The organism is Winogradskyella sp. J14-2 (assembly GCF_001971725.1).
Taxonomy (GTDB): domain Bacteria; phylum Bacteroidota; class Bacteroidia; order Flavobacteriales; family Flavobacteriaceae; genus Winogradskyella.
On record NZ_CP019388.1, the window covers coordinates 1,845,487 to 1,960,829 of the forward strand.

The 115,343-nt window shown below is 35.4% G+C and carries 93 protein-coding genes and 1 tRNA gene (2 of these 94 only partly in view); 55 read left to right on the plus strand and 39 right to left on the minus strand.

The features are described 5' to 3' along the window. Positions 1 to 211 carry the 5' end (the start) of a branched-chain amino acid transport system II carrier protein gene (brnQ, locus tag BWZ20_RS08435; RefSeq protein WP_076618995.1) on the minus strand. Its footprint begins 1,094 nt before the window's first position, so only the first 211 of its 1,305 coding nucleotides appear in the window; its start codon is at positions 209 to 211; its stop codon lies beyond the left edge, outside the window. Next, positions 211 to 1,761 carry a serine hydrolase gene (locus BWZ20_RS08440; protein WP_076621307.1) on the minus strand — a complete coding sequence of 517 codons (1,551 nt, stop codon included), beginning with the start codon at positions 1,759 to 1,761 and terminating at the stop codon, positions 211 to 213. Before BWZ20_RS08440 ends, brnQ begins: the two co-directional genes overlap by 1 nt. 16 nt (positions 1,762 to 1,777) lie before the next feature. On the opposite strand from BWZ20_RS08440, the gene BWZ20_RS08445 reads away from it, so the two are divergent. The 3 genes from BWZ20_RS08445 to BWZ20_RS08455 all read left to right on the plus strand — a co-directional run bounded on the left by BWZ20_RS08445 (position 1,778) and on the right by BWZ20_RS08455 (position 3,266). Continuing rightward, positions 1,778 to 2,629 carry an alpha/beta hydrolase gene (locus BWZ20_RS08445; protein WP_317041666.1) on the plus strand — a complete coding sequence of 284 codons (852 nt, stop codon included), beginning with the start codon at positions 1,778 to 1,780 and terminating at the stop codon, positions 2,627 to 2,629. 78 nt (positions 2,630 to 2,707) lie between these two features. Further along, positions 2,708 to 2,950, plus strand: coding sequence for a hypothetical protein (locus tag BWZ20_RS08450; RefSeq protein ID WP_076618998.1), 243 nt, complete (start codon positions 2,708 to 2,710; stop codon positions 2,948 to 2,950). 85 nt (positions 2,951 to 3,035) lie between these two features. Continuing rightward, positions 3,036 to 3,266 carry a DUF1660 family phage protein gene (locus tag BWZ20_RS08455; RefSeq protein WP_076619001.1) on the plus strand — a complete coding sequence of 77 codons (231 nt, stop codon included), beginning with the start codon at positions 3,036 to 3,038 and terminating at the stop codon, positions 3,264 to 3,266. Here the strand turns inward: BWZ20_RS08455 and thiL are convergent. After that, a complete protein-coding gene (gene thiL / locus BWZ20_RS08460; RefSeq protein WP_076619003.1) occupies positions 3,260 to 4,309 on the minus strand; it encodes a thiamine-phosphate kinase in 1,050 nt (349 codons plus the stop codon). The genes BWZ20_RS08455 and thiL overlap by 7 nt on opposite strands. A 108-nt stretch (positions 4,310 to 4,417) precedes the next feature. On the opposite strand from thiL, the gene BWZ20_RS08465 reads away from it, so the two are divergent. From BWZ20_RS08465 to BWZ20_RS08555, 17 genes are all read left to right on the plus strand, one after another. After that, positions 4,418 to 5,872: a choice-of-anchor B family protein gene (locus BWZ20_RS08465; RefSeq protein ID WP_076619005.1), complete on the plus strand. Its 1,455-nt coding sequence runs from the start codon at positions 4,418 to 4,420 to the stop codon at positions 5,870 to 5,872. A gap of 5 nt (positions 5,873 to 5,877) precedes the next feature. Then, a complete protein-coding gene (locus tag BWZ20_RS08470) occupies positions 5,878 to 7,203 on the plus strand; it encodes a hypothetical protein (protein WP_076619007.1) in 1,326 nt (441 codons plus the stop codon). A 10-nt stretch (positions 7,204 to 7,213) separates the two neighbouring features. After that, positions 7,214 to 7,981, plus strand: coding sequence for an MbnP family protein (locus tag BWZ20_RS08475; protein ID WP_076619009.1), 768 nt, complete (start codon positions 7,214 to 7,216; stop codon positions 7,979 to 7,981). A gap of 2 nt (positions 7,982 to 7,983) precedes the next feature. Beyond that, a complete protein-coding gene (locus tag BWZ20_RS08480; RefSeq protein ID WP_076619011.1) occupies positions 7,984 to 9,036 on the plus strand; it encodes a cytochrome-c peroxidase in 1,053 nt (350 codons plus the stop codon). A 107-nt stretch (positions 9,037 to 9,143) separates the two neighbouring features. After that, complete coding sequence (locus BWZ20_RS08485; protein WP_076619013.1) at positions 9,144 to 9,380, plus strand: hypothetical protein; 237 nt, start codon at positions 9,144 to 9,146, stop codon at positions 9,378 to 9,380. 111 nt (positions 9,381 to 9,491) lie between these two features. Beyond that, complete coding sequence (locus tag BWZ20_RS08490; RefSeq protein WP_076619015.1) at positions 9,492 to 9,821, plus strand: HesB/IscA family protein; 330 nt, start codon at positions 9,492 to 9,494, stop codon at positions 9,819 to 9,821. Positions 9,822 to 9,831: 10 nt separating this feature from the next. Further along, on the plus strand, positions 9,832 to 11,280 hold the full coding sequence (sufB, locus tag BWZ20_RS08495) for a Fe-S cluster assembly protein SufB (RefSeq protein ID WP_076619017.1): 1,449 nt from the start codon (positions 9,832 to 9,834) through the stop codon (positions 11,278 to 11,280). 10 nt (positions 11,281 to 11,290) lie between these two features. Next, the gene (locus BWZ20_RS08500; protein WP_076619019.1) at positions 11,291 to 11,698 is read left to right on the plus strand and encodes a hypothetical protein; all 408 of its coding nucleotides are present in this window, start codon (positions 11,291 to 11,293) and stop codon (positions 11,696 to 11,698) included. Positions 11,699 to 11,702: 4 nt separating this feature from the next. Further along, positions 11,703 to 12,455 (plus strand): Fe-S cluster assembly ATPase SufC, encoded by a 753-nt coding sequence (sufC, locus tag BWZ20_RS08505; RefSeq protein WP_076619021.1) that lies wholly within the window; start codon positions 11,703 to 11,705, stop codon positions 12,453 to 12,455. 151 nt (positions 12,456 to 12,606) lie between these two features. Continuing rightward, complete coding sequence (sufD, locus tag BWZ20_RS08510) at positions 12,607 to 13,920, plus strand: Fe-S cluster assembly protein SufD (RefSeq protein ID WP_076619022.1); 1,314 nt, start codon at positions 12,607 to 12,609, stop codon at positions 13,918 to 13,920. Between the two features lie 830 nt (positions 13,921 to 14,750). Beyond that, positions 14,751 to 15,980 carry an aminotransferase class V-fold PLP-dependent enzyme gene (locus BWZ20_RS08525; RefSeq protein ID WP_076619024.1) on the plus strand — a complete coding sequence of 410 codons (1,230 nt, stop codon included), beginning with the start codon at positions 14,751 to 14,753 and terminating at the stop codon, positions 15,978 to 15,980. An 84-nt stretch (positions 15,981 to 16,064) separates the two neighbouring features. Next, on the plus strand, positions 16,065 to 16,898 hold the full coding sequence (locus tag BWZ20_RS08530; protein ID WP_076619026.1) for an META domain-containing protein: 834 nt from the start codon (positions 16,065 to 16,067) through the stop codon (positions 16,896 to 16,898). Between the two features lie 34 nt (positions 16,899 to 16,932). Continuing rightward, complete coding sequence (locus BWZ20_RS08535) at positions 16,933 to 17,355, plus strand: SufE family protein (protein WP_076619028.1); 423 nt, start codon at positions 16,933 to 16,935, stop codon at positions 17,353 to 17,355. A 1-nt stretch (position 17,356) separates the two neighbouring features. Next, on the plus strand, positions 17,357 to 17,683 hold the full coding sequence (locus BWZ20_RS08540; RefSeq protein ID WP_076619030.1) for a DUF59 domain-containing protein: 327 nt from the start codon (positions 17,357 to 17,359) through the stop codon (positions 17,681 to 17,683). A gap of 10 nt (positions 17,684 to 17,693) precedes the next feature. Then, a complete protein-coding gene (locus BWZ20_RS08545; RefSeq protein ID WP_076619032.1) occupies positions 17,694 to 19,133 on the plus strand; it encodes a hydroxymethylglutaryl-CoA synthase family protein in 1,440 nt (479 codons plus the stop codon). A 3-nt stretch (positions 19,134 to 19,136) separates the two neighbouring features. Next, positions 19,137 to 19,646, plus strand: a complete 510-nt coding sequence (locus tag BWZ20_RS08550; RefSeq protein ID WP_076619035.1) for a DUF2480 family protein — start codon at positions 19,137 to 19,139, stop codon at positions 19,644 to 19,646. 128 nt (positions 19,647 to 19,774) lie between these two features. Further along, positions 19,775 to 20,683 (plus strand): DUF3078 domain-containing protein, encoded by a 909-nt coding sequence (locus tag BWZ20_RS08555; protein ID WP_076619038.1) that lies wholly within the window; start codon positions 19,775 to 19,777, stop codon positions 20,681 to 20,683. 53 nt (positions 20,684 to 20,736) lie between these two features. Here BWZ20_RS08555 and hflX read toward each other — a convergent pair whose 3' ends face one another. Next, positions 20,737 to 21,948: a GTPase HflX gene (hflX, locus tag BWZ20_RS08560; protein WP_076619040.1), complete on the minus strand. Its 1,212-nt coding sequence runs from the start codon at positions 21,946 to 21,948 to the stop codon at positions 20,737 to 20,739. Positions 21,949 to 22,021: 73 nt separating this feature from the next. Here hflX and BWZ20_RS08565 point away from each other — a divergent pair, with 73 nt between their 5' ends. From BWZ20_RS08565 to BWZ20_RS08595, 7 genes are all read left to right on the plus strand, one after another. Continuing rightward, complete coding sequence (locus BWZ20_RS08565; RefSeq protein WP_076619043.1) at positions 22,022 to 22,972, plus strand: endonuclease; 951 nt, start codon at positions 22,022 to 22,024, stop codon at positions 22,970 to 22,972. Between the two features lie 210 nt (positions 22,973 to 23,182). Beyond that, the gene (locus BWZ20_RS08570; protein WP_076619046.1) at positions 23,183 to 28,786 is read left to right on the plus strand and encodes a gliding motility-associated C-terminal domain-containing protein; all 5,604 of its coding nucleotides are present in this window, start codon (positions 23,183 to 23,185) and stop codon (positions 28,784 to 28,786) included. Between the two features lie 31 nt (positions 28,787 to 28,817). After that, positions 28,818 to 29,729 (plus strand): type IX secretion system membrane protein PorP/SprF, encoded by a 912-nt coding sequence (locus BWZ20_RS08575; protein ID WP_076619049.1) that lies wholly within the window; start codon positions 28,818 to 28,820, stop codon positions 29,727 to 29,729. Between the two features lie 19 nt (positions 29,730 to 29,748). Continuing rightward, the gene (locus tag BWZ20_RS08580; RefSeq protein WP_076619052.1) at positions 29,749 to 31,662 is read left to right on the plus strand and encodes an OmpA family protein; all 1,914 of its coding nucleotides are present in this window, start codon (positions 29,749 to 29,751) and stop codon (positions 31,660 to 31,662) included. A gap of 287 nt (positions 31,663 to 31,949) precedes the next feature. Further along, complete coding sequence (locus BWZ20_RS08585) at positions 31,950 to 37,457, plus strand: choice-of-anchor L domain-containing protein (protein WP_076619054.1); 5,508 nt, start codon at positions 31,950 to 31,952, stop codon at positions 37,455 to 37,457. A gap of 31 nt (positions 37,458 to 37,488) precedes the next feature. Continuing rightward, complete coding sequence (locus BWZ20_RS08590; protein WP_076619049.1) at positions 37,489 to 38,400, plus strand: type IX secretion system membrane protein PorP/SprF; 912 nt, start codon at positions 37,489 to 37,491, stop codon at positions 38,398 to 38,400. 19 nt (positions 38,401 to 38,419) lie between these two features. Further along, entirely contained in the window at positions 38,420 to 40,333 is a 1,914-nt protein-coding gene (locus BWZ20_RS08595; RefSeq protein ID WP_076619056.1) for an OmpA family protein, read from the plus strand. A gap of 57 nt (positions 40,334 to 40,390) precedes the next feature. On the opposite strand, the gene BWZ20_RS08600 is transcribed toward BWZ20_RS08595, so the two are convergent. Beyond that, the gene (locus BWZ20_RS08600; RefSeq protein ID WP_076619059.1) at positions 40,391 to 40,933 is read right to left on the minus strand and encodes a YciI family protein; all 543 of its coding nucleotides are present in this window, start codon (positions 40,931 to 40,933) and stop codon (positions 40,391 to 40,393) included. Continuing rightward, on the minus strand, positions 40,930 to 41,406 hold the full coding sequence (locus BWZ20_RS08605) for a CYTH domain-containing protein (RefSeq protein ID WP_076619062.1): 477 nt from the start codon (positions 41,404 to 41,406) through the stop codon (positions 40,930 to 40,932). Before BWZ20_RS08605 ends, BWZ20_RS08600 begins: the two co-directional genes overlap by 4 nt. Before the next feature lie 30 nt (positions 41,407 to 41,436). Between BWZ20_RS08605 and dinB the strand changes: the two genes are divergently transcribed. Both dinB and BWZ20_RS08615 read left to right on the plus strand, forming a co-directional pair. Then, positions 41,437 to 42,549, plus strand: coding sequence for a DNA polymerase IV (gene dinB, locus BWZ20_RS08610; RefSeq protein WP_076619064.1), 1,113 nt, complete (start codon positions 41,437 to 41,439; stop codon positions 42,547 to 42,549). A gap of 47 nt (positions 42,550 to 42,596) precedes the next feature. Then, complete coding sequence (locus BWZ20_RS08615; protein WP_076619066.1) at positions 42,597 to 43,577, plus strand: PD40 domain-containing protein; 981 nt, start codon at positions 42,597 to 42,599, stop codon at positions 43,575 to 43,577. A 45-nt stretch (positions 43,578 to 43,622) separates the two neighbouring features. Here the strand turns inward: BWZ20_RS08615 and pyk are convergent, their stop codons facing one another. From pyk to BWZ20_RS08640, 5 genes are all read right to left on the minus strand, one after another. Further along, the gene (gene pyk, locus BWZ20_RS08620; protein ID WP_076619068.1) at positions 43,623 to 45,062 is read right to left on the minus strand and encodes a pyruvate kinase; all 1,440 of its coding nucleotides are present in this window, start codon (positions 45,060 to 45,062) and stop codon (positions 43,623 to 43,625) included. Between the two features lie 4 nt (positions 45,063 to 45,066). Then, positions 45,067 to 45,543 carry an IPExxxVDY family protein gene (locus BWZ20_RS08625; protein ID WP_076619070.1) on the minus strand — a complete coding sequence of 159 codons (477 nt, stop codon included), beginning with the start codon at positions 45,541 to 45,543 and terminating at the stop codon, positions 45,067 to 45,069. A gap of 134 nt (positions 45,544 to 45,677) precedes the next feature. Beyond that, complete coding sequence (gene rnc, locus BWZ20_RS08630) at positions 45,678 to 46,421, minus strand: ribonuclease III (RefSeq protein WP_076619073.1); 744 nt, start codon at positions 46,419 to 46,421, stop codon at positions 45,678 to 45,680. Between the two features lie 7 nt (positions 46,422 to 46,428). Next, a complete protein-coding gene (fabF, locus tag BWZ20_RS08635) occupies positions 46,429 to 47,679 on the minus strand; it encodes a beta-ketoacyl-ACP synthase II (RefSeq protein WP_076619074.1) in 1,251 nt (416 codons plus the stop codon). Between the two features lie 12 nt (positions 47,680 to 47,691). Further along, on the minus strand, positions 47,692 to 47,925 hold the full coding sequence (locus tag BWZ20_RS08640) for an acyl carrier protein (RefSeq protein WP_008269813.1): 234 nt from the start codon (positions 47,923 to 47,925) through the stop codon (positions 47,692 to 47,694). Positions 47,926 to 48,108: 183 nt separating this feature from the next. On the opposite strand from BWZ20_RS08640, the gene purN reads away from it, so the two are divergent. The 4 genes from purN to BWZ20_RS08660 all read left to right on the plus strand — a co-directional run bounded on the left by purN (position 48,109) and on the right by BWZ20_RS08660 (position 52,335). Beyond that, a complete protein-coding gene (gene purN, locus BWZ20_RS08645; protein WP_076619076.1) occupies positions 48,109 to 48,675 on the plus strand; it encodes a phosphoribosylglycinamide formyltransferase in 567 nt (188 codons plus the stop codon). 70 nt (positions 48,676 to 48,745) lie between these two features. After that, positions 48,746 to 49,384 (plus strand): viroplasmin family protein, encoded by a 639-nt coding sequence (locus tag BWZ20_RS08650; protein ID WP_076619078.1) that lies wholly within the window; start codon positions 48,746 to 48,748, stop codon positions 49,382 to 49,384. 79 nt (positions 49,385 to 49,463) lie between these two features. Further along, complete coding sequence (locus tag BWZ20_RS08655) at positions 49,464 to 50,390, plus strand: PfkB family carbohydrate kinase (RefSeq protein ID WP_076619081.1); 927 nt, start codon at positions 49,464 to 49,466, stop codon at positions 50,388 to 50,390. A 46-nt stretch (positions 50,391 to 50,436) separates the two neighbouring features. Then, positions 50,437 to 52,335: an amidophosphoribosyltransferase gene (locus tag BWZ20_RS08660; RefSeq protein ID WP_076619083.1), complete on the plus strand. Its 1,899-nt coding sequence runs from the start codon at positions 50,437 to 50,439 to the stop codon at positions 52,333 to 52,335. Between the two features lie 514 nt (positions 52,336 to 52,849). On the opposite strand, the gene BWZ20_RS08665 is transcribed toward BWZ20_RS08660, so the two are convergent. After that, complete coding sequence (locus tag BWZ20_RS08665; RefSeq protein ID WP_076621310.1) at positions 52,850 to 53,458, minus strand: superoxide dismutase; 609 nt, start codon at positions 53,456 to 53,458, stop codon at positions 52,850 to 52,852. Positions 53,459 to 53,571: 113 nt separating this feature from the next. Between BWZ20_RS08665 and BWZ20_RS08670 the strand changes: the two genes are divergently transcribed. The 5 genes from BWZ20_RS08670 to BWZ20_RS08690 all read left to right on the plus strand — a co-directional run bounded on the left by BWZ20_RS08670 (position 53,572) and on the right by BWZ20_RS08690 (position 63,119). Beyond that, on the plus strand, positions 53,572 to 56,703 hold the full coding sequence (locus BWZ20_RS08670) for a UvrD-helicase domain-containing protein (protein ID WP_076619085.1): 3,132 nt from the start codon (positions 53,572 to 53,574) through the stop codon (positions 56,701 to 56,703). Between the two features lie 40 nt (positions 56,704 to 56,743). After that, positions 56,744 to 57,937, plus strand: a complete 1,194-nt coding sequence (gene kbl, locus BWZ20_RS08675; protein WP_076619086.1) for a glycine C-acetyltransferase — start codon at positions 56,744 to 56,746, stop codon at positions 57,935 to 57,937. Positions 57,938 to 58,061: 124 nt separating this feature from the next. Next, on the plus strand, positions 58,062 to 59,459 hold the full coding sequence (locus tag BWZ20_RS08680; protein WP_076619088.1) for an OmpA family protein: 1,398 nt from the start codon (positions 58,062 to 58,064) through the stop codon (positions 59,457 to 59,459). A 67-nt stretch (positions 59,460 to 59,526) separates the two neighbouring features. Further along, on the plus strand, positions 59,527 to 62,277 hold the full coding sequence (locus tag BWZ20_RS08685; RefSeq protein WP_076619090.1) for a PD-(D/E)XK nuclease family protein: 2,751 nt from the start codon (positions 59,527 to 59,529) through the stop codon (positions 62,275 to 62,277). Beyond that, entirely contained in the window at positions 62,277 to 63,119 is an 843-nt protein-coding gene (locus BWZ20_RS08690) for an alpha/beta hydrolase family protein (RefSeq protein WP_076619097.1), read from the plus strand. Before BWZ20_RS08685 ends, BWZ20_RS08690 begins: the two co-directional genes overlap by 1 nt. A gap of 22 nt (positions 63,120 to 63,141) precedes the next feature. On the opposite strand, the gene BWZ20_RS08695 is transcribed toward BWZ20_RS08690, so the two are convergent. From BWZ20_RS08695 to BWZ20_RS08715, 5 genes are all read right to left on the minus strand, one after another. Then, positions 63,142 to 63,795, minus strand: a complete 654-nt coding sequence (locus tag BWZ20_RS08695) for a hypothetical protein (RefSeq protein ID WP_157358368.1) — start codon at positions 63,793 to 63,795, stop codon at positions 63,142 to 63,144. Between the two features lie 28 nt (positions 63,796 to 63,823). Continuing rightward, positions 63,824 to 64,393 (minus strand): hypothetical protein, encoded by a 570-nt coding sequence (locus BWZ20_RS08700; protein WP_076619101.1) that lies wholly within the window; start codon positions 64,391 to 64,393, stop codon positions 63,824 to 63,826. A gap of 1 nt (position 64,394) precedes the next feature. Then, entirely contained in the window at positions 64,395 to 65,099 is a 705-nt protein-coding gene (locus BWZ20_RS08705; RefSeq protein ID WP_076619103.1) for a TIGR04255 family protein, read from the minus strand. Positions 65,100 to 65,287: 188 nt separating this feature from the next. Further along, positions 65,288 to 65,361, minus strand: a tRNA-Ala gene (locus BWZ20_RS08710). Positions 65,362 to 65,386: 25 nt separating this feature from the next. Continuing rightward, complete coding sequence (locus tag BWZ20_RS08715; RefSeq protein WP_076619105.1) at positions 65,387 to 66,184, minus strand: universal stress protein; 798 nt, start codon at positions 66,182 to 66,184, stop codon at positions 65,387 to 65,389. A gap of 124 nt (positions 66,185 to 66,308) precedes the next feature. Between BWZ20_RS08715 and BWZ20_RS08720 the strand changes: the two genes are divergently transcribed. The 3 genes from BWZ20_RS08720 to BWZ20_RS15395 are packed head-to-tail and all read left to right on the plus strand — an operon-like array spanning position 66,309 to position 68,361. Then, positions 66,309 to 66,809, plus strand: a complete 501-nt coding sequence (locus tag BWZ20_RS08720) for a GNAT family N-acetyltransferase (RefSeq protein ID WP_076621312.1) — start codon at positions 66,309 to 66,311, stop codon at positions 66,807 to 66,809. Continuing rightward, on the plus strand, positions 66,806 to 68,143 hold the full coding sequence (locus BWZ20_RS08725) for an MATE family efflux transporter (protein WP_232217093.1): 1,338 nt from the start codon (positions 66,806 to 66,808) through the stop codon (positions 68,141 to 68,143). The genes BWZ20_RS08720 and BWZ20_RS08725 overlap by 4 nt, the downstream gene beginning before the upstream one ends. Positions 68,144 to 68,184: 41 nt before the next feature. Next, positions 68,185 to 68,361, plus strand: a complete 177-nt coding sequence (locus BWZ20_RS15395; protein ID WP_198034946.1) for a hypothetical protein — start codon at positions 68,185 to 68,187, stop codon at positions 68,359 to 68,361. Positions 68,362 to 68,441: 80 nt separating this feature from the next. Here BWZ20_RS15395 and BWZ20_RS08730 read toward each other — a convergent pair whose 3' ends face one another. Continuing rightward, positions 68,442 to 69,071, minus strand: coding sequence for a 2OG-Fe(II) oxygenase (locus BWZ20_RS08730; RefSeq protein ID WP_076619107.1), 630 nt, complete (start codon positions 69,069 to 69,071; stop codon positions 68,442 to 68,444). 127 nt (positions 69,072 to 69,198) lie between these two features. Here BWZ20_RS08730 and BWZ20_RS08735 point away from each other — a divergent pair, with 127 nt between their 5' ends. Then, positions 69,199 to 69,651 (plus strand): 6-pyruvoyl trahydropterin synthase family protein, encoded by a 453-nt coding sequence (locus BWZ20_RS08735; RefSeq protein WP_076619108.1) that lies wholly within the window; start codon positions 69,199 to 69,201, stop codon positions 69,649 to 69,651. A gap of 10 nt (positions 69,652 to 69,661) precedes the next feature. Further along, complete coding sequence (locus tag BWZ20_RS08740) at positions 69,662 to 70,432, plus strand: UDP-2,3-diacylglucosamine diphosphatase (RefSeq protein WP_076621313.1); 771 nt, start codon at positions 69,662 to 69,664, stop codon at positions 70,430 to 70,432. Here BWZ20_RS08740 and BWZ20_RS08745 read toward each other — a convergent pair. The 4 genes from BWZ20_RS08745 to BWZ20_RS08760 all read right to left on the minus strand — a co-directional run bounded on the left by BWZ20_RS08745 (position 70,429) and on the right by BWZ20_RS08760 (position 75,106). Further along, positions 70,429 to 71,703, minus strand: coding sequence for an MFS transporter (locus BWZ20_RS08745; RefSeq protein WP_076619109.1), 1,275 nt, complete (start codon positions 71,701 to 71,703; stop codon positions 70,429 to 70,431). The two genes, BWZ20_RS08740 and BWZ20_RS08745, sit on opposite strands and share 4 nt — an antisense overlap. A 126-nt stretch (positions 71,704 to 71,829) precedes the next feature. Then, a complete protein-coding gene (locus tag BWZ20_RS08750; RefSeq protein WP_076619111.1) occupies positions 71,830 to 72,912 on the minus strand; it encodes a Fic family protein in 1,083 nt (360 codons plus the stop codon). Between the two features lie 41 nt (positions 72,913 to 72,953). Then, complete coding sequence (gene recJ / locus BWZ20_RS08755; protein ID WP_076619113.1) at positions 72,954 to 74,645, minus strand: single-stranded-DNA-specific exonuclease RecJ; 1,692 nt, start codon at positions 74,643 to 74,645, stop codon at positions 72,954 to 72,956. 44 nt (positions 74,646 to 74,689) lie between these two features. Next, on the minus strand, positions 74,690 to 75,106 hold the full coding sequence (locus tag BWZ20_RS08760) for an OsmC family protein (protein WP_076621314.1): 417 nt from the start codon (positions 75,104 to 75,106) through the stop codon (positions 74,690 to 74,692). Positions 75,107 to 75,334: 228 nt separating this feature from the next. Between BWZ20_RS08760 and BWZ20_RS08765 the strand changes: the two genes are divergently transcribed. From BWZ20_RS08765 to BWZ20_RS08775, 3 genes are all read left to right on the plus strand, one after another. Then, entirely contained in the window at positions 75,335 to 75,937 is a 603-nt protein-coding gene (locus tag BWZ20_RS08765) for a carboxymuconolactone decarboxylase family protein (RefSeq protein WP_076619115.1), read from the plus strand. A 166-nt stretch (positions 75,938 to 76,103) separates the two neighbouring features. Beyond that, the gene (locus tag BWZ20_RS08770) at positions 76,104 to 78,932 is read left to right on the plus strand and encodes a carboxypeptidase-like regulatory domain-containing protein (protein WP_076619117.1); all 2,829 of its coding nucleotides are present in this window, start codon (positions 76,104 to 76,106) and stop codon (positions 78,930 to 78,932) included. Positions 78,933 to 78,937: 5 nt separating this feature from the next. After that, on the plus strand, positions 78,938 to 83,512 hold the full coding sequence (locus BWZ20_RS08775; protein WP_083677197.1) for a TonB-dependent receptor plug domain-containing protein: 4,575 nt from the start codon (positions 78,938 to 78,940) through the stop codon (positions 83,510 to 83,512). Between the two features lie 417 nt (positions 83,513 to 83,929). Here the strand turns inward: BWZ20_RS08775 and rsmI are convergent, their stop codons facing one another. Next, on the minus strand, positions 83,930 to 84,598 hold the full coding sequence (gene rsmI / locus BWZ20_RS08780; protein WP_076619121.1) for a 16S rRNA (cytidine(1402)-2'-O)-methyltransferase: 669 nt from the start codon (positions 84,596 to 84,598) through the stop codon (positions 83,930 to 83,932). Positions 84,599 to 84,689: 91 nt separating this feature from the next. On the opposite strand from rsmI, the gene BWZ20_RS08785 reads away from it, so the two are divergent. Further along, positions 84,690 to 88,103, plus strand: a complete 3,414-nt coding sequence (locus BWZ20_RS08785) for a gliding motility-associated C-terminal domain-containing protein (protein WP_076619123.1) — start codon at positions 84,690 to 84,692, stop codon at positions 88,101 to 88,103. Here BWZ20_RS08785 and BWZ20_RS08790 read toward each other — a convergent pair. After that, positions 88,100 to 88,846: a hypothetical protein gene (locus BWZ20_RS08790; RefSeq protein WP_076619125.1), complete on the minus strand. Its 747-nt coding sequence runs from the start codon at positions 88,844 to 88,846 to the stop codon at positions 88,100 to 88,102. The genes BWZ20_RS08785 and BWZ20_RS08790 overlap by 4 nt on opposite strands. A gap of 172 nt (positions 88,847 to 89,018) precedes the next feature. Here BWZ20_RS08790 and BWZ20_RS08795 point away from each other — a divergent pair, with 172 nt between their 5' ends. From BWZ20_RS08795 to BWZ20_RS08830, 8 genes are all read left to right on the plus strand, one after another. After that, positions 89,019 to 89,675: a thymidine kinase gene (locus BWZ20_RS08795; RefSeq protein ID WP_076619127.1), complete on the plus strand. Its 657-nt coding sequence runs from the start codon at positions 89,019 to 89,021 to the stop codon at positions 89,673 to 89,675. Continuing rightward, positions 89,659 to 90,768 (plus strand): alanine racemase, encoded by a 1,110-nt coding sequence (alr, locus tag BWZ20_RS08800; RefSeq protein WP_076619129.1) that lies wholly within the window; start codon positions 89,659 to 89,661, stop codon positions 90,766 to 90,768. Before BWZ20_RS08795 ends, alr begins: the two co-directional genes overlap by 17 nt. A gap of 81 nt (positions 90,769 to 90,849) precedes the next feature. Beyond that, entirely contained in the window at positions 90,850 to 91,251 is a 402-nt protein-coding gene (mscL, locus tag BWZ20_RS08805; RefSeq protein ID WP_076619131.1) for a large-conductance mechanosensitive channel protein MscL, read from the plus strand. Between the two features lie 186 nt (positions 91,252 to 91,437). Further along, positions 91,438 to 92,427 (plus strand): aspartate-semialdehyde dehydrogenase, encoded by a 990-nt coding sequence (locus BWZ20_RS08810; RefSeq protein ID WP_076619133.1) that lies wholly within the window; start codon positions 91,438 to 91,440, stop codon positions 92,425 to 92,427. Between the two features lie 149 nt (positions 92,428 to 92,576). Next, a complete protein-coding gene (locus BWZ20_RS08815) occupies positions 92,577 to 94,742 on the plus strand; it encodes a prolyl oligopeptidase family serine peptidase (protein WP_076619135.1) in 2,166 nt (721 codons plus the stop codon). A gap of 153 nt (positions 94,743 to 94,895) precedes the next feature. After that, positions 94,896 to 96,257 carry an Ig-like domain-containing protein gene (locus tag BWZ20_RS08820; RefSeq protein WP_076619137.1) on the plus strand — a complete coding sequence of 454 codons (1,362 nt, stop codon included), beginning with the start codon at positions 94,896 to 94,898 and terminating at the stop codon, positions 96,255 to 96,257. Between the two features lie 10 nt (positions 96,258 to 96,267). Further along, entirely contained in the window at positions 96,268 to 99,405 is a 3,138-nt protein-coding gene (locus BWZ20_RS08825; RefSeq protein ID WP_076619139.1) for an FG-GAP-like repeat-containing protein, read from the plus strand. A gap of 67 nt (positions 99,406 to 99,472) precedes the next feature. Beyond that, positions 99,473 to 100,387 (plus strand): ABC transporter ATP-binding protein, encoded by a 915-nt coding sequence (locus BWZ20_RS08830; protein ID WP_076619141.1) that lies wholly within the window; start codon positions 99,473 to 99,475, stop codon positions 100,385 to 100,387. Here the strand turns inward: BWZ20_RS08830 and BWZ20_RS08835 are convergent, their stop codons facing one another. The 15 genes from BWZ20_RS08835 to accB all read right to left on the minus strand — a co-directional run. Then, positions 100,388 to 102,640, minus strand: coding sequence for an efflux RND transporter permease subunit (locus BWZ20_RS08835; RefSeq protein WP_076619142.1), 2,253 nt, complete (start codon positions 102,638 to 102,640; stop codon positions 100,388 to 100,390). A gap of 1 nt (position 102,641) precedes the next feature. Next, complete coding sequence (locus BWZ20_RS08840; protein ID WP_076619144.1) at positions 102,642 to 103,205, minus strand: 4'-phosphopantetheinyl transferase superfamily protein; 564 nt, start codon at positions 103,203 to 103,205, stop codon at positions 102,642 to 102,644. After that, a complete protein-coding gene (locus BWZ20_RS08845) occupies positions 103,205 to 103,456 on the minus strand; it encodes an acyl carrier protein (protein WP_076619146.1) in 252 nt (83 codons plus the stop codon). Before BWZ20_RS08845 ends, BWZ20_RS08840 begins: the two co-directional genes overlap by 1 nt. Positions 103,457 to 103,476: 20 nt before the next feature. Beyond that, positions 103,477 to 104,751 carry a beta-ketoacyl-[acyl-carrier-protein] synthase family protein gene (locus BWZ20_RS08850; protein WP_076619147.1) on the minus strand — a complete coding sequence of 425 codons (1,275 nt, stop codon included), beginning with the start codon at positions 104,749 to 104,751 and terminating at the stop codon, positions 103,477 to 103,479. Further along, positions 104,748 to 105,185 (minus strand): 3-hydroxyacyl-ACP dehydratase FabZ family protein, encoded by a 438-nt coding sequence (locus BWZ20_RS08855; protein WP_076619149.1) that lies wholly within the window; start codon positions 105,183 to 105,185, stop codon positions 104,748 to 104,750. The genes BWZ20_RS08850 and BWZ20_RS08855 overlap by 4 nt, the downstream gene beginning before the upstream one ends. A gap of 1 nt (position 105,186) precedes the next feature. After that, entirely contained in the window at positions 105,187 to 105,981 is a 795-nt protein-coding gene (locus tag BWZ20_RS08860; RefSeq protein WP_076619151.1) for an enoyl-ACP reductase, read from the minus strand. A gap of 56 nt (positions 105,982 to 106,037) precedes the next feature. Then, on the minus strand, positions 106,038 to 107,090 hold the full coding sequence (locus tag BWZ20_RS08865; protein ID WP_076619159.1) for a type III polyketide synthase: 1,053 nt from the start codon (positions 107,088 to 107,090) through the stop codon (positions 106,038 to 106,040). Next, positions 107,091 to 107,801, minus strand: a complete 711-nt coding sequence (locus tag BWZ20_RS08870; protein WP_076619160.1) for a methyltransferase domain-containing protein — start codon at positions 107,799 to 107,801, stop codon at positions 107,091 to 107,093. Further along, positions 107,798 to 108,925: an NAD(P)/FAD-dependent oxidoreductase gene (locus BWZ20_RS08875; RefSeq protein ID WP_076619162.1), complete on the minus strand. Its 1,128-nt coding sequence runs from the start codon at positions 108,923 to 108,925 to the stop codon at positions 107,798 to 107,800. Before BWZ20_RS08875 ends, BWZ20_RS08870 begins: the two co-directional genes overlap by 4 nt. A 6-nt stretch (positions 108,926 to 108,931) precedes the next feature. Further along, positions 108,932 to 109,441, minus strand: a complete 510-nt coding sequence (locus BWZ20_RS08880) for a YceI family protein (RefSeq protein ID WP_076619164.1) — start codon at positions 109,439 to 109,441, stop codon at positions 108,932 to 108,934. 66 nt (positions 109,442 to 109,507) lie between these two features. Further along, entirely contained in the window at positions 109,508 to 109,957 is a 450-nt protein-coding gene (locus BWZ20_RS08885) for a 3-oxoacyl-ACP synthase (RefSeq protein WP_076619166.1), read from the minus strand. After that, complete coding sequence (locus BWZ20_RS08890) at positions 109,954 to 111,069, minus strand: NAD(P)/FAD-dependent oxidoreductase (protein WP_076619169.1); 1,116 nt, start codon at positions 111,067 to 111,069, stop codon at positions 109,954 to 109,956. The genes BWZ20_RS08885 and BWZ20_RS08890 overlap by 4 nt, the downstream gene beginning before the upstream one ends. Before the next feature lie 52 nt (positions 111,070 to 111,121). Next, positions 111,122 to 113,329: a reprolysin-like metallopeptidase gene (locus tag BWZ20_RS08895; RefSeq protein ID WP_076619172.1), complete on the minus strand. Its 2,208-nt coding sequence runs from the start codon at positions 113,327 to 113,329 to the stop codon at positions 111,122 to 111,124. 171 nt (positions 113,330 to 113,500) lie between these two features. Further along, positions 113,501 to 114,850, minus strand: a complete 1,350-nt coding sequence (accC, locus tag BWZ20_RS08900; RefSeq protein WP_076619174.1) for an acetyl-CoA carboxylase biotin carboxylase subunit — start codon at positions 114,848 to 114,850, stop codon at positions 113,501 to 113,503. A gap of 83 nt (positions 114,851 to 114,933) precedes the next feature. Next, positions 114,934 to 115,343, minus strand: the 3' portion of a protein-coding gene (accB, locus tag BWZ20_RS08905) for an acetyl-CoA carboxylase biotin carboxyl carrier protein (RefSeq protein ID WP_076619177.1). 73 nt of this gene lie beyond the right edge of the window; the window shows 410 of its 483 coding nt (coding positions 74–483); the start codon falls outside the window, past its right edge; the stop codon is at positions 114,934 to 114,936.

A 115,343-nucleotide genomic window follows, 5' to 3' on the forward strand; every position in this document is an offset into this window, starting at 1 on the left:
AATCGAACAATGTGCCTTGTAATCTGGCATGTGCTAATATGCCAATAATTGGAATCACTACGGCTGTAATCATAAAACCAATAGCAACCCAAAGCCAGTTTTCACCAGAGTTGTAACCCAACATTGGTGGCAACAATAAGTTTCCTGCACCAAAAAAAAGCGAAAATAAGGCGAAGCTTGTGACTAAAAGTTCTTTGCTTTGAATATTCACTATTTGGTTTTTTTGAGTTCTAAATCGTGAAAATCGAAACTAAAATCTGTGATTGGCGCAATGTACTTCATCGTTGCAGAAACCGCTTCTCCCTTTTCATTAAATGTAAATTGCACAAAGACGTCGGCATCGTAGCTTCTGTCGTTCCATTTAGCAACAAATGTTGTAGCATTGTATGGTAACAATTCGCCATATAAACGTGGTGAGCGCTCACATTTGATGCTGTATTTTTTTCCATCTTGTGCAATGGTGATATCACCAAACCAATCGTCTGTATACGTGCCTGTAATTTGCTCTGGATTTGGTGTTGTTAGCTGTGTTTTCGCTTTTTCTACCTGAGCAAAAACTTCAGTTTTAATGCTATCATTATATTTTAAATAATCAGCATTGTTCTGTCCTAAGCGTTGTAGCCATTTACGATTTTCATAACCTAAATACGAATCTTTAATGGTATTTGTGATTGTCGTAAATGCAGAACCATTCATTTGATTGGTTAACACTACAATAGCTAAGTCTAAATCTGGAATCATGGTAAACTGCGTTACCGTACCAATCAATCCTCCTGTATGATACACTTGTTTATAACCTCCTTTTACATCAGTAACAAACCAACCCAATCCATAACCTCTAAAATTAGAATTGTAACTGTCATTTGCTCTTACTTTTAATGGTGTTTGCAATTGCCAAAGCTCGTGAAATTGTGCTTCGCTCAGTAAACGTTCTCCATTTTCTGTAACAGCATCATTCATTAAAAACTTTGCCCAAGTCATCATATCATGTACATTACTCACAATACCTCCTGCTGCGTTTGCAGTTTCACTCCAATCATGCGGAATCTGAATCACCTTCCCTTCAGCTCTAGTGTGTGCATCAATAATATTAGATTTATCTGTAACACGATTATAAGAAGCTTTAGAACGCGTCATACCAACAGGTTTCATAATCTTAGTTTCAATGAAATCTTCCCAAGACAATCCACTAATGCGTTTTAAAACTTCACCAGCAATGATGAACATATTATTGTTATAGGCAAACTTACTTCTGAATGAGGTTTCAGGCTCTAAATACTTCACGTTATCAATGATATCCTGAACCGTAAAGTCATTCCCTTCAGGAAAAAACATAAGATCACCAGCTCCTAATCCCATACCACTTCTGTGTGTTACCAAATCTCTCACCGTAAAATTCTCGGTCACCCAAGGATCGTGCAATTGAAACTCTGGAATATACTTACGCACAGGATCATCCCAATCTAATTTTCCATCATCGACGAGCATTGCCAATGCAAAACACGTAAAGCCTTTACTGTTGGAAGCTACACCTACTAAGGTTTCAGAATTCATGTCTTTTTTAGACGTTAAAGATCGTACTCCGTGTCCTTTTGCATAGACTTCTTTTCCATCTTTAAATACACCAACCGAAATGCCTGGCACATCGAAAGTGGTGAGCGTTTCTTTTACAAGTTTATCAATTTCGGCTTCATTTAATTGAGCAAAAAGGCTTGTGCTACTCACTAAAAGAAGGGCAATAAAAAGTCGTTTTAAAAGCATGGTATTTTGTTTTAACATGAAGACTTCAAATATAATAAATGTTACCAATGAAAAGTTTACGGATCGCATTTCAACATTTATCTTTGCATTTATGACCATAGATTACAAAAACATAAAGATTCATTATACAGTTTCAGGAGAAGGTGAAACTGTGGTACTGTTGCACGGATTTTTAGAAACCTTTGAAATGTGGAAGGAATTGGCACCAGAAATTTCAAGAACTCATCAAGTCATTTGTATCGATTTATTAGGCCATGGACAAACAGCATCTTTAGGCTATGTACATACAATGGAAGACATGGCTGATGCAGTATATGCCGTGTTGCAACACCTAAACATTAAAAAAGCAAAGTTTATTGGCCATTCTATGGGTGGCTATGTGGCTTTAGCATTGGCAGAACAACAACCTCAACTTTTCGAGGGACTTTGTTTGATGAATTCGACATTTGAAGCTGACAGTGAAGAACGCAAAGTCTTAAGGACGCGTGCCAACGATAAGGCAAAAACTAATTTTGAGAATTTAGTACGCATGTCTTTTGCAAATCTTTTTGCGCCAGAAAGCAGAATAAGCTTTAAAGCAGAATATGAATGGGCTTTAAACATTGCGCTTAAGACATCGCTTCAAGGTTACATGGCTGCTAACGAAGGTATGAAGCTTAGACCGAACCGATTTGAAGTTTTTAATACCCTTAATGCTGATAAATTCATAATCATTGGTAAGAAAGACAGCTTAATCAACAGAGAACAGCTTGTTTCTAAAATTGAAAACACAGCTATAAATTTTGCTGAATTATCGGAAGGACATATGAGTCATATCGAGAATAAATCAGAATTACCTTACTTATTATTACGTTTTATCGAAAAATAAAACTTTTTGACGTTTTTTTAAACTTATTTATATTAAGTTTAACCAACTAATAAAGTTTACCTTAAATCTTAACCTACTATGTCAGCAACCAAACTCTATTGTGATTTCTTTGGTCATAATTACAAGATGACGAGAAAAGTAACCAACCATGTTAAGGAATACACATGCTCGTGTTGCAAAAAACAGTTAACTACAGACAGCAACGGAAAGCTTACCGAATTAACACCAAAATATCAGGAAATAAATTCGGCATTAGAACGCATTTACAATAGCCGAATGATGCGTTTAAAGCGAAAAACGCTCAATTCATCGATTTGTTGATTGTTAATAACTTGTGAATAACTGTTTTTCTTATATTTAAATCGCACAATGAAACCCACTGAACTAAGAAAAAAGTTTTTTATAAATGAAAAATGTGTATTGCTCACTATTTGGACATGATTATAAAGTCTCTAAAGTAGTAACGTACCATGTTAAAGAGTATAAGTGTAAGCGCTGTAATTCTGAAATGACTATCGATGGCAACGGAAAGTTCATTCCGTTAACACCTAAATATAAAGAAATCAATTCTGTTTTAAATCGTGTACACAACAAACGCCTAGAAAAGAGTCAAAAGCTTCTTATGGCTGATTATTGATTATTAAGTGCATTCCAGCCTTTTGCTATAATAGGAATTTTTTGTTCTGCTCTCGTCACTAGATGCATTCCTCTTTCCTCCTCCGTCATATATCCAATTACTGTTAGATTAGGATTTCCTTTTATCTTAGGATAATCTTCTTGTGAAATTGTCATCAATAACTCGTAATCTTCACCTCCATTTAATGCTACAGTTGTGCTGTCTATATTAAACTCTTCGCAAGTTGAGATGACCTGCGGATCTAAAGGAATTTTATTTTCATAGATATCTACACCTACTTTACTCTGCTTACACAAATGGATAACTTCAGACGATAATCCATCACTAATATCAATCATACTTGTTGGAGTCACTTCTAATTTTTGAAGTAACTCAACGATATCCTTTCGAGCTTCAGGTTTTAATTGCCTCTCCACAATGTAAGTGTACATGGATAAATCGGGTTGGTTATTTGGGTTGACTTTAAAAACTTCCTTTTCGCGCTCTAAAACTTGCAAACCCATGTAAGCACCACCCAAGTCTCCCGTGACCACCAACAAGTCATTTGGCTTGGCACCAGAACGCAGCACCACATCTTCTTTATCGACTTCACCAATAGCTGTAACAGAAATGATTAAACCTGAAGTTGACGAGGTTGTATCACCACCTACCACATCTATATCATATAATTTAGCCGCTGTTGTAATACCTGCATACACTTCTTCTAAAGCTTCTAATGGAAAACGATTAGACACAGCTATGGATACTGTAATTTGTGTTGCTTTGGCATTCATAGCATAAATATCCGAAAGGTTAACCATTACTGCTTTGTAACCCAAGTGTTTTAAAGGCACATAACTCAAATCAAAATGTATTCCTTCTACTAATAAGTCTGTAGATACAACGGTTTGTTTTTTACCATGATTTAAAACCGCTGCATCGTCACCGATGCCTCTTACGGTAGATTTGTGAGTAATCTTAAAATGTTTGGTAAGTTGGTCTATCAATTTAAACTCACCCAACTCGCTTAAAGGTGTTCGCTTAGGATTCTTATCTTCTATCATAATGCAAAAATATTGTGCTTTTTTAAATAAAAGAGGATATACCGACGTTAATTATTTAGTAATTTTAACAATATTCAAAATTTACTGTAAATTGCTAAAAAAAAGTCTATGAAATTTGTTGCCCTAAGAAAACGTCTATTCACGTTACTTGCGCTTGTTTTTCTGTCTCTTATCATTTCAGCGTGTTCTAATGATGATGATGGAAATGGAAATACCGACACAGATAACGATACCATTTTAGATAGCAACGACAACTGTCCGTCTATAGCAAATGAAGATCAACTAGATACTGACAATGATGGTTTAGGAGATGCTTGCGATGACGACGATGACAACGATGGTATTTTAGACATCAACGATAATTGTCCACTAACACCAAATGCCCTTCAGCAAGATGCAGATAACGATGGCATTGGTGATGCTTGTGACACCAACACTATTCTACCTCAATTTCCTTGCGAAAATGGATTTGCAAATGGTCATCCATGTAGTGGCTTCGATCTTATGAGTCAGATTACAATAGATGTTTTGGGAGGAGATGGTGCAGAAGGCAACGATTCTTGGGGTTGGACAGATCCTCAAACTGGAAACGAATATGCTCTGGTTGGAACCTCAACCAATGCTGCTTTTGTTGATATTACTAACCCATCAAACCCTGTTTTTTTAGGAACTTTACCAACAGCTACAACCAATAGTCCTTGGCGAGATATTAAGGTGTACAATAATCACGCATTTATAGTAAGCGAAGCACCTGGTCATGGAATGCAAGTTTTTGATTTAACACGTTTGCGAAATGTTGCCAATCCACCAGAAACTTTTACTGCCGATGCTAATTACAATGAATTTGGCAGTGCTCATAATATCGTAATCAATGAAGACAGTGGTTTTGCCTACGCAGTGGGCTCTGATACCTTTAATGGTGGACCACATTTTGTAAATATTTCAAACCCAACCTCACCAATGGCTGCTGGAGGTTATGCTGACGATGCTTACTCGCATGATGCCCAGGTTGTAACTTACAACGGACCAGACACAGATTATACAGGTAGAGAAATTTTAATTGGCAGTAATGAGAATGAAGTCGTTATTGTAGATGTTACTGATAAGGCTAACCCTATTCAAATCTCAACGATAGATTATGGCAATATAGGCTACACACACCAAGGTTGGTTTACTGAAGATATGACCTACTTTTTGCTTGGTGACGAAGTTGATGAAATAACTTTTGGCATTAATTCTAGAACAATTGTTTTTGATTTTAGTGACTTAGACAATCCTGTGTTTCATATGGAGTATTTTGGACCTTCAGCTGCAATAGACCACAACGGCTATGTCGTAGGTAACACCTTTTATGTTGCTAACTATACAGCAGGTCTCAGAGCAATTGATATTTCTAGTTTAGGCACAGGTGTAATGATTGAAACCTCTTTTATTGATACGTATATTCCAGACGATAATACATCATTTAATGGAGCATGGAATATCTATCCGTTTTTTGAAAGCGGAAACATTATAGTAAGCGACATTAATGGAGGTTTATTTATTGTTAGACCATCAAACTAGCCCTCATGTATCATAAAGTTATTAGATATTGTTTTTTGGTATTGCTTCTTTTAAACTGTAGTAGCGATGATAATTCATCTACAAATAACGATGGTCAGTTAACGTTTGTCAAAACATTTGGAGGCTCAAAAAACGATAGTGCACAATCAATTACTGCAACTTCTGATGGAGGGTATGCTATTTTAGGATATACCCAAAGTAATGATAACGACATTACCGATAAGCAAGACGAAAGTTTTGATTACTGGGTTTTAAAATTTAATGCTAACGATCAGTTAGAGTGGCAAAAAACCTATGGAGGAACAGCAGACGACAGAGGCAGTGATATAATTCAAACTTCTGATGGTGGGTATGCTATTTTAGGATATAGCTTTAGTGCCGATGGAGATACAACTGAAAATGCTGGATTACAAGATTATTGGATCGTTAAATTAGATGCTACCGGAAATATCTCTTGGGAAAAATCGTTTGGTTACCAAGGTGCAGATTCTGGTATTTCGATGGTTGAAACCAATGACCAAGGCTTTTTGGTTATAGGTGTTTTAGATGTTACAGCTTCTGGTGGAGAAGGAAATTCGTCTCGTACAGCTAATAGGCATGCAGGAGGAGACTACTGGGCCTTAAAACTCAATAATTCTGGAAACTTAGAGTGGAGCCGTTACTTTGGTGGCAATTTCACAGATTCACCTTATGGAGTCGTTCAAACTGATGATTTCGGTTTTATTATCGCAGGAAGTTCGGATAGTGAAGACACAAATATTTCTGGTAATATTGGCACTTATGATTTTTGGATAATCAAGGTTTCTGCATCTGGAGATTTAATTTGGGAGAAGTCTTTTGGTGGCTCTCAAATAGATGAGGCCAGAGCCATCTCAAAAACTGATGATGGCAATTACATTATTGCTGGTGACACGCGCAGTAATGACAATGATATCTCTCAAAATAAAGGTGCTGCGGACTTATGGCTCATAAAAATTTCACCAACTGGTAATCTCATTTGGGAACAAAGTCTAGGTGGTACTAATTTTGATGTTGCTAGAGCTATAAAAAAATCGCAAAATAACAGCTTTTTACTCTCAGGAAGTTCACGAAGCAATGACATAGATGTATCCGAAAATAAAGGCCAAAACGATGCTTGGATTTTAAAAACAGACACTACTGGAAATCTAATATGGCAAACTACGGTCGGTGGTTCTAATATTGATTTTTCTTACGATGTTGCCGAATTATCGGACGGCGCAGTTATTGCTGTTGGTGATACAGCAAGTTCTGACGGAGATATCTTGCAAAATAAAGGGTTTAAAGATTTATTAATAATTAAAATAAATTAAAATCATAAAAATGAAAAATCTATTTTGGCACTTACTCTTAACCGTATTGATATTTTCTTGCAATGATGATAATGATGGCAACGGATTAAGAAATATTACTGTAGATTTTAAATTTACCCATACATGGGACGGTGCTGTAATAAATGATAGCAATTTTACAACTTCAGTTGTAACAAACGCTAATGGTGAAACTATGACAATAGCAAGGCTCAGGTATCTTATTTCTAGAATAGAGTTATTTAATACCCAAGGAGATAGTTTTACTTTTGATGGTTACAAGTTTACCGACTTATCAGATACAACAACCTATGATTTTTCAACCAACAATGCCATAATACCATCTGGCACTTATACCCTAAGATTTATTTGGGGCTTTAATGAAGAAGATAATCTAGATGGTGCGTATCCAGATTTAAACAGTGCCTCTTGGAATTGGCCAGAAATGCTGGGTGGTGGATACCACTTTCTTCAGTTAGACGGAATGTATAACGTAGATTCATCCCCAAGCCCTTATAATTTTCATAATGGTACAGCTCGACTAAGCACAAATCCAAATGTATTTGAACAAAATTTTGCAACTATAGAATTTCCAGAGGAGATTGTACTTTCGGAAAATGCAACTATAGAAATAGTTATGGATATTGCAGAGTTTTTTAAAAACCCTAATACTTGGAATCTAAATGTTTTAGACACACCCCTAATGCCCAACTACAATGCCCAGAAAATGATGCAAGAAAACGTACGCACAGTTTTTAGTCTAGGTACTGTTTCTCAATAAAAATGAAAAAAAGGATATTTATAATATTACTTTTACTTTTTGCTAATTGCACAAGTGATGAACAAGGCTATCAGCCAACAGAATTACCCATTGAAATTCCTGAAGTATTTTCTACCTACTTAATTCCGCCAGTAATTCCAGCAGATAACCCTCAAACTGTTGAAGGAGTTGCACTTGGCCGAAAACTGTTTTTCGATAAAATTTTATCCGCAGATGGCACACAATCTTGCGCCTCTTGTCACTCCCCTCAAAATGCATTTGCCGAAAATTTACCAACAAGTATAGGTGTAGACGGTATTTCTGGAACTAGAAACGCTATGCCGTTATTTAATTTAGCATGGAATTATGGAGATCGTTTTAATTGGGATGGATCTGCATTGAGTTTAGAGCGCCAAGCAGAAGAACCGGTAGAAAACCCAATAGAGCTGCATAGTGATTGGAACAATGTTGTTAACCGATTACAAAATCACCCTGAATATCCTGAGCTATTTCAATTAGCATTTAACACCTCAACAATTACAAAAGAACTAACCACCAAAGCCCTCGCGCAATTTGAGCGGACGCTAATTTCAGCAAACTCTAAATTTGACAGATACACACTCGGCCAAGCATCACTTACACCACAAGAACTTAATGGGCTTGATATTTTCCTTAGAGAAGATAAAGGAGATTGCTTTCATTGCCATGGCAATCCTAATAATCCGCTCTGGACCAACAATGATTTTCACAATAACGGACTTGATGCAACCTTTACAGATTTAGGATTAGGAGCGGTAACCGGAGACCCTAATGATAATGGAAAATTCCGCTCTCCGTCTTTAAGAAATCTGGCCTACACTGCCCCTTACATGCACGATGGGAGATTTGCTACATTAGACGAGGTCATTGACCACTACAGTGAGGGACTTCAAAATTCGCCAACCATTGATCCGCTGATGAAACAAATTGCTCAAGGAGGTGTTCAATTAACTGCACAAGAAAAAGCAGATTTAAAAGCATTCTTACTAACACTATCCGATCCTTCATTTTTAAACAACCTAGATTTTCAAAACTAAAATTGTAAGTATATTCTTGTTATAGCGTGTATTTCATCGAAAAATAGAGACTTTAATCATTACGTTTTCTTGATTTTGCTTAAATTTTCAGTCCCAAATCCCATAAGATGAAACCTACTAAAAGCAAAGCCCTGCCTTGCGCTGTGTTTGGTCATAATTATGTTAAATCTAAAACAAATTCTGATCAAACAGCAGAACTCACTTGTTCTCATTGCAACACTATTGTAAAAACAGATACTAGTGGTAATTTTGAAGAAGTAAGCCTATCGAACAAGCACATACAGACAACACTTAGACAATTATTTCATCTTAAAGTGCAAACGGCTAAGCCTAAATTTTCCTAATTAATAGAAAAACTCAATAAAATCATATGCTAATATAATGTTAGCAAATATGGTTAAACCTTAGTTATATCGTATATTTGCATTTAATCTAGAATTAATCTGCTTTAATATATGATTAAAGTTTCTGAACAAGCTAAGAAAAAAGTCGTCGAACTTATGAGTGACGATGGCTATAATCCTAATACCGACTACATTAGAGTTGGCGTTAAAAGTGGTGGTTGCTCTGGTTTATCTTACGATTTAAAATTTGATAGAGAGCAGATTGAAGGTGATAAAGTCTTTGAAGATAATGGTGTAAAAATCATTGTTGACAAAAAGAGTTTTCTATACCTTATAGGCACTACTCTAGAATATTCCGGAGGTTTAAACGGAACTGGTTTTGTGTTTAATAATCCAAACGCCAATAGAACATGTGGTTGTGGCGAATCATTTTCACTATAAGAAAAAAGTAATGAGTAAGTATACTGAAGACGATTTAAGAGAAGAACTAAAGACCAAAGAATACGAATATGGTTTTTATACAGACATTGAATCTGAAACGTTTCCTAATGGACTAAACGAAGATATAGTAAGAGCAATATCAAAGAAAAAAGAAGAGCCGCAATGGATGACAGAGTGGCGACTTGAAGCTTTTAAAGTTTGGAAAGAAATGAAAGAGCCAGATTGGGCTAATGTAAATTACGAAAAACCAGACTTTCAAGCAATTTCTTATTATTCTGCACCCAATAGCAAACCCAAATACAACAGTTTAGATGAAGTTGACCCTGAGCTTCTGGCTACATTTAAAAAACTAGGGATTTCTTTAGACGAACAAAAAAAATTAGCTGGTGTAGCTATGGATGTTGTTGTAGATTCTGTTTCTGTAGCAACAACTTTTAAAGAAACTCTTGCTGAAAAAGGCATCATTTTTATGAGTATATCTGAAGCCATAAAAGAGCATCCAGAACTTGTAAAAAAATACATTGGTACCGTTGTACCACAAAAAGATAATTTTTATGCAGCCCTAAATTCGGCTGTATTCAGTGATGGATCATTCTGCTACATTCCAAAAGGAGTGCGTTGTCCTATGGAACTTTCTACCTACTTCCGTATTAACCAAGCAGGTACAGGTCAATTTGAAAGAACACTTGTTATCGCAGACAAAGGAAGCTACGTATCTTACCTAGAAGGATGCACCGCACCAAGCAGAGACGAAAACCAATTACATGCAGCTGTTGTTGAACTTATTGCTTTAGATGATGCAGAAATAAAATATTCAACAGTGCAAAACTGGTTTCCTGGAAACGCTGAGGGCAAAGGTGGTGTATACAACTTTGTAACCAAACGTGGTTTGTGCGAGAAAAATGCTAAAATTTCATGGACGCAGGTAGAAACTGGTTCTGCTGTAACATGGAAATACCCAAGTTGCGTTCTTAAAGGAGATAACTCTGTTGGCGAATTTTATTCCATCGCTGTTACTAACAACTATCAGCAAGCAGATACTGGAACCAAAATGATTCACTTAGGTAAAAACACCAAGTCAACCATTATCTCAAAAGGGATCTCTGCCGGAAAATCTCAAAATTCATACAGAGGACTTGTACAAATAAGCCCAAGAGCAAACAATGCACGTAATTTTTCACAATGTGATAGTTTGTTAATGGGTAACGAATGTGGTGCGCATACGTTTCCGTACATAGAAGCTAAAAACAAAACTGCTCAAATAGAACACGAAGCTACAACAAGTAAAATTGGTGAAGACCAGATTTTTTATTGTAACCAACGTGGTATTGATACAGAAAAAGCTATTGCGTTAATCGTTAATGGTTTTAGTAAAGAAGTACTTAATAAGCTTCCGATGGAATTTGCCGTTGAAGCACAAAAATTATTAGAAATTAGTTTAGAAGGTTCTGTTGGGTAAACTTTTGATTATGAAAAATATATTATTCACCTTATTAATCATAGTAAGTTTTACGAGCTGTAAAAACGATTCAAAAACTGAGGTTAACCTCGATGACAATAGAGCTAAATCTTACGACGCTAATGATGGTTATATCACTGTTAGAGGAGAGTTTGTGTACTATGCTGACGCGGCTGTACTACAAACTTCAAATGAGATTTATGGTGTAGTTATAGATGATAACATGCACCTACTCGACAACGAAGTACAGCCCTACAAAAAAGATCCAACAGACATGGTTCCGGTAACGGTAAGGGTAAAAAAGTTTGCAAAACCCGAAGGAGAAGAAGGCTGGGAATATAGAGTTAAAATCAAAGAAATATTAAAGGTTGAAAAACCAAATCCAAACAAAGAAGACGTTATAAAATTATCAAACTAAGACAATGTTAAAGATAAACAACTTACACGCAAGCGTAGAAGACAAAGCGATACTAAAAGGTATTAACCTTGAAGTTAAACCTGGTGAAGTACACGCCATTATGGGACCAAACGGTTCTGGTAAAAGCACCTTGGCGTCTGTAATAGCAGGAAAAGAAGAGTACGAAGTTGAAGAAGGTGAAATTTTGCTTGAGGGAGAAAACATTGATGAACTTGAAGCCGAAGAACGTGCGCATAAAGGTATTTTTCTTTCATTTCAATATCCCGTAGAAATCCCAGGCGTCAGTGTTACCAACTTCATGAAAACAGCAATCAATGAAACACGCAAAGCTAAAGGTCTAGATGATATGCCTGCCAATGAAATGCTGAAGATGATTCGTGAAAAATCTGAGCTTTTAGAAATAGATCGTAAGTTCTTATCACGTTCTTTAAACGAAGGCTTTTCTGGTGGCGAGAAAAAGCGTAACGAAATTTTTCAGATGGCAATGTTAGAGCCGAAATTAGCGATATTAGACGAAACAGACTCTGGGCTAGACATTGATGCACTTAGAATTGTTGCCAATGGTGTAAACAAACTAAAATCTAAAGCTAATGCCGTCATTGTTATTACGCACTACCAAAGATTGCTAGATTATATCGTTCCAGATTACGTGCACGTATTGCTTGATGGTAAAATAGTTAAATCTGGCTCTGCGGCACTTGCGCACGAGTTAGAAGCTAAAGGATACGATTGGATTAAAGAAGAAGTCGGCGTATAACGCTAGTCACAGTATTCAGTCTCAGTTTGCAGCGCATACTCGTACTGATTACTCTAGTGCCTTATTCGAAATAACTTAAAATAGTAAACAGATTTTTATCGCTTATTCTAAACAACTGAAAACTGCGACTGAAAACTGAAAACTGAAACAAATGGAATTAAAAGAAAAATTAGTGTCGTCTTTCATGGCATTTGAGAATATGGTAGATGTAGATTCTCCTATCCATGATATAAGAACTGAAGCTATAAAACATTTTGAAAATGAAGGTTTTCCTACAAAGCGTCAAGAAGCATGGAAGTACACCTCTTTAAATTCGGTTTTAAAATATGATTATAGCGTATTTCCGAAGCATGAAGATGCTTTAGAATTTAAAGATGTAAAAAAATATTTTATTCACGATATCGACTCTTACAAAATTGTTTTTATTGATGGTAAGTATTCTTCGTATTTATCGCAAACCACGCATGATGGTATTGATGTTTGCTTAATGTCTGCCGCACTTACCAAACCAAAATATAGGTTAGTTATTGAAAATTATTTTAATAAAATTCCTTCAAAAGATAGTCTATCATCATTAAATACAGCATTTTCAGCAGAAGGAGCATACATCCATATCCCTAAAAATAAACTTGTTGAAAAGCCCATACAGATTTTACATTTTTCAACAGGTAATGAAGCGGCATTAATGCTTCAACCGAGAAACTTAGTTGTAGTAGGCGAAAATTCTCACGTGCAGATTATAGAACGTCATCAGAGCTTAACAGACAATCCTGTTTTAACCAACGCTGTTACCGAAATTTTTACGAACAAACGTGCTATTGTAGACTACTACAAAATTCAAAATGACAGAGAAACAGCTTCTTTAATTGATAACACGTTTATTAACCAAAAACAAGAAAGTATAGCTAAGGTACATACCTTCTCGTTTGGTGGAAAAATTACAAGAAATAACCTCAACTTCTATCAAAACGGTGAGCGTATAGACTCTACAATGAAAGGTATTACCATCATTGGTAACAAGCAACATGTAGATCATAATACATTAGTGCATCACATAGAACCCAATTGTGAGAGTCACCAAGACTACAAAGGTATTTTTGGTGACAGTGCTACTGGTGTTTTTAATGGTAAGGTTCTAGTAGAGAAAGAAGCTCAAAAAACAGATGCTTTTCAGGCAAATAACAATATTTTATTGAGCGATAAAGCGAGTATAAATACAAAGCCACAATTAGAGATATTTGCAGATGACGTAAAATGTTCTCACGGCTGTACCATTGGGCAACTCGATGAAAGTGCTATGTTCTATTTACGCTCTCGTGGTATACCAGAGAAAGAAGCCAGAGGGTTGTTAATGTTTGCTTTTAGCAATAACGTTTTAGATTCGGTAAAAATACCCGAAATTAAAAACAGAATTACTAAGATTATAGCTAATAAATTAGGCGTAAATATAGGTTTCGACCTCTAATCTTAAATAGATCTTTTTATCTCACTGGGTTATTCACTACTGTTATTTTCTTTTCCTGTAAAGTGTAGAAGATTATCGCACTGAAAAAGTAAAGTGTGGCATCTATAATATCTGCTGTGTAACGCTCATAAATCCTAGGTAGAATGATTTCAAAGAGTACTGCGTATATTAACGCTAGATAAATAGCGTGGTATATTTTCAGATAGTAATGTTTATTGTTTTTAGTGTATCTTAACACTATCAAACTCAATGTTAAACAAATTGGAACGATAAGAAAATCATTTACGTAATTGTTGATAATATAAGGCAGAACAATGTTTTGTTTTTGAGCGATATATATAACTGATCCTATTACCAAGGAGATAAAAAAATAATATCTAAGTATCGTATTCATAATCAACCTGCCGCTATCGCAAATACCAACCATGCTATGAAGGCTCCGATAGCACCAACAACCATAAAACTAGAATAGAGAATCCAACCCACGGCACGGTAGATGAAAAAAGGGTGTCGACGCAGATTCTCAATAAAACCGGGCGGTTCATTTTTCACTTTCTCTATTCGCTTTTTTTGTGCTTCTTTTAGACGTTCTTCCCGCCTTTTTTTATGAGACAATATAGCACCACAATCTTTACATAAATCTCTATTCTTGTTGTAGACTCCACAATTAAAGTTTTATAATTTTCGTCATTTGTAAATTTAATTCTTCTATTAGCGCAAACTCGTATCTATCATGTTTATGCTATAAAAATAGAAAACAATACTTTTTTCTTGTCTTAAAGCATTGTTATAAGTTTTAGTTTGAAGGCTCTGCTTCGTATCTTTGTAATATGAAAGTAGAGACACCTTTTAATGCTGAAGTCATCAGAAAAGACTTCCCCATCCTTAACCGAAAGGTTAATGGAAAACCTTTAATATACCTAGACAATGCAGCAACATCACAAACACCTCAACAGGTCATTGATGTTATTGTAGATTACTATAGTAACTACAACGCCAATATTCACAGAGGTGTGCATGCGTTAAGTCAAGAAGCTACAGATGCTTATGAAAAAGCACGTATAAAAATCCAAAAACACTTTAATGCTGCTAAGGCGTATGAGATTATTTTTACATCTGGTACCACTCATGGTATCAATTTGGTTGCAAATGGGTTCTCTTCAATTTTAAAGAAGGGAGATGAAATTATAGTTTCTGCTTTAGAGCATCATAGCAACATTGTACCTTGGCAAATGCTCTGTGAAAGAACAGGAGCTCAACTCAAGGTAATACCAATGAATAACAATGGAGAATTGGTACTTTCTGAGTTCTACAAGCTGCTTAACCAAAACACAAAACTTGTTTTTGTCAACCATATTTCTAATGCCCTAGGAACTATAAATCCAATAGAAACTATTATTGAAAAAGCGCATCAAGTTGGTGCTGCAGTATTAGTAGATGGTGCACAGTCGTGCCCGCATATAAAACCAGATTTACAGGCTCTAGATGTAGATTTTTATGTTTGTTCTGCACACAAGATTTGTGGCCCAACTGGTATTGGTATGCTTTACGGAAAAGAAAGATGGCTAAAAAAACTACCTCCTTATCAAGGTGGAGGAGAAATGATAGCAGAAGTTACCTTTGAGAAAACTACATACGCTGACTTACCACATAAATTTGAAGCTGGCACACCCAACGTTTGCGGTGGTATTGCCTTTGGTGCTGCCATAGATTACATGAATACCATTGGTTTTGATGCCATTGCTCAGTACGAAAACGAACTTTTGGTTTACGCAACAGAACAACTTTTAAAGATTGAAGGCTTAACCATATACGGAACCGCAACACACAAAACCTCTGTTATATCATTTAATGTAGGTAATATTCACCCTTACGATATCGGTACCATATTAGATAAAATGGGAATTGCCGTACGTACAGGTCACCACTGCGCCCAACCCATAATGGATTTTTATAGCATTCCTGGTACTATTAGAGCATCTTTTATGTTTTATAATACCAAAGAAGAAATAGATGCGTTCATCTCAGCACTTAAAAAAGCAGTAATTATGCTGTCTTAACCCAAAGCACAAATAATAGCACTAAAATTTTTTTAATGCGAGTTTGGCATCAAAAGTGTAATTTAGATTAATAAACCTAAATATATGAAATTCTTACTGAGTATTATTACATTAGTAGTATTGACAGGGTCTTGTAATTCTGCTAAAGAAACACTTACAGAACAAAAAAAGCATATGGCACCATCCAGCCTTTCTGGAACTTACAACATAAATCAATTAGAATCAAAAGACATCTTGTCTAAAGCACTTATAATTACATTTAATGATTCTAAAAATCAGGTTTCAGGATTTTCAGGCTGCAATACGTTTTTTGCAAATTATACAATCAAAGAAAATACTATTAAATTCGGACCAATTGCAACATCCAAAAAATACTGTAGACCAGAGCAAAACAACTTAGAAAACACCTTTCTAAAAGCATTAAATAGTATTAATACTTTTATTCTTAAAAGTGATGGCGTTACTTTTTTAAATGAAGACACAGAAGTTTTTAAGGCCATAAAAAGTGAAGCCGCAAGACCCAGCAAAGATGACATTGTAAAAGAGAATTACAAAAAACTTAAGGTTATATATAATACCTCATCGAGAAGCTCTTTTAAACATATCGAGATTTCAAAAACTAAAATCAAAATCTCAAAAGATAGAACTTTAAAAACAACACGCTCCTACGCGTGTGATAAGCAAGATTGGCAAGCGCTAGAAGAACTGCTTAACAATGCAGTAGTAGAACATCTAGATGCGCTAGAGGCACCAACAGATAAGCGACTTTATGATGGTGCACCGCACGCAACACTGGCCGTTATAAAAGGTGATGTAGAAATGATGACGCCAACATTTGATCATGGAAACCCGCCAAAAGAAATAGAAACCCTAGTTAATAAAGTGTTATCTATGGCAGAAAATGCAACTAAACAATAGCGATTTTGTACCTTTGTTTTAAATGAATTTGATTATGACTATTGAAGAAATTCAAAACGAAATCATAGAAGAGTTCTCTATGTTTGAGGATTGGGAAGAACGCTATCAATATATGATAGATTTAGGTAAAACCCTTCCTTTAATCGAAGCACAATACAAAACCGATGACCACATTATAAAAGGCTGTCAAAGTAAGGTTTGGGTGCACGCTGAAATGAATGATAACAAAGTAGAATTTACTGCAGACAGCGATGCCATTATAACCAAAGGCATCATTGCTATATTAATTAGAGCGTTCTCTAACCAACACCCAAAAGATATCATTGAGGCAAATACTGATTTTATTGATAAAATAGGCTTAAAAGAACATCTATCACCTACAAGGGCCAACGGATTGGTTAGTATGATAAAACAATTAAAAATGTATGCAATAGCATACCAAACACAGCTGAAATAAGATGAGCGAATCAACTATAGATACCACTGTACTTGGAGATAAAATAGTCCGTGTTTTAAAAACCATCTATGATCCAGAAATTCCTGTAGACATCTACGAATTAGGATTAATTTATGATGTTTTCGTAAATGAAGACTACGAAGTAAAAATACTAATGACCTTAACTACGCCAAATTGCCCAGTAGCAGAGACTTTACCTTTAGAAGTTGAAGAAAAGGTAAAATCTATCAATGAAGTTAAAGATGCCGAGGTAGAAATTACATTCGACCCTCCATGGTCTCAAGACCTTATGAGCGAAGAAGCCAAGCTAGAACTAGGGATGTTATAAATTACAGATTATGAGCGCTACAGGAATTGACGCAATAGCATTCTATGTTCCAAACCTTTATGTTTCTATGGATCATCTTGCTGAGGTTAGAGGAATTCCTGCAGAAAAACTAAAAAAAGGTTTAGGCCTTAAAAAAATGGCAGTACCAAATATTGGAGAGGATGCTGCTACATTTGCGGCCAATGCACTTCTTAACCTAATAACTCAAAACAACATAGATCCCAACGAGATTGGCCGAGTATATCTAGGAACAGAAAGTGCCATAGATGGGTCAAAACCCACAGCAACCTATGCTGTAGAAATCATTGAAAAAGAACTTGCTAAAACTTACGGAGAACGGAGTTTTAAAAACTGCGATATTTTAGACATGACATTTGCCTGTGTTGGTGCTGTAGATGCCCTACATAACAGTATTGATTGGGTTAAGCAAAATGCTAATAGAAAAGCTGTTGTAATTGCTTCAGATCTTTCTAAATACGACATCAATTCCACAGGCGAATATACCCAAGGCGCAGGTGCAGTAGCTTTATTGGTAAGTCACAATCCATCGATATTAGAAATTAATTCTGTTTGGGGAATTGCCTCAAAGAGCGAAGGAGACTTTTTTAAACCAAGAAGAATTTTTAAAAAAGCAGAACTTTTAAAAGCCGTATTCAAAGATTTAAATCTTAATACTTCCGAAGAAAAAATAAATGAATTTATGGCTTCATCAGATTCAGAATTCTGGTCTGACAGTAACGATATAGTTGAAGTTTTTAAAGAAGAACCCGTTTTTGACGGGCAGTTTTCTAATGCTTGTTATAATGATAGAATTACAGAAGCACTCGCTCATTTTAAAACTCAAAAAGATATAAATTTTAGTAATGATTGGCATAAGATAGTATTTCATTTACCCTATGCATTTCATGGAAGAAGGATTATTTTTGATAATTGGTTACAATGGTTAAAAGCTTCTAATACCTATGAAAAATTAGAAAATGAGATAGGTAGATTAGAGGACTCAGACAAAAAAGAGTGGTCTAAAAAAGCTTATAAATCTCAACTCTACAGTAACTTTGTAAATTCTAAAATTGCTCAAGGAGAATACGCTTCTTCAGAAATCGGTAACATGTACACGGCCTCAATCTTCATGTCTCTTTTAAGCTTGTTGTCAGATAGTTACAATAACAATATTGACCTATCAAGAAAAACTATTGGTTTCATAGCTTATGGAAGCGGCTCAAAATCTAAGGTTTTTGAAGGTGTTGTAAAAGAAAACTGGAGTTCTAAAGTGTCTTTAATAAAACTTTTTGAAACTTTAAATCAAAGAGCCTCTATAGATGTAGATACATATGAGAATATTCATCGTTCTAAAATTGAAACTCCAATACACAACGGAAGTAAAATTTCGTTAGACTTTATTGAGCGAGAAAAGACTAATTACGGCCTGCGCCGCTATAGTGTAAAATAGATCATGGCAGAGGATATTATAAACAGAGTAGCAAACAGTAAGCTTAAGGTTATTGATTTAGAAGACTACTATCCAAATGGACGTCGCGTATTGTTTGATATAAAAAACTGGTTACTAGAAGGGCTAGTGCTTCGCGAAAGTGATTTTAGAACCTCCGTTAAAGAACACAACTGGGCTCAATACAAAGACTGTTATGTTGCATTATACTGTTCAACAGATGCCATTGTTCCCGATTGGGCATATATGCTTATTTCATTAGAGCTTGAAGAATTTTCTAAACTTACAGCTATAGGCACTCTAGATCATCTAGAATCTATTATCTATACCAAAATAATTTCGGATTTAGATGTTAGCATTTATAAAGACATGCCTGTAATTATAAAAGGCTGCTCTCATAAACCCGTGCCAACAAACGCTCTAGTTTTACTATCGCAAAAATTAAAGCCTGTTGCCAAATCTATTATGTTTGGCGAGGCCTGCTCTGCTGTTCCTTTATTTAAAAGGAAAAAATAAATGTGACTTATTGTTGTTTTTAAGGTCTAATTCATATTGATTAGATAAGCCAACAGCGTCTTAACAGATTAATAAACACTTATATTTGTAAATTATTTACAACCAAAACCATTAAAATTTAATTCATTATGAACAGAAAATTACTTTTATCCGCAGTCTTAATACTTACGGTTGCTTTTAGTTTTTCTCAAACAAAAGAGGAATTACAGGCGCAAAAAGCCGAAAAACAAGCAGAAGCAGACAAATTTCAAGCAGAAGCAGATGCTTTACAAGCACAAATAGATGCCTTACCTGGCTGGCGTGTTGGTGCGTTTGGTACCATTGGCGGTAGTTTATCAGGTTTTAACAACTGGTATGCCCAAGGTTCGCCAAATAATAATTCTGGTAATATTGGCATTACATTTAATGCCTTTGCCAACAAAATTGAAGACAAATATTTTTGGAGAAACTCTCTTTTAGCCAATTTAGCATGGGTAAAATTTGATGACAGAGACAACCCTACTGATGATGATAGCTTTAGAGCCGGAACAGATGTCTTTAACTTATCGTCTCTTTATGGTCAAAAATTGAGTGAAAAATGGGCGATCTCCGGTTTAATGGAATACAGAACCACACTCATAGATAACTTTAATGATCCTGGTTTTTTAGACGTTGGTGTTGGTGCAACTTGGACACCGATTGAAAATTTAATAGTGGTAATACACCCACTAAACTATAATTTTGTTTTTGCAGACAACGATGCTGCCTTTAATTCTTCAGCTGGTGCCAAAATAGTAGCAGACTATACCAGACAAATTGGTGCCATTGCATTTAAAACTAATTTCTCTACATTTCAAAGTTACGAAGACAGTGATCTCTCTAACTGGACGTGGACCAACTCATTTAGTTATACCTTATGGAAAATGATTGGTGTTGGTTTCGATTTTGGTTTAAGAAGCAACCAACAAGAGGCTGCTAATTTCCAAGGAGTACCTTTAGCTGATGCAGATAACGATTTACAATCATATTACACCATAGGTTTAAGCTACAAATTCTAGGTAATACATTTAAAACTTTAAAAGCCTTTCGTTAATAACGAAAGGCTTTTTTATTATGAAATGTCCTCGACATCAGGATACAAAAAATGATTGTACGGAAAACGGGTTACATGAATTTCTCTTACTTCTTTATAGACACGTTTTCTAAATTCATCCATGTTTTCCTTATTCAATGCTGAGATAAAAAGTGCATTATCACCAACTCTAGACATCCAAGTCTTCTTCCATTCTTCAATTGTAAAGTTTGCCTTGGTGCGTTCTTGCATTAAATCATCTTCCTCAAAAGGTTCTGCCTCGTAAGCATCAATCTTATTAAAAACCATTATGGTTGGTTTGTCCTTGCTGTCTATTTCATCTAAAATTTGATTGACCGATTCTATATGTTCTTCAAAATTAGAATGCGAAATATCAACCACATGAAGTAGTAAGTCTGCCTCACGCACTTCGTCTAAGGTACTTTTAAAAGATTCTACCAATTGGGTCGGTAACTTTCTTATAAAGCCTACCGTATCGCTAACCAGAAATGGCAAATTACCAATGACTACTTTTCTAACTGTTGTATCTAGGGTTGCAAAAAGTTTATTTTCGGCAAAGACTTCACTTTTGCTAATCACATTCATCAACGTGGACTTACCTACATTAGTATAGCCAACTAAAGCCACACGAACCATTTTACCTCTATTGCCACGCTGAACGGCCATCTGCTTATCTATGGTCTCAATTTTTTTCTTTAAAAGCGAAATTTTATCTCTTACGATACGTCTATCTGTTTCAATTTCGGTTTCACCAGGGCCACGCATACCTATACCACCCTTTTGTCGCTCAAGGTGTGTCCACATACCCTTTAACCGTGGTAACAGATATTCGCATTGTGCTAACTCTACCTGAGTTCTGGCATAACTAGTTTGGGCACGTTGTGCAAATATATCTAAGATAAGATTGGTTCTGTCTAAAATTTTGCAATTAAGTATTTTACTGATGTTGCGTTCTTGCGCTGGCGAGAGCTCATCGTCAAAGATCACAGTACCAATGTCATTTTCTTTAACAAAATTCATTACCGTCTCCATCTTACCAGTTCCTATAAATGTTTTAGGATTGGGCTGCGTCATCTTTTGAGTAAAACGTTTTATAACATCACCACCAGCAGTATAGGTTAAAAATTCAAGCTCATCCAAATATTCTTTAGATGTCTCTTCATCTTGTTCCTGAGTAATTATCCCAACAAGAGCAACACGCTCTAATTCTATATCTTTTTTCTCTAGCATAAATAATTTAAAGTACAAAGTTACGGAAATGGATTTTCCTTAGTGTATTTTTAAAAAGCTATATTTTTATGGCATGATTGAAAATTCTAAAACATATACAATAGCTTTTTATAATATTGAAAATTTATTCGATATTAAAAACGACCCATTTACTAATGACGACGATTTTTTACCCACATCTGCAAAACGATGGACGTACAAACGTTATCAAAACAAATTAAGAAAGCTAGGCTCTGTCATTTCTCGAATTGGAAAAAATGAAAATGCCTCACCACCTGTAATTGTTGGCCTGGCCGAGGTTGAAAATAGTAATGTATTGACAGATTTAATACATAGCGAACATTTAGAGAACCTTGGTTACGACTTTATTCACTTTGATTCTTTAGACGAGAGAGGAGTTGATGTTGCCTTGCTCTACAAGAAAAACGAGTTTGAAATAGAAAATTCAGAAACGTTTTCAGTCTATTTACAAAATGAGGAAGGTCTACAAGACTACACGAGAGATATTCTTTTGGTGCAAGGAACTTTAGCAAATGAAAAACTCCATATTTTAGTCAATCATTGGTCTTCTCGCAGAGAAGGAGAAAAAGAAACCGAATACAAGCGTTTGGCAGCGGCAAATGAAGTTAATTCTGTAATTAAAGGAATTAGGGAAGAAAATAAAAATGCTAAGATTATAGTTATGGGAGATTTTAATGACAATCCCCAAGACAAGAGCATTGGTCTTATTGAAAAAGAAAGCAGTCTTTATAACCCTTTTAAAACCGTTCAGTCTCGAGATAAAGGAAGTATAAATCACGACTTTCAATGGAACATGTTTGATCAGGTTTTGTTTACGGAAAATTTCTTCAATCCAAAAGACTATAATCTACGATATGTAAAAGCAGACGTTTTTAATTCCAAATTTGTAACGCAGTATCACGGAAAGTATAAAGGCCAACCATTTAGAACCTATGTCGGAAAAAAATACAAAGGTGGATATAGCGATCATTTTCCTGTTTTTATACAATTAAAAACGTCTTAAACCTTTTGTCGATAAATAAAGTAGTTCATCTATTATACCATTGTTAACATCATGTTAATAGTCATTTTTTATATATTCGGGTGAGCAATAAAAGGACGATTAATCAGCGTTTCTGTATGCTTCCCCAAGCCTTATAAAAATTAAAAAAGTAAATCCTTTGTAGTCAATGTGTTACAAAGGGTTAAATAATTTCTAACAAACCGATTAATAATGAAAAAGATTACACTATTCTTATTTCTGCTTTCATTTGTTGCAATTACAAATTTACAAGCGCAAATAACTACTTTTCCATACACGGAAGACTTTGAGTCTGGTGATGGTGGTTGGGTGGCCAACAACACAACTAACGGATCTTGGGCCTTAGGTACACCAGCTGCTCCTATTATTAATAGTGCAGCTTCTGGAACAAATGCTTGGGTTACCAACCTCACAGGTACCTACAATACAAACGAAGACTCTTGGGTTACAAGTCCTGTATTTGACTTCTCATCGTTGTCTGCACCTTCGATAGAATTGAACATATGGTATGATGCCGAGTTTAGTTGGGATGGTGCGGTGCTTCAATCTTCAATTGATGGAGGTACTACATGGGCTAATGTTGGCTCTAATGGCGATCCAAACAACTGGTATACTGATGACACAATTAATGGTAATCCTGGGGGTCAACAAGTAGGATGGTCTGGTACTGGTGCAGCTGGCACTAATGCCTGGGTTATTGCAAGACATGCGCTAACAGGTCTTGGTGGCCAACCCAATGTTATCTTTAGAATTGCTTTTGGTTCCGATGGTTCTGTTGTAGATGAAGGTTTTGCTTTTGATGATGTAACTATTTTTGAAGTTTCATGTCCAGAGCCAACCGACGTTACCTTATCTGCCGTTACTGAAACAACTGCTGATGTCACCTGGTCTGCTGGTGGCTCTGAAACAATTTGGAATTTAGAGTGGGGAATTGCTGGTTTTACACCTGGAACAGGTACAATAGAAAATGGATTAACAGCAACATCCTTTAACTTTTCGGGTCTCACAGTAGGCACTTCTTACGATATTTACTTAGTTGCAGATTGTGGTGGTGGTTCAACATCAAGTGTTGTGGGCCCTATCACTTTCAACACTGCCGTTCCTGGCGGGTCTTGTGCGTCTGCATTTCCTATGGCTGTAGAGATAGACTGTGACACAGCAACTCCAACTACTTTCGATTTTAGTATTGCAGAAGATATTGACGCTGCCGATGAAAATCCTAGTTGTGATGGTTTTGGAAACTGGGGATATTGGGTGAGTTTTACCGCTCCAACTGTGGGTTCGGTTATTTTTAATTTTACTGGAGCTGCCGATGGTGTAGGATTAGAGGTTTTAGATGCTTGTAATGGTGCGTCACTTGGATGTTTCAATAACACCTTTGATGCTGGTGAAAGCTCTGATATTATTGGTGGTTTAACACCTGGTGATACATATTATGCTGTAATTTGGAGTGACACTCAGGCTGGAGTCGCAGATGTTTGTATTGAAGAAGGACCAACTTGTACTTTTCCGACCAATTTGGCTGCAGCTAACTTTACTACTGACGGCGCAGAACTAAGTTGGACAGAAAATGGTACAGCTACTGTATGGAATATTGAGATTGTGCCTTCTGGAGATACACCCACTGGTGTTCCTACTGTAACAGGAGTAACTAATCCTTATACTATAACTGGTTTAATGGCTAGTACAGATTATGACTTTTACGTTCAAGCAGATTGTGGCGGTGGTGACACTAGCGATTTTTCAGCTGCCTTTACGTTTACAACTGCTTGCGATGTCTTCACGCCAGATTATCTAGAGCAATTTGATACCATAATCCCAACTTGTTGGGATGAAGCTGACAGTGGCGATGCCTCTACAGGACCTGGTGATTTTGGCGCTGGTGCATGGGGCGCTGATGGTTTCTTAAATAATGGCTTTACAGGCGCTTACAAAATAAACCTATGGGTAGCTTCAAAAAGCGATTGGATCATCTCCCCTCAGTTTGACCTAACGGGTGGCCCATTTCAGGTTGAATTCGATTTTGGTATTATGCAGTTCGGTAGCTCTACCAATGCGGGTACTCTAGGCTCTGACGATATTGTTCAACTGCTCATCACTAATGACAATGGCGCCTCTTGGACACCACTACTAACCTACGACAGTACCTCTGTAGTACCTGCTACCGGTGAACACCCAGTGATTACCTTAGAGGCTTACGCCGGTCAAACCGTACAGTTCGGTATCCTTGGCTCTGAAGGTACTGTAGACGACCCTGAAGATAACGATGTCTTTGTAGACAACTTCAGGGTAAGGGGTATTCCTACTTGTCCTGAACCAACCGATCTAACTTCTAACAACCTAAGTCTAACCGAAACTGAGGTTGGCTGGACTGAAACAGGAACTTCTACGGTATGGAACATAGAATACGGCCCTGCAGGATTTACTCCAGGTACAGGTACATTAGTTAACGGTGTTACTACAAACCCCTTTGTACTAACAGGTTTAATTTCCGATACTGACTATGAATTCTATGTGCAAGCGCAATGTGACCCAACAAACTTAAGCTCATTTGCAGGTCCTGGTTCCTTCTTTACTGGATATTGCCAATCTGAACCAACAAGTAATGATGGGCAAGGGGTAACCAATGTTACCATTGGTTTCACGGATTTCCCAAGTTTAGGAGATGTTACTTACGAAGATCAAACGTCACCGACAGTAAATGTTTTTCAAGGAATAGAAACCAACGTAGCCGTTACTTTTGCTACAGGATTTACATACGACACTAACATCTGGATAGATTTTAATGATAACCTAGTTTTTGAAGATACTGAACTTGTCTTTTCTGGGGAATCTACTAACGCTAATCCAACAACATTAGACGCTTCATTTATTATGCCATTAACAGCACCTTTGGGTGTTCATAGAATGCGTATTGGTACGGCAGATGCAGGCCAAGATCCACCAAACCCTTGTTATAATGGTAGTTGGGGAGTTACTTTAGATTTTACAGTTAATATTGAAGAATTAACATGTACCTTACCAGAAGCTGCATTTACAGTAAATACTGATTGTGACAATAATCAATTTTTTATAGATGTCAATGTTACCGATATGGGTGATGCAACCTCTTTAGAAATTTCAAACGATTTTGACGCCAGCACAGTACAAGCTTTAGCTACGGGTATTTATCAGGCTGGACCTTTCCCTTTTGGAAATACAGTTAAAATATTTGTTGCTAATGAGCAAAATAATAATTGTACCATAAGTAGTGAATTCTTTGAGATATTGGCATGTCCACCTAGTAATGATGAATGCTCTACAGCTACTGTAGCCGTAGTTAATGCGGATGAAAGTTGTAATGCCGTTAATCCAGGAACTATTCTAGCGGCAACACCATCAGGAATTCCTAATGGAAGTTGTAGTGGTAATCCTGACGATGATGTTTGGTTTGAATTTACAGCTCTTGGCGATCAACAAATCATAGATATTCAAAATATAACTGGTGGCACTACTAACTTAGATCATGCCCTTTATGAAGGAGATTGTAATAACCTAACTGAGATTTACTGCTCAGATGATACCTTTAGTCTTACACCTTCATTAATCGTTGGTAACACTTATTACCTCAGAATTTTCTCTGCGGGAAGCTCTAGTGAAACTAGTACGTTTGACTTGTGCATAAGTACATTAGGTACTCCAACATATTGTTTAGATGCATTGCCAATTTGTGCTGATCCATCAATACAGTACGAAAGTATTGTTGGTGACCAAGTTGCTCCACCATATTTAGATTATGATTGTCTCTTTTCACAACCAGATCCGCAATGGAATACAATTTTATTCGATGAAGCGGGTGACTATGTATTTAGTTTAGACCAAACAAGCACAACAGGCACACCTTTAGATATTGATTTTATTGTTTGGGGTCCTTTTGTTAATCAGCAAGACGGATGTGTCGATTTACTGCCCGAAACCATAGCAGACTGTAGTTATTCTGCAACAGCAAGTGAAACTATTACTCTTACAGGAGTGCCAGCAAATTCAGTTTACGTTATATTAATAACTAACTTCTCTCAACAAGCCGGTTTCTATACCTTTACACAAGATTCTGGACCGCTAGACGGTACAAACTGTGATGTTGTATGTGATGTTACTTTAGCCTTAGAAGGTGCTGATATTGAAGATGATATTGAAGATCCTTTAGTGCCAGATGAAACTTTTGAGTTTTGTGGTTTTGAGAGTGTAGAGCTTACAGCTAGTACGTTTTATGATGTAGACGAGTTCAGATGGTATCAAGATGGGTTTATTATTCCCGATTATAACCTCCCAAATCTCACCGTAACCGAATCTGGAACGTATCAGGTACAAGTACTTGGTGGAATTTGTGATCAGAGCGAAACATATTTCTCTGCTTTAATAGATGTTAAACTATATGATGAATCCCCAAACATAGATCCTCAAAGCATTATTGTTTGTGATGGTCTGGAAGCAGATGGTACAGAAATTTTTGATCTAGATGCTTTAACAGATTCATTAGGTTTAGGATCAGATTTTGCAGTAAGCTATTATACTAGTACTGCTGATGCTAATCAGGCAATTAACCCTGTGTCATCACCATACACGTCTGCCGGAGAAACCTTAATTATAAGAATAGAAGATGTAGCTGCTCAAGCCGACAACTTCTTAGGTTGTAGACAACTTTCTGAAGTTAATCTGGTAGTACAACCAGCACCCGAAATAGGTGCGCCAATGGATTTAGAAACTTGTTCTGCTAGCACATCGGCTGAATTCTCTTTAACAGATAATGATATTGCCGTGTTAAATGGATTAAATGCCGCAGATTATACCATTTCTTACCATACAAGTACGGAAGATGCTGAGGCTGCCGCGGGAGAACTTACATCCCCTTACATTGGTATGAACGCTGAAATTATATATGTCCGTCTAGAAGATAATACTACAGGGTGTTATAATGTTGCTTCTTTCAGCCTTATTATAAACGCTCCTTCACAAACAGCAACCAGTCAAAACATAGAGGAATGTGATGATTCTGACGGTTTTATCGATGATATGGCTGATTTTGATTTAGATGCGCATACCAGTATTGTTTTAGGTACGCAAGATGGATCGAGTTACAACGTTTCATATCATAGTTCTCAAGAGGATGCTGAGAATAATGTTAATGCATTACCTGGGTTATACACTTCAGGAAGTACAACAGTATATGTAAGAGTTGAAGATGTAACACTTTCAAATTGTTATGTTGTAAATTCATTTGAATTAATAGTTAATACTGTTCCCCAAGCAACATTTGATCCTCAGTTTGAATATGAAGTTTGTCCTAATGCTACCGTACCAGTTACCATAGGCATTATCCCAGACAACTTCACTACTGCTGATGTTTCTGTTACTTGGTTATTAGATGATGTGGTGATAGCAGGAGCTAGTGGCTTAACCTTAGAGACCGTTTTAGTTTCGGGAGATTATTCCGCCGAAATTACGTTCAATGCCACTGGTTGTACTAACACCGTAACCACTTTTGTAGAAGAATTAGAATCCTGTATATTCCCAGAGGGTATATCACCAAATAACGACGACCTTAATGACAGCTTTGACTTAAGTAGTTTTAACGTTGTCAGGCTAGAGATCTTCAACAGAAATGGTACCCTTGTGTATTCTAAAACCAACTACGTCGACGAATGGGAAGGCCAGACCAACGACGGCGAAGAGCTTCCAGTGGGCACCTACTTCTACACCGTCGTGTACGAAGGCGGATCCAAATCGAAAACAGGATGGGTATACATCAACAAATAACAATCGACTAACTGAATCAACTTAAACCATAATGAAAAAACTCACGATAATAGCGGTTCTGCTCATCGCACTACAAATGTACGGGCAACAAGACCCTCAGTACACGCAGTACATGTACAACATGAACATCATGAACCCTGCCTATGCTGGTTCTAGAGAAAACCTCTCTTTCGGATTATTATACAGAAACCAATGGTCTAAAATCGATGGCGGACCCGAAACCGGAACCTTCTTCGGCCACGCGCCAATTGGAAACAATCTAGGTATGGGCGTATCATTGATCGCAGATCAAATAGGCCCTGTTAAAGAAACCAATGCCTATATCGATGTATCTTATACCCTAAAATTGGGTGGTGAACACCGCTTGGCGTTCGGTGTTAAAGCCGGTGCTACGTTTCACGACATCAACCTTACAAGTGGCAACGTAGATGTTATCGACCAAGGTGACCCCTTTTTTGGAATAGGTATCAACGAAACCACACCAAACATCGGTGCTGGGCTCTTTTACTATACAAACAAGTATTACTTGTCCTTATCGGTACCCAACATGCTCGCATCGGTTCACTTAGATTCTAACGGAAACAAAATAGGTTCTGAAACACAGCACTATTTCCTAACCGGTGGCTATGTCTTTGACCTGTCACCAAATACGGAACTAAAGCCATCTTTTATGGTAAAGTCCGCATTTGATGCACCAACGTCTTTTGATGTAAACCTCAACGCTAGGTTCTTCAAAAAATTTGAAATCGGCGCCTCTTACAGATTGGATGACTCATTCTCTGGGCTGGTTAACTTTGCCCTGTCTCCATCCCTAAGAGTTGGGTATGCCTATGATGCCGTCTCTTCAGATATCAAAGCCTTCGCACCAGCATCGCACGAGGTCATGCTGCTGTTCGACCTTAATTTCCCGAAACGCGTCTCTCGTTCACCTAGATACTTTTAACCGGTTAAGCTAAACTATTATGAAAAACTTAAAAATACTTTTATTTATAACGTTGATGAGTGGTATATGCTTAACCGCTCAAAACAAGAACACTAAAAAAGCGGACAAAGAATTTGCCAGATTCGAATACGTAGATGCCGCCCAAAGCTACAAGAAACTAATTGACAAAGGTGAAGGCTCTGCATACGTTTATGGCCAATTGGCAGAATGTTACTACAACATCTTCGATACCGTTGAAGCAGAAAAATGGTACGCCAAAGCTTTAGAAAGCAGTGACAATCCCGAGATGATCTATAAATATTCTGAAATGCTTAAGGCCAACGGAAAGTATGAAGAGTCTAATAAGCAAATGGAAAAATTTGCTTCTATGCGTCCATCCGATAACAGGGCAACTGCTTTTAGAAAAAACCCTAACTACTTACCGAAGATTTTAGAGCAAGGCAAAAAATTTAATGTTCAGGATGCTGGGTTCAATACCGCTCAATCTGATTTTGGTGGTATTGAAAACGATGGTAAACTTTATATTACATCTGCAAGAAATGACAACCGTAAAACTTACGGTTGGAACGAAGAACCATTCTTAGATATTTATACACTGACTAAAAACTCGGATGGTTCTTATGGTACAGCAACCTTAATGAACGATAAAATCAATACCAAGTACCACGAGGGGCTGGTATCTTTTACTCCAGATGGTAAAACAATGTATTTTTCTAGAGAAAGTTACTTTGAAAAAGATTTTCAAAAAGATTCTTTAAGCAAAGTTCGTTATAGCCAGTTATATTTATTTAAAGCTACTAAGTTGGGAAGTGATTGGGATTCGGTTGAAAGCTTAGATATAAATAGCGAAAATTATTCTGTTAAAAATCCTTCTGTAAGTGCAGATGGCTCTACCTTATATTTTTCATCGAATATGCCTGGTGGTTATGGTAACTTTGACCTTTATAAAGCACCAATCAATGAAGATGGTACTTTGGGCGAGCCTGAAAACCTAGGGCAAAAAGTTAATACTGAAGGCCAAGAAATGTTCCCTTACATAAGTAGTAACAATACGCTTTATTTCTCATCTAACGGTCATTTAGGACTAGGTGGTATGGATGTGTTCTATACTAAAGTGATAGATGGTAAAATGGCACCTGTAAGAAATATTGGTATTCCTATTAACAGTAATGGTGATGACTTTGCCTTCATCATTAACGAAGAAACAGAAGAAGGTTTTGTATCTTCTAACAGAGAGGGCGGACAAGGAAGTGATGACGTTTACGCCTTTAAAAAATTGCAACCACTTTGTGATGTTCTGATAACCGCAACTGTCTTGGATGATAAAACAAGAACACCTGTAAATGGTGCTTCTGTTTCCTTATACGATGCTGATGGAAATAAAGTCGTTACCAAAACTACAAACAACGAAGGTGTGGCAGAATTTATAGTTGAGTGTGAACAAGACACGGAACTCGAAGTTGTAATGGAAGACTTTGAAAGCAAAAAAGTACCCGTGAAAGGAACAAGTGAAGAAGAATTAGCAGTTCAGATTTCTTTAGACCCAATAGAGAAAATCATGACTCCTGAAGAAATCGTACTAAACCCTATTTATTTTGATTTTGATAAATCTAACATCACGGCACAGGCTGCTTTTGAACTCGACAAATTAGTACAGATCATGAACAAATACCCTGATTTGGTAATTAATGCCACATCGCATACAGATAGTAGAGGATCTGATTCATACAACCAGAGACTATCTCAGCGCAGAGCTAAGAGCACTCAACAATACGTTATCTCTAAAGGTATCGACGCCTCGCGCATATCCGCAGAAGGTAAGGGTGAAAATGAACCTAAGATTAATTGCGGCTCTAACTGCACCGATGAACAACACGCTCAAAACAGACGTTCTGAGTTTAAAATTGTGAGTGGAGGACCTCAAGCCAAATAGTAAATTCAATAATATAAATAAAGTATAAACGCTCTGAGAAATCAGAGCGTTTTTTAGTTATAGTTTCGAACAAAGCACCTTTAATCGAAGATAAAAGTATTTAATCTATTATTGCGGTGTTGTTCAAATGTTAATACTCATTTTTCTTAAATTAACCCTAAAGAAAACAGTTAAGTGAAATACTTACTGTACTCTATAACTTCTAAAATACCAACCTATAAAAAAACCATTCCTTTCTAATTAAACTATTAGAAAGGTTTAGTTATTTAGTAACAAAACTAAAAACTATGAAAAAAATTACCTTGATTCTTATCATGCTTGGATTTTGCATTGTTGCGAATGCACAATATGATTTCAGTCCAATTGCAGGACCAACAAATGTGGCTCAAGGGTCACCTGTTACAATTAACCTTAACGATATAGCAAATTCAGCTGGTATTCCTGCCTCCTCTTCAGGAGCTTACGACTCCTTTACTCTTACCGTAGACTGGGTTGCTGGCGGTGGAGGTCCTTGGTCCTCAGAAGCAGACATTACCATTACTACAACCGCTGGTTCTGTAACTGTAGATCCACCCACTAATGGTGGTGCTAACAGTGGAGCCTCTGCAACACTAACATTTTCAGGCAACTTGGCCGGAGCTTATGACCCAATTACGGATGGATATATAGACATTATATTAAATCAAAGTTTCGGTGGCTCAGATGCAGATTGGTCAAATATTGCGGTCACACTTTTTGAAGCACCAACGTGTATCGATCCAACAGGGATGACTGCCAACGCAGTTACAGCGACTACTGCTACTCTAAATTGGACAGCTGGCCTATCAGAAACAAATTGGAATATTGAATATAACAGTGGTGTAGATTTTACACCTGGAAACGGAGAGTCTGAGGTTTCTACTTCACCAACCGGTTCACCAAGTGCTTCACTAACAGGTTTAAATCCAGCTACAGATTACTATGTATATTATCAAGCCAATTGTGGTCCTAGTGACCAAAGTCTTTGGGTTGGCCCTTTTATTTTTAGCACAGAATGCGTTACGTTTACAGCACCATATACCGAGGGCTTCGAAAATAACGGTACAATTCCCCTTTGTTGGTCCATGGATGGTGGTGAAGATTGGTTCTTTAGCGACAATGCTGCAGGCACACACGTTGGAGATAATGGTACAATAACCGGTACGACTGCCACAAATGGATACTTTGCTTGGTGTGATGCCTCTGGCAATGAAGGAGTAAGAACTTTGACTTCCCCTCTAGTTGATGTAACTGGTCTGGCAACACCTGCCCTATCCTTTTATCTTATAAGTGACAACGAAGACAACGCCAATAGCAACTTAGATGTTGAGGTATGGGATGGTTCAAATTGGAACAGCATGGCCACATACAATACAAATACGGGTGGTTGGACACTTACCGTTATAGACATTAGTACATTAACCATTACTGGTGACGTACAAGCTAGATTTATATTTTCTGAGATTGTAACTGGTGATTTCTACGACGATATCGCAATAGACGATGTGACTTTCGATGAAGCACCAACTTGTTTCAACCCTACGTCCTTAAATGCTTCCGCAATTACAGCAAATAGCGCAGAACTGAGCTGGTCCCAAGACGGAAGTGTAACCTCTTGGAATATAGAAATAGTAACTTCTGGTTCTAATCCTAGCGGAATACCTACTGATACTGGTGTTTCTAATCCTTATACCATCATGGGCTTAAATGCGGTAACAACATATGATTACTATGTGCAAGCCAACTGCGGAAGCGAGCTTAGTGGTTGGACTGGCCCATTTACCTTTGAAACCCTTTGCGATGTCTTCACGCCAGATTATCTAGAGCAATTTGATACCATAATCCCAGCTTGTTGGGATGAAGCTGACAGTGGTGATGCCTCTACAGGACCTGGTGATTTTGGCGCTGGTGCATGGGGCGCTGATGGTTTCTTAAATAATGGCTTTACAGGCGCTTACAAAATAAACCTATGGGTGGCTTCAAAAAGCGATTGGATCATCTCCCCCCAGTTTGACCTAACGGGTGGCCCATTTCAGGTTGAATTCGATTTTGGTATTATGCAGTTCGGTAGCTCTACCAATGCGGGTACTCTAGGCTCTGACGATATTGTTCAACTGCTCATCACTAATGACAATGGCGCCTCTTGGACACCACTACTAACCTACGACAGTACCTCTGTAGTACCTGCTACCGGTGAACACCCAGTGATTACCTTAGAGGCTTACGCCGGTCAAACCGTACAGTTCGGTATCCTTGGCTCTGAAGGTACTGTAGACGACCCTGAAGATAACGATGTCTTTGTAGACAACTTCAGGGTAAGGGGTATTCCTACTTGTCCTGAACCAACCGATCTAACTTCTAACAACCTAAGTCTAACCGAAACTGAGGTTGGCTGGACTGAAACAGGAACTTCTACGGTATGGAATATAGAATACGGCCCTGCAGGATTTACTCCAGGTACAGGTACATTAGTTAACGGTGTTACTACAAACCCCTTTGTACTAACAGGTTTAATTTCCGATACTGACTATGAATTCTATGTGCAAGCGCAATGTGACCCAACAAACTTAAGCTCATTTGCAGGTCCTGGTTCCTTCTTTACTGGATATTGCCAATCTGAACCAACAAGTAATGATGGTGATGGGGTTAATTATGTAACTATAGGTGTTGTTAACTTTCCTAGCTTAGGAGATGTTACTTATGAGGATCAGACTTCACCTGTAATTAATGCGTTTCAAGGTATAGAAACGAATGTAGAAATAGAATTTGGACATACCTTTACTTACGATACAAATATCTGGATAGATTTTAATGATAACCTAGTTTTTGAAGATACTGAACTTGTGTACCAAGGTGAGTCAACAGGCGGAAGTAATCCGCATATACTAGATGCTTCCTTTATAATGCCTGCTACTGCTAATCTTGGTCTGCATAGAATGCGTATTGGCTCTGCCGATGGTGGGCAAGCAACACCCAATCCATGCTATAGTGGTAGTTGGGGAGTAACACTAGACTTTACGGTAAATATTCAAGAGTTGTTATGTACCCTTCCTGAAGCTACATATACTACTGTCCCTGATTGTTTAGGCAACCAGTTCTTTATTGATGTTAATATCACAAACATGGGCGATGCAACCTCCTTAGAAATTTCAAATAATTTTGACACTGGTACGGTACAGGCTTTAGCTACTGGTGTCTTTCAAGTTGGTCCTTTTCCTTTTGGTTCTGCTGCAAATATTTTTGTGATGAATGAGCAAGATAATAACTGTACAATTAGTAGTGATACCTTTGAACTTTTAGCATGCCCACCTGACAATGACAATTGTACTGACGCAACAATCGCGTTGGTAAATACGGGTGGAGAGTGTACGGTTGTAACCACTGGTACTCTACTAGAAGCCACGCCTTCGAGTACTCCATCAGGATCTTGTTCAGGCAATCCCGACGATGATGTTTGGTTTCAATTTGTGGCAACTGATGACACCCATCTCATTTCATTAGAAAATATTATTGGGTCTTCCACCAACTTAGATCATGGCCTCTATGAGGGATCTTGTGGCGCTTTAACAGAAATATACTGTTCTGCAGATGATGCTATAATAACACCTACTTTAACTGTCGGAAACACCTATTATATAAGAGTTTTTTCAGCAGGATCAGGCAGTGAGGACACTGTATTTGACTTATGCATAAGACCGGGTCTTGATAATGTTGTTGTAGACCAAACAACTTACACTGTAGAGCAATTAGTACAAGATATTTTAATTGGTGGAGAATGTGCCCAAATATCCAATATTACATATTCAACAGGAACAGATTTTGGTGAAGAAAACGGAATAGGTTACTTCTCAATGCAAGGCGATGGTGTTGGTTTTCCTTTTGATGAAGGTATAATTCTTACAACTGGTGATGCAAACTTAGCTTCCGGTCCAAATGTAAATGCTATGAGTGATGGATCTTCAGCTTGGCCAGGTGATACTGATTTAGAAAATGCCGTAGGGATTTCTACAACTAATAATGCCACCATAGTAGAATTTGACTTTGTCCCCTTAGCACAAGAAATCAGTTTTGATTTCTTAATGGCTTCCGAAGAATACAATGGAAATACAGGAGGCACTTTTGAGTGTACGTTTTCTGATGCATTTGCATTTCTTTTAACAGACTCTAATGGTGTAACCACCAATCTAGCTGTATTACCTAATACAACCACTCCTATTTTGGTTACTAATATCCACTTAGCAAACCCTGGCTGTGATGCAGAAAATGAAGAGTATTTTGGTGGATATATTCCAGATAACTTACCTCCTATTTCTTTTGATGGTAGAACAACCGTATTTACGGCACAATCTTCTGTAAATGTTGGTGAAACATACCACATTAAATTAGTAATTGCGGATCAGAGCGATTCAGCTTTTGATTCTGGTGTTTTCTTAAAAGCAGGGAGTTTTGATCTTGGAGAGCTAGACTTAGGTGAAGATATTACGATTGCTTCTGGAGATGCAGCTTGTTTAGGAGACCCGGTTGTTTTAGATACAGGTGCACCTAACCTCAATCATTTTTGGTTTAAGAATGGTATCGTTATCGACGGGGAAAACTCTTCCACTTTAACGGTTACAGAGCCAGATTTATACACGGCACAAGTAATATTTTCAAGTCAGTGTTTCCTTGTAGATGAAATACTTGTTGAATTTCTTGAACCTCCTTTACTTAATGAAGATCCGTCAGACTTAGAAAGTTGTTCTGCAACGGAAGAAGCACCTTTTTTCCTCAGTGAGAATGATGCAATAGTATTAGGTAACTTAGATCCCGATAACCACTCTATATCATACCATTTATCTGAAAACGAAGCAGATACCAATACTAACCCCATTACAGAAGATCCGTATATTAATACTTCTAACCCACAGACAGTTTTTGTTAGAATTGAAGATAATACAACCGGATGTCATAATGTAGCTTCATTTGACTTAATTGTCACAGGACCCACTCACACTGCAGATAGTATAGATTATACCGAGTGTGGTAATGGTGTTGAAGCTCAGTTTGACCTTGCATCTCATGCTTTTGATATATTGAATGGTCAAGATGCTTCCCAATTTGTTGTCACTTATCATTCCTCTGAGACCGATGCTGAAAACGGTGAAAACACATTACCTGATTTTTACACGAGCTCAGGTGAAACAGTATTTGTTCGTGTTGAATCCGTAAATTATGAAGGCTGCTACGTTACAAATAGCTTTGAACTTATTGTTGGTACGCTTCCCCAAGCAACATTTGATCCTCAGTTTGAATATGAAGTTTGTCCTAATGCTACCGTACCAGTTACCATAGGCATTATCCCAGACAACTTCACTACTGCTGATGTTTCTGTTACTTGGTTATTAGATGATGTGGTGATAGCAGGAGCTAGTGGCTTAACCTTAGAGACCGTTTTAGTTTCGGGAGATTATTCCGCCGAAATTACGTTCAATGCCACTGGTTGTACTAACACCGTAACCACTTTTGTAGAAGAATTAGAATCCTGTATATTCCCAGAGGGTATATCACCAAATAACGACGACCTTAATGACAGCTTTGACTTAAGTAGTTTTAACGTTGTCAGGCTAGAGATCTTCAACAGAAATGGTACCCTTGTGTATTCTAAAACCAACTACGTCGACGAATGGGAAGGCCAGACCAACGACGGCGAAGAGCTTCCAGTGGGCACCTACTTCTACACCGTCGTGTACGAAGGCGGATCCAAATCGAAAACAGGATGGGTATACATCAACAAATAACAATCGACTAACTGAATCAACTTAAACCATAATGAAAAAACTCACGATAATAGCGGTTCTGCTCATCGCACTACAAATGTACGGGCAACAAGACCCTCAGTACACGCAGTACATGTACAACATGAACATCATGAACCCTGCCTATGCTGGTTCTAGAGAAAACCTCTCTTTCGGATTATTATACAGAAACCAATGGTCTAAAATCGATGGCGGACCCGAAACCGGAACCTTCTTCGGCCACGCGCCAATTGGAAACAATCTAGGTATGGGCGTATCATTGATCGCAGATCAAATAGGCCCTGTTAAAGAAACCAATGCCTATATCGATGTATCTTATACCCTAAAATTGGGTGGTGAACACCGCTTGGCGTTCGGTGTTAAAGCCGGTGCTACGTTTCACGACATCAACCTTACAAGTGGCAACGTAGATGTTATCGACCAAGGTGACCCCTTTTTTGGAATAGGTATCAACGAAACCACACCAAACATCGGTGCTGGGCTCTTTTACTATACAAACAAGTATTACTTGTCCTTATCGGTACCCAACATGCTCGCGTCGGTTCACTTAGATTCTAACGGAAACAAAATAGGTTCTGAAACACAGCACTATTTCCTAACCGGTGGCTATGTCTTTGACCTGTCACCAAATACGGAACTAAAGCCATCTTTTATGGTAAAGTCCGCATTTGATGCACCAACGTCTTTTGATGTAAACCTCAACGCTAGGTTCTTCAAAAAATTTGAAATCGGCGCCTCTTACAGATTGGATGACTCATTCTCTGGGCTGGTTAACTTTGCCCTGTCTCCATCCCTAAGAGTTGGGTATGCCTATGATGCCGTCTCTTCAGATATCAAAGCCTTCGCACCAGCATCGCACGAGGTCATGCTGCTGTTCGACCTTAATTTCCCGAAACGCGTCTCTCGTTCACCTAGATACTTTTAACCGGTTAAGCTAAACTATTATGAAAAACTTAAAAATACTTTTATTTATAACGTTGATGAGTGGTATATGCTTAACCGCTCAAAACAAGAACACTAAAAAAGCGGACAAAGAATTTGCCAGATTCGAATACGTAGATGCCGCCCAAAGCTACAAGAAACTAATTGACAAAGGTGAAGGCTCTGCATACGTTTATGGCCAATTGGCAGAATGTTACTACAACATCTTCGATACCGTTGAAGCAGAAAAATGGTACGCCAAAGCTTTAGAAAGCAGTGACAATCCCGAGATGATCTATAAATATTCTGAAATGCTTAAGGCCAACGGAAAGTATGAAGAGTCTAATAAGCAAATGGAAAAATTTGCTTCTATGCGTCCATCCGATAACAGGGCAACTGCTTTTAGAAAAAACCCTAACTATTTACCTAAGATTTTAGAGCAAGGCAAAAAATTTAATGTTCAGGATGCTGGGTTCAATACCGCTCAATCTGATTTTGGTGGTATTGAAAACGATGGTAAACTTTATATTACATCTGCAAGAAATGACAACCGTAAAACTTACGGTTGGAACGAAGAACCATTCTTAGATATTTATACACTGACTAAAAACTCGGATGGTTCTTATGGTACAGCAACCTTAATGAACGATAAAATCAATACCAAGTACCACGAGGGGCTGGTATCTTTTACTCCAGATGGTAAAACAATGTATTTTTCTAGAGAAAGTTACTTTGAAAAAGATTTTCAAAAAGATTCTTTAAGCAAAGTTCGTTATAGCCAGTTATATTTATTTAAAGCTACTAAGTTGGGAAGTGATTGGGATTCGGTTGAAAGCTTAGATATAAATAGCGAAAATTATTCTGTTAAAAATCCTTCTGTAAGTGCAGATGGCTCTACCTTATATTTTTCATCGAATATGCCTGGTGGTTATGGTAACTTTGACCTTTATAAAGCACCAATCAATGAAGATGGTACTTTGGGCGAGCCTGAAAACCTAGGGCAAAAAGTTAATACTGAAGGCCAAGAAATGTTCCCTTACATAAGTAGTAACAATACGCTTTATTTCTCATCTAACGGTCATTTAGGACTAGGTGGTATGGATGTGTTCTATACTAAAGTGATAGATGGTAAAATGGCACCTGTAAGAAATATTGGTATTCCTATTAACAGTAATGGTGATGACTTTGCCTTCATCATTAACGAAGAAACAGAAGAAGGTTTTGTATCTTCTAACAGAGAGGGCGGACAAGGAAGTGATGACGTTTACGCCTTTAAAAAATTGCAACCACTTTGTGATGTTTTAATTACCGCAACTGTCTTGGATGATAAAACAAGAACACCTGTAAATGGTGCTTCTGTTTCCTTATACGATGCTGATGGAAATAAAGTCGTTACCAAAACTACAAACAACGAAGGTGTGGCAGAATTTATAGTTGAGTGTGAACAAGACACGGAACTCGAAGTTGTAATGGAAGACTTTGAAAGCAAAAAAGTACCCGTGAAAGGAACAAGTGAAGAAGAATTAGCAGTTCAGATTTCTTTAGACCCAATAGAGAAAATCATGACTCCCGAAGAGATCGTACTAAACCCTATTTATTTTGATTTTGATAAATCTAACATCACGGCACAGGCTGCTTTTGAACTCGACAAATTAGTACAGATCATGAATAAATACCCTGATTTGGTAATTAATGCCACATCGCATACAGATAGTAGAGGATCTGATTCATACAACCAGAGACTATCTCAGCGCAGAGCTAAGAGCACTCAACAATACGTTATCTCTAAAGGTATCGACGCCTCGCGCATATCCGCAGAAGGTAAGGGTGAAAATGAACCTAAGATTAATTGTGGCTCTAACTGCACCGATGAACAACATGCTCAAAACAGACGTTCTGAGTTTAAAATTGTGAGTGGAGGACCTCAAGCACAATAGTAAATTCAATAATATAAATAAAGTATAAACGCTCTGAGAAATCAGAGCGTTTTTTAGTTATCGCAATGAAAAACCTCTAGCTGCCCACCAAGGATGGACTTCTATAACCAAGCGTCCTGCTTTTACCATTGGGTCGGCATTGGCTAAACTATCTGCCATTTTTAATGTTGGTACATTGTAGATTGTAATTCCTCTTATTTCTCCATCATCTCCAAAAGGACCTGAAATATCTGCGTATCCTAATTCGTACATTTTTCCTAAATGTGCCAAATGTTCACTTTGTAATTGGTTGGCCTCTTCTTCATTTTGGTTTCTAATTGGCCCGCTTTTTAAAAAAGCAATAAAATACTGCTGCATTAAAGTTGTATCCTTGGTCTTTTCATCTACATAATCAAAAACCTCGTAACCCTTGCTTATAAGTTCTGCCTTTAGCTCTGCAACTGATTTTCCTGATTCCTCTTTCAAAGGCTTTGACTCTTCATTTGGCTCCTCAACAATCTCTTGTTCTATAACTGTATCCTTTACTTTACTAGACTCGTTATTATTTTTACATGATGTCAAAAAGCAAATTAACATCACTGTTAATAATAGATTCTTCATTTATTCCAGTTTTTAAATGGTTGTTTACTTAATTGTGAATTGTAGTATCGTATATCGCCTGTGACTTCTTTACCTAACCAATTTGGTTTGTTAAAACCTTCATTTGTGGATTGTAATTCTATCTCGGCAATAACTAAACCTTTATTATCACCAAAAAACTCATCTATTTCAAAAGTATGACAACCAGAATTTACTTCGTATCTCTTTTTTTCAATTACACCTTCTTCACAAAGCAAAAATAGCTGTTCTGCCTCTTGCTTGGTAATTTCAGTTTCCCACTCAAAACGAACCAACCCATCGCCTGAGGATTTTCCTTTTACAGTTAAATATCCGTTATTTTCTTTTAATCTAACTCTAACTGTCCGCTCTTTATGGCTATTTAAAAATCCTTGTTTTATACTATAACTTTTAATGGCTTCTTTTTTAAAATCATTAGAAGTTACTAAAAATTTACGCTCTATTTCTACAGTCATTAAACGGTATTTAATGTCTAAATTTACACTATGCTAAACGATTTACCAATTAGAAAGATAATTCATGTAGATATGGATGCATTTTATGCCTCTGTTGAGCAAATGGATAATGCTGAACTAAAAGGTAAAGCTATTGCTGTAGGCGGTGGCGGAAAACGTGGTGTAATAAGTGCAGCCAGCTACGAAGCCAGAAAATTTGGTGTAAAAAGTGCTATGTCTGGTCGTTTGGCTGAAAAGCTCTGTCCAGAACTTATATTCGTTAGACCGAGATTTGACAGATACAAGGACATCTCTAACCGAATCCGTAAAATATTTTTTGACTACACAGATCTGGTTGAACCTTTGTCGTTAGATGAAGCCTATTTAGACGTCACCGATAACAAAATAGGACTCCCAAGCGCCACTTTAATTGCTCAAAAGATAAGACAGCGTATTTATGACGAAGTGGGCTTAACAGCTTCAGCAGGCATTTCTATAAATAAGTTCATTGCCAAAGTGGCGAGTGATTATAACAAACCTAATGGACAAAAAACGGTAAATCCTGAAGATGTACTACAATTTTTAGAAGATTTAGACATTAGAAAATTTTATGGTGTTGGTAAGGTTACTGCCGAAAAAATGTATCAAAAAGGCATATTTACTGGGAAAGATTTAAAAGCTAAAAGCCTAGAATATTTAGACGAAAACTTTGGAAAATCTGGTCGTTACTACTATTATATTGTCAGAGGTATTCACAATAGCGAAGTAAAACCAAATCGCATTAGAAAATCTTTAGCAGCAGAACGTACTTTTAGTGAGAATCTTTCTTCTGAGATATTTATGCTAGAAAAGTTAGATCTCATCGCAGAAGAAGTTTCTAGGCGATTAGAAAAAAGCAAAGTCGCAGGAAAAACAATAACGCTAAAAATTAAATACAGTGATTTTACTTTACAGACGCGTAGCAAAACACTATCTTATTTTGTGAGTGATAAATCAATAATCCTAGAAACTGCAAGAGAGCTTTTATATCAAGAAAAATTGAATAATTCTGTACGGCTTTTGGGTATTTCGTTATCTAACCTCAATACAGACAAGGACAATCTATCTAAGCAAAATGTTGAGGACAAAAAATCAGTTAGCGTTCAATTAAAGTTCGATTTTTAAAGTGTTCAATTTGTTAAGTTTATAGAACAAAATAATCAATCAAGAAAATGAAAACCTTCTTTCTATCTTTTTTTACACTATTTATTCTTTTTGTGTTTTCGTGTAAAGATACTGAAACAAATAGCCCTGAACCTAAATTACAAAAAACCCAAACTGAAGTGCCAGAAGGAGTGCAACCTTTTGCAGAATATATATTCTCTAAATATAGCAATGTAAGGGACTTTACCATAACAGCAGATGAAACTGAAGCCTATTTCACATTGCAAAGTCCTGCCAGAGAACTATCTGTAATTATGAAAATTAAAAAAGAGAATGATGTTTGGCAACAACCAGAAATTACTAGCTTCTCAGGAAAATTTACCGACTTAGAACCCTTCTTGTCCCCTGATAATTTAAAACTCTATTTTGTATCTAATCGTCCTGTTTCAAAAGACAGTACAAACACCAAGGATATGGATATTTGGTATGTGGAACGTGTAGCAAAAACTGATGTTTGGTCTAAACCTAAAAATATTGGATCACCTATCAATACAAAAGCTGACGAATTTTATCCATCGGTTGCCAGTAATGGAAATCTATACTTCACTACTATTAAAAAAGAACTGAAATCCGAAGATGATATTTTTATGAGCAGGTGGGAAAACAACACCTACTCAGAACCTGTAATTCTTGGAGAAGGAGTAAACACAATAGGCGCTGAGTACAATGCCTTTGTTGCACCTGATGAATCTTACTTAATTTTTGGTGGTTGGCGACGTCCTGACGGTTTGGGATCAGGCGATATGTACATTAGTAGATATATTAACGGAAAATGGACTGCTGCTGTAAATCTTGGTGAGAGCATTAACTCCAAAGATATGGAGTTTTGCCCTTTTGTAAATGATAGTACTTTATATTTTACAAGTCGTAGAAGCAATGTAAGCTCTAAAGAAGATGGCTTTACCAATACTGAAGAATTACTTACTGAAATTAATAAATATGATAATGGTTTTAGTAGGATTTATAAAACAAATTTTAATTACCGTTAAGTTTTTGAAAATCTCAACGGTAATTAAAATTTATAATTAAAGCTGTTAAAAACTACAACTCTCAATCTCAGTAACACGAAGTGTATTCACCATGCCTCTCTCTTTAATAGGCATAGCCGCTAAGCTAATTAACATATCGCCCACTTCTAGATAGCCTTTTTTGCAAGCTATAGCATTTACATCTTCAATGGTTTCGTCTGTACTTACATACTTATCGTAGTAGAATGCCTTAACACCCCAAAGCAAACTTAATTGAGAAAGAATTCTCTTATTAGAAGTAAAAACTAAAATATGTGCTTGAGGTCTCCATGCAGAAATTTGAAAAGCAGTATAACCACTATTTGTTAGGGTTGAAATGGCTTTTGCATTAATTTCGTTAGCCATATTAGCTGCATGATAACAGATAGACTTGGTAATATAACGCTTGGTGCGAATATGAGGAGGAGATTGAGGTACTTCAATTAAAGGTGAGTCTTCTACACTTTTAATAATATTAGACATCTGACGTATTACCTGGACAGGGTATTGGCCCACAGAGGTCTCACCAGAAAGCATAACAGCGTCAGCACCATCCATTACAGAGTTGGCAACATCGTTAACCTCTGCACGCGTTGGCGTAAGGCTTGAGATCATTGTTTCCATCATCTGTGTCGCAATAATTACTGGAATTCTGGCTCGCTTAGCTCTAAGCACCAATTGTTTTTGTATTAATGGTACCTCTTCAGCAGGAATCTCTACTCCTAAGTCTCCACGAGCTACCATTAACCCATCGCAATAGGCTACAATTTTGTCGATATTTTCAACGGCCTCTGGCTTTTCAATCTTAGCTATGATTGGTATTTTATGACTACTATGTGCTTTAATTAACTCTTCCAGCTCCATTAAATCTTCTGCATGGCGCACAAAAGACAGTGCTATCCAATCTACTTCTTGACTAATAGCAAAAACGGCATCTTCAATATCTTTTTCGGTTAAGGCTGGTTGTGATATATTGGTATTAGGTAAATTAACACCTTTTTTAGATTTTAAAGGACCGCCTTGTATTACCTTGGCTGTAACCTCTTTCTTACCATCTGTTGATACAACTTCAAAGATTAGTTTTCCGTCATCTAATAGGATACGTTCGCCTGGTTTAGCGTCTTGAGGAAATTTATCGTAGGTCATGTAAACGCGCTCTTTTGTGCCTTCGAAGCGCTTTCCTGTTGCAAAAATAATTTGGTCACCTTCATTAACAATAACTTCGCCCTTCATGGTGCCTACTCTTAGTTTAGGCCCTTGTAAATCTGCTAATATTGCGGCATTATAGCCAAACTCTTCATTGAGTTCGCGAATCATTTTTATGCGCTCTTTTACATCGTCATAATTGGCATGAGAAAAGTTAATTCTAAATACATTTGCACCTTCTTCAAGCATTGCTTTTAAAGTTGCTTTATTACTTGTTGCTGGGCCTAATGTGGCTACTATTTTAGTTTTTTTGTTTGGCATCAATTCAAAAAATTAAATGGTCTTTAGATTTTAATTTTGTCGGATTAACCGAATAACTAGTTATAATCTGTGGAATATTTTGAAGTTTGTGTAATATTTGCTTTTCGTTTACATTCTGAATTTCGTCAGAAATCTTAATAAAATAATCTACCTTTTTATATTCTGGGACAAGATTGAATGTCTTTAATACTTTTTGGTGAGTTTGAAATAAGCCAGTGCTATACAAACTATCTTCTTCCTTTTTACAAACATTAGATACTAAGTTCCAAGTAACATATTGCGAAACATTATTCCACTCAAAAATACTGTACGAAGATTTTAAATATTCCATGTCTAAATCTTCTGTTTTTCGCTGTAGTCTAAGGTCTAAACTTTGGTTAAGTAGATAGGCTAAACGATAATCTTCTAACCCACAATGTATAGCAATGAGTTTGTAGGTATCGTCATAAAAATCATCGACCAAAAGTTTATGCAACGCCATACAGTTATAACTTTAAAAGGTAAATATAGCACAATATTAGGATGATAATGTCAACTTTTGGTTAATCTTAACCCTTAAAATCTACGAAAACGATGTAGATTTAGCTTTACTTATTCATCATTGCATATAATGGGTTATATAAGTTTTGTAATCTGTTTTTGGAATGCAAAGAAAGCACGTTTAGAAGCCTTTTCTTCTGCTTTTTTCTTTGATGTTGCCCTAGCCTTAGATACGACTTTATCGTTGATACTAAGCTTTACAGAGAAGTGTTTTAATTCATCATTGCCTGTATCTTCATAGACCTCATAATCAAAAGTGTTTTTCTCTTTCTGACACCATTCTATTAGCAAGCTTTTGTAGCTAATAACTTTACCCTCTAAAGTTTCTATATCTACATGTGGATTAATAACCCGGTGATATAAAAATTTTTCGCAAGCTTTATAACCTCTATCCAGATAAATGGCTCCTACCAATGCTTCAAAGAGATTACCATGAATGTTATTACCAAAATTAGATTTTGGTATCCTGCTCTGCACTAAATCAATAAGATTTAACTCTTTACCTAATTCATTAAGATGCTCTCTACTTACTACTTTAGAGCGCATTTTGGTAAGGTAACCTTCATCTCCATGTGGAACCTGATCATAAAGATATGCTGCAATAACCGAACTTATCATGGCATCACCAACAAATTCTAGACGTTCGTAATTAATAGGATTGCCTTTATTATCCTTAATATTCATCGAACGATGTGTGAAGGCCTTAATGTATAAATTTTGGGATTTTGGCTTAAAACCAAGAATATCTTTGAGTTTTAAAAAAAAATTCCCGTCATCGAATGAACGGGAATTTTTTAATATGTTACGAATGAAACTCATTCGGGATTTAGTCTAATTTTTTAAATAATACACAAGCGTTATGACCGCCAAATCCAAATGTATTACTCATTGCTATTTTAATATCTCGTTTCTGAGCTTTATTGAGCGTTAAATTTAATTCTGGATCTATGTTTTCATCTACTGTTTCATGGTTAATTGTTGGAGGTATAATACCATTTTCTAGTGCTAATATAGAGGCAATAGCTTCTATTGCACCAGCAGCACCCAACAAATGACCCGTCATAGACTTAGTAGAATTAATATTAATGTTCTTAGCATGGTCTCCAAACACTTCTGATATAGCTTTTAATTCGGCAACATCTCCTAATGGTGTGGATGTTCCGTGTGTATTAATATGATCTACATCTTCGGGTTTTAAACCTGCATTTTCTAAACAGTTTTTCATTACCGCAACAACACCAATTCCTTCAGGATGTGGCGCTGTCATATGATACGCATCAGAAGATAAACCTCCACCTACAACTTCTGCGTAGATTTTAGCTCCTCTTGCTTTTGCATGCTCGTACTCTTCTAAAACAATAGAACCTGCTCCTTCACCTAATACAAAACCATCTCGATTTGCATCGAAAGGTCTTGAGGCTGTTTCAGGACTATCATTTCTAGTACTCATAGCATGCATAGCGTTAAATCCTCCCATACCAGCAATAGTTACTGCTGCTTCACTACCACCTGTAATTACAACATCACAATGACCCAAACGTATAGTGTTAAGAGCATCAATCATTGAATTGGCAGAAGAGGCACAAGCAGATACCGTTGTATAGTTAGGACCCATAAAACCATATTTAATAGATATGTTTCCTGGCGCTATGTCTGCAATCATTTTTGGAATGAAACGAGGACTAAATCGAGGTGTACCGTCACCAGCAGCATAGTTAAGCACTTCTTCTTGAAATGTTTCTAAGCCACCTATACCAGCACCCCAAATTACTCCTACTCTGTATTTATTTATCGCGTCCAAATCTAATTTCGAATCTGCAATTGCTTCATCTGAAGCTACCATGGCATATTGCGAAAATTTATCCATTTGACGCGCTAACTTTCTATCAATAAAGTCAGTAACTTCAAAGTTTTTTACTTCACAAGCGAATTGCGTTTTGAACTTCTCAGCATCAAAATGCGTGATTGGGGCAGCACCACTTTTTCCATTAACAAGACCATTCCAATATTCATCTTTGGTATTGCCAATAGGTGTAAGTGCACCTAGACCAGTAACTACTACTCGCTTTAATTCCATAAAAATAAAGTCTTATTTTGCTTCTTCTATATAAGAGATAGCTTGACCAACTGTTGCAATGTTTTCAGCTTGATCGTCTGGGATTTGAATATCAAATTCTTTTTCAAATTCCATGATTAATTCTACAGTATCTAATGAATCTGCACCTAAGTCGTTAGTGAAGCTTGCTTCAGTTACAACTTCGTTTTCATCAACACCTAATTTGTCTACGATAATCGCTTTTACTCTTGATGCAATGTCTGACATAATCTTTTAATTTTAAGTTTTAATTAGACCGCAAAAATAAAAAACTTTATTTTAAAAATCATCTTTACCGATAAAATGTGCATCTTAATGCCAAAAATCTGTATAAGTATTTCGGTTTTGCGCCTAATTGTTAATTATTATTCTTTTTTTTGTTCTGAATAATAGCCCATTGATAGCCAATTTATGAAACGTATTGTAATTTTTGCGTCCGGAAGCGGATCTAATGCTGAAAATTTAATTAAGTTTTTTCAAAACAGCGATAATGCATCTGTTATTCAGGTACTGACTAACAATCCTCATGCCAAAGTACTAGATCGATGTAAAAGACTAAATGTTAGTGCTTTATCATTCAACAGAATAGCTTTCAGCAAGTCTGAAGATGTTCTAAATATTTTAAAATCATCACAACCAGATTTAATTGTGCTAGCTGGTTTCCTTTGGAAATTCCCTGAATTTATTCTCAAAGAATTTGAAAATAAAGTTATAAATATTCATCCTGCTTTGCTGCCTAAATATGGAGGAAAAGGCATGTATGGTATGCATGTACACAATACTGTTGTGGAAAATAAAGAAACTAAAACTGGTATAACCATTCATTATGTAAATGAAAATTATGATGAAGGAGCTATTATTTTTCAGGCTAAATGTGATATAAAAGCATCAGATACAGCAGAAGATGTTGCTGCTAAAATCCATGAATTAGAGATGGAGCATTTTCCGAAGGTGGTTGAGAAATTACTGGGCACTTAGGCTCTCGAAGTGACAACTAAATGAAATTCTTTGGTGGCTTCCAGAACCTCAGCCACCATTTAAAATATAAATGTCCAAAAAAAAGAAATATTACACGGTTTGGAAAGGTCATAAAACTGGTATTTTTGACTCTTGGGATGCTTGCAAAGCTCAAATCAAAGATTTTAAAGGGGCTCAGTATAAATCATTCGCCACTTTTGAAGCTGCAAAAAAAGCTTTTAAAGATGGACCAAAAGACTACATTGGGAAATCCAAAAGTTTTAAAAGCGAACTTTCTGATGAACAACTTAAAAAAATAGGGCAACCCAACTATAATTCCATTTCTGTTGATGCTGCGTCTTCTGGCAATCCTGGTAAAATGGAATATCGTGGTGTAGATACCAAAACAAAAAAACAACTCTTTATACAAGGTCCTTTTGAAGAAGGCACTAATAACATTGGCGAATTTTTAGCCATTGTTCACGGATTGGCATTTTTAAAACAACATAATAGCGACCGTATTATTTACACAGACTCTAAAACCGCCATGAGTTGGGTACGAAAAAAAATGTGTAACTCTAAGTTAGAGCGTAACGCCAAAAACAAACCTGTTTTTGATTTGGTAGACAGAGCTGTAAAGTGGCTAAAAACAAATGACTATTCAACAACCATAGTAAAATGGGAAACCAAAGCTTGGGGAGAAATTCCTGCTGATTTTGGTCGGAAATAATTAAATTTAGATGTTACATTGTATGTTTCACCAGCAATATATTTTATGTACTTTTGCACGGTAATTCAAACTTACTTTAATGGGTAAATTAGTAATTGTCGGAACCGTAGCTTTTGATGCTATTGAAACACCTTTTGGTAAAACCGATAAAATCCTTGGTGGAGCTGGTACATTTATCGGTCTAGCTGCTTCAAATTTTAATGTAGATTCTGCTGTTGTTTCAGTAGTTGGTGGAGATTTTCCTCAAGACTATTTAGACCTCTTGGCTAATAAGAATATTGATGTATCTGGTATAGAAATTGTAAAAGATGGTAAAACGTTCTTTTGGAGTGGCAGATACCATAATGACATGAACTCAAGGGACACTTTAGTTACTGAGCTAAATGTACTTGCTGATTTTGAACCAAAAGTTCCTGAAAGTTACAAAGATGCCGAAGTGGTTATGCTAGGGAATTTACACCCATTAACCCAAATGAGTGTGTTAAACCAAATGACAACCAAGCCTAAAATGGTAATTTTAGACACCATGAACTTTTGGATGGACTGTGCGCTAGAAGATTTACACAACACTATCAAGCACGTTGATGTCATTACCATTAATGACGAAGAGGCCAGACAGCTAACAGGTGAGTATTCATTGGTAGTTGCCGCAAGAAAAATTCATGAAATGGGACCAAGGTATGTAGTTATTAAGAAAGGTGAACATGGAGCCTTATTATTTGATGATGACAGCGTATTCTATGCGCCAGCATTACCATTAGAAGAAGTGTTTGACCCAACAGGTGCTGGTGATACCTTTGCTGGCGGTTTTGCAGGTTATTTGGCGAAAACTGAAGATTACTCTTTTGAAAATTTAAAAACAGCCGTAATTTACGGCTCTACCTTGGCTTCGTTTTGTGTTGAAAAATTTGGCACAAAGCGAATGGAAAATTTAAAAACTGAAGAAGTGCATAAACGTTTAGACCAATTTAAAAGTCTAACACAATTTGATATAGAATTAACTTAAAAAAACCAACGCGCTTAATGTTTAGCGCGTTTTTTTATTACACAATATGAGTGATGCTTTAAAACACGAGTGCGGTATTGCACTCATTAGGCTTTTAAAACCATTAGAATATTACAAAGAAAAATATGGTAGTGCATTTTATGGCGTAAATAAAATGTACTTAATGATGGAGAAACAGCACAATCGTGGACAAGATGGTGCTGGATTTGCAAGTATTAAATTAGATACCAAGCCAGGAGAGCGTTACATAAGCAGGGTACGATCTATAGCTCAGCAGCCTATTCAGGACATTTTTTCTCAAATTAACGATCGTGTTAACAAAGAAATGGCTGAGCACCCTGAATATAAAGATAACGTTGACTTACAAAAAAAGAACATTCCTTACATAGGTGAAGTACTGCTTGGACATGTACGCTATGGTACCTTTGGAAAAAATAGTGTAGAAAGTGTTCATCCGTTTTTAAGACAAAATAATTGGATGCACAGAAACCTTATTGTTGCAGGTAATTTTAACATGACCAATGTTAATGAACTCTTTAACAATCTAGTAGATATTGGTCAGCACCCAAAAGAAAAGGCAGACACCATAACTGTTATGGAAAAAATAGGTCATTTCTTAGACGATGCAGTTAGCAAAATCTACAAAGACCTAAAAAAAGAAGGCTATTCTAAAATTGAATGTTCACCACTTATTGCAGAGCGTTTAAAACTTAGTAAAATTTTAAAACGTGCTGCTAAAAATTGGGATGGTGGTTATGCTATGGCAGGTTTATTAGGCCACGGTGATTCTTTTGTGCTTAGAGATCCTGCGGGTATAAGGCCTGCTTATTATTATAAAGATGACGAAGTAGTTGTTGTAGCTTCAGAAAGGCCTGTAATACAAACTGTATTTAACGTTGCTTTTGATGATGTTAAAGAGTTAGATCCAGGACATGCCATTATCACTAAAAAATCTGGTGACATTAGAATTAAGAAAATATTAGAACCTCTAGAGCGTAAGGCATGTTCCTTTGAGCGTATTTATTTTTCGAGAGGAAGCGATGCAGAAATTTATGAAGAACGAAAAGAACTAGGAAGACTCTTAATGCCAAAAGTTCTTGAAGCTATTGATAATGACACAAAAAACACTGTTTTTTCGTTTATACCCAATACTGCAGAAACGTCCTTTTTTGGAATGATTGACACGGTTGAAGAACACCTAAATCATAAAAAAACAGAAGCCATACTTAAAGGGCAGAGAGAATTATCTGCTCAAAAGGTTGAAGAGATTTTATCAGAAAGACCACGAATTGAAAAAATTGCGATTAAGGATGTTAAGCTCAGAACGTTTATAACAGAAGATAGCAGCAGAGATGATTTAGTAGCCCATGTTTACGACGTAACTTATGGTGTAATAAAACCATCTGATAATCTCGTTATTATAGACGATAGCATTGTAAGAGGCACAACATTAAAGAAAAGTATTATAAAAATGATGGATAGGCTACGACCAAAGAAAATAATTGTTGTGTCATCCGCACCGCAAATTCGATATCCTGATTGTTATGGTATAGACATGGCCAATCTAGAAAGCTTGGTAGCATTTAGAGCTGCGCTAGAATTATTAAAGGATAATAATCAATATCACATTGTTGAAGAAGTCTATGAAAAGTGCTTAAAGCAAGTGGATCTTAAAGATAAAAATGTTGTTAACTATGTTAAAGAGATTTATGATGGTTTTACAGACGAACAAATATCAGACAAAATTTCTGAGCTGTTGAGTGATGATTCTGTTAACGCAGAAGTTAAAATCATCTTTCAACCTGTTGAAAACCTCCATAAAGCATGCCCAAAAAATTTAGGTGATTGGTATTTTACCGGTAATTATCCAACTGATGGTGGCAACAGAGTAGTTAACAGAGCTTTTATAAATTTCTATGAAGGCAATAATGAGCGTGCTTACTAATAATCACGTAAATTTAGCTTTTAATCCGAAAAAATATGTATTTAATCGATGAAAATTGCTTTTTGTCTAATATTTACCGCTATTTTAACAAATTAAAATTACATTGGCTTCACCATAACATAAGTAGGTTAAGTTCATGGTAGATTTGGGGCAAAAAAAGGTGAACACTGTTCACCTTTTTTTATGGATTTTTATTAAAGTAATACTTTAGCTTATTTAGCATAAACAAAGTGTTACTTTTAAACTTAATTTTACTTTAAACACAGAGTATCCACGCTTAGACTAATATATAGGTCGTTTGTCCGAAAAATTTAAATATTAAATTATTGTAAACTTATATTTGACTCACCATAACATAAGTAGGTTAAGTTTATGGTAGATTTGGGGCAAAAAAGGTGAACTCTCTGTTCACCTTTTTTCATTTATAACTGTTACATGACTTTTAATTTCAAAACTTAAATCATAAAAAAGCCAGACTGGTTTGTCTGGCTCAAACAATATATTTAACTATTTCTTATTTAGCCTCAGCGTAGCGACGCTCAACTTCATTCCAGTTAATGACCTTAAAAAAAGCGTCGATATAATCTGGTCTTCTGTTTTGATAGTTTAAGTAGTAGGCATGCTCCCAAACATCTAATCCTAAAATTGGTGTGCCACCGCAACTAACGCCTGGCATTAGTGGATTGTCTTGATTTGGAGTAGAGCAAACCTCAACCTTACCGCCTTTGTGTACGCACAACCAAGCCCAACCTGAACCAAATTGTGTAGCTGCAGCTTTTGAAAAAGCTTCAATAAAGGCATCTTTAGAACCAAATTCTGCTTCAATAGCATCTTTTAATTCTCCAGATAAATAACCTCTATCTTCAGGATTCATTACATCCCAAAATAAAGAGTGGTTATAAAAACCACCGCCATTATTTCTTACACCACTGTTATCCATATCTAGATTAGTCAAGATATCTTCAATAGATTTTCCTTCTAGATCAGTACCTTCAATGGCAGCATTTAACTTTGTTGTGTAACCATTGTGATGTTTAGTATGATGGATTTCCATTGTACGTGCATCAATATGTGGTTCTAGTGCATCATATGCATATTTTAATTTTGGTAATTCAAAAGCCATAGTGTGTATGTTTTTTAGTGTTAGTATTTCAATTTTACCAAATTTACAATTTTGAAAACAAGAAGTTCTAAATAAATTATTAAGATTCCCTATTTTGGTATAAAATTTATCTTTTGCATAACTCAAACTTTAAAATATACAACGCATCAGCAGGCAGCGGTAAAACCTTTACCCTAGCAAAGACCTATATTAAAATTCTTGTTAATTCAAAAAACAACGAACAGTTTAAGTCTATTCTAGCTATAACATTTACCAACAAGGCTGTTGGTGAAATGAAAGAGCGCATTATTGCAATGCTTAAGTTATTCTCTCAAGATGAGCATTTAATTAAGCCTCACCCAATGTTTAGGGCTATCTGCGAAGAACTATCAATTACCGCAGAGTTTCTTAAAATAAGATCTAAAAATATATTAAAATCTATAATGCACAATTATGGAGGTTTTGATATTTCAACGATTGATGGTTTTACACATAGAGTTATAAGAACTTTTGCCCACGATTTAAAACTCCCTGTTAATTTCGAAGTAGAATTAGACCAAGAAAGGCTTCTCAACGAGGCCGTGGATAATTTAATTTCTAGAGCAGGAGACAGCGAAATATTAACCCAAACATTAGTTGATTTTGCTATTGAAAAAGCAGATAACGATAAAAGTTGGGATATTAGTTACGACTTTAATAACATAGCAAAGCTCTTAGTAAACGAAAATGATATTGCAGCAGTTGAGACCTTTAAGCACAAAACCATTGAAGACTTTAAAGTTCTAAAAACTATCTTAGTAAAAGACATTGCAGAAATTGAAAAAGACATTATTGCATTTGCAGGTGAAGCATTAACTCTGATTGAAGAAAGCGGCTTACAGTTTGATGATTTTAATAGAAAATCGCTGCCCAATCACTTTTACAACTTATCGCAGGGCAATTATGATGTTTCCTTTAATTCATTATGGCAAAACGATTTAGTTGCAAGCGGTACGCTTTACCCAAAACGTGTTACCGATACCATAGCTAGCACCATAGAGAGTATTCAACCAAACTTATCCGAGGTATTTTTAAAAACTAAAGCTTTAATTTTTGAGCTTAAACTTAAACAAGGGTTTTATAAAAATATTACACCGCTTTCCGTATTAACCGTTATTCAAAAAGAGTTAAATCTTTTAAAAGAGGAGCAAAATAAAATGCTTATCTCAGAATTTAATAAGATTATAAGCAACGAAATTAAAGGCCAACCAACACCATTTATTTACGAACGTTTAGGTGAAAAGTTTAAGCACTATTTTATTGATGAGTTTCAAGATACCTCAAAAATGCAATGGGAAAATCTGGTGCCATTGCTAGATAGCGCACTTTCAACCTCAATAGGCTCAACTATGCTTGTTGGAGATGCCAAACAAGCCATTTACAGATGGCGAGGTGGTGAGCCAGAACAGTTTATTAACCTCTACAATAAATTGACCAATCCATTTCAGATTGAAGCAGAAGTGCTAAACTTAGATACCAATTACAGAAGTGCTAAAGAAATTATAAATTTTAATAATAGTTTTTTTGAGTTTTTAGGTGAACATTACTTTAACGATAGTAGATACGCTGAGTTATATTTAAATTCTAAACAAAAACCCTCTTTAGAGACCGAAGGGTTTGTAAGTATTGAGTTTCTAGATATTTCTAAAGACGATAACCCTACTGAATTATATACCAACAGTGTTTTTAAAACCATTAAGCAATGTCTTAAAAATGGTTTTAATCCAGATGATATTTGTATCATAGTAAGAAAACGAAAAGAAGGTGTTGAGATTGCAAAATTTCTTAGTGAAAAAGGAATTAAAATAACATCTTCTGAAACTCTGTTATTAAAAAACTCCGATAAGGTTCAGTTTATTAATTCATTCTTAAAACTACTGCTTCAAACAGATAATGATAACTTAAAAATTGAAGTTCTAACCTTCATTGCAAGCCAAAACAATGTAGAAGATATACATGCTTTTTACCATTTATATTTAACTCTTGGTTTTGATAAAATGCTCAAAAGTCTTGAGAACCTAAACATCTTTTTAAATAAAAAAACACTTTTACAATTGCCTTTATATGAGCTTGTTGAAGAATTAATTAGAGCTTTTAAACTCCATAATACATCCGATGCGTTTATTCAATTTTACTTAGATATTGTTTTAGAGTTTACTCAGCAACAAAACGCGGATTTATCATCGTTTATTGATTATTTTGAAAGGAGAAAAGACAGTCTCAGCGTTATTTCTCCCCAAAATAATAATGCGGTGCAGATAATGACCATTCACAAGTCTAAAGGTTTAGAGTTTCCTATAGTTATTTTTCCCTTTGCAGACCTCAATATCTACAAAGAAATAGACCCTAAAGTTTGGTTCCCGGTTAAAAAAAACAAGTATCAAGGATTCGACACATTGTTACTTAATTACAATAGTGATGTTGAACACTTTGGTGAAGTTGGCAACCACCTTTACAAACTTAAAAGGTCTCAATTAGAGTTAGACAATATTAATCTTCTCTACGTAACATTAACAAGAGCTGTAGAGCAATTATTTATTATTGCCAAAAGAGATATAAACTCTAAAGGCGTAGTCAATGACAAAACATATGCTGGTATGTTTATCTCCTATTTACAAAAAAAGGAGTTATGGTTAGACCATACACTTACGTATAGTTTTGGCAATTCAAAAAGCATAAACCAAAAAACAGAAGTACACACCAATTCTAATACAATCAACCTTATCTCCGTTTCTAAAGAAGATCATAACTTAAGAATAATTACAAAAGCTAGTCAACTCTGGGATACCAAACAAGGAAAAGCTATAGAACGAGGCAATTTGGTTCATCTTTTACTATCTAAAATTGTTACAAAAGAAGATATTGATTTTGCTATAGACGATTTGATAGCCTCTGGAGACATTTCAACATCAGATAAAGAAGCGCTTAGAACAATTATACTAGAGGTTACAGAACATCCAAAAATCAAATTATACTTTAATAACATCCATAGAGTTTATAACGAAAGAGATATCGTAACACCAACAAGTCAGCTACTGCGACCTGACCGACTTAATATCAATCAAAAAAATGAAGTTACAATCATTGATTACAAAACAGGTGAGCAAAAAATATCTCATAGCACTCAACTTAACTCCTACACTTCTATTCTAAACACAATGGGCTATGTTGTAACAAATAAAATTCTTGTTTACATAAATGAACGTGTTGAAGTCATTGAAGTCTAATTTCAAGATAGTATCTTTGCTAAACAACAAAACAAAAAATATGTACGGAAATATTAAAGCACATTTGCAACAAGAAATTGAAACTATTAAAGACGCTGGCCTCTATAAAGAAGAACGAATTATTACTTCTCCACAAGGTGCAGAAATTACATTAAACACGGGTAAAAAAGTTCTTAACTTTTGTGCAAACAACTACCTTGGTCTTTCCTCACATCCTGAAGTTGTAAAAGCTGCACAAAACACTTTAGACACCCATGGCTTCGGTATGTCGTCTGTGCGTTTTATTTGCGGTACACAAGATATCCATAAAGAATTGGAGCAAAAAATCGCCGATTTTTATGGCACTGAAGATACTATTCTATATGCGGCAGCTTTTGACGCTAATGGTGGAGTTTTTGAGCCTCTACTAACTGCTGAGGATGCCATAATTTCAGACGCTTTAAACCATGCCTCTATCATAGACGGTGTTAGACTTTGCAAAGCCGCAAGATACCGTTACAAAAATAATGATATGGCAGATCTAGAAAAGCAACTTATCTCTGCAAATCAAAATGGTGCTCGATTTAAGCTTATTGTTACCGATGGTGTATTTTCTATGGATGGCCTATTAGCTCCGTTAGATAAGATTTGTGACCTGGCCGATAAATACGATGCTATGGTAATGATAGATGAGTGCCATGCAACAGGATTTATTGGCGAAACCGGAATTGGCACTCTTGAAGAAAAGGGAGTCTTAGGCAGAATTGATATTATTACCGGAACACTAGGAAAAGCCTTAGGCGGTGCAATGGGAGGTTATACAACCGCCAAAAAAGAAATCATTGAAATTTTACGTCAGCGCTCGCGTCCGTATTTGTTTTCAAACTCTTTAGCGCCTGCTATTGTTGGTGCTTCAATTAAAGTTTTTGACATGCTTAAAAATGATACAACGCTGAGAGATAAAGTGGATTGGAATACTAAATATTTCAAAAAAGGCATGAAAGAAGCTGGTTTTGATATCATTGATGGAGACTCTGCAATAGTTCCTGTTATGCTTTACGATGCAAAACTGTCTCAGACCATGGCCAATATGCTACTAGAAAAGGGCGTTTATGTTATAGGTTTCTTCTATCCTGTGGTACCTAAAGAAAAAGCAAGAATTCGTGTTCAACTCTCTGCCGCTCATACTAAAGAACAACTAGATAAAGCCATAAACGCTTTTATCGCTGTAGGAGAAAAGCTCGAAATTATTTAAAATCGTTACAAACTCTTTATTTTAGGGCATTGTAACAATATTTTTATATATTTGTCTTTGTTAATAATATTTAACAACTTACATTTGCCAACAATTAACACTTAAAATTAAAATTAATTAGAATATGAAAAATCTTAGCAGATTACTTTTTGTTGTAGTGCTTCTTATGAGTTTCAGTACTACTTTTGCTCAAGACAAAAACAACCCATGGGCATTTACAATTGGTGCTAACGCCGTTGACTTATATCCTGTTGGAGAGAATGCGCCTCAAGGAGACTATTTTGACGAGTACTTCAACGTAACAGATCATTGGAATATTTTCCCTTCTTTATCAACACTATCGGTTTCTAGATACCTTAGTGACGGGTTTACTTTCACTGCTACAGGATCATTGAATAGAATTGACAAAGTAGGCTCTGTTGACGACCCAATGGGTGGTGAGTCAACAATAGCAAGAGTTGATGATTTAACTTACTACGCTTTAGATGGTAGAGTATCTTACAGCTTTATGAATCTTATCAACTCAAAATCTATTGATCCATACCTTGGTGTTGGTGGTGGTTATACTTGGGTAGACAATATAGGTGCTGGCACATTAAACGGTTCTTTAGGTTTCCGTTACTGGTTTTCTGAAAAGATTGGTGTTGACGTAAATTCTACGTACAAGCACGCTTTCGAAGATTATTTACCAAAACATTTTCAACATTCAGTTGGTTTAGTGCTTAAGTTTGGTGGTACAGACTCAGACGGTGATGGTATTTACGACCAAGACGATGCTTGTCCTGAAGAAGCTGGTCTAGAAATTTTTAACGGTTGTCCAGATTCTGATAATGATGGTATCCAAGACTCTAAAGATGATTGTCCAAATACAGCTGGTTTAGCTGAATTTAATGGTTGCCCAGATAGCGATGGAGATGGTGTAATGGATAAGGATGATAAATGTCCTTCTGTTGCTGGTCTTAAATCTTTAATGGGTTGCCCTGATGCAGACGGTGATGGTGTTGCTGATGGTGATGATAACTGTCCAAACGAAGCTGGTCCTGCAGCAAATAATGGTTGCCCTTGGCCAGATACTGATGGCGATGGTATCTTAGACAAAGACGATAAGTGTCCTAACGAAGCTGGTGTAGCTGCAAACAATGGTTGTCCAGAAGTTAAGCCAACAGAAGAAGTAATGGAAACATTAAATAGCTATTCAAGATCTATATTATTCAACGTAGGAAAGGCTTCTTTTAAACAAGAAACAGACCAAGTATTACAAGCAATGGTAGCAATCTTTAAACAATATCCTCAAGCTAGCTTTGCCATAGAAGGACATACAGATAGCTCTGGTTCTGCGTCTATGAATCAAGCACTTTCTGAAAGAAGAGCAAATGCAGTTAGAGATTACTTAATAGCAAACGGAATTAATGCAGATAGATTAACTGCAAAAGGTTATGGAGAAGATAACCCTATCGCTACTAACAAAACTAGAGCTGGTAGAGCAGAGAACAGACGTGTTGAAGTTAAATTGAAAAACTAAAATATATAGTCTCTAAAATATATTTAAAAAACGCTCCGAAATTCGGAGCGTTTTTTATTTTTATATAATGAGTAGCTTTATTAAATCTGTACTATTAGACCTACGAGATAAGGGTAATAATTTAGAAGAACTCTATTTTATAATTCCTAGTAAACGCGCAGGAGTTTTTCTAAAACATCATCTTTCAAAAATAATTAATGAGCCCATTTTTTCTCCCCAAATTCTAAGTATTGAGGAGTTTGTAGAAGAAATGTCAGGTCTTAAAAGTCTTTCAAATTCTGATGTTTTATTCCGACTATACAATGCCTATCTCAAAGTCACCCCAAAAAAGACTCAAGAACCCTTTGAGGTTTTTTCTAGCTGGGCACAAATACTAGTACAAGATTTTAATGAAATTGATCGCTACCTTGGTAACCCAAATTCTATTTTTGATTATTTACAAGCCATTAAAGAAATAGATCATTGGTCTTTAGAAACAGAACAAACCGACTTAGTTAAATCATATTTAAAATTTTGGAAACAACTAAAACATTACTACCGTGTTTTTACAGACAGTCTCCTTAACGACAAACAGGGTTATCAAGGTTTAATCTATAGAGAAGCTGTTGAGAACCTTGAATCTTACATAGAAAACAACACTAATAAAACACATGTTTTTTTAGGTTTTAATGCTTTAAACAAATGCGAATCTCTCATAATACAAGGATTGCTACAAAGTGAATCTGCTTATATATATTGGGATATTGATGAGGTTTTTTTAAAAGACAAAATCCACGATGCAGGCCTTTTTATAAGGCAGCATATTGATAAATGGAATTACTTTAAGAAGGAACCTTTTAAGTGGGCCTTATCAAATTATAGCAAAAAAAAGAATATTAATGTTATCGGTGTCCCAAAGTTAGTGGGCCAAGCAAAATATATTGGTCAGATATTGAAAAAACTTAACACCGATAATCATCACCTAAAAGATACCGCTGTTGTATTAGGAGAGGAAAGTCTATTGATTCCTATTCTTAATTCTATTCCAAAAGAAATCGATAAGGTAAATGTAACTATGGGACTGCCTTTAAAATTTGTGCCCTTGGCATCACTTTTTGATCAGCTCTTTAGCATCCACAAAAAAAACAATGCAACATTTTATTTTAGAGATTTAATAGATATAGTGTTTCATCCTTCCTTACACAGTCTTTTTGCAACAGAGCACTGTAATTACTTACATGATATTTCATATTATATTCAAAAAAACAATTTAGTTTATCTCACTTTACACGACCTCAAAAAGGTTGCTCATAAAGATGTACATGATATCTTATATTTAATGTTTAACTCATGGGAAAACAAGTCTGAGATAGCGTTGCATCGTTGTTTAAAACTAATTCAATTGATTAAGATAAATTTCAATGCTTCAAGTATAGAGTTAGAATATTTATATAGATTTCATACGCTGTTCAACCAGTTATTAGAACTGAATACTACTTACCAACATTTAACATCTATTAATGGCTTATACAAAGTTTATAATGATTTACTACAAAACGAAACATTAGATTTTAAAGGGGAGCCTTTAGAAGGTCTTCAAATTATGGGTATGTTAGAATCTCGCGTATTAGACTTTGAAACTGTAATTATAAGCTCTGTTAACGAGGGTATTTTGCCATCTGGTAAGACAAATAATTCTTTTATACCGATGGATGTTAAGTTGCAAAACAAACTGCCAACGTATAAGGAAAAAGATGCTGTTTATACCTACCATTTTTATAGATTAATACAGCGTGCAAAAAATGTTTATATTCTGTACAATACCGAAATTGATGCGCTTAAAGGTGGTGAAAAAAGTAGATTTATAACGCAAATGGAGGTAGAAGGTATTCATAAAATTAATCATACTATTGCTTCGCCAATTGTACCTATTATCAAAAAACAGTTAAGACACATTACTAAAACCAATGATGTTCTATCAATACTTAAAGAGCTCTCTAGCAAAGGCTTTTCACCGTCGTCATTAACTAATTACATTAGAAACCCTTTGGACTTCTATTACGAAAAAATCTTGAGAATTGAAGCATTTGAAGATGTAGAGGAGAATATAGCGGCAAACACTTTAGGTTCTGTAATACACAATACCTTAGAAGACCTCTATAAGCCTCTAGAAGGAAAATTCCTTACTATTGATAACCTAAAAGCGTTTAAGCTGCAAATAAAATCTTATGTAACGCATCACTTTAAAGATTTATATAAGGACGGTGATTTTACATCAGGAAAAAACCTCATTATTTTTGAAATTGCTCAACGCTACATTTCAAACTTCATAAATTCTGAAATTCAACAGCTTAAAAACGGCAATACCATTAAAATACTTGCTATTGAAGCTGACGAAAAAATTGAGTTGAATATTGATGCTATTCCTTACGCAATACGTCTTACTGGTAAGGTTGATAGAATAGACCAATTTAATGGTGTCACCCGTGTTATAGATTATAAATCTGGTAAAGTAGACCAAGGTAAAGTAGAAATCGTCGACTGGGAAAATATCACAACAGATTATGATAAGTACAGTAAATCTTTCCAAATACTGTGTTATGCGTATATGATGCATAAAACAAATAAAATTGAATTACCAATCGAAGCCGGTATCATTTCATTTAAAAACTTAAATGGTGGTTTTCTTAAATTTGGTAAAAAGGATTCTACGCATACTAAAAATAAAGAGCAACTTATAACAGAAGACACTTTAAGTAATTTCGAAATTGAGCTTAAAAAACTTATAACAGAGATATGTAATCCTAGCGTAGACTTTACAGAAAAAGAACTAGACTAATGCAACTAGAAAAAAATAAAATACTACTAAGAGAACATAAAAAACCTATACTGTTAGACTCATTTTATTCTAAAGAATTTACAAATCAGCCTGTAATTATATTTTGTCATGGTTATAAAGGTTTTAAAGATTGGGGCGCCTGGAATCTTATGGCAAAATCAATTGCAGAGGTAGGTGTTTGTTTCGTTAAATTTAATTTTTCGCATAATGGTGGCACCATGGAAAACCCTATAGATTTTCCAGATTTAGAAGCCTTTGGCAATAATAACTATTCTATTGAATTAGATGACCTTAATGATGTTATAGATTGGGTTACCACTGCGTTTAAAGACAACTTATTTGTTGATATAAACAACCTTACTCTTCTTGGTCATAGCAGAGGTGGCGGTATTGCTATTATAAAAGCATCAGAAGACAAAAGAATAAAAAAACTCATAACCTTAGCAAGCGTTTGCGATTTTGCGAAACGCACAGCCACAATAGGAAATCTAAAAGAATGGGAAGAGCACGGTGTAAAATATGTGATTAATGGCAGAACCAAACAACAAATGCCGCATTATTACCAATTTTACGAAGATTTTAAAGCTAATGAGAAACGATTAGATATTGAAAAAGCAGAAAAACAACTATTAGTGCCACACTTAATAATTCATGGCGATAATGATACTTCTGTAAAAATAGATGAAGCTCATGCTTTGCATAAATGGAATCCAAATAGTCAACTAGAAATTATAAAAGGAGCCGATCATGTGTTTAATATTAAGCACCCTTGGGAGAGATTAGAATTATCTAAAGAGTTAAAAAAGGCAGGCCAATTAATATTAGGCTTTGTTTCAACGTAGTATGTTGTTACTAATTATATTATTATATTATTTTAAAATCCTCCTCTTGTAATATTTTAAAATTCATTGGTATTTCAGTCTCAATATTTTTTGCAAGTATTGAACGAGATTCTGTACTTAGCTTTTTTACATATTTCCTTTGTTGGTTTGAAGCTAGTTCATGCAACCAAAAGGGTTCTTTATCATCTTGGTGAATAAACCAACGTAAAGAAAAATGCCAATAATTCCAACGCATAGGTGTATGAACAATAATACACTTTGCTTTAAAAGATTTGGCTTGAGGGTTTGGATTATTATATTGTGCTTCTTCGTTATTTATTTTACTTATTTTCATGTACCAGAATGACCTATTATTTACTAATTGAAAATCAACATTGTAAACGGGTATTTCGATTTCATCATTCACCTTACAATACTCATAATAATATGACTTCTTATCGCCAAATATCTGAATTTTACCATCTTCAATGGTAAAAACACCGTAAAGATTTGTTGATAAATCGGAAATATTCGAACTGGGATCCGAAATATATTTTTGGTTTATATACATATCACCTTTATTCAAAAAATCTAGTTCAGGATTAGACACATAAAATCTAAAAATTATACAATCACTTAAATCACATGCTAATTCTTTTTTGTCTGGTGATGGAATAATGTCAGATGGATAATCCATTGTTTTAATAGACTTTCTATAGAAGAAATTATATTTTCTGAGAAAAATACATAACTTGAAAAACAGTTTCTTCATTTAAAATAGACTTTAGCGTACTTAGTATATCTTTTAGCCTACCTCCAAAGCTTTCTTTCTTTATATTTTTTTCGTAATAAGTAAAAACAATTTCGTCATCATCAATATCATTCTCATCAAAGTCGAAAAAGTAGTTTAAGTGCACCTCGTAGTCACCTGATTTGAATGTAAAAAATACACTGTTTTCATTTGTTAAAGAGAAAGACAGGTCTGAATTGATAAAACTCATCAATTCAAATAAAACATCGGTGAATTTTGATTTTAATTCATTGTACTCATAGTCTTGTTCTAAGTCACAAAGAGCATTAAATTTACTTAAGTACACAACAAACTTTTTTGAGTTGTGTAATGCCATACTACTAACTATGCTCGGTCTAACATGATCAAAACTAACGGCAGGTACCATTGTATGCATAAAATTGTTCACCGCAAAAGAATAAGGGTCGTTTTTTGTTTTATAGAAACGACTTATTTCTTTTTGCTTTTTTGTAATCTTAGTGTCTGGATTTAAAACTGCAGGCATACTAATAAATTGGTTTTAAAGTTTTTAAGTATTCTTCTTTCATAATGGAAAAGAAAACTTCTTTTTGCTTATCGTGAGCTGTTGAAATAGCCTCTAAAATATATTCAATACTATTTCCACTAACATTCTCATTTAAAACATCAATATCAACAGTCGAAATCTTTTTATCACCAGTGCTTTTTATCTTTACGTTATTTTGAAAATTGAGAAATATTTTCAAATCTTCTTCTTGAAATTCAGACCTAAACGTATATACATCTGATTTAACATGAGGCAGTCCGAATGAAAAATTAAATTTAAAAGAGTCATGAATATTCATTTCAGGGTATTCACTAATATACCTTACACTAGCTCTTCTATAATTTTTTATTGGCGAATTCACACCGGCAATTTGAGATAATACTTTCTTTATTTGATAAATATATTCTTTCCAACCAATATAACTTGATAAAATATTGAATAGGATTGAATTATCCAATAGCATAATTTTAATCTTATCATTATAGAATAAAGGAGTACCACCTAAGCTTAAATTTAAACCTCCTACTGGTAAATTTTTAGATGGTGCGTTAGTGTAAATATAACTTTCATCTAGATTTTGAAATATTGTCCCAACAACTATTTCAAATGGCAAATGAGAATCGTATCGCACTTCAACAAATGCGTCAACAATCCTATCTGGACTAATAGATTTTGGTATATCCAAAATAATTTTATGCTTTTAGAAAATAAATATCTCTTTTCTTAATATCCTTATATAAATGTATTAATAATTTAATTAACAAGACTTAAGTTGATTGTTAACAAATATATAAACTTTTAATCATTAATGAAATTAAGGTTGTTTCTCAAAATATATTCAAATTTTAATATATCTCCCAAAGTAAAAAAAAGTGGAGCATATCGGAGTCGAACCGATGACCTCTACGCTGCCAGCGTAGCGCTCTAGCCAGCTGAGCTAATGCCCCATTTTTGGCTGTAAATATATCTTTTTTATTTTAATCCGCTCAATACTAAGACAGGAATAGTTGAACTGTGAAAATCTTTTTTCAAAATGACATCATCTTCCCAAAGCTTTGAGAAAAATCCACGTTTGCGCCTTACCACGCACAACAAATCTGGACTATGATTCTTGTAATGCTCTAGTACGGCTTGAAATGTCGTAGGACTCTCTGCTTCTGTGGTATTGGTAACCATTGCCTTTAGTTCATCATTTATCTCAAAGTCTTCGGGATTATGATAAGGGGTTTTTACCAACAACAAATTAAGAACAGCCTTAAACTGATTTTTTATACTATGTATTGGTTGCAGTACACCCTCGCGTTTAACAACAGCAGATTTTAATGCCAATAACATTTTTACTATTGGCTTGTATACATAACCCTCTGGTACAATTAAAGCGGGTATTTGCGTTCGTTTTATAATCTTTCCAGATGTTTTGCCTAAATAAACCTCATCCTTAATAGAATTCGTTCTTGGTTCTAAAATAATTAGGTCTACATCTAGGGCATGACACACTTTCTCAATAGTATCAATCAATTTGCCCTTAAAAGTTTTGGTAACAACATCCACACCTTTAGTGTCAATTGCTGCAACGTGCGATTCTAAAAAAGCTTTAGACTCTCGCTCCAAAATATGATCTACTTTTATCATAGTTCCTGCTTTGGTGTAAACGTTATATATTTGAACCACATATACCTTAGCGCCAAAAGCTTTGGCAAAGTCAACAGCATATTGTAAATGCGATTTTGCGTTTTTTGAAGACCCAACAGGAACTAAAATCGTTTTCATGTGCTAATTTTTATTGTTTTTCAATGGTCAAGGAACATCCTAATATAATTTTCGCTGTATCACTAAAGCTTAATCATGGATGTTTCATAGTTATAATTCTTTAAAACAAAAGTACAATTTAAAAATGATTAGAAAAGGGAAGATTGGAGATATAGAAACGATTATGGAGTTAACCAAAGCCTGTGCAAAAGCCATGATTGCAAATGGTATTTGTCAATGGAACGAACATTATCCTAACGCATCAGCTTTTATTAAGGATGTTAAAAGAGGAGAGCTCTATATTTTAGAATTAGACGCTGAAATAAAAGGTACAATTGTTATTTCAACCTTTATGGATGAAGAATATAAACCTATAAAATGGTTAACAAAAAACGACCACAATCTATACATTCATCGTTTGGCTATTCATCCTTCTATACAAGGCAAAGGCTTTGCGCAACAACTCATGAATTTTGCAGAGCAATACGCTATAGAAAACAACTATCACTCCATAAGATTAGATACCTTTTCTCAGAACAAAAGAAACCAAAAGTTTTACGAACTTCGTGGCTATAAACGATTGGGAGATATTTATTTTCCTAAACAAAGCGAATTTCCTTTTCACTGTTACGAATTAGTCCTTTGAGCACAACAAAAATTACTTTAAAACAAATCAATAAACTTGCTATACCAGCATTAATCTCTGGTATTTCTGAGCCTATTTTATCTTTAACCGATGCTGCAATTATTGGTAATATGGACTTAAATGCCACAGAGTCTTTAGCAGCTGTAGGTATCGTTACCACATTTTTATCCATGCTCATTTGGGTTTTAGGACAAACGCGTAGTGCAATTTCATCTATTGTTTCTCAATACTTAGGTGCAGATCAACTAAGCGAAGTAAAAAATCTACCTGCACAAGCCATGTTTATCATTACATCGCTTAGCTTAATAATTATTGCTGTAACCTATCCTTTAGCTTCACAAATTTTTAAACTCTATAATGCTTCAGATTTAATATTAACCTACAGTGTAGACTATTACCATATACGTGTGTTTGGTTTTCCGTTTACACTCTTTACTATCGCTGTTTTTGGTACATTTAGAGGCTTGCAAAACACCTATTACCCAATGCTTATTGCTATTACTGGTGCAGTAGCTAATATAATTTTGGATATTGTTTTGGTTTATGGTATCGAAGGGTTCATTCCTGCTATGCATATTAAAGGAGCCGCTTATGCAAGTGTCTTTGCTCAGGTAATAATGGCACTTCTCTCTGTTTATTACATACTTAAAAAAACAGACATACCTTTGTTGGTTAAATTTCCTTTTAACAAAGAGATTAATCGTTTTATATTAATGATTGCCAACTTATTTATTAGAACTATTGCGCTTAATGTAGCTTTGTATTTTGGCACAAGCTATGCCACAAAATATGGCACTACATATATCGCAGCTTATACAATAGCTATAAATCTTTGGTTTCTGGGTGCTTTTCTTATTGATGGTTATGCAAGTGCAGGAAATATATTATCAGGTAAATTATATGGTGCTAAAGACTATAAAACACTCATGGCGCTTAGTAATAAACTTATAAAATATGGTGTTGTAGTCGGTGTAATAATTGGCTTAGTTGGTGCGGTTTTCTATTATCCAATTGGTTCTATTTTTACGGATGATAAAGCTGTGTTAGAAGAATTTAGTAAGGTGTTTTGGATGATTCTTGCTATGCAACCTTTATGTGCGCTTGCCTTTATATTCGATGGAGTTTTTAAAGGCTTAGGAAAAATGGAATACCTAAGAAACGTATTGTTATTTTCAACGCTTCTTGTATTTATTCCTGTTATTTTTACTACTGATGCTTTAGATTATAAACTTCACGGTATATTCATTGCCTTTACACTTTGGATTATAGCAAGAGGGCTTCCACTAATTATAAAATTTAGAAAAACATTCAATACACTAATCCAAAACACTTAAATTTGAACAATAATCATTAAGAAGCATAAACGCTATTATTTATGAACTTATTAGTATCACTTCTACAAGAAGTTAATATTGAAGAAAAACTAAAAAACGCACCAGACGATAACTATAGTATTGGAGTGTTTATTGGTTCAATGATCCCATTTGTAATTTTAGTGATAATTGCTTACCTAGTTTATAGATATAACAAGAAAAGAGTAAAAGACGAGTAATATGGGAAATAGACTTTTTTTAATCTTAGCAATCGTACTTATTATCATCTACTTTTATAACAGAAACAAAAGACGTTAGTCTATCTTGTTTTTAACCAGCCTGTTATACTGAGTCTAGGTGTATTTACCGGTTTTACCTCATGCTCTAAAATCTGACTCTCAAAAATTACCACCTTACCAGGAAAAGGATAAATAGTTTCTTCTCCGTTTTCTAAATATAATACCAGTTCGCCACCGTTTTCAGGCTTCCAGTTTTCTTCATTTAAATAGCAGACAAAAGAGAGCTTTCTTCTGTCGTCATACTGAAATGTATCTAAATGGCGCTTGTAAAATGTCCCTTCTGGATAAATAGCATAGTGAAATTCTTTTTGGTTTATACCCAAAAAACAGGTGCGGTTGAGATAATCTTTTAGGTCATTTATTTTATCAAAAAACAACTGCTCAGACACATTAATATTTTGCTCATCAATCCAAAGGATAATATCGCCTCTTACTTTGGCCTTTATAACTTCATTAGTTCGGTTACCTATTGCTGATTTTTTAAAACTGTCCTCCTCGTACTTTTGCAATAACGAAGCTCTTAAAGCTGTTACCTCATCTCTCGTAAAAAAATCATCAATAATGGTGTATTGTTTAGATCCTAGATCTGCTATAATATTCTCGTACAGAACGTTTTCTGTAAACGAAATAGATTCAAATAGACTTTTCAATTTAGTCTAAAAATTAAGGGGAGTTTTCATTTAGCTTTATATTTAATTTCTAAAAAAGTGCGCAAATGTAATCTAAAAAGTTATTCGCTTTACATTTATAATATCTTTGCAGTATTATTTTTTTGAAATGAGTAAAATCCGAATTACAAAACAATTCTCTTTTGAAGCTGGTCATGCATTGCATGGTTACGATGGTAAATGTAGAAATTTACATGGTCACAGCTATTATTTATATGTTACAGTTATTGGCTCACCAATCCAAGACGACAAAAACGTGAAGCACGGGATGGTGATAGATTTTGGCGATTTAAAAAAAATTGTCAAAGATGAAATTGTTGATGTTTTTGATCATAGCATGATTTTTAACAAAAACACACCTCATCTCGAACTAGCAACAGACTTAAAAAATCGTGGTCATAATGTTATTCTGGTAGATTACCAGCCAACAACTGAAATGATGATTATTGATTTTGCCAAAAAAATCAAAAAGCGTTTACCAAACAATATAGAACTACATTCCTTAAAACTTCAAGAAACGGCCACTAGTTTCGCTGAGTGGTATGCTTCTGAAAATGAGTAAAAATCATCACATAGAAATCCCAGAAGGCAAGAAAATATATTTTGCTTCAGACAACCATCTAGGTGCGCCAACCATGGAAGCTTCCCGTCCTAGAGAGAGAAAGTTTGTAGCTTGGTTAGACCATGTAAAACAAGATGCTGCAGCGATTTTCTTGATGGGAGATTTATTTGATTTTTGGTTTGAATATAAAACAGTTATTCCAAAAGGTTTTGCTAGGACATTAGGTAAATTAGCAGAGATTACAGACTCTGGAATTCCAGTATATTATTTTGTGGGTAACCATGATTTATGGATGAGTGGTTATTTTGAAGACGAACTCAATATTCCTGTTTTCCACACACCTCAAGAATTCACATTTAAAATGAATACTGAGCGTAGTCGAAGTACATTTTTTATTGGTCACGGAGATGGCTTAGGTCCAGGCGATAAAGGCTATAAACGCATGAAAAAAGTCTTTACCAATCCATTTTTTAAATGGTTATTTAGATGGTTACATCCAGATATTGGAGTGAGAATAGCCCAATACTTGTCTGTAAAAAACAAATTGATTTCTGGTGATGATGATGCCAAGTTTTTAGGGGAAGACAATGAGTGGTTGGTCACCTATTGCAAAAGTAAACTTAAACAACAACACTATGATTATTTTGTTTTTGGTCATAGGCACTTGCCGTTAGATATTCAGTTAAATGCAAATTCAAAATATATGAACCTAGGTGACTGGATTCAATATTATACCTATGGAGTTTTTGATGGCTCTACACTTAAATTGAAAGAATATTAAGATTTTATTTCATCGAACTTCTCTTCGATATCTTCTTGTAAATCGAGCTCTCTTAATGCTTTGTTTTTTAAGCTCATAATAACAACCGTTAAAAGCGTAACCGAACCACCTAGAACAACTGCCAAAGGTGCGCCAAAAATACGTGCTGCTATACCGCTCTCTACTGCACCTAACTCATTAGAAGACCCAACAAACATAGAGTTCACAGCGCCCACTCGACCTCGCATATGATCTGGAGTTTTAAGTTGAAGAATGGTTTGACGTACCACCATAGAGATACCATCAAACACACCAGAAAAGAACAAGGCAATAACACTAAGCCACAGTAATTTTGAAGCGCCAAACACAATCATAAATACACCAAAACCAAACACTGACACTAGTAATTTTTTACCTGTATTCTTCGTAATAGGAATATAAGTAGTAGCTACCATGGTTATAATACTTCCAGAAGACAAAGCAGCATTTAAAATTCCGAATCCTCTAGGACCTGCATCCAATACATCTTTAGCAAATACCGCAAAAATAGCTACTGCTCCACCAAAAAGTACAGCGACCATATCTAGAGTTAATGCGCCTAAAATAACCTTATCGTTAAAGACAAATTTAATTCCAGATTTAAGACTTTCTTTTATAGATTCGTTTGTTGCTTTGTTTAAAATTGGCTTTTTATCTATTCTAAACACAAACAGCAAAGCTAACATTACTAATCCAAAAATAATTCCTAAGGTATAGTGTACACCTATCCAAGCTATCAAGAAACCTCCACACAGCGCACCAAAAACACTTGCCCCTTTCCAAGTACTACTACTCCATGTTGCTGCATTAGGATAGGCTGACTTCGGTACTATTAAAGCAATTAATGAAAAAATGGTTGGACCAAAAAATGCTCTCAAAACACCTCCAAAAAACACTAAACTATAAATACCAATTAAGATGCTTTTGGTACTCCAACTTGCTTCGATTTGTTCTGAAGTCAACCAAAACAAGCCAAAACTAATTAAAGAGAATAGTGCTATACATAATGTAAAAAGATTACGTTTTTCCTTTCGATCTACAATATGACCTGCAAATGGTGCCAAAAAGAACGCTGGTAAAAATTCGCAAAGCCCTATCATTCCTAAACTTAATTCGTCATTCGTTAAAGAATAGACCTGCCATTCTATAACAACAAATTGCATAGACCACCCAAAGACCAAAGCAAATCTCACCAATAAAAATATATTGAATTCCTTAAACCTTAGTGCTGCGTATGGATCGTTTTTATTCAAAAAAGTAAAAACAAGATATTATTTATATGTTAAAAGACATCCGTTTATTTACCACGTTTCAAAAACGTGTTAAGTAAATCAAGTTTTATTAACATATTTTTCTTATATGTTAATAAAAAAAGTATATCATAACTTATAGTCATATTCTGCAAATAATTTTAATAAACCATTATTGACAAAATAGCTGTCTCTTCCAATAACAACCTTTGTTAAAATATTACCATCGCTCATAGCTAATTCATTCAAGTATTTAGAAGCAGTCTGTCTACTGACCTTTAAATCTCTTTTCAAAAAATCGATTTTAGTATACGGATGCTTAAATAGATTATTTATCAAATCTTGGCTGTAAAACTTAAAATTATCTCTAATAAAAAACTTATAGCTTTGCATTTCTTTTTTCATATCAGTAATAAGCTTAACTGCCTGATTGGAAACAGATTCAATGGCATCAAGAATAAAACAAATCCAAGGCTCCCAATCTCCAAAATCTCTAACACTTTGAAGTAATTTATAATATTCCGCTTTATTCTGAATTATATATCTGCTAAGGTATAAAGAAGGATACTCCAATAAATTCCTTCTTACTAGATATAGGATATTAATTATTCTACCTACTCTTCCATTACCATCATAAAAAGGATGTATGCTTTCGAACTGATGATGAATTACTGCCATTTTTATTAATGGGTCTAAATCATCTAATAAATCATTATTGATATAATCTATAAGATTATTCATTAGCTCCTTAATAACTAATTTAGATTGAGGAGGTGTATATACTACTTCGTTTGTTTTATCATTCTTTAAATCAGTTCCTGGTAACGTTCGGTAACCAGCATTGTTTTGTTCTAATTCCTTGTGTATTTCTAGAACAGAACTATTTGTTATTAGTCTATTTTTATGAACATATTCATACCCAGTCTTGAGTGCTGACGCATAGTTTTGCACTTCCTTAGCGGCTATATTTTTTACTAAATTTAAGTTCAGTTCAGCCTTGAATAGTTCATCATGAGTAGTAATTATGTTTTCTACAGCCGAACTATCTTTCGCTTCTTGAAGAGATAGTGTGTTTACTAGAATGGACGGATTAGGCATAGTAGCCGCTACACCCTTTAACTCTGCTAGTGCAGCCCTAGCATTTGGGAGTTTCTTCAAAACTTTTTTAGTTTCAATATCTACTTTTAGGGGTAAGTTTTCTAAAATATACATAACTGGATTTTACCAATATTACAAAAATTAGAGAATATGGTTTAGGATTTCAGATCTTTAACTCTCAATTGCAAACTCACATCTCCATTCCAATGATTTTCATCAATGGTGTAGGCTGCATCAAAGGTATTTTTGTTTTTAATAATATCTAATTTATCTCCCAATCCAAAACCAATGCAGATTATTGGATTACTGTTAGATTGTTTTGCTGTAAAACGCAAATGTTTATCGTCTTCGCCAACACATTTTCCCCAACCGGTATCTTGTACACCTTGTGTCATAAAAACTGGCGTCATATTTCCTGGTCCAAATGGTGCAAATTGTCGCATAATTCTATAAAGTTTATGATCTATCTGGCTAAGTTCTATCTGCAAATCTACCTTTAACTCTGGTGTTAATAGCTTCGGATCTATGGTGTCTTTAACAACAGTTTCAAATTTTGCTTTAAATGCCTCGTAATTTTCAGGCAACAACGTTAAACCAGCGGCATATTTATGGCCACCAAACTGCTCTATAAATTCCGAACACGCTTCTAATGCGTTATACACATCAAAACCTTTTACCGAACGTGCCGAAGCGGCTAATCTTTCACCACTTTTTGTAAATACCAATGTTGGTCTGTAATAGGTCTCAGTAAGCCTAGAAGCAACAATACCTATGACTCCCTTGTGCCAGTTTTCGTTATAAACAACGGTTGTAAATCGGTCCTGCTCTTCATTTTTTTCAATTTGAAGTAAGGCTTCTTCGGTGATGAGTCTGTCGGTTTCCTTTCGATCTGTATTAAACTGATCGATATCCACAGCATAACTCGCTGCTAGATTAAAATCGGTTTCAGTTAATAAAGTTACAGCATGGTTACCATGTTTCATTCGTCCTGCTGCATTAATACGTGGCGCCACAATAAAAACCACATCGATAATGGATAATTCTTCCTTTTTAACCTCTGCAATAATGGCTTTTATACCTGGTCTTGGATTATTATTTATAACCTGCAACCCAAAATAGGCTAAAGCTCTATTTTCGCCAACAATAGGTACAATATCTGCACCAATTGCTGTGGCTACCAAATCGAGATACTCGGTTAAATCTTCTGTAGTTTGGCCTTGTCCAGAGGCTAAAGCAGTGATTAACTTAAAACCAACTCCACAACCACAAAGTTCTTTAAAAGGATACTCACAATCTTCTCGTTTGGGATCTAAAACTGCAACTGCATCGGGAATTTCATTTCCTGGTCTGTGATGATCGCAAATAATAAAATCAATGCCTTTTTCTTTGGCATAGGCTATCTTTTCAATAGCTTTTATTCCACAATCCAGTGCTATAATAAGTGTAAAATCATTATCGTGAGCAAAATCAATACCTTGGTAAGACACACCGTAACCCTCTTCGTAGCGATCTGGAATATAGGTGGCTACATTCGCTGTTCTGGTTTTTAAATACGAGGACATTAAAGCCACAGCCGTAGTGCCATCCACATCATAATCACCATAAACTAAAATATTTTCTCCTTCAGTAATGGCTTGCTCTACGCGTGCAACGGCCTTGTCCATATCCTTCATAAGGTATGGATTATGCAAATCGTTATAACTTGGTCTAAAAAACGTCTTGGCATCTTTAAAAGTTTCGATGCCGCGTTGCAACAATAATGTCGCTACAATATCATCGACCTGAAGTGCGTTTTTTAAAGCTTCAACTTTTGATGTGTCTGGTTTTGGTTTTAGTGTCCAGCGCATAAAAATAGCTCCTTAAATTCCCAAAAGAGAGAACTTTTAATTAATTAATGAAAATGGATTTCGGTTTCAACTTTTGCAAACTGCCTAAACATTTCCATGACTCCACAATATTTTTCGACTGAAAGATTAACGGCACGTTCACACTTTTTCTTATTTAAATCTGAGCCGTAAAAATGATAGTCAACCTGCACACTGTGATAATATTTAGGATGCTCGTCGGTTAATTCACCTGAGACTTCAATTTTGAAATCATCAATCTCTTCATTCATTTTATTTAAAATAGAAATCACATCTAAACCAGAGCAACCAGCCAAAGAAGATAACATCATGGCTTTAGGAGCCAATCCAAAACGTTCTGTTTGCCCTTCAATATCTGTATCCATTTTTACGGTTTTTCCACTAGGGTTGTCCGATTCAAATGTTAGTCCTCCTTGCCAATGCGTAACTATTTTATGTGCCATTTCTTTTACTTTAATTTTTAGAACTGCTATATTGTACATTCAAAAATACTGAACTCATTTTAACTTTTTGAATTTAAGCGAAAATTAGATGTTTTTTGGTCTGTTGAAGGCTTTTTTAGGTTGCATAGCAGAGCTACGGAAGGAAAAAAAGATAAAATCAGAGCTGAAAACAACAATTTTTTAGCAGATTGAAAAAGTTAAAACGAGTTCTCTACTAAAAAAATAACTATGGCATTAGTAACTCCGTTATCTCCAGAACACGATTTAGAAACCAAAGCATTAGCAGAATTCTTTAATGAAACTTTAGGATTTTGTCCTAATTCGGTCTTAACCATGCAGCGCAGACCAGCTATTAGCAAGGCCTTTATTAATTTGAATAAAGCCGTAATGGCAAACGAAGGTCGTGTAACTTCAGCCTTAAAACGAATGATTGCTTGGGTTAGCAGTAACGCTACTGGTTGCCGATATTGCCAGGCACATGCTATAAGAGCCGCAGAGCGTTATGGTGCCGAACAAGAGCAACTCGATAATATATGGGAGTACAGAACGCATCCTGCTTTTAATGAGGCAGAGAGAGTGGCTTTAGATTTTAGTTTAGCAGCAAGCCAAGTGCCCAATGCGGTTAATGCCGAAATAAAAGAACGTCTCTACCAACATTGGGATGAAGGTGAAATTGTAGAAATGCTTGGAGTAATTTCATTATTTGGGTATCTCAACCGTTGGAACGACTCCATGGGAACAGATATTGAAACCGGAGCTGTAGAGAGTGCAGACCAATACTTAGGCAAACATGGCTGGGAAAAAGGAAAGCATGATGGAACTAAATACTAGATCGTTAGACAATTAGATTTCTAAATAAATTACAACTAAACCTTACCATTTCTGGTAAGGTTTTCTGTTTTATACACTTTACTCATTCATTTAGGTACTTTACTCATTCCTTATTTCTAGTCATTGAAGTTGATTTTACATTTGAAATCAACCAACACAAGCTACTATGGCTAGAATTTCATTTAAAATATTCGTATTGCTCATATTATTCCCAGTGTTCTGTTTTACTCAAGAAGGAACAGTAACAGGCACGCTCACTACTTCATCAGACGGCTTGCCCTTGCCTGGTGCTAGCATATTAATTAAAGGAACTACCAATGGAGTAGTTACTGATTTTGATGGTAATTACAGTATAACATGTAACGTAGGTGATATTATAGTTATTAGCTATGTTGGTATGGATCCAAAGGAAATTGCAGTAACAGCTGATATGTTTGGAGCCGTCCAAAAAACAGAGGTTAAGCGAGTAAAAGTAAAGCTTATTGAAACTGACGCTTACAGTGAAGCTTTAAAAAATAAAAAAAAGAAAAGTTTTAAAATACCCTCTATTGGTGATGCAAAACACCGTTACAATAAGAAAGACTATTACAACTACTTACGCAGGGTTAAAGACATTAATGTTGACCCAAAACATGTTATTCTAACCTATTTTAATCCGGATATTTATTTTCAGGTTGGTGTAAAATCTAACTTAAGTTTTCAATTTGTTAAGGAAAGTAACTTGCCAAAATTACAATCTTCTTTTAGCCAAGGTGCCACCGAAAATGGATCTATAGCTTTTTTAGGACCAGAAACGGGAAATGTCTTTTCCTATGGACCAAACCTAAATACCTTAGAGTTTGACGGAAGTAATTATATATATGACAACAACGGCAGACTGGTTATGCTAGGCAACGGAAATGGCATTAGCTCTAAGCAGTACAACAATAGCGTTTTAAACACAGCTGTTAATAGATTTACCAATGTGTATTTTGATGTTGATACCAATAACTGGACAACCGGAATTGACTTTAGTCATAAAAACACTGATGATATTTTTGGTAGAGCACAAAGTATCAATAACGATCTCGCACTCAACTTTAAAACGCTTAATGATAATAGTGAGAAACTAAACTGGAAATCTTTTGTTAAGTATAGTGACTGGAAAAACAACCAACCTAATATAAATGGATTTAGAAACAACCTCCTTTTAAACGCTTGGGTAACACCTGTGTCTTTTGACAATAGTCAGGGCAGCATTCTACCAGACAATACACAGCGCAGTTTTAGCCCAACCAACTATAACAATCCTGAATGGTTATTTAACAATAAAAACTATGATGCCAACACCTTATTTGTAGCCAACCTAGAAAACGATATAACTATTGGTGATGACTTTTCAATAGGAAGTCAACTTAGCTATAAAACAGCAGAAAACGAGCAAAACTTTGGTTTGTTTACCCATACTGTTGGGTTTGAAAACGGTTATCTCAGTAACAAAACTATAAAAAACAATAGCTTCAATGCTATGTTAGACTTACACTATGAAAAATACTTGGGAGATTTTACCATAGATGTACGTTCTGTTACTAGATTTAAAAATGAGCTATTAGATTATACATTCAAAGAATCTGAAGGATTTGATGCATTTACCTTTTCAAATCCAAACAATGCAAGTGTAATTTCTAATCGTATTAATAGAAATGTGCTAAGACCACATCAATCTATCGCTCTAGAGTATAAGAGACACTCTAAAATTGTATTTAGTAATACCGCGTATATCTCTTCCATTCAGAAAAACAAATTGATTTTACCTTCATCTTTTATAAAAGTTGATTTAGCAGATATTTTAGACATCTATGATTTTAGCGATTTCTCCCTCAGCACAACAAGTGCTTTTGATATTAATGAAATGCCTCTTTTTTACAACAATCAGAGTCATAACAGTCTGCAATTATTACCTTCAGAAAGTCTTAGCTACACTAGTAATATAGATTTATTTATTAACGAAGGCATAGATTTAGAAGAACGACACGATTATTCTTTTAATCTCGATTTAGGTTTTTATTTGTGGGATGTATATTGGGATTTCACTGCAAGCTATTTTGGTTCAAAAACCAAAGGAAGTGTATTTCCTGTTTTGGAAGGCAATCAATTTCAACTTCAAAATATTGCAGATATTACCAATAAAGGTTTAGAGCTACAATTGGATGTTTCTGAAAGGTTTGGCTCTGTGCGTTGGAATAGCAGACTAAGCTTCATGACCAACCAAAATAAGGTTACCAAACTATATAATAATGAAGAGCGTGTGCCAATTGCAGGTTTTCAGAATGTATCTAAAAATTTAATCGTTGGTCAACCGGCTGGTGTTATTGTAGGAACTGCTTTTGAAAGAGACACTCAAAACAACATTATAATAGACAGCAATGGCTACCCAATTGTAGACACAGAACAACAAATTATTGGCAATCCTATACCAGATTTTACTCTTGGTTTTTCTAATCAATTTACCTGGAAGAAATTAAAATTCAATTTCACGTTAGACTACCAAAAAGGCGGAGACACTTGGAATGGCACTCAAAATGTACTCAACTATTTTGGCACATCGCAACAATCTGCAGATCAAAGGAACATTACAAATTATATTTTTAATGGTGTAAATGCACAAGGCAATACAAACACAATTCCTGTAGATTTTTATAATCCTGAAGATGGTATTGAAAACAACCGATTTGTTCGCTATGGCTTCAGTGGTGTTGCAGAAGAAGCCATTGAAGATGCTGGCTATCTTAACCTAAGAACCTTTGAACTTTCTTATGATTTTTCTAAAAACAATCATGATTTTTTCAGACAAGTTGAAATAGGGCTTTACGCTCATAACCTCATCACATTTACAAAATACAGCGGAGCATCTCCTTATTCATCACTTTTTGATACCAATTCTGGACATAATCTTAACTTTTTCAATACTCCTTTAATGAGTGAAGTTGGGCTAAAAGTCATCTTAAAAATATAAATATTATGAAAAAACGTATACAGAACACTAAACTTTTGATGATTGCCGGACTTTGCTTCTTCACGTTGCTGTCTTATAAAGCTTTTGAAGCATTTAATAATCCATTAGAGAAGATATACACACAAACCGACAGACCGTTCTATTTTCCTGGAGAAACCATTTGGTTTAAATCTTACATCGTCGATACAGACAATACTATTACGACCATCAGTGACGTGATGCATGCGGAATTAATTTCGCCTAAAGGTGCTGTTGTTACTTCCTTAAACCTTAATGTAAAACAAGGATATGCTTACGGAAATTTTGATATAAGCTCGGATTGGGTTGGTGGCATTTATACTTTAAAATGCTACACCAATTGGATGCGTAATTATGGTGAAGATTCATTTTTTACCAAAAAAATCACTATACAAAAAGTGGTAAAACCTAAACTGTTACTTAATTTAAAATTCGAAAAAGAAGGCTACGGAAAATCCTCTGAGGTTATCGCAAATCTCGAAGTTAAGGATTTAAAAAATCAACCTTTATCACACACGGAAGTTACGTATAAAGTGAGTGTAAAAGGCACAGACATTATAAATGATGTTGTGGTTACTGATAAAGACGGTAAAGCCAAACCTAGCTTTACATTGCCAGAAGACTTGGAGTCTGTTGATGTGGTTTTAAACGCTTTGGTATATCACAAAGGCACCACAGAATCTATCTCAAGAGCTGTTCCTGTGGTTTTAAACACTATTGACCTTCAGTTTTTGCCAGAAAGCGGCAAAATTGTAGCTGGCACTTTAAACAAAGTTGCCTTTAAAGCTCTTAATGAATTTGGAAAACCAGTAGATCTCAAAGGAGATATTGTTAATGCAAAAGGAGAAACCATTTCAACTTTTGAAAGTTTTCATGATGGCATGGGAAGCTTCAATTTTAACCCAAACAAAGACGAGGTGTATTATGCTAAGATCACAGAACCTTTCCGTTCTGAGGAATTAATTCAGCTACCAAAAGTGTACGAAAACGGTGTTCGGTTTTCTGTTACAACCGACAGTCTATCAACCAATTTAGATATTTTTTCAACCTACAGTACACCTTTATTTCTTGAGGTTTCAAATGCAAGTACATTGCTCTTAAAAAAGGAAATTGGTCTCAAAAAAAATATAGGTTTAAACACTTCAGAATATCCTATGGGTATTACCAAATTCAGTCTAAAAAATGAATATGGCAGTACGTTTGCAGAGCGTTTGGTGTTTCTAAATCCTCACAAAAAACTTCATGTAGACCTCAGCCTAGATAAAGAACAATACAATACCAGAGAGAAAGTAAAACTTACTATAAAAACATATGATGAGAAGCAGAATCCTGTTCCTGCAAACTTATCATTAGCTGTTGCAGATAATAAATTACTGTCCTTTGCGGATGATAAGCAAGACCATATTTTATCTTACGTATTGATGTCTTCTGAATTGAAAGGTAAAATTCATAAGCCAGATTTTTTCATGAATCCAAAAGAGCCAAAATCTAAAAAAGCAATAGATTATGTAATGCTAACGCATGGTTGGCGAGACTATATTAATGCTCCTACAGTTACTAAGGAGAATGCACAATATCTACCAGAACAAAGTGCCATACAAACTGGTGTGGTACTCAATAAAAAAGGAAAACCAACACAAGCACATTTGCTGCTTTTTGATAGTAAGGGAAATAAAGTTTTGGTTTTTGATACCGAAGAAGATGGTTCGTTTGCTTTTAAATTCAACAATAATTATCATTTGACTTTATTAGCCTATAATGACAATGGAGAACATGTTACTATTAAAGAAACAACCTTAAAAAAAGGAAACTATTACAGCCAAACACCAACTAAAACCATAGAAAACAAAGAGAATATTAAATCTTTTATTAAAAATGAAAAACCGCTACAAAAGGCTATTAAACAAAAGGCACAAATCTCTGTCGGTCTAGAAGAAAATAAAAATGGCTTGGACGAAGTTGTCGTTGTGGGTTACAGTATTACACGTAAAAAAAGCTTTGCAGGTGCTGCATCAATTGTGTCTTCAGAAGAGATTGCATCAAATGGTAATTCTGTATTAAATGCTTTGGCTGGTGAGGTTGCTGGTGTAAACGTAATTAATCGTAGTGGACAACCAGGAAGCGCGCCAACGGTTAGAATCAGAGGTTTTGGAAGTGTATCGGGTAATAATCAGCCTCTTATTGTGGTAGATGGTGTGCCTTACGATAGTTCGGCCTTGGGTGACATCAATCCGCAGCTAGTAAATAATGTGGTTATTCTAAAAGATGCTGCTGCAACTAGCATATATGGTTGTAGAGGTTCTAATGGTGTAATTCTTATAAATACAAAACACGGAAAATATCCAAATAGTAGTGGCGCAATAAAACGATTAAATAACAGAGATTATAAAAATTACGCTGTAAAGCAATTTTACCACTATAACCAAAACTACACAAACACTCCAAGAAGTTTCTACATGCCAATTTATGAAGGAAAAAATCTACCAGAAGAGCGTACCGATTTTAGACAAACCATATACTGGAATCCTGTTGTACAAACTAATGCTGATGGTGTTGCCAAAATTGAATTTTATAACTCTGATGCCGTAACGTCGTTTAAAATTTCTGCTGAAGGCATTGGTTATAATGGCCTTGTAGGCAAAGCTGACAAATTATACGCTACCAAGAAATTATTGAACATAGACATTAAAACACCTAATTACATGGTGCTAAATGACACGATTTCATTACCAATTACCATTACAAATGAAACTGAAAAAGCCATGGAAACTAATTTAAAGTTTCTATTACCTGAACATTTAAAGTTGGTATCGTCTATTGACGAAAAACTAAACGTGGAAGCTAAAAACGCTGTCACCAAAACCATAGAAGTTATACCTATTGAAAAGGGTAGAGACTTAAACATTTCCATTCTGGCAGAATCTGAAGATTATAAGGATATCATAAAGAAAAAGGTAACCATTTTAAGCCCTTATTTCCCAACTTCTTTATCACTGTCTGGTTCAGAATCTCAACTGTTTGACTTTGAAATTAACCATGCTGTTAAAAATAGTATTACCACAGAGTTTAATATTTACACAGACATTGTAGGTGATGTTATGGATGGTATTGAGTCATTAATCCGTCAGCCTTATGGATGTTTTGAGCAAACATCATCTTCAACATATCCTAATATTATGGTCTTAAAATACCTTAAGGAAGCTGGCAAAAGCAATCCTGAAATTGAAGCTAAAGCCCTAGATTTTATAAAACAAGGCTACAAAAGACTTATTGGTTTTGAAACTTCTAAAGGTGGTTTTGAATGGTTTGGTCATACTCCTCCTCACGAAACCTTAACCGCTTATGGTATTTTGGAGTTTACCGAAATGAAAGAAGTATATGATGGTGTAAGCGACAAAATGATTTCCAGAACTGTAGATTGGCTTTTAAGCCGAAAAGACGGTAAAGGTGGTTTCAAAAAAAGTAAAAAAGGCTATGATAGTTTTGCTAGTTCTCCAACAGATGTTGCCAACGCCTACATTGTCTATGCATTAAGCGAATCTGGTGTCAATGCAGATTATATGCTAGAATATAACACAGCCTATTTAGATGCTGTAAAGATTAATGACACTTATAAAATGGCATTACTAGCTATGACAAGTCATAACCTCAATAAAGAAGAGAACTTTAAAACACTTTTAACCAAAATAAAAACAAATATTGAGGAGTATGGTTTTGAAAAAATACCTGTAGAAAATACAATTACCAGATCTTACGGCAACTCAAAACAGATAGAAACCGTAGCGCTTACAACATTGGCTTTAATGGATGAAAAAAACGAAAATACTATGCTTGTAACAGAAGGTGTAGATTATCTGATTAAGCAACGTAAAAACAACCGTTTTGGCTCTACACAAGCAACTGCTATGGCTCTTAAAGCTCTGATTAATTACACAAAAAGTCAAAAGCAAAAAATACTTGAGGAAAACGATGATATCACGTTAGTAATTAATGGTAAATCGATAACTAAAAAACTAGAACTTTCAGACGACGGAAAAATTACCATTAACGGTTTTGAGAACTATCTAAAACAAGGAGAACAGACTATTGCAGTTAAGTTCAACAACACAAAGGCAACATTTCCTTATACTTTGAATGTGAATTGGGATAGCACGTTACCAGATAGCTCAAAGGCTTGTCCTTTACAACTCGAAACAACAATTACTGGACAAAACCACATGGTTGGCGATAATGTAAGTTTTAATATCTCTGTTGCAAACACCAATGCAGAACCCTTGGGTATGGTCACCACAATTGTTGGTATACCATCTGGAACAACAGCTCAACCTTGGCAACTAAAAAAGATTTTAGAAGAAAATAAGGTGGCTTTTTATGAGGTTTTTGATAATTATCTGGTGTTTTACTGGCGAGAATTTAAAGCTTCAGAAACCAAAAATATTAGATTAGATTTAAAAGCTGATATTGCTGGCCATTACCAAGCACCTGCTAGTACTGTTTATCTGTATTATGGAGATGAAAACAAAAATTGGATCTCAGGAAATACAGTTGAGATTAAAGATTAGTAATTTCTCATATATTTTAATGTTAAAAAACCTCATCAGAAATGGTGAGGTTTTTTTGATTTATAATCTGTTGAAACCCTTATCAAATCAAATAAGATTATAATTTACAAATCACTGTCCTTTTTTATTATCTGTACTCACTTTAAATTGCAAAAACAATGTCAAAGCAAACTATAGTTGCCTAATTTAATTTGACTTAAAAAACAAATAAATAATGGAAGTATATTTAATATTAGCAGGAAAAGTTTTACTTGTAGAAAGATTAGGGATAAGTAAAATAATTCAAATTGTACTATTAAGAATTCTTTATCCAAAAGCTACCTTGAAAGATCTTGAAAGTTTTATTAAAAACACTAAAACAAAACTTAATTTTCCAAAATTATGGAAGTAGTTCATCTTACTTGTCATTAAGATGTATTACTTCTTCCCACCAACCACAATAACAATCTCGCCTTTTGGTGGTTTGTTGGTGTAATGTTCTAAAACTTCCTTTGCTGTTCCTCTTACAGTCTCTTCATAAAGTTTGGTAAGCTCTCTCGATACGGAAACTAGTCTGTCTTCACCAAAGTACTCACAAAAATGTCCTAAGGTCTTTACTAACTTATGTGGACTTTCGTAAAAAATCATAGTTCGATTTTCTTCTGCTAAAAGTAACAATCGGGTTTGGCGACCTTTCTTTACTGGTAAAAAACCTTCAAACACAAACTTATCGTTTGGTAATCCACTATTTACCAAGGCAGGCACAAAAGCTGTCGCTCCTGGTAAACATTCTACTTCAATATTATTTTCTACACAAGCTCTAACAAGCAAAAATCCAGGATCGGAAATGGCTGGCGTACCAGCATCACTAATCACAGCAATTGTAAGTCCGGACTTTAACTTTTCAATGAGATTATTTACCGTTTTATGCTCGTTATGCATGTGGTGACTTTGCATATGTGTGGAAATTTCAAAATGTTTTAAAAGCTTTCCAGATGTTCTAGTGTCTTCGGCAAGTATAATATCTGCTTCTTTTAAAACGTCAATGGCCCTAAAAGTGATATCCTTTAAATTTCCAATTGGTGTTGGAACTAGGTATAGTTTCATGTGTTATAAATCTTAATCTCAAATTTACAATCTTTTGAATATCTTAACGCAACCATTTGTAAGAAACTACATCTAAATAGAAAACCAACCTGTGAAGAAATCACTTTGTCTTTTATTATTCCTTTTATGTAATGCCTCTTTTTTATTTACCCAAACCACAGATTTATCTATAAACATTGAGGCTCAAAATCTTGATGGCACTCCTATTTCGCAAGTAGATATATATGAAGATTTTCAATATTTAATCACGCTGTCTAATTCTGGTAATACTGTTAGTAACGCAAGTATTTCCATAGATTTTGATGATGAGATTACTATAATTTCAACAAGTTCTCAAAATAATATTAACGGAGCGTCCGATGTTTCAGGTATTGTAATTACAACAAATGTTTTGACAGCTACTGTGGCTAATATGCCCAACAACTCTAGTGTAGAACTCTTGGTTTTAGTCTCTGCGCCAACCAACTTAGGTGGTATTGCAGTTAATGGAACAATAAGTCCACCAACAGGTACCACTGATACAAACACTAGCAATAACCAATCTATTATTTCTATTGACGTGTTGGACATTATTATTGACTTTGAGGTGACTCATAGCCAAATTTCACCTACTCCAGGAACACCTGTTAGTGCTTGGGGAGACCAGGTTACTTATCAATTTACTATTACCAATAATAGTGAGATAGACTTTCCGGTGGACATTATTAGAGGTCGATTAATTTTAACATCAATGGTTGGTAACGGTCAGCCATTTGCACAGTTCATTTCTTTGGAATGCATTGATAGCACTAACGGAACTATGTGTCCTGATCTAACAGGTCTTACTACGGCTTCTACAACTGTAAACTCATCAAATAGCGTTACGGCTCCAACATTATTTAATTTTAATGATGGTGCTGAAATTACTTCAGGAGGAAGCATCACTTTTGAAATGGTTTATCGCTATACCAATTTTTCATGCTCGCCAAACCCGATGCCTATTATGGTTGATAGCTTTATTGAAATAGATTTAAGTCATACTAATGTCTCACCAAACCAATCCAACTTTGTAGAAACTATTCTTCCAAACGCAGACCAATGCCCAACAACAGATGTTTGTATTGAAACCGAAATTATTGATCCCACAGACACTACAGATATAGACTATAATGAAGCCATTACTTTAGTTACAACAGTATGTAATAATGGTCCTTCTGAGGCTCCATTGTTTTTCTTTATTCAAAATTTATCCGCAAATGTCGATTGGGACATCATTTCTGTTAGTTGTACAGCAACTACCGGACTTGTTGCTTGTGAAGATTTTACAATTTCAGATAATGGTCAATTATGGGTTACGAGTGAATTTGTACTGCAACCTAATACTACAATAACTATTGAGACTGTAGTGATTTTTCTTGAACCTCCATGCAACCCGTTTCCAAATCAGGTGGACGCCACAATAAAAAGTCAGATAGTACTCCTACCTACTCAAACTATAGATATAAATCCTGATAATAATTTTTACTATAACTATCTAACACTTCCTACTGAGGAACCTTGCGATGAAGAGGATATTTCTGATATTGAAGTTACAAAAACTCAAATCTTTCCTGAATTACCTATTGGGAGTACGCAAACAAATACTGCAGAATGGGGAGAAATAACCTACGAGGTTACTGTAACTAATGATGGTGATACGGATGAGCCCATACAAGTGCAAGATCACATGCCTGTTCCATTGGGTGATGACGTACCTATCACCGGAACTTTAGTGAGTGTCGAGTGTTCAGGAACAACCGGTACTGCCTCTTGTTTTACTATTGCAAATGCTAACATAGGTGTTAGTTTTGATGGTGTTACTGAAGACGGTAGTTTTGACACTTTTTGGGAAATTTTGCCCGAGGATAATTGGATACTTCCAGCTAATAGTTCAGTGTCGTTTACCGTTACCGTAGATTGGCAGCCAGAATGTTCTACATTACCTATGATTGCTACAAATTACGTGCGAGTAAATTATGTAATCAATGTTCCTGAGACTAATCTAGGCAATAACACTGCCTTTGTACAAACATACTTTGCGCCTTGTATAGATTTAGTAGTACAAACGTATCCTGAATTTGCCCAAGTAGATACTGAAGAAGCTTTTGATTGGATTGTAGATATTAGCAATAGTGTAACAAGCTCTAGCGCTATTGATGTACAATTTGAAAATATCTTAGATAATGCTTTTACTATTTTAGGTACACCAAACTGTAGCGTTACATCTGGTAGTGCTACTTGTATTTCTACATTCAACATTAGTGGCAATTCTATAACGGGTATTATTCCCACAATGGAAGCAGGTTCTACGGTTAGAGTCACTATTCCTGTTGCTGCTCCAAGTTTTGGTGGTGGGTTTAACAATATTGCCGAAGCTTTTCCGAGTGCAGCAGATAATGAAGAGTTAACTCCCGAAACCAACATTTCAGTAAATAGTGTTCAGGTGATTTCGCCAATATTAGAAAAAATGTTTGTGCCAAATACAATTTTAGAAGGAGGCGAAAGCGAATTAATTTTTACGGTTTATAACATCGCAACCAATCCAACTCAAAACGGTATAGCATTTACGGATAATTTACCAGCAGGCGTAACCTTATCTTCATCTCCGGTTTGGGTAGAGGCTAATGGTTGTACAGCTACATTTACTGGAGCTACTGGCGACACTTTTGTTGGAATTACGGATTTAGCCTTTCCGAACGGAGTTGAGAGCTGTACATTTTCAGTAATGGTAACATCAGACATTGCTGGTGCGTATCTTAATGACTTTCATAACATAAGTGACACCAATAACCTAGATGCATCACAAGTAAGTGCTACTTTAAATGTTATTGTAGATACTTCTAATGTTGATATTGAAATTTTAAAATCTGTTGAGCCAACAGAAGCTATTGTTGGCCAGGAAGTAACATTTAACATCACTGCAACAAATGTGGGTACAACTCAAGCGTCTGCCGTTGAAGTTTTAGACGCACTTCCAATTGGGTATGAGTACATTTCTGCAACAGTTAGCTCTGGTGTTTTTGATGATAGTACATTTTCTTGGTCAATCCCGATTTTGGATCCTAACCAATCCGAAACTTTACAAATTAGTGTTTTGGTGGTTTCATCAACCGATTTACTTAATGTTGCTTTTTTAAATGCATTAAATGAAGTAGATAGAGATGAGACCAACAATGAAGATGAAGCGATTGTAGAAATATCTAATTGCCTATCTATACCTCAAGGTGTTTCTCCTAATGGAGATTTAGAGAATGATTATTTGGTAATTCCTTGTATAGAACGCTTTCCTGATAATAGAATTAAAATTTATAACCGTTATGGTACATTAATCTACCAAACCAATAATTACGATAATACTTGGGATGGCAGATCAAATAGAGGTATACCTGAATCGTCAGGGTTACTTCCCGTTGGTACGTATTTTTACATTTTAGAAATTAATGGATTAGCAAAACCATTACGAGGCTACGTTTATCTTAACTATTAACTGAATTTGCCTTCAACAATTTCTATAAAGCGCTCTTCGTAGTCTTCCTTGCCTTCCCAGTTGTTATAATCTGGCTTTACCATATCGTAGATAAGGGCTCTGGCTTCTGCTAGAGAGTCTGTAGTGTTTATTTGAGAGATTACGCGGTCATAGTCTTCATTTTTACCTTCAAAAAGATGTTTTATAAAGGCTAATTTATCATTCAATCCAATCTGTAATCCATTCCCTTTTAATTTATCGTTTAATGATTTTTTAGCTTGCTCAGCTTCACGTTTTTTAGCCTCTTCAATAGGTTCAAATTCTGGAATATGTGCAAAGTCTGAACTTATGTTTTCAAATTCTACAGGAGATGGCTTTTTATTTGCAACCACTTCTTCAACCATTACATCAACCTGTTGACTCTCACTGGGCATTTGAGCCACCATATCTTTTATTTTTTCCATTACGGGTTCCATAATGTCATCGTCCTCTACTTCATCAACATTAACATAGGTTTTATTACCTATTTCTATGTTGTCACTTATAGTATTGTTAAAGGCTGCGTCTAACATACCAAAAAAAGAAGAGTCATTGCCAATTGTAGGCTTGTCGTCTTCAAAATTCTCTTGTGCAAATTTTAAAACCGTAAGCTTCTCATAAAGCTTTGTAACCGCTTCATGCATTCTATCGACATCTTCTCTACCTTTTAATTTTAAAATACTGTGCGCAATACTGATTAATTCTGATTCTAACTTCTTTTTCATGGGATCTAGGTTTAATAGTTCAGTAAATTCATTTAAAACGTCTTAAAACTATACTATTTTTATTTAAAAAGAAATAGTAGATGTTTCACCTTAATTACTTTTGATTTTTAATATTTTTGATTGACCTTTATACAAACGAAAATACATTACGTTTTAGTGCTAAATTTACAAAATGTTTCTCGAAAATACGGTAAATCATAAAGAACAATTTGGATGGATTGAGGTGATTTGTGGATCAATGTTCTCTGGTAAAACCGAAGAACTGATCCGCAGGTTAAAGCGCGCTCAGTTTGCGAGACAAAAGGTTGAAATTTTTAAACCTACGGTAGATGTAAGATATGATGATGACATGGTGGTTTCTCACGATTCTAATGAAATTAGATCTACTCCGGTGCCTGCGGCAGCCAATATTCCAATTTTAGCAGATGGTTGTGATGTCGTTGGTATTGACGAAGCACAATTTTTTGATGATGAGATTGTAAGAGTTTGTAACGATTTAGCCAATAAGGGAGTTCGTGTTATTGTTGCTGGTTTAGATATGGATTTTAAAGGTAATCCGTTTGGCCCTATGCCTTACCTTATGGCAACTGCAGAATATGTTACAAAGGTTCATGCCATTTGTACCAAAACAGGAAATTTAGCTCAGTATAGTTACAGAAAAGCACAAAGCGATGATTTGGTCTTACTCGGTGAAGTTGAAGAATACGAACCTTTAAGCCGTGCTGCTTTTTATAAGTCCATGCTTAGAGATAAAGTGAGACAGATGAAAGTAAAAGATGCCGAAGAAATCAATGCTAAAGAAAATAAATCTGATGCCGAAAGCGAATGAAACTGTTCTGGAAATTGATTTAGGTGCGCTAACACATAATTTCAATTACATAAAATCTAAATTACAGCCCAACACTAAATTCTTGGCGGTTGTTAAAGCGTTTGCCTACGGAAGCGATTCTATCGTTGTAGCCAAACACCTAGAAAAATTAAATGTTGATTATTTAGCAGTAGCCTATGCAAAGGAAGGTGTTTTACTAAGAGATGCAGGTATTACAACACCTATATTGGTCCTGCACCCACAGCCAATTAATTTTAAAACAATCATAGAACGCTGTTTAGAGCCCAGTATATATAGTATAAGAATTTTAGATGAATTTATTAGAACCGCTGAAAACCAATCTCAAAAAGACTATCCCATTCATATTAAGTTTAACACAGGCTTAAACCGCCTTGGTTTCTGCAAGAATGACGTGGATTATATAGTTTCAGAACTAAACAGAACTACCTCCATAAAAGTAAAATCCCTTTTTTCGCATTTAGCAGCTAGTGAAGATAAAAATGAAACTGACTTCACTAATCATCAAATAACGTTGTTTAAGTCTATAGCAGAAGATTTTAAGTCTAAATTAAATTATAGTCCTTTGTTGCATTTATGTAATACTTCTGGCATTATAAACTATCCCAAAGGACAACTAGACATGGTACGAAGCGGCATAGGACTCTACGGCTTCGGAAACTCGGCAACTGAAGATGCTCAGCTAAGGCCAATCGCAAACTTAAAATCTGTGATTTCGCAAATTCATAAAATTGAAAAAGACGAAACCGTAGGATACAACAGAGCTTATAAAGCCAAAAGTGTTCAGACAACGGCAACAATACCCATTGGCCATGCTGATGGTATTACAAGAGTTTATGGTAAAGAGAAGGGGTTTGTGTTTATCAATGGAAAAAAAGCCCCAATTATTGGTAATGTATGCATGGACATGATCATGGTTAATATTTCAGATATTGACTGCAAAGAAGGAGATGAGGTCATCATCTTTGATGGCTCTCACAAAGCCTCTAATGTTGCAGAGTCTTCAGGCACAATTTCTTACGAAATAATTACGGCAATTTCACAACGTGTAAAAAGAATTATCATCTCTGACTAGGTTTTTTTAACAAATTGTATCTTTTTTACTTATTTTAGTAATTCACTAACACATATACTAACTATTTTAAAACACTAAATTATGTTAAAAGAATTTAAAGAATTTGCAATGAAGGGCAACCTTGTAGATATTGCAGTCGGTTTTGTAATGGGTGCTGCATTTAACAAAGTTGTAGCATCATTTACAGGCGGAATTGTATCACCTCTAATTGGTTTGATATTTGATTCTGATTTTAAAGCATTAAGACACAAATTAAAAGATGGGGAATTAAACGACGCAGGCGAAATGGTAGGAGAAGTTTGGTTAGAGTACGGTACATTTTTAACAAACGTTATTGATTTTATAATCGTTGCATTTGTAATGTATATGGTTGTAAAAGGAGTTAACAAAATGAAAAAGAAAGAAGAACCAGCACCAGAAGCACCTGCTGGTCCGTCTGAAATTGATTTACTAATGGAAATTAGAGATTCTTTAAAAAAGTAGGTAAACCGTAGCTACCGCTGCACTACATATTTAATAACTAAACCCAGCCTAAATAGCTGGGTTTTTCTTTGTTAAAGTTAAATAATTAACACCTTTTTTTTAATTGTTAAAAGGTCTTGTTTAATTGAAAGTACGCTCTTTTTTTTATGTAATTTTACGTGATATTTATTTAAAATCATTTATAAAATGAAAGTAGCTGTAGTAGGTGCAACCGGCTTAGTAGGCAGTGTTATGTTAAGCGTTCTTAAAGAACGTCATTTCCCAATTGATGAATTGCTATTAGTAGCATCAGATCGTTCGGTTGGTAAAACACTAAAATTTAAAGGAAAACAACATAAGGTTATAAGTATTTCTGAAGCTGTTAAAAAACGTCCGAATATAGCTCTATTCTCAGCTGGTGGAAATACATCTTTAGAATGGGCACCCAAATTTGCAGAAGCAGGTACTACTGTTATTGATAATTCTTCTGCATGGAGAATGGACTTAACTAAAAAACTTGTGGTGCCAGAAATTAATGCAAGCCAATTAACCAAAGACGATAAAATTATTGCAAATCCCAATTGCTCAACCATACAAATGGTCATGGCTTTAGCTCCACTTCATTATAAATATAAAATAAAGCGTATTGTTGTATCTACATACCAATCGGTTTCAGGTACTGGAATAAAAGCTGTAGAACAGTTAGAAAACGAAATAGCTGGCAAAAAAGGTGATATGGCTTATCACTACCCTATTCATAAAAATGCTATACCTCATTGTGATATTTTTGAAGAAAACGGATACACAAAAGAAGAAATGAAACTGGTAAGGGAAACTCAAAAAATTCTAGACGACAAAAGCATTGCCGTAACCGCAACAGCAGTAAGGATACCAACAGCAGGTGGACACAGTGAAGCCATAAATGTTGAATTTGAAAACGATTTTGACTTAACCGAAGTAAGGCAAATATTAGATAATACCCAAGGCGTTACAGTACAAGATAATCTAGACGTTAATGTCTATCCAATGCCCATGTATGCCAACGGAAAAGATGATGTGTTTGTCGGAAGAATACGTAGAGATGGCTCTCAGCCCAACACACTAAATCTTTGGGTAGTGAGCGACAATCTTAGAAAAGGGGCTGCTACAAATACTATTCAAATTGCAGAATACCTCGTTAAAAATAATTTGGTTTAAGCCTACACGTACGTTTTTAGACGCGTTCTAAATTTTGTATCTTACATCGCATTGTATCTAACAAGCTATCGATGGCTCTTTATGTCTAAAAACACCTCAGTAAAGTCTGTAGTATAGCCTTATATTGAGATTTAACTAAACCTTTTATTATGAAAAAATTACTACTAATTACTACATTACTAAGTATTTTTGTTTGTTTAAAATTAAACGCTCAACAATTGATTCAACCAAAACTTCAATACCCAGAAACAAAAAAGATAGATCATGTTGACACCTATTTTGGCCAAGACGTACAAGACCCTTATCGCTGGTTAGAAGATGACAGAAGCGATGAAACCGAAGCCTGGGTAAAATCTCAAAACCAAACCACTTTTGGCTATCTAGACAATATTCCCTACCGAGAAGAATTAAAAGAGCGCCTCACCAAACTATGGAATTATGAAAAAATTGGCTCTCCGTTTAAAGAAGGTGATTACACCTATTTCTACAAGAATGATGGGTTACAAAACCAGTACGTCATCTACAGATATAAAAATAATGCCGACCCAGAGACTGCAGAGGTCTTTTTAGATCCAAACACCTTTAAAGAAGATGGAACAATTTCATTAGGTGGCCTTAGTTTTTCCAAGGATGGCAAAACATTAGCATATTCAATTTCTGAAGGCGGTAGTGATTGGAGGAAAATTCTAATAATGAATGCTGAAACCAAGGAAATCGTTGAAGACACCTTAGTCGATATTAAATTTAGTGGTATGTCTTGGTACAAAAACGAAGGCTTCTATTACTCAAGCTATGACAAACCAAAAGGGAGTGAGCTTTCTGCAAAAACAGACCAACACAAAGTCTATTATCATAAGCTAGGTACTAAACAGTCTGAAGATCAATTGATATATGGTGGTACTCCAGAAGAAAAGCATCGCTATATTTATGGTGGTGTAACAGAAGATGACCGCTATCTCATCATCACACCTAGAGTCTCTACCTCAGGAAATAAGCTTTATATAAAAGACCTTACCAAACCAAACGCTCCTTTCGTTGAAATTTTAGGACATACTGACTCAGACTCAAATATCATAGAAAATGTAGGCTCCAAGCTCTATATTATGACAAACCTTAATGCTCCTAATCAAAAAGTTGTTACTGTAGATGCATCAGACCCAAAACCAGAAAATTGGGAAGATTTCATTCCAGAAACCGAAAATGTACTTAGCCCTTCTACAGGAGGCGGTTATTTCTTCGCAGAATATATGGTAGATGCTGTTTCTAAAGTTTTGCAGTATGATTACGATGGTAAACTTGTAAGAGAAGTAAAGCTACCTGGCGTTGGGAGTGCTGGTGGGTTTGGTGCTAAAAAAGAAGACAAAGAATTGTATTATTCTTTTACAAACTATGTTACTCCTGGCAGTATTTACAAATATAATATTGAGGGAGGAACATCTGAATTATACCGTAAACCAAACATAGACTTTAATCCTGAAAATTACGAAAGTAAACAAGTGTTTTATACCTCTAAGGATGGCACAAAAGTTCCTATGATAATAACGCACAAAAAAGGTTTAGAGCTCGATGGTAAAAACCCAACTATATTATACGGTTATGGTGGTTTCAATATCTCTCTTACACCGAGTTTTAGTATTACAAATGCCGTATGGATGGAACAAGGTGGAATATATGCTGTAGCTAATTTGCGTGGTGGTGGAGAGTATGGAAAAAAATGGCATAATGCAGGTACTCAAATGAAAAAACAGAATGTTTTTGATGACTTTATTGCTGCAGCGGAATATTTAATTTCAGAAAAATATACCTCATCAGATTATTTAGCTATTAGAGGCGGATCAAACGGAGGCTTACTAGTTGGCGCAACAATGACGCAAAGACCAGATTTAATGAAAGTTACATTGCCTGCTGTTGGTGTTTTAGATATGTTACGATACCACACTTTTACTGCAGGTGCAGGTTGGGCATACGATTATGGTACTGCAGAGGATAGTAAAGAAATGTTTGATTACTTAAAGGGTTATTCTCCTGTGCACAATGTAAAAGAAGGTGTTGAATATCCAGCAACATTAATTACAACAGGAGATCATGATGATAGGGTGGTTCCTGCACACAGTTTTAAATTCGCGGCTGAATTGCAAAGTAAACAAACTGGCGGTAACCCAACTTTAATAAGAATAGAAACTGACGCAGGTCATGGTGCTGGCACTCCTGTAAATAAAACCATTGAACAATACGCTGATATTTTTGGGTTTACGTTTTATAACATGGGCTTTAATGTTCTACCTAATAAAACAAAAGAAAAAGTAAAAGGTTAATTTGGTATTTTCCCAAACCTGGTATTTCGTGCCGTTTATCTTTTTTATTTAATTATAAACGATTTAATTAAAAAATCTTAAATTTAACCCTATTTTTGTTAAAAAAGTAGGGTTTTTTCTGTTTAAACTGTAATGATACTCTATTGTTATTAAATGAAAAAGAAATATATTTTTAGATTGTTTTTTTTAATCATCTTGTCGCTCTCGTCTTGTAGCGAATCAGATAATAACATAACACCTATATCTATTGAAACCAATCCTGATGAAGCTTTTTTAGCTCAAAACTCTAGTGTTGAGATATTTATATTCAATAACGATTCTAATATACCTCAATCAGGTACATTATCGATAACGCAACCGTCATTAGGTTCTGCAGTCATTAATGATAATAATACATCAGATAATGTTAATGATGATTTCATAGTTTACACTGCAAACTCAAACACTATTGGTGAAGATTCAATACAATACACTATATGTGATGCCCCTGAAAATTGTTCAACAGAGAGTATCTCTATATCAATTTCATCATTATCTGTTGTAAATATGTTTGAAGGTGATACTCCGCATGAAACATTGTCATCTTACAACTTCTTTGAAGGTGATTTAAATAACCTTAGCCCTACTTACGGTGTTTTTCCATATGATCTCATAACACCTCTGTTTTCAGATTACGCCAAGAAAAAACGCTTCATTTGGATGCCTAATGGTGTTATGGCTAATTATATTAATGATTATACTCCTTTAGATTTTCCTGTAGGAAGTGTCATTATAAAAAATTTCTTTTACAACAATGTACAACCCGATAATTCGACAAAAATTATTGAGACAAGACTCATGTATAAAAAGGAAAGCGGATGGGATTTTGCAAATTATGTTTGGAATGCAGAACAAACAGAGGCTTTTTTCACAAACTCTGGCAGTATTGTTAATCTAAGCTGGCTAGAGGGAGAAAATATTAAGACAACAGATTACCGAATTCCTTCTAGAGCTGAGTGTTTTACGTGCCATAATCAGCTAGATGACCCAACACCTATAGGCCTAAAACCTCAAAATTTAAATAAGGATTATGAATATAGTGATGGTACTGCCAACCAACTACGTAAACTGGTAGAATTTGGATATCTAAACTCTGAAGTTCCAGATGACATAAATTCATCAGTCGCTTGGGACGATGATTCTCATCCGCTTGAAACTAGAGTGCGCTCTTATTTAGATATTAATTGTGCACATTGCCACTCAGATGACGGTCATTGTAATTATAGACCTATGAGGTTTGCATTTCATTTAACTGAAAACCTAGCAAATTTAGGAGTCTGTGTAGAGCCTGAAACCCAATTCATTCCAAATTCATATATTGTAAAGCCCAATGACACCGATCTTTCCATACTTTATTACAGAATAAGTACTACAGATGAATCATTTAGAATGCCCTTGTTAGGAAGAACAACTAATCACGAAGAAGGCATAAATCTTGTAGAAGAATGGATAAACTCCTTAAATAATTGTGAATAACACTAAGAATATGAAAAAAATTACTCTCTTACTCATTGCTGTTCTTATATTTAGCTCAGGGGCAGCGCAGGTCTTAAATGAAAGCGCTAATTGGCCTAATAGTAACTGGTCTTTGTCAGGAAGCTACACCGCCACTGGGCTTCTGTCTGACCCAACAACTACAGGATCAACCTTTACCTTTGATGATGACGCTGCAGGATCAAGCTCTGATGACACAATTCAAGCAACATCACCTGTAATTGATCTCACTGCAGCAAGTTCTGCTGGTGAAAATTGGATTATTATAAGCGGTGATTACGTATATAGACCATTAGGAAACGATGTATTGTCAATAGAGGCTTATGATGCAGACACAGCAACATGGTACACATTGTGGACATTTACTGGTAATTCTACTGGTTCTGATTATGAAACATGTTCTAATACAGAACCTTACACAACAGGAGTTCTCGATATAACAGGATTTACTGCTACGCAATTATCAGGTTTTAGATATCGTATTAATTATGATGATCAAAATGGTTGGCAATGGGGCTGGTGCTTAACATCTCCAACAATTGCGTCTCTAGACCCTTCTAGTTCTTGCCTAGACCCTATTAACCTTAATGTTGTTAACATTACTGAAACCACTGCAGACTTAACTTGGACTGAAATCGGTGTTGCAACAGCATGGAATATTGAATGGGGTCCGGTTGGATTTACACCTGGAACGGGAAATGTTATTACAACCTCATCAAATCCCTTTACTTTAACGGGTTTATTAGCAAACACAGATTATGAATTCTACATTCAGTCTGATTGTGGTGGATCTAACAATGTGTCAAATTTTGTTGGGCCAATAGGTTTTGGAACAGCCTCACCATCTGGTGCAGCTTGCGCTTCTGCAACTAACATGACCGTTGTTGGAGACTGTAGCTCAGCAACACCAACAACTTTCAACTTTAGTTCAGCAATTGACATAGATGCTTCCAACGAAAATCCAACTTGTGATGCTGTTGGAAACTATGGCTTTTTTGTAAGCTTTACAGCGCCTGCTATTGGCTCTGTTGTTTTTAATTTTAGTGGTGATGCGGACAGTATAGGTTTAGAGGTATATGATGCATGTGGAGGTGCTTCTGTATCTGTATGCAATAATAATGGATTTAATACAGGAGACTCCTCTGGTCTTATTGGCGGCTTAACTCCTGGTGCTACTTATTATGCCGTTATTTGGAGAGATCAGCAAAGTGGATCAGCCGATGTTTGCATAGAAGAGGGTTCGAGTTGCCCCGAACCTAGCAGTCTAAACGCAACTTCAATATCTTTAGATTCAGCTATTTTGAGTTGGACAGAAAATGGTATTGCAAACACATGGAATATTGAATGGGGAGCTGCAGGTTTTACACTAGGCTCAGGAAACGTTATCAACAACCTTACTTCTACAAACTATAATTTAAACGGATTATCCTCCAGCACTAGCTATGATTTCTATGTTCAATCTAATTGTACAGGGGAAACATCTGGTTTCTCTGGTCCTTATACGTTTACGACACAAGCTCCTTCAAGAATTAATTTCTCTCAGCAACCTATAAGTGTTAGTGGATCTGACTTAGCGGTAGTAGACATGAATGGTGACTTTTTAGATGATATTGTTGGTGTTACCTCAACAAATATTAACATACAACAACAAAATACAGATGGGTCTTTTACAAATATTAATATAACTACACCAAACGCCGACTATTTACCAACATGGAGTATGGCTGCAGCAGATTTTGACGCTAATGGAAAAACAGACTTGCTTTATGGTGCTAGTAGTGGTGTTACGTTTATGCAAGCAAGTAATGACGGTACAAGTTTTACAGAGCAATCCACAACGCAGTACGTATTCTCCCAGCGCTCAAATTTTGTTGACATAAATAATGATGGTAATCTTGATGCCTTTGTTTGTCACGACGTAGAGCCAAACGTGTATTTTATAAACGACGGTTCAGGAAACTTAACTTTTTATCAATCTGATGTGACGCCTGGCGCACCTTACTCTCTAGGTAATTATCCCTCTGGAGGTGATTATGGCTCTATCTGGATAGATTATAATAATGATAGAAATATTGATTTGTTTGTTGCCAAATGCGGTGGTTCTGTAGAAAGAAGAACAAATATTATGGTAACAAATAACGGTGACGGAACGTTTACTGAAAATGCAGCCCTTTTAGGTTTGGCAGACCCAATGCAAACTTGGTCTTCGGCTTGGGGAGATTTTGATAATGACGGTGATATGGATGTGTTTGTTGGCGCTAGTTCTGGTACTCATAAATTAATGGAAAATAGTGGATTCTCAGACGACGGAAATCCTAATAACGACTTCGTTTTTACTGATGTAACCGATACTGCAGGGATCATTGCGCCTACTGGATGGGAGAGTTCTGTGCACGACATTGACAACGATGGATATCTAGACATTATTAGTAATGGTTCTATAATGTACGGTAAAGGAGACATGACCTTTGAGGATGCTGACAATCAGCAAATAGACTATAAAAATGGTGCTTTTGGGGATTTAAACAATGACGGCTTTATAGACGCTTACTATAATGGTGTTAGATATTACAATCAGGGCAATAGTAATAACTGGGTTAAAATAAATACCGTTGGTATGGCGCATGTTACAGCCAATTATAGTAACAGAAATGGTATTGGCGCTCGTGTTGAATTGGTTACCCCTTCTGGAACTCAAATTAGAGATGTTAGAAGCGGTGAAGGCTTTGAATTTATGAGCTCATTAAACGTACACTTTGGTCTTGGTACAGAAACCTCAATTACAGAAATTAGAGTTTATTGGCCTTCTGGAGTGGTAGATGTTTTTGAAAACCTAAGCGTTAATACAACTCATATTCTTGTTGAAGGCTCAGCACCATTAAGTGTAGAGGATCAAACATTTGCTGATGTTTCTATTTATCCTAATCCTGTTGAAGATGTTTTAAAGATTAAGACCTCTGCTGTATTAACAGAAAAAATTGCAACTATTTTTGATGTTTCAGGGAAACGCGTCTTCAATCAGATGATAACAAACAATACGCTAAATGTTTCAAATCTTCAAGGTGGTATTTATTTCTTAAGAATTGAATCTAATGGCAGAAGCATAAGAAGAAAATTTATCAAAAAATAAATGTCTTTTTTATAAATACTAGGAGCCGCTCGAATATCGAGCGGCTTTTTTATGGTATTTTTGCTATATGCTTCAAGTTAAAAATCTAAGTTTCGGTTATACTAAAAAACAAATCCTAAAGAATATAAATTTTTCTGTTAATTCTGGGCAGAATCTCGCTATTATTGGAGAAAGCGGATCGGGCAAAAGTACACTCCTTAAGCTTATTTTTGGGGAATATAACTTAGATAAAGGACAGATTTTATGGAAAAATACTGAAATTCTTGGTCCAAAATATAATTTGGTGATAGGCTATGATTTTATGAAGTACGTTACTCAAGAGTTTGATTTAATGCCGTATACTTCTGTTAAAAATAATATTGGTAAACACCTATCTCGTTTTTACCCAAAAGAAAAGGAAAAACGCGTTAACGCACTTTTAAAAGTTGTAGAGTTAGAGGCATTTGCAAATGTAAAGGTAAAAACACTCTCTGGCGGACAAAAGCAACGCGTAGCACTGGCAAAGGCTTTGGCAAAACAGCCCGAAATCATTTTATTAGATGAACCTTTTAGTCATATTGACAATTTTAAAAAACAATCCTTAAGACGTAATGTTTTTAAGTACCTTAAAGACCACAATATTACTTGTCTAGTAGCTACCCACGACAAAAATGATGTACTCGGATTTGCAGATAACATGTTAGTGCTACACAACTCTAAAATACTTATTATAGATACTCCTCAAAATTTATACAACAATCCTAAGCTACCTCTAATTGCCTCTTTTTTTTGTGAATTCAACGTTATTGAGCCCTTCGGAATTGTTTATGCCCATCAGCTTAAAATCGTTAAAGCGTCTAACTTAAAAGCAATTGTAAAGCGCGCGTATTTTAATGGTAATTCTTGGCTAATTGAAGCAGCACATGATTCTCAAACCATTTTTATTAAGCATAACAAAGAATTAACTAAAGACACTACCATTAACTTCAAGGTCAATGATTAACTATCTATCAAACTTCTTCAATAAAGCCGGTAAATAAAAGATATCCGTAATCAATGCGATGGCTACTGTCACGGCACACAGCAACCCAAAATCTTTAACGGATGGTGTTGCACTAGAGGCAATAATTAAAAAACCACCAACCAAGGCGATGGTTGTGGAAAATAAAGCTCCGCCTGTATAGCGTATGGCATTGTTCATTCGTAATTCAGGAGGGCCAACAATGGTTTTACTTTTTCTGTACTTGTAAACTAGGTGTATGGTATCATCCATAGCAATTCCCAACATAATTGGTGTAATCATGGCTGTAGTGACATCTAAGGGAATATGTAACAGACTCATAAATATCGCCAATATCGCCAACGGTAAGATGTTAGGAATTAATACCAGTAGTGTAGTTCTTAAACTTCTTATAAAAATCCAGAGGCATAAAAACGCCACAAAAAATGCAGCAAAAAAGGATTTAAACTGTGTTTCTAGGATAAAGTTGTTTAATTGTGCAAAAACCACAGCAAACCCGTTAATTCTTAGATTATAATCCTTCGTATTAAAAGTGGTTTCAAAATCACGCTTTATATCATCTAACACTTGTTCTAGTTCAGAGGTACGCATTTCCATTAAAGTTAAGGTAAAGCCTGCGGTAGTGAGATCTTCTGAAAACAATTTAAAAAAACTATTCTCGTTAGCATCAACTTCTGATAGTGTGCTTTTCAATTTATCTTCAGATACATTAGATTGAAATAAAACCGGAGTGCGCTTCTCTAAGAAAGACTTGATTGTAATGACCGAAACTGGTGAAGAAATTAAAGGATTATCTTCAAGTTTATTCTGAAATGTTTCTAACTTTTCAATGGCATCCTTACTTAAAATAATAGCTCCATTTGTTGTAGAAATATTTAGCTGTAGTCTGTTACTACCTCCAAGTTCTACCTCAACTGTTCTTAAATCTTGTTTAGCTTGTCCTTCCGCAAGTAGATCTCTAGAATTTGTGTCTATATCCACTTTAAAGATAGAATACATACCAAATAATAAAATTAGCGTAAATACGGTAATGATACTCGCTTTATATTGAGATGTAAAGCCATTAAGCCATGTAATAAACTTGTCTTGTGAGAATTGCTTTAGGCTTAATAAAGGTTTAACCTTTACAAAATTTAAATTCATAAAACTGAACCCTATAATGGTAATTACATAGACTAAAATAAAACTCAATACAAGTCCAATACAGGTAAAAACACCCATATTTTTAAAGGCAGGTAAAGGGGACAAAAACAGCGCAAAATAGCCAACAAAAGTGGTTAGCGTTGTATAAAAACAAGGTGTGAGACTTTTTCTAATAGCAAGTGTCAATAAATCTACTTTACTTAAGGTTTTATTATTAAGGCCTTCTTTATGATAAATATTAATAATGTGTACCGCATCACTAACGCTATAAACCATGAGGATTGTAGGTATTAACATGGAAATCATATTTAAAGCAAAACCTAATGAGGTAATAAGCCCAAATAATAAACTAACAGGAATCGCTACGGACAACAATGCAATATAGAGATAACGCTTACTTGGTAATAAAAATAAAAGTAAGACCGTGATAACCAGAACCGTTAAAATTCCAAAAGTTAAACTCTCTTTATAAATACCCTTGCTGTAGGCTTCGTTTAAGACTGGTGGGCCAGTTAAATAATAATTTGAATACGATTTATCAATTACATTTCTAATCTCTACTGCAATATCCTGCCTTTGTTCTTCGATGGTTGGTGTAGGCTTCATCTGTATGTAAAAGAACTGGTGCTTATAATCCTTTGTTACTAATTGAGACGTGATATTTGGTAATTTAGAAAACAAGCTTTTTAAACCTTTTTCACTACGCCTGGGATTGTACAAATCATCAAATAGTATCTTGTCATTAGCATAAATTGGGTACTTAGCTTTTGCGATACTAAAGGTGGTCTTTACATAATGAAGAGAATCAACAGACGCATGCAAATTCTTTAATTGACTTATTTCTGCTTGTCCAATAGCATTTTCAACAGGCAACATGGCAATAAAAATTTCGTCAGACCCAAAATTTTCCTGAAAGTCTATATACGCTTTATAACTGGGATCGTCTTCTAAAAACCATATCGATAAAGAGTTATCTACACTGAGTTTATTGAGTGTTTGATGGCCTGATAACGCCATTAACACAACAAGAATAGCAATAATTACAATTCTGAATTTTATAATGGATTGTATTATACTTTTTAATCTATTCATACTAAATAACTGCAAATGCACCATAATTTCCATGATGCGTTAGGCTAACATTAATTTCTTTTAATCCGAATTTAACTCTTGGCACTCCAAATTCATCTGTTACAACTTGTGCTAATTCACCCTCAGTTTGAAATCTTTTTTCTATTAATCTCAAAAGTGAAGTTTTCAACACTTTACTCTGTATTCTTGAGTTTTTAAAATCAAACTTTACAACATGAGACGTTAACTTATGTTCATTTAAACGCGCTTCTGACATAATATAGTGGGACGTCACTTTAGTTTCAACATAACACTTAAAATCTTGAAAAATCACTGCACCTCTAAGCTTATCAATCTTACATTCAAAATGTTTTGGTTTATAAAAACGGCTTGGGTGTAATTGTGTGTACAATTTATATGCCGCCTCTTTCATGCTCCAAAGCTGCCACACCATTAGAAATTGATTTGTTGACTTATAAATTAATTGCTGTTCTTGTAGTGTAAAAAGTTTATCTAAAAATCGTGGGCGTTGCCAATTTGAAGCTTGTTTGGCTTCCTTTAAATCAATGATGTCGTTACCGACCACTAAGCTTTAAGTTTAGTATTTACAATGGCCATTGCAGATTTTACATCTAACATTTGTTCCATATCCTCATTTTCTAAACGAATATCAAACTCATCTTCTATATCTAAGATGATGTCCACAAGATTGGCAGAGTTGATTTTTAAATCCTTAACAAAGTCAGTCTCTTCAGTTAAATTTTTGAAGGCCTCTTCATCTTGAATATAAGGTGCCACAATGGCCTTTAATTTGGCAATTAACTCATCGTTTTTCATAGCGTTTCTTTACAGCAAAGTTACGCTATAAATCTCTTAAATAAAACACAAGTATTAACATCACCAAAACCAAAACTGGCCTTAGCTATAACATTAAAATTAAAGTCGAGTTTTTGTTGAACAATGCATTGTGGTTTTACTAACTTTTCTATTTCTGAAAGCAAATCTTCACAGTTAATGTTTGGAGCTATAAATTGATTTTGTAGCTGAATAATACTTGCTACACATTCAATGGCGCCTGCAGCGGCTAAACAATGTCCAACCATAGATTTTGTAGAGTTGATAAAAGGAAATGCATCACCTTTTCTGTTTAAGGCTTTGGTCCAATTTTTAATTTCTAAACCATCTTTAGATGTCGCCGTTAGATGCCCATTAATGACATCGATGTCTGCGGCATCTATACCAGAATTTAGTACTGCGGTTTTAATGCAGCGCTGAACAGCCTCAGGATTAGGTGCGGTTAAAGTGCCTCCTTGACGCTGTCCGCCTGAATTAACCTCTCCACCCATAACCTCGGCATAAATAGTGGCACCACGTTCTAAGGCACTTTCTAGCGATTCTAAAACTATAGCACCTGCACCACTGCCAGGTACAAAACCAGATGCTGAGGCACTCATTGGTCTTGATCCTTTTTCCGGAAAATCATTGTGCTTATAGGTCATTACACGCATAGCATCAAACCCTCCCCAAATGTAGGGTCCGTGATCGCTACAACTGCCAACCAACATGCGTTTAGCCCTACCGTTTTGTATGCGTTCAAAACCCATTAAAACAGCTTCTGTACCTGTTGCGCATGCTGAAGAGTTTGTGGTGACTTGATTTCCTAGTCCTAACATACCGCTTAAAAAAGCACTGACTCCACTTGCCATGGTTTGTAAAACAACTGAACTTCCTAGTCGTCTTACATTACCTTCATCGAGCTTGTAAATTGCCTCTCTAAATTTGTCTACACCCGAAGTGCCTGTTCCAAATATTAAACCTGTTTCATAATCTATTTCACTTTCTGGATGCATTTCAAAGCCTGCATCTTTCCAAGCATCTATACCAGCAATACAGCCATATAAAATACCTGAACTATTAAAGCTGCGTAACTGTAATTCTGTAAAATATTTTAATTTTAATTCCTCTGAAATCTCAGGAATCCCACCAATCTGACATGAAAAATTTAAGTCTTTCAATTCTTGATGAAAAGTAATTCCTGATTTACCATTTTTTAATGCTTCAGTAAACTTAGAAACACCTACGCCATTTGGTGCAACAACTCCTAAACCTGTTATGACGACTCTTTTTTTCATGCTTTCAACATTCCAGATATTACGCCTCTTGCTATTAATTTGCCTGTTTCATTTAGCATTTTTACTCGGCATTTTAATTTATTAAAACGGAACACTTCTTTTTCTGAATGAACAATAACCTTTTCTCCTGGTAAAACCGGCAAATAAAAATCCATCTGGTGCGATGTTAATGCTACTTGAGGCTTTTGACTATTCTGTAAGTCCTCTTTTAGCAAATAAATACCTAAACAGACCAAACCAATCTGAGCCATGCACTCTGTAAGAATGACTCCTGGTGTTATAGGGTTATCCTTAAAATGGCCTTCATAAAATGACTCATCGTCTTTAAATGTATAGTGGCCTAAAATGCTATCTTCAGTAACTGTATCAATACCGTCTACAAATAAAAATGGTTTTTGATAAGGTAACAGTGTTATGATTTCTGATACTTTCATACTACCTTAAATGTTCACCTCCATCTACGGGAATTACTGCACCTGTGATCCAGGATGCTTCGTCCTTACTCAATAAGTAAACAGCGTTAGCCGCATCGTTAGGCGAGGTAAGTCGCTTATTTGGGTTACGTTTTAATGTATGTTCTATTATTTTTTCACTATCTGGAATCATACGTAATGATGCTGTATCGGTTACACCAGCCTGAATACAATTTGCTTTTATACCAAAGGGAGCAAACTCTAAGGCAATATTTCTTGTAATAGCCTCTAAGGCAACTTTTGCGGCCGATACTGCTGCATAATTTTGCCAGGCTTTGGTATTACCTTCACTTGTAAAACTCAAAATACGTGTGTCTTTTGCAAATAGTTTTGCCTCAAATAAGGCTTTAGTCCAATCGTATAAACTTATAGCCATAGCATTAATCGTTAAGGCAAAATCGTCGTTTTTAAGAACAGGGTTTTCTTGAGATACCATGGGCTTTAAATTCCCTTTTGCAACACTATGTACTAAAACTTTAATTTTACTATTAAGGCCTAGTATTGATTTCAATTCTTCTATTGTAGTTTCTCTTTTTTCGGGTTTAAATGCATCACGATTAAAAGATTTAAACTTAATATTCTCCTTTTTGATAGATTCAAATTCAGCATTAATAGCTTCCTCTTGCATTTTTGAGTTACGATGAACAACACAAATATTCATGCCGTGTTTAGCCAGCTTTTTCGCTGTGGCTAATCCCAGACCAGAGCTTCCGCCGAGAATTAAAGCCCATTCGTTTTTATCTTGAAATTCTTTCATTTTTATATGTATTTATGAGATACTGAAACATGTTCAGCCTGACAAAATAAATTTTGTCACCACTCTAATAAAATGCGCTGTGCTGAAAACCCAGGTCCAAAACTCAGCATTATACCTTTATCACCTTTCGGTAGGTTTCTATCCATAAAGCGTTCTAAAACATACATTACTGTGGCACTGCTCATATTGCCATAGCGTCGCAAAACTTCTTTTGTGTCGTCTATGTTTTTTCCTAAGGCACCAAATAAATCTTCAACAGTTTGTACTATTTTTTTGCCACCTGGATGAAATACCAAATGGTCTATATCCTCAATTTTTAATCCGTTTTTTGCTAAAAATGGATGAATAATTTTTGGGAAATGATCTGCAATGGTCTGAGGTACAGATTGGTCTAATACCATTTGCAAACCTGTGTTGCGTAATTTAAAACCCATCATGTGGTCTGCATTATAAAAATGATACATGGCTTCATCCTTAATTTCTGGACCAACCTCGTCCTCATAGGACGACATAATTACGCTTGCGCAACCATCACCAAAAATGGCCGCACTCACAACATTAACCATTGAATAGTCATTGAGTTGAAACGTTGCTGTTGGCGATTCTACCGCAATAACTACAGCGCGCTTGTTTGGGTTCGCTTTCAAAAAATTCTTTGCGTATAAAATACCCGAAACACCTGCTGCACAACCCATTTCTGTAACTGGCAATCGTACTACATCTTGTTTCATTTTTAGGCGATTTATTAAATACGCATCTAAAGATGGAATCATAATGCCTGTGCAACTCACAGTGATTATATAATCGATGTCGGTAGGTTCTAAATTGACTTTATTTAAGGCCTTTAGTAAACTTTTCTGTGCTAATTCAATAGATGCTGTAATGTAAATTTCATTTTTTTCTTCAAACGATGTTTTAAGAAATACTTCTTCTGCATCCATTATAGAATACCGTTTATCTACAGCTGCATTTTCAAATATTTTAAGAACTTTACGCTTAAAACGTTCTTCTTGACCTTCTAGCCATAACTCGACATAAGGTAAAATGTCCTTGGTCTCTCTTGTGTATTTTGGCAGTTGCTTTGCAACTGATGTAATTTTTACAGCCATTTAGGTTTTTATTAGCCATTGGTAACGAAAAGCCCATTTCCAACGAATTTCTGATTTGAGATTTAATTCTTTTGATAGTTGTTTTAATTCTTCTCTTTTAAAAGCTCTTAAAATTGAGGTTAATCCATCTTTAACAATCATAGGATTTGAAATCGCTAATCCTAATAATTTAAACAAGCCATAAGCCAATTTATTGCGATGTAAGTCGTTGATTACAATGCCTAAATTAGCGTTGGTCGCTATTGTTTGTAATAGCAAACGAATTTCTTCTTCATCAAAATGATGTAAAAACAATGTAGAAAGCGCAATATCGTATTTTAAGCGTTTAAATTCATCAGAAAATATATCCACATTGTTAAATGTCAATTCATCATAATCTAATGATAACTGGTTGGCATAATCTATAGCATCTTGATTAGCATCTATGCCTATGAGTTTAAACTGATAGTTGTTTTGTCTTCCGAAGTTGGCAATCAACCTAAGAATATCTCCATGACCACATCCTAAATCAATAATGGTATATGTTTTGTCTTTGGGTTGCCCTTCTAATAATTGCTTTATACCTTTTAATGTAATACGATTGCCACCAAGCCACTTGTTGATTTTTCCGAGTTTATCTAGTGTATCGCGCAACAACTCGCCCTTCATGGTAAAATCATCCATGAGTTCGGTATCCTTACTTCTATGTGTGGTATCTATAAATAAACTCATTTTACTTGCATTGGTTTACCATGTGTCATTTTAATTATCTGTGGTATTAGAAACGGAAACCACCTTAATAGCATCAATAATTTTGGTGCTAACCAATCTTGCCTAAATAAATGAGCAATGGTATGTCCCGCTTTAAGCCGCAAACTAAAGGTACTTTGCCAACGCTTGCTGTACTCTTTTTCTAGCTCTAAACGTGTTGTGATTTTTTTTTGAAGATACGCAATAATCAAATCTGATGCTAATTGTGCACTTCTTATTGCCATTGCCATTCCGTTGCCGCACAATGGATGAATCATACCTGCGGTATCGCCACACATTAAAATGTGGTTTTCGACCGGACTTTTAGTTTTAAAAGAAATCTGACTTATGGTTAATGGCTTTTCAAACTCTGGTTTAGAATTTTTAAATACGGCTTTTAACTCCGAGTTTTTAAAAAGAACATCCTCTTGAAAGGCTTTAATATCCTTATGCTTTTTAAAGGCTTCAAAATTTGTAATATAACATAAATTGATGTGATTGTTTTCAACCTTAGACACTCCGCAATAACCACCTTTAAAATTATGAAGGGCAACCTTGTCGTTTGGGAATTTGCCAGATACATGTATTTTCACACCCAGATAAGGTGACTTTTTTTTAATAAAATCGCGTTGAAACTGCACATCTAAATTAGAGCGTTTACCAAAAGCTCCGATGACAATTTTAGACCTAAGAATTTGGTTAGATTTTGTCTCTACTATAAACGCATTGGCATTAAAGATTACATCAACAACAAGATCTTGAAGCACCAAAGCTCCATCTTTAAGTGCTAATTGATACAGCTGATAATCCATTTCATAACGACTCATCCCAAAACCACCTAAAGGTAATTTTGCTTCTATTTTCTTGTTGTTATGCGTGGTTAACTCGAACTTAGAAATGCGTTTTGCACCAAAATCGTACGGATTGAAACCCAAAGCATTTAAATATGGCAAGACTTCATTTGAAATATATTCACCACAAACTTTATGTTTGGGGTAAGCGTTTTTTTCGATAAGTAGTACTTTAAATTTAGCTTGTGATAAATGAATTGCACTTGCTAATCCTGCTAATCCACCACCTACAATAATAACATCAAATTGTTGCATTGTCTTCTACAGGTCTTGATAATGAACGACGGTTATTTTTACTGTTTTTCCCAACACAAAACTGCCGCCACCAACACCAAAATCCTTTCGGTTAATTTCAAAATTGGCAGTGATTTTATAGTAACCCTTTATCTTTTGAAGCATAACAGGTATGCTAATCGTTTTTGTTTTTCCTTTGATAGTAAGATTGGCAACAACCTCAAAAGAACCTGTGTCTAGTTTATTGATTTTGGTGCTTTTTAAGGCAATGGATTTATGTTTTTCTGCATCAAAATAATCTTCTTTTAGAATATGTTCATCTCTACTATCAATACCTGTTTCAATGGATTTAACCTCAATGGTACTTGTAATACGCTCTAATCTTCCTTCCTTAGAAATATTGGCCTGGATTGCAAACGTGTTAAAATGGCCATCTACATTGACGCCTACATTTTTAATAACAAAATCAATACTTGACTCTTGGGTATATCCAATAAAATATAAACAAATAAAGAAGAGCGTTATAAAGCGTTGCATAGATAGAAAAATTTCTTTGTTAAGTTACTGCACAATTAAAACAACTTAAAACCATTTAACGTTTTTCTAGAGCACCTCTAAAATTGAAATTTCTTGATTTCTAAATTGAATTGCGTCTCCCTTGCTTTTAGCCACGAGTAATTTACCCATTGGAGTTGCTGGCGAAATAGCATAAAACTGTTGACTATTAGTCTTTAATTCTCCTACGCTAACAGCCATAAAATAATTTGCTTGTGAGGTAAAAACAATACTCCCAAGAGTTACAATAGTAGTCTCTATTTCAGGATTGATTTTATGTAGTAATTTGAATTGCTTTTGGATATCAGCTAATTGCTGTCCTGCTTTTTCTCGCTCCAATTGAAGCATCGCTCTTCCTGTTTCGTGCTTATCACCAGCACTACTTTTGGTTTCAGATAAAAGACTGTTTTGAATATCCGTAATGGTCTTTTGAATAACTTTTAAACGTTGGTTTAATAGTTCTTCACATTTACAATATAGGTTTTGCTTAAGGCTCATTCTAATAAGTCTGCTAAGTCTCTGCCAACTATGCTTCCAATAGCGACTCCCATGCCTCCTAAACGTACACCACAATAGACGTTATTACTTAATTGCTTTACAATAGATTTTTTTTGTTGCCCAACACCCATAATGCCAGACCAGCGATGGTCAATCTCAAAATCAATGTTAGGTATTATTGTGGTTTTTAATAATTCTTCTAATTTATCTTGAATGATTGTGGTTTCACCAAATTCTGAAGTTTCTTCAGCTTTAAAATCGAGATTTCGTCCACCACCAAATAGGATTCTGTTATCTATATTTCTAAAATAATAATAGCCTTTATCTAAATGAAACGTTCCTTTGATTTGAAGATTATCTATTGGTTTTGTAACTAAAACCTGGGCTCTAGCTGGTTTAACAGGTTGCTTTATTAATTGTGATGCAAAGCCATTGGTTGCAATTAGTACCTTATTAGATTTTAAGTCAAAATTTAAGGTCCTAATATGTACTACGTCATTATAATCTTCAATAGCTTTAACTTGGCAATTATTTAAAATTTTTACTCCTGAGCTTATGGCTTTTCTTAAAAGTGCATCCATCATTTTACCAGTATCTATCTGACCTTCAAACTTATTAAAACTTACTTTTTTCTTAATGTTTTTAAATTTGAAATGGTTATCAACAAATGAAAACACATTAGTGTTAAAGATGGGATAAAGTAGCTTATTTACCTTTTCTTGATTGTTTAAGCAGCTACTGTAGAGTTCATTATCAGAATCTAAAAATAATTCATAACCACCTAATTCTTTATAGTCTATGGTATGATCTCCCAATGTTTCACGAAGTAATTGTAAGCCGTTAATTCGTTTTTTAATGAGATCAACCACCTCATCTTCTGAATGACTTTTTAGATCATCCATTATTTCACTAAGGCTTCCAAAACAAGCAAAACCTGCATTTTTAGTACTGGCTCCTTGTGGTAGCATTCCTTTTTCAAGAATCAACACTCTAGAATTTGGGTGTTGCTCTTTTAGTCGTATTGCACAACTAAGTCCAACAATTCCGCTACCAATAACTGTGAAGTCTACATTAGATAACCACGTTTTTATTTCCCAATACGATAAATTCATAGTATAAAAAAAGCTCCTAAATTTAGGAGCTTTTTTGTTAATTATTAATCATTTACTCTATAACTATTTTTTTAATGGCCTTTTGAGGTCCGTCTGAAATACTTAATAAATAAACACCAGATTGTGCGTTATTAAGCCTAATAACTTCTTCAAATCTACTTGCATTATTAAATAAATTCGAATAAATTTTTCTTCCTCTAACATCATAAACTTCTAATGCAATATCCTCTCCAGATTTTGGGTTAAACTCTACATTAAATTCTCCATTGTTTGGATTTGGATAAATACTTAGATTCTCTAATTCAAATTCATTTACCGATAACGGATCGGTAATAGAAAATGTGTTTGAAACTGCATAAAAGATATTATCTGCTGCTTCAACAAGAACCCTTGCGTTAGATGTGTTAGCAATATTAGGTACTGTAATGGTGGCAGTGCCCGTGTTAGGTACGCTTGAGGCTAATGTTGTAAACGATAGCCCACCATTGGTAGTCAATAAAATATTTACTGCTTGGCAGTTAATTGGCAGTGAGCTTGACTGACCAACCACCCAACTGACGTCTTGAGTTGAAGCTGCTGGCCAAGATGAAATATTGTTTACAGTAAAAGGTGTTGAAAAAATTTGAACAGTTACTATCATCTCATCAGAATCTGTTGCTGCACCACCTGCTTCATTATCTCTTACCGTGAGAGAAAAATTCATGGTTCTTCCAACTGATGGTAAAACTTCCCAAGTAGAAGATAAAGAGCCAGATAATACTGTATTTAAAGTAGGCATGTATCGATCTGGAGATGTAGATGGGTCTAAAGACCTAAATAAAGGTCCACCAGAATTTGTAGGTTGCGGAGGCATAGTAGCTGGAGTTGCATCAGTTTGCTCCCAACAATAGGTTAGACCAGATGCTGTATCTACATCAGTTGCAGAGCCTCTAAGAACAAACGCTGTAGATATAGGGATAGTATAATCTGGACCAGCATTGGCTATAGGTGCCACATTATTAGTAGAACTACTAGCAAAGCAAGTACTACTGGGTCCTGCTGATATATTGGCCCACATTTCTTTTATATTTTCGCCATGAAAATAATCATCACTATTATTTTGAATATTTGGTGCGCATATACCTGCGTATCCCATGATAGTAGAAGCGCTTCCTGGCTCTACAGACACACTAGAACGTTGGCAGTTATTATTTTGAGTATGATTACCGCCAAATTGATGACCTATTTCATGGGCTACATAATCTACATCAAATGCATCTCCAACAGGTGCAGGTAAACCGGTTACACCTCTGGCTTTATTTGCCGTACAAGGTGAGCGTAGCTGAGCTATACCTCCTCCACCTGTACTAAAAACATGCCCTATATCATAGTTAGCTGGCCCAATGACATTATCGCAAGTTGTTTGGTTCTCACCAAGCATCGTTACACCGTTATTATTAGTATACGGATCTGTAGCACTATTAAGAAAGATGATATCTGTATTGTTTGCGATAATAACCATTGTAAGGCCTAAATCCCTTTCGTAAACACCATTTACCCTACTCATTGTTGTGTTCATGGCTGCCAGAGCATCTGCCACAGTGCCACCGTGAAACTGGGCGTATTCGCCCGTACATGCCAAAGCAAGGCGATATGTTCTTAATGTGCCGTCATTAGCATTTTTAAGTCTTACTAAGTCTTTATCAGAAATTCTAAAATCTGCTGGATCATACTCTGTTTCGCAAACAAAATTACTTCGTGGGCCATCCTCAATAGAATTTATAAAAGTTATGTATGTTTTTAAATCTTGTGTATAAGGTTCTATAAAAACAGTTTTTCTTTGTGATAGTATCATACCACTAAAGCCCTTTTGTGGCGATATACTAAATCTCATTACAGCTGCCGGATTGTCTATTCCTTTTCCAACAAAAGATCTTATTTCAGGGAACTGCGATTGTAGATTATGCTCCATTACAGAAGCCTCTTGTACTAGGTAAGACTCTGGCTCCCCTTTGTGATTTGGAAATTGTAATACTATGCCTTGATTTTTGGTTGATGATTGACGCTGAGGTGCATTGATTAATTTTTGCTTTAGAGCCTCAATATTAAGACCTATTAGAATAGAATATTTTGGTTTAGGTTTATAAAATATTATTTCTTCATTTTCAATTTTACCTTTATAAATTGACCATACATTTTCGTTTTCTTGTGCACTTACTATAGACACAAAAAATAATGTCAACAAAATGCTTAAAAGGGATTTTGGGTAATTCTTTTTCATTGTAGAGCAGTTTTAATTTTATAATCAAAGGTATTGGTTATCTAAAAACTTTACAATAAAAAGCGATTTTCTTTAAGGTATTCGTAAACTAAATGTAAATTTTCAAAATACATTAAACACCTTATAGAGGTTCTGGGTATTAAAAAAAGCGACCTCTTTGGTCGCTTTTCATTAATCTTCTTGTGCTTTAATTTTAAAGTCCTCCATGAATTTAGTAGTATAATTTCCTGCTAAATAATCTGGATGCTCCATTAATTGTCTATGGAAAGGAATCGTGGTTTTAATACCTTCTATTACAAATTCATCGAGTGCACGTTTCATTTTATTTATTGCTTCTTCTCTGGTCTGAGCTGTAGTGATTAATTTAGCAATCATTGAATCGTAATTTGGTGGTATGCTATAACCAGCGTAAACATGCGTGTCTAATCTTACACCATGCCCACCTGGAGCATGAAGCGTGGTGATTTTTCCTGGTGAAGGTCTAAAGTCGTTAAAAGGATCTTCTGCATTAATTCTACATTCAATAGAGTGTAAATTTGGCGTATAGTTTTTGCCAGAAATAGGTACACCAGCAGCAACAAGAATTTGCTCTCTAATTAAATCAAAATCTATTACTTGCTCTGTAATTGGGTGCTCTACCTGAATACGTGTATTCATTTCCATAAAGTAGAAATTTCTATGCTTATCTACAAGAAACTCCACTGTACCTGCACCTTCATAATTAATAAACTCGGCAGCTTTTACTGCAGCTTTACCCATTTTGTCTCTAAGCTCATCAGTCATAAATGGGGAAGGTACCTCCTCTGTTAATTTTTGATGCCTTCTTTGAACTGAGCAATCTCGTTCTGATAAGTGACACGCTTTACCCCTAGAATCACCTACAATCTGAATTTCGATATGTCTAGGCTCTTCTATAAGTTTTTCCATATACATATCATCGTTTCCAAATGCTGCTTTAGATTCTTGTCTTGCAGAATCCCAAGCTGCTTTAAGGTTCTCTTTTTTCCAAACAGCACGCATACCTTTACCTCCACCACCTGCTGTTGCTTTTAGCATTACAGGATAGCCAACTTCTTCAGCTAGTTTCTCACATTCTTCATAGTCTGCAATAATACCTTCACTACCTGGAACACATGGTACACCAGCTGCTTTCATTGTTGCTTTAGCTGTGGCCTTATCGCCCATTTTAGCAATCATTTCTTCAGATGCCCCAATAAACTTTATACCGTGTTCTTCACATATCTTTGAAAACTTGGCGTTTTCGGACAAGAAACCGTACCCTGGGTGAATGGCATCTGCATTGGTTATCTCTGCAGCTGCTATTATATTTGAAATTTTTAAATATGATTCACTACTGGGCGCTGGACCTATACATACAGCCTCGTCTGCAAATTTAACATGGAGACTGTCCGCATCTGCTGTAGAATAAACCGCAACGGTTTTAACTCCCATTTCTTTACAGGTTCTAATAACACGGAGTGCTATCTCACCTCTGTTTGCAATAAGTATCTTTTTGAACATAACTTTTGGTTTAAAAATTCAACTTCCAAGCACCAAATTCCAAATAATTTGGTTTGGGATTAGTGGATTGGAATTTTCAATTGTTATGATGGATCTACCAAAAATAATGGTTGATCAAACTCTACGGGAGATGAATCGTCTACTAAGACTTTAACAATCTTACCTGACACTTCGGACTCTATCTCATTGAACAGTTTCATAGCTTCGATGACACATAAAACGTCTCCTTCTTTAATGTCCGTTCCAACTTCTACAAAAACGGGTTTGTCTGGTGCTGGTTTACGGTAAAATGTCCCTATGATTGGAGATTTCACTGTAATATATTTTGAATCATCGTTTGCTGGTGCCGATGCGGCTGGTGCATCTGGAGTAGCTTGCACTGGTGCTGGTGCTTGTTGTTGAACAACAGGTGCCGCAGCTTGAACAGGTACTTGTTGAACAATCGTTGTTTCGTTGTCCGAACCTGTTCTAATTGTTATTTTAACATCATCCA

What these genes read in the sequence shown, in the direction of transcription:
- BWZ20_RS08440 (WP_076621307.1), bottom strand. Translation starts at nt 1,761, where the DNA reads ATGCTTTTAAAACGACTTTTTATTGCCCTTCTTTTAGTGAGTAGCACA.
- BWZ20_RS08445 (WP_317041666.1), top strand. Translation starts at nt 1,778, where the DNA reads ATGAAGACTTCAAATATAATAAATGTTACCAATGAAAAGTTTACGGAT.
- BWZ20_RS08450 (WP_076618998.1), top strand. Translation starts at nt 2,708, where the DNA reads ATGTCAGCAACCAAACTCTATTGTGATTTCTTTGGTCATAATTACAAG.
- BWZ20_RS08455 (WP_076619001.1), top strand. Translation starts at nt 3,036, where the DNA reads ATGAAAAATGTGTATTGCTCACTATTTGGACATGATTATAAAGTCTCT.
- thiL (WP_076619003.1), bottom strand. Translation starts at nt 4,309, where the DNA reads ATGATAGAAGATAAGAATCCTAAGCGAACACCTTTAAGCGAGTTGGGT.
- BWZ20_RS08465 (WP_076619005.1), top strand. Translation starts at nt 4,418, where the DNA reads ATGAAATTTGTTGCCCTAAGAAAACGTCTATTCACGTTACTTGCGCTT.
- BWZ20_RS08470 (WP_076619007.1), top strand. Translation starts at nt 5,878, where the DNA reads ATGTATCATAAAGTTATTAGATATTGTTTTTTGGTATTGCTTCTTTTA.
- BWZ20_RS08475 (WP_076619009.1), top strand. Translation starts at nt 7,214, where the DNA reads ATGAAAAATCTATTTTGGCACTTACTCTTAACCGTATTGATATTTTCT.
- BWZ20_RS08480 (WP_076619011.1), top strand. Translation starts at nt 7,984, where the DNA reads ATGAAAAAAAGGATATTTATAATATTACTTTTACTTTTTGCTAATTGC.
- BWZ20_RS08485 (WP_076619013.1), top strand. Translation starts at nt 9,144, where the DNA reads ATGAAACCTACTAAAAGCAAAGCCCTGCCTTGCGCTGTGTTTGGTCAT.
- BWZ20_RS08490 (WP_076619015.1), top strand. Translation starts at nt 9,492, where the DNA reads ATGATTAAAGTTTCTGAACAAGCTAAGAAAAAAGTCGTCGAACTTATG.
- sufB (WP_076619017.1), top strand. Translation starts at nt 9,832, where the DNA reads ATGAGTAAGTATACTGAAGACGATTTAAGAGAAGAACTAAAGACCAAA.
- BWZ20_RS08500 (WP_076619019.1), top strand. Translation starts at nt 11,291, where the DNA reads ATGAAAAATATATTATTCACCTTATTAATCATAGTAAGTTTTACGAGC.
- sufC (WP_076619021.1), top strand. Translation starts at nt 11,703, where the DNA reads ATGTTAAAGATAAACAACTTACACGCAAGCGTAGAAGACAAAGCGATA.
- sufD (WP_076619022.1), top strand. Translation starts at nt 12,607, where the DNA reads ATGGAATTAAAAGAAAAATTAGTGTCGTCTTTCATGGCATTTGAGAAT.
- BWZ20_RS08525 (WP_076619024.1), top strand. Translation starts at nt 14,751, where the DNA reads ATGAAAGTAGAGACACCTTTTAATGCTGAAGTCATCAGAAAAGACTTC.
- BWZ20_RS08530 (WP_076619026.1), top strand. Translation starts at nt 16,065, where the DNA reads ATGAAATTCTTACTGAGTATTATTACATTAGTAGTATTGACAGGGTCT.
- BWZ20_RS08535 (WP_076619028.1), top strand. Translation starts at nt 16,933, where the DNA reads ATGACTATTGAAGAAATTCAAAACGAAATCATAGAAGAGTTCTCTATG.
- BWZ20_RS08540 (WP_076619030.1), top strand. Translation starts at nt 17,357, where the DNA reads ATGAGCGAATCAACTATAGATACCACTGTACTTGGAGATAAAATAGTC.
- BWZ20_RS08545 (WP_076619032.1), top strand. Translation starts at nt 17,694, where the DNA reads ATGAGCGCTACAGGAATTGACGCAATAGCATTCTATGTTCCAAACCTT.
- BWZ20_RS08550 (WP_076619035.1), top strand. Translation starts at nt 19,137, where the DNA reads ATGGCAGAGGATATTATAAACAGAGTAGCAAACAGTAAGCTTAAGGTT.
- BWZ20_RS08555 (WP_076619038.1), top strand. Translation starts at nt 19,775, where the DNA reads ATGAACAGAAAATTACTTTTATCCGCAGTCTTAATACTTACGGTTGCT.
- hflX (WP_076619040.1), bottom strand. Translation starts at nt 21,948, where the DNA reads ATGCTAGAGAAAAAAGATATAGAATTAGAGCGTGTTGCTCTTGTTGGG.
- BWZ20_RS08565 (WP_076619043.1), top strand. Translation starts at nt 22,022, where the DNA reads ATGATTGAAAATTCTAAAACATATACAATAGCTTTTTATAATATTGAA.
- BWZ20_RS08570 (WP_076619046.1), top strand. Translation starts at nt 23,183, where the DNA reads ATGAAAAAGATTACACTATTCTTATTTCTGCTTTCATTTGTTGCAATT.
- BWZ20_RS08575 (WP_076619049.1), top strand. Translation starts at nt 28,818, where the DNA reads ATGAAAAAACTCACGATAATAGCGGTTCTGCTCATCGCACTACAAATG.
- BWZ20_RS08580 (WP_076619052.1), top strand. Translation starts at nt 29,749, where the DNA reads ATGAAAAACTTAAAAATACTTTTATTTATAACGTTGATGAGTGGTATA.
- BWZ20_RS08585 (WP_076619054.1), top strand. Translation starts at nt 31,950, where the DNA reads ATGAAAAAAATTACCTTGATTCTTATCATGCTTGGATTTTGCATTGTT.
- BWZ20_RS08590 (WP_076619049.1), top strand. Translation starts at nt 37,489, where the DNA reads ATGAAAAAACTCACGATAATAGCGGTTCTGCTCATCGCACTACAAATG.
- BWZ20_RS08595 (WP_076619056.1), top strand. Translation starts at nt 38,420, where the DNA reads ATGAAAAACTTAAAAATACTTTTATTTATAACGTTGATGAGTGGTATA.
- BWZ20_RS08600 (WP_076619059.1), bottom strand. Translation starts at nt 40,933, where the DNA reads ATGAAGAATCTATTATTAACAGTGATGTTAATTTGCTTTTTGACATCA.
- BWZ20_RS08605 (WP_076619062.1), bottom strand. Translation starts at nt 41,406, where the DNA reads ATGACTGTAGAAATAGAGCGTAAATTTTTAGTAACTTCTAATGATTTT.
- dinB (WP_076619064.1), top strand. Translation starts at nt 41,437, where the DNA reads ATGCTAAACGATTTACCAATTAGAAAGATAATTCATGTAGATATGGAT.
- BWZ20_RS08615 (WP_076619066.1), top strand. Translation starts at nt 42,597, where the DNA reads ATGAAAACCTTCTTTCTATCTTTTTTTACACTATTTATTCTTTTTGTG.
- pyk (WP_076619068.1), bottom strand. Translation starts at nt 45,062, where the DNA reads ATGCCAAACAAAAAAACTAAAATAGTAGCCACATTAGGCCCAGCAACA.
- BWZ20_RS08625 (WP_076619070.1), bottom strand. Translation starts at nt 45,543, where the DNA reads ATGGCGTTGCATAAACTTTTGGTCGATGATTTTTATGACGATACCTAC.
- rnc (WP_076619073.1), bottom strand. Translation starts at nt 46,421, where the DNA reads ATGAGTTTCATTCGTAACATATTAAAAAATTCCCGTTCATTCGATGAC.
- fabF (WP_076619074.1), bottom strand. Translation starts at nt 47,679, where the DNA reads ATGGAATTAAAGCGAGTAGTAGTTACTGGTCTAGGTGCACTTACACCT.
- BWZ20_RS08640 (WP_008269813.1), bottom strand. Translation starts at nt 47,925, where the DNA reads ATGTCAGACATTGCATCAAGAGTAAAAGCGATTATCGTAGACAAATTA.
- purN (WP_076619076.1), top strand. Translation starts at nt 48,109, where the DNA reads ATGAAACGTATTGTAATTTTTGCGTCCGGAAGCGGATCTAATGCTGAA.
- BWZ20_RS08650 (WP_076619078.1), top strand. Translation starts at nt 48,746, where the DNA reads ATGTCCAAAAAAAAGAAATATTACACGGTTTGGAAAGGTCATAAAACT.
- BWZ20_RS08655 (WP_076619081.1), top strand. Translation starts at nt 49,464, where the DNA reads ATGGGTAAATTAGTAATTGTCGGAACCGTAGCTTTTGATGCTATTGAA.
- BWZ20_RS08660 (WP_076619083.1), top strand. Translation starts at nt 50,437, where the DNA reads ATGAGTGATGCTTTAAAACACGAGTGCGGTATTGCACTCATTAGGCTT.
- BWZ20_RS08665 (WP_076621310.1), bottom strand. Translation starts at nt 53,458, where the DNA reads ATGGCTTTTGAATTACCAAAATTAAAATATGCATATGATGCACTAGAA.
- kbl (WP_076619086.1), top strand. Translation starts at nt 56,744, where the DNA reads ATGTACGGAAATATTAAAGCACATTTGCAACAAGAAATTGAAACTATT.
- BWZ20_RS08680 (WP_076619088.1), top strand. Translation starts at nt 58,062, where the DNA reads ATGAAAAATCTTAGCAGATTACTTTTTGTTGTAGTGCTTCTTATGAGT.
- BWZ20_RS08685 (WP_076619090.1), top strand. Translation starts at nt 59,527, where the DNA reads ATGAGTAGCTTTATTAAATCTGTACTATTAGACCTACGAGATAAGGGT.
- BWZ20_RS08690 (WP_076619097.1), top strand. Translation starts at nt 62,277, where the DNA reads ATGCAACTAGAAAAAAATAAAATACTACTAAGAGAACATAAAAAACCT.
- BWZ20_RS08695 (WP_157358368.1), bottom strand. Translation starts at nt 63,795, where the DNA reads ATGGATTATCCATCTGACATTATTCCATCACCAGACAAAAAAGAATTA.
- BWZ20_RS08700 (WP_076619101.1), bottom strand. Translation starts at nt 64,393, where the DNA reads ATGCCTGCAGTTTTAAATCCAGACACTAAGATTACAAAAAAGCAAAAA.
- BWZ20_RS08715 (WP_076619105.1), bottom strand. Translation starts at nt 66,184, where the DNA reads ATGAAAACGATTTTAGTTCCTGTTGGGTCTTCAAAAAACGCAAAATCG.
- BWZ20_RS08720 (WP_076621312.1), top strand. Translation starts at nt 66,309, where the DNA reads ATGATTAGAAAAGGGAAGATTGGAGATATAGAAACGATTATGGAGTTA.
- BWZ20_RS15395 (WP_198034946.1), top strand. Translation starts at nt 68,185, where the DNA reads ATGAACTTATTAGTATCACTTCTACAAGAAGTTAATATTGAAGAAAAA.
- BWZ20_RS08735 (WP_076619108.1), top strand. Translation starts at nt 69,199, where the DNA reads ATGAGTAAAATCCGAATTACAAAACAATTCTCTTTTGAAGCTGGTCAT.
- BWZ20_RS08750 (WP_076619111.1), bottom strand. Translation starts at nt 72,912, where the DNA reads ATGTATATTTTAGAAAACTTACCCCTAAAAGTAGATATTGAAACTAAA.
- recJ (WP_076619113.1), bottom strand. Translation starts at nt 74,645, where the DNA reads ATGCGCTGGACACTAAAACCAAAACCAGACACATCAAAAGTTGAAGCT.
- BWZ20_RS08760 (WP_076621314.1), bottom strand. Translation starts at nt 75,106, where the DNA reads ATGGCACATAAAATAGTTACGCATTGGCAAGGAGGACTAACATTTGAA.
- BWZ20_RS08765 (WP_076619115.1), top strand. Translation starts at nt 75,335, where the DNA reads ATGGCATTAGTAACTCCGTTATCTCCAGAACACGATTTAGAAACCAAA.
- BWZ20_RS08770 (WP_076619117.1), top strand. Translation starts at nt 76,104, where the DNA reads ATGGCTAGAATTTCATTTAAAATATTCGTATTGCTCATATTATTCCCA.
- BWZ20_RS08775 (WP_083677197.1), top strand. Translation starts at nt 78,938, where the DNA reads ATGAAAAAACGTATACAGAACACTAAACTTTTGATGATTGCCGGACTT.
- rsmI (WP_076619121.1), bottom strand. Translation starts at nt 84,598, where the DNA reads ATGAAACTATACCTAGTTCCAACACCAATTGGAAATTTAAAGGATATC.
- BWZ20_RS08790 (WP_076619125.1), bottom strand. Translation starts at nt 88,846, where the DNA reads ATGAAAAAGAAGTTAGAATCAGAATTAATCAGTATTGCGCACAGTATT.
- BWZ20_RS08795 (WP_076619127.1), top strand. Translation starts at nt 89,019, where the DNA reads ATGTTTCTCGAAAATACGGTAAATCATAAAGAACAATTTGGATGGATT.
- alr (WP_076619129.1), top strand. Translation starts at nt 89,659, where the DNA reads ATGCCGAAAGCGAATGAAACTGTTCTGGAAATTGATTTAGGTGCGCTA.
- mscL (WP_076619131.1), top strand. Translation starts at nt 90,850, where the DNA reads ATGTTAAAAGAATTTAAAGAATTTGCAATGAAGGGCAACCTTGTAGAT.
- BWZ20_RS08810 (WP_076619133.1), top strand. Translation starts at nt 91,438, where the DNA reads ATGAAAGTAGCTGTAGTAGGTGCAACCGGCTTAGTAGGCAGTGTTATG.
- BWZ20_RS08815 (WP_076619135.1), top strand. Translation starts at nt 92,577, where the DNA reads ATGAAAAAATTACTACTAATTACTACATTACTAAGTATTTTTGTTTGT.
- BWZ20_RS08820 (WP_076619137.1), top strand. Translation starts at nt 94,896, where the DNA reads ATGAAAAAGAAATATATTTTTAGATTGTTTTTTTTAATCATCTTGTCG.
- BWZ20_RS08825 (WP_076619139.1), top strand. Translation starts at nt 96,268, where the DNA reads ATGAAAAAAATTACTCTCTTACTCATTGCTGTTCTTATATTTAGCTCA.
- BWZ20_RS08830 (WP_076619141.1), top strand. Translation starts at nt 99,473, where the DNA reads ATGCTTCAAGTTAAAAATCTAAGTTTCGGTTATACTAAAAAACAAATC.
- BWZ20_RS08835 (WP_076619142.1), bottom strand. Translation starts at nt 102,640, where the DNA reads ATGAATAGATTAAAAAGTATAATACAATCCATTATAAAATTCAGAATT.
- BWZ20_RS08845 (WP_076619146.1), bottom strand. Translation starts at nt 103,456, where the DNA reads ATGAAAAACGATGAGTTAATTGCCAAATTAAAGGCCATTGTGGCACCT.
- BWZ20_RS08850 (WP_076619147.1), bottom strand. Translation starts at nt 104,751, where the DNA reads ATGAAAAAAAGAGTCGTCATAACAGGTTTAGGAGTTGTTGCACCAAAT.
- BWZ20_RS08855 (WP_076619149.1), bottom strand. Translation starts at nt 105,185, where the DNA reads ATGAAAGTATCAGAAATCATAACACTGTTACCTTATCAAAAACCATTT.
- BWZ20_RS08860 (WP_076619151.1), bottom strand. Translation starts at nt 105,981, where the DNA reads ATGAAAGAATTTCAAGATAAAAACGAATGGGCTTTAATTCTCGGCGGA.
- BWZ20_RS08865 (WP_076619159.1), bottom strand. Translation starts at nt 107,090, where the DNA reads ATGGCTGTAAAAATTACATCAGTTGCAAAGCAACTGCCAAAATACACA.
- BWZ20_RS08870 (WP_076619160.1), bottom strand. Translation starts at nt 107,801, where the DNA reads ATGAGTTTATTTATAGATACCACACATAGAAGTAAGGATACCGAACTC.
- BWZ20_RS08875 (WP_076619162.1), bottom strand. Translation starts at nt 108,925, where the DNA reads ATGCAACAATTTGATGTTATTATTGTAGGTGGTGGATTAGCAGGATTA.
- BWZ20_RS08880 (WP_076619164.1), bottom strand. Translation starts at nt 109,441, where the DNA reads ATGCAACGCTTTATAACGCTCTTCTTTATTTGTTTATATTTTATTGGA.
- BWZ20_RS08885 (WP_076619166.1), bottom strand. Translation starts at nt 109,957, where the DNA reads ATGAGCCTTAAGCAAAACCTATATTGTAAATGTGAAGAACTATTAAAC.
- BWZ20_RS08890 (WP_076619169.1), bottom strand. Translation starts at nt 111,069, where the DNA reads ATGAATTTATCGTATTGGGAAATAAAAACGTGGTTATCTAATGTAGAC.
- BWZ20_RS08895 (WP_076619172.1), bottom strand. Translation starts at nt 113,329, where the DNA reads ATGAAAAAGAATTACCCAAAATCCCTTTTAAGCATTTTGTTGACATTA.
- accC (WP_076619174.1), bottom strand. Translation starts at nt 114,850, where the DNA reads ATGTTCAAAAAGATACTTATTGCAAACAGAGGTGAGATAGCACTCCGT.